The organism is Paractinoplanes brasiliensis (assembly GCF_004362215.1).
Taxonomy (GTDB): domain Bacteria; phylum Actinomycetota; class Actinomycetes; order Mycobacteriales; family Micromonosporaceae; genus Actinoplanes; species Actinoplanes brasiliensis.
Map to the genome: position 1 here is coordinate 1,148,517 of NZ_SNWR01000001.1, position 113,325 is coordinate 1,261,841.

Annotated in this window: 100 protein-coding genes, 11 tRNA genes and 2 pseudogenes (1 of these 113 cut by a window edge); 55 read left to right on the forward strand and 58 right to left on the reverse strand. The window is 71.7% G+C overall.

The window, feature by feature from the left end; genetic code table 11:
* Positions 1–416: 416 nt before the first annotated feature.
* The 3 genes from C8E87_RS04750 to C8E87_RS04760 form a co-directional block, all read right to left on the reverse strand.
* Positions 417–1,733 (reverse strand): dihydrolipoyl dehydrogenase family protein, encoded by a 1,317-nt coding sequence (locus C8E87_RS04750; RefSeq protein WP_133871949.1) that lies wholly within the window; start codon positions 1,731–1,733, stop codon positions 417–419.
* 66 nt (positions 1,734–1,799) lie between these two features.
* The gene (locus C8E87_RS04755; RefSeq protein ID WP_133871950.1) at positions 1,800–2,510 is read right to left on the reverse strand and encodes an SDR family oxidoreductase; all 711 of its coding nucleotides are present in this window, start codon (positions 2,508–2,510) and stop codon (positions 1,800–1,802) included.
* A gap of 9 nt (positions 2,511–2,519) precedes the next feature.
* A complete protein-coding gene (locus C8E87_RS04760) occupies positions 2,520–3,935 on the reverse strand; it encodes an MFS transporter (protein WP_166661082.1) in 1,416 nt (471 codons plus the stop codon).
* Positions 3,936–4,086: 151 nt separating this feature from the next.
* Here C8E87_RS04760 and C8E87_RS04765 point away from each other — a divergent pair, with 151 nt between their 5' ends.
* The 5 genes from C8E87_RS04765 to C8E87_RS45285 all read left to right on the forward strand — a co-directional run bounded on the left by C8E87_RS04765 (position 4,087) and on the right by C8E87_RS45285 (position 8,694).
* Positions 4,087–4,704, forward strand: a complete 618-nt coding sequence (locus C8E87_RS04765; RefSeq protein WP_133871952.1) for a VOC family protein — start codon at positions 4,087–4,089, stop codon at positions 4,702–4,704.
* A gap of 66 nt (positions 4,705–4,770) precedes the next feature.
* A complete protein-coding gene (locus C8E87_RS04770) occupies positions 4,771–5,712 on the forward strand; it encodes an ABC transporter substrate-binding protein (RefSeq protein ID WP_133871953.1) in 942 nt (313 codons plus the stop codon).
* Positions 5,709–6,476, forward strand: coding sequence for a class I SAM-dependent methyltransferase (locus C8E87_RS04775; protein ID WP_133871954.1), 768 nt, complete (start codon positions 5,709–5,711; stop codon positions 6,474–6,476). The genes C8E87_RS04770 and C8E87_RS04775 overlap by 4 nt, the downstream gene beginning before the upstream one ends.
* The gene (locus C8E87_RS04780) at positions 6,473–7,459 is read left to right on the forward strand and encodes a FecCD family ABC transporter permease (RefSeq protein ID WP_133871955.1); all 987 of its coding nucleotides are present in this window, start codon (positions 6,473–6,475) and stop codon (positions 7,457–7,459) included. Before C8E87_RS04775 ends, C8E87_RS04780 begins: the two co-directional genes overlap by 4 nt.
* Positions 7,456–8,694, forward strand: coding sequence for an ABC transporter ATP-binding protein (locus tag C8E87_RS45285; RefSeq protein ID WP_133871956.1), 1,239 nt, complete (start codon positions 7,456–7,458; stop codon positions 8,692–8,694). Before C8E87_RS04780 ends, C8E87_RS45285 begins: the two co-directional genes overlap by 4 nt.
* Positions 8,695–9,727: 1,033 nt before the next feature.
* On the opposite strand, the gene C8E87_RS04790 is transcribed toward C8E87_RS45285, so the two are convergent.
* Positions 9,728–10,048, reverse strand: coding sequence for a hypothetical protein (locus C8E87_RS04790; protein WP_133871957.1), 321 nt, complete (start codon positions 10,046–10,048; stop codon positions 9,728–9,730).
* Here C8E87_RS04790 and C8E87_RS04795 point away from each other — a divergent pair.
* The gene (locus tag C8E87_RS04795) at positions 10,023–12,341 is read left to right on the forward strand and encodes a transglycosylase domain-containing protein (RefSeq protein WP_166661083.1); all 2,319 of its coding nucleotides are present in this window, start codon (positions 10,023–10,025) and stop codon (positions 12,339–12,341) included. The two genes, C8E87_RS04790 and C8E87_RS04795, sit on opposite strands and share 26 nt — an antisense overlap.
* A 153-nt stretch (positions 12,342–12,494) precedes the next feature.
* On the opposite strand, the gene lexA is transcribed toward C8E87_RS04795, so the two are convergent.
* Complete coding sequence (gene lexA / locus C8E87_RS04800; protein WP_133876625.1) at positions 12,495–13,130, reverse strand: transcriptional repressor LexA; 636 nt, start codon at positions 13,128–13,130, stop codon at positions 12,495–12,497.
* A gap of 205 nt (positions 13,131–13,335) precedes the next feature.
* Positions 13,336–14,151: a SigB/SigF/SigG family RNA polymerase sigma factor gene (locus C8E87_RS04805; protein WP_133871959.1), complete on the reverse strand. Its 816-nt coding sequence runs from the start codon at positions 14,149–14,151 to the stop codon at positions 13,336–13,338.
* A gap of 347 nt (positions 14,152–14,498) precedes the next feature.
* Here C8E87_RS04805 and C8E87_RS04810 point away from each other — a divergent pair, with 347 nt between their 5' ends.
* Positions 14,499–15,854 (forward strand): DUF1996 domain-containing protein, encoded by a 1,356-nt coding sequence (locus tag C8E87_RS04810; protein ID WP_166661084.1) that lies wholly within the window; start codon positions 14,499–14,501, stop codon positions 15,852–15,854.
* Positions 15,855–16,057: 203 nt separating this feature from the next.
* Here C8E87_RS04810 and C8E87_RS04815 read toward each other — a convergent pair whose 3' ends face one another.
* From C8E87_RS04815 to C8E87_RS04825, 3 genes are all read right to left on the reverse strand, one after another.
* Complete coding sequence (locus C8E87_RS04815) at positions 16,058–17,341, reverse strand: cytochrome P450 (protein ID WP_133871960.1); 1,284 nt, start codon at positions 17,339–17,341, stop codon at positions 16,058–16,060.
* A gap of 72 nt (positions 17,342–17,413) precedes the next feature.
* Complete coding sequence (locus C8E87_RS04820; protein ID WP_133871961.1) at positions 17,414–18,124, reverse strand: CPBP family intramembrane glutamic endopeptidase; 711 nt, start codon at positions 18,122–18,124, stop codon at positions 17,414–17,416.
* A 30-nt stretch (positions 18,125–18,154) separates the two neighbouring features.
* Complete coding sequence (locus C8E87_RS04825; protein ID WP_133871962.1) at positions 18,155–18,997, reverse strand: helix-turn-helix transcriptional regulator; 843 nt, start codon at positions 18,995–18,997, stop codon at positions 18,155–18,157.
* A 102-nt stretch (positions 18,998–19,099) separates the two neighbouring features.
* Here C8E87_RS04825 and C8E87_RS04830 point away from each other — a divergent pair, with 102 nt between their 5' ends.
* Both C8E87_RS04830 and C8E87_RS04835 read left to right on the forward strand, forming a co-directional pair.
* Positions 19,100–20,098: an aldo/keto reductase gene (locus tag C8E87_RS04830; protein ID WP_133871963.1), complete on the forward strand. Its 999-nt coding sequence runs from the start codon at positions 19,100–19,102 to the stop codon at positions 20,096–20,098.
* A 116-nt stretch (positions 20,099–20,214) separates the two neighbouring features.
* A complete protein-coding gene (locus C8E87_RS04835) occupies positions 20,215–22,110 on the forward strand; it encodes a putative bifunctional diguanylate cyclase/phosphodiesterase (RefSeq protein ID WP_133871964.1) in 1,896 nt (631 codons plus the stop codon).
* A gap of 76 nt (positions 22,111–22,186) precedes the next feature.
* Here the strand turns inward: C8E87_RS04835 and C8E87_RS04840 are convergent, their stop codons facing one another.
* Both C8E87_RS04840 and C8E87_RS04845 read right to left on the reverse strand, forming a co-directional pair.
* Complete coding sequence (locus tag C8E87_RS04840; protein ID WP_133871965.1) at positions 22,187–23,419, reverse strand: glycoside hydrolase family 16 protein; 1,233 nt, start codon at positions 23,417–23,419, stop codon at positions 22,187–22,189.
* A gap of 164 nt (positions 23,420–23,583) precedes the next feature.
* A complete protein-coding gene (locus C8E87_RS04845; RefSeq protein WP_133871966.1) occupies positions 23,584–24,021 on the reverse strand; it encodes a hypothetical protein in 438 nt (145 codons plus the stop codon).
* A 100-nt stretch (positions 24,022–24,121) separates the two neighbouring features.
* Here C8E87_RS04845 and C8E87_RS04850 point away from each other — a divergent pair, with 100 nt between their 5' ends.
* Both C8E87_RS04850 and C8E87_RS04855 read left to right on the forward strand, forming a co-directional pair.
* The gene (locus tag C8E87_RS04850) at positions 24,122–24,901 is read left to right on the forward strand and encodes a DUF6928 family protein (protein ID WP_133871967.1); all 780 of its coding nucleotides are present in this window, start codon (positions 24,122–24,124) and stop codon (positions 24,899–24,901) included.
* Positions 24,902–24,990: 89 nt separating this feature from the next.
* Positions 24,991–27,966 (forward strand): MGH1-like glycoside hydrolase domain-containing protein, encoded by a 2,976-nt coding sequence (locus C8E87_RS04855; RefSeq protein WP_133871968.1) that lies wholly within the window; start codon positions 24,991–24,993, stop codon positions 27,964–27,966.
* On the opposite strand, the gene C8E87_RS04860 is transcribed toward C8E87_RS04855, so the two are convergent.
* Entirely contained in the window at positions 27,963–28,163 is a 201-nt protein-coding gene (locus C8E87_RS04860) for a hypothetical protein (protein WP_133871969.1), read from the reverse strand. The genes C8E87_RS04855 and C8E87_RS04860 overlap by 4 nt on opposite strands.
* A 95-nt stretch (positions 28,164–28,258) precedes the next feature.
* Between C8E87_RS04860 and C8E87_RS04865 the strand changes: the two genes are divergently transcribed.
* Together C8E87_RS04865 and C8E87_RS04870 are read left to right on the forward strand one after the other, a co-directional pair.
* Entirely contained in the window at positions 28,259–29,161 is a 903-nt protein-coding gene (locus C8E87_RS04865; RefSeq protein ID WP_166661085.1) for a M28 family metallopeptidase, read from the forward strand.
* 7 nt (positions 29,162–29,168) lie between these two features.
* Positions 29,169–29,750 (forward strand): hypothetical protein, encoded by a 582-nt coding sequence (locus C8E87_RS04870; protein ID WP_133871971.1) that lies wholly within the window; start codon positions 29,169–29,171, stop codon positions 29,748–29,750.
* Positions 29,751–29,866: 116 nt separating this feature from the next.
* Here C8E87_RS04870 and C8E87_RS04875 read toward each other — a convergent pair whose 3' ends face one another.
* Positions 29,867–30,649, reverse strand: coding sequence for a class I SAM-dependent methyltransferase (locus tag C8E87_RS04875; protein ID WP_166661086.1), 783 nt, complete (start codon positions 30,647–30,649; stop codon positions 29,867–29,869).
* Between the two features lie 94 nt (positions 30,650–30,743).
* Here C8E87_RS04875 and C8E87_RS46275 point away from each other — a divergent pair, with 94 nt between their 5' ends.
* Entirely contained in the window at positions 30,744–33,896 is a 3,153-nt protein-coding gene (locus C8E87_RS46275; RefSeq protein ID WP_166661087.1) for a helix-turn-helix transcriptional regulator, read from the forward strand.
* Between the two features lie 3 nt (positions 33,897–33,899).
* Here C8E87_RS46275 and C8E87_RS04885 read toward each other — a convergent pair whose 3' ends face one another.
* On the reverse strand, positions 33,900–34,331 hold the full coding sequence (locus C8E87_RS04885; RefSeq protein WP_133871974.1) for a DoxX family protein: 432 nt from the start codon (positions 34,329–34,331) through the stop codon (positions 33,900–33,902).
* A gap of 294 nt (positions 34,332–34,625) precedes the next feature.
* Here C8E87_RS04885 and C8E87_RS04890 point away from each other — a divergent pair, with 294 nt between their 5' ends.
* Entirely contained in the window at positions 34,626–36,452 is a 1,827-nt protein-coding gene (locus C8E87_RS04890) for a sensor domain-containing diguanylate cyclase (RefSeq protein WP_133871975.1), read from the forward strand.
* Positions 36,453–36,683: 231 nt separating this feature from the next.
* Positions 36,684–39,971, forward strand: coding sequence for an ATP-binding protein (locus C8E87_RS04895; protein ID WP_133871976.1), 3,288 nt, complete (start codon positions 36,684–36,686; stop codon positions 39,969–39,971).
* On the opposite strand, the gene C8E87_RS04900 is transcribed toward C8E87_RS04895, so the two are convergent.
* From C8E87_RS04900 to C8E87_RS04920, 5 genes and pseudogenes are all read right to left on the reverse strand, one after another.
* Positions 39,931–40,572 (reverse strand): hemerythrin domain-containing protein, encoded by a 642-nt coding sequence (locus C8E87_RS04900; RefSeq protein ID WP_133871977.1) that lies wholly within the window; start codon positions 40,570–40,572, stop codon positions 39,931–39,933. The two genes, C8E87_RS04895 and C8E87_RS04900, sit on opposite strands and share 41 nt — an antisense overlap.
* A 45-nt stretch (positions 40,573–40,617) precedes the next feature.
* A pseudogene (locus C8E87_RS04905) lies at positions 40,618–40,764 on the reverse strand (helix-turn-helix domain-containing protein); the annotation flags it as partial.
* A 150-nt stretch (positions 40,765–40,914) separates the two neighbouring features.
* Positions 40,915–41,232, reverse strand: coding sequence for an ArsR/SmtB family transcription factor (locus C8E87_RS04910; protein ID WP_133871979.1), 318 nt, complete (start codon positions 41,230–41,232; stop codon positions 40,915–40,917).
* Positions 41,225–41,656: an SRPBCC family protein gene (locus C8E87_RS04915; RefSeq protein WP_133871980.1), complete on the reverse strand. Its 432-nt coding sequence runs from the start codon at positions 41,654–41,656 to the stop codon at positions 41,225–41,227. The genes C8E87_RS04910 and C8E87_RS04915 overlap by 8 nt, the downstream gene beginning before the upstream one ends.
* A 130-nt stretch (positions 41,657–41,786) precedes the next feature.
* Positions 41,787–42,563, reverse strand: a complete 777-nt coding sequence (locus tag C8E87_RS04920; RefSeq protein ID WP_133871981.1) for a hypothetical protein — start codon at positions 42,561–42,563, stop codon at positions 41,787–41,789.
* 65 nt (positions 42,564–42,628) lie between these two features.
* Between C8E87_RS04920 and C8E87_RS04925 the strand changes: the two genes are divergently transcribed.
* The 5 genes from C8E87_RS04925 (at position 42,629) to C8E87_RS04945 (ending at position 45,845) form a co-directional block, all read left to right on the forward strand.
* Positions 42,629–43,069 carry a hypothetical protein gene (locus C8E87_RS04925; protein ID WP_133871982.1) on the forward strand — a complete coding sequence of 147 codons (441 nt, stop codon included), beginning with the start codon at positions 42,629–42,631 and terminating at the stop codon, positions 43,067–43,069.
* A gap of 58 nt (positions 43,070–43,127) precedes the next feature.
* Positions 43,128–43,616, forward strand: a complete 489-nt coding sequence (locus C8E87_RS04930; RefSeq protein WP_203720681.1) for a GNAT family N-acetyltransferase — start codon at positions 43,128–43,130, stop codon at positions 43,614–43,616.
* Positions 43,613–44,956 carry an FAD-binding oxidoreductase gene (locus tag C8E87_RS04935; protein ID WP_133871983.1) on the forward strand — a complete coding sequence of 448 codons (1,344 nt, stop codon included), beginning with the start codon at positions 43,613–43,615 and terminating at the stop codon, positions 44,954–44,956. Before C8E87_RS04930 ends, C8E87_RS04935 begins: the two co-directional genes overlap by 4 nt.
* Positions 44,957–45,031: 75 nt before the next feature.
* The gene (locus tag C8E87_RS04940) at positions 45,032–45,541 is read left to right on the forward strand and encodes a DUF4262 domain-containing protein (protein ID WP_133871984.1); all 510 of its coding nucleotides are present in this window, start codon (positions 45,032–45,034) and stop codon (positions 45,539–45,541) included.
* Complete coding sequence (locus C8E87_RS04945; protein WP_133871985.1) at positions 45,534–45,845, forward strand: hypothetical protein; 312 nt, start codon at positions 45,534–45,536, stop codon at positions 45,843–45,845. The genes C8E87_RS04940 and C8E87_RS04945 overlap by 8 nt, the downstream gene beginning before the upstream one ends.
* Here C8E87_RS04945 and C8E87_RS04950 read toward each other — a convergent pair.
* The 4 genes and pseudogenes from C8E87_RS04950 to C8E87_RS04965 form a co-directional block, all read right to left on the reverse strand.
* Positions 45,809–46,126, reverse strand: a complete 318-nt coding sequence (locus C8E87_RS04950) for a helix-turn-helix domain-containing protein (protein WP_133871986.1) — start codon at positions 46,124–46,126, stop codon at positions 45,809–45,811. The two genes, C8E87_RS04945 and C8E87_RS04950, sit on opposite strands and share 37 nt — an antisense overlap.
* A pseudogene (locus C8E87_RS04955) lies at positions 46,123–46,487 on the reverse strand (type II toxin-antitoxin system RelE/ParE family toxin). The gene C8E87_RS04950 and the pseudogene C8E87_RS04955 overlap by 4 nt, the downstream one beginning before the upstream one ends.
* A 153-nt stretch (positions 46,488–46,640) precedes the next feature.
* Complete coding sequence (locus C8E87_RS04960) at positions 46,641–48,608, reverse strand: right-handed parallel beta-helix repeat-containing protein (protein ID WP_133871987.1); 1,968 nt, start codon at positions 48,606–48,608, stop codon at positions 46,641–46,643.
* A 105-nt stretch (positions 48,609–48,713) separates the two neighbouring features.
* Positions 48,714–49,727, reverse strand: a complete 1,014-nt coding sequence (locus tag C8E87_RS04965) for a LacI family DNA-binding transcriptional regulator (protein ID WP_133871988.1) — start codon at positions 49,725–49,727, stop codon at positions 48,714–48,716.
* Positions 49,728–49,855: 128 nt separating this feature from the next.
* Between C8E87_RS04965 and C8E87_RS04970 the strand changes: the two genes are divergently transcribed.
* The 3 genes from C8E87_RS04970 (at position 49,856) to C8E87_RS04980 (ending at position 53,283) form a co-directional block, all read left to right on the forward strand.
* The gene (locus tag C8E87_RS04970; protein ID WP_239080260.1) at positions 49,856–51,460 is read left to right on the forward strand and encodes a methyl-accepting chemotaxis protein; all 1,605 of its coding nucleotides are present in this window, start codon (positions 49,856–49,858) and stop codon (positions 51,458–51,460) included.
* Between the two features lie 107 nt (positions 51,461–51,567).
* Positions 51,568–52,383, forward strand: a complete 816-nt coding sequence (locus tag C8E87_RS04975) for a PrsW family intramembrane metalloprotease (RefSeq protein WP_133871989.1) — start codon at positions 51,568–51,570, stop codon at positions 52,381–52,383.
* A 54-nt stretch (positions 52,384–52,437) separates the two neighbouring features.
* A complete protein-coding gene (locus C8E87_RS04980; RefSeq protein WP_203720680.1) occupies positions 52,438–53,283 on the forward strand; it encodes an SCO6745 family protein in 846 nt (281 codons plus the stop codon).
* On the opposite strand, the gene C8E87_RS46280 is transcribed toward C8E87_RS04980, so the two are convergent.
* Both C8E87_RS46280 and C8E87_RS04990 read right to left on the reverse strand, forming a co-directional pair.
* On the reverse strand, positions 53,273–55,357 hold the full coding sequence (locus C8E87_RS46280) for a substrate-binding and GGDEF domain-containing protein (RefSeq protein ID WP_133871990.1): 2,085 nt from the start codon (positions 55,355–55,357) through the stop codon (positions 53,273–53,275). The two genes, C8E87_RS04980 and C8E87_RS46280, sit on opposite strands and share 11 nt — an antisense overlap.
* 230 nt (positions 55,358–55,587) lie before the next feature.
* The gene (locus C8E87_RS04990; protein WP_133871991.1) at positions 55,588–57,066 is read right to left on the reverse strand and encodes an aldehyde dehydrogenase family protein; all 1,479 of its coding nucleotides are present in this window, start codon (positions 57,064–57,066) and stop codon (positions 55,588–55,590) included.
* Positions 57,067–57,256: 190 nt separating this feature from the next.
* Between C8E87_RS04990 and C8E87_RS04995 the strand changes: the two genes are divergently transcribed.
* On the forward strand, positions 57,257–58,063 hold the full coding sequence (locus C8E87_RS04995; protein ID WP_166661088.1) for an IclR family transcriptional regulator: 807 nt from the start codon (positions 57,257–57,259) through the stop codon (positions 58,061–58,063).
* Between the two features lie 3 nt (positions 58,064–58,066).
* Here C8E87_RS04995 and C8E87_RS05000 read toward each other — a convergent pair whose 3' ends face one another.
* From C8E87_RS05000 to C8E87_RS05035, 7 genes are all read right to left on the reverse strand, one after another.
* Complete coding sequence (locus C8E87_RS05000) at positions 58,067–60,271, reverse strand: N,N-dimethylformamidase beta subunit family domain-containing protein (RefSeq protein ID WP_133871993.1); 2,205 nt, start codon at positions 60,269–60,271, stop codon at positions 58,067–58,069.
* 252 nt (positions 60,272–60,523) lie between these two features.
* A complete protein-coding gene (locus tag C8E87_RS05010) occupies positions 60,524–61,894 on the reverse strand; it encodes an FAD-dependent oxidoreductase (protein ID WP_133871994.1) in 1,371 nt (456 codons plus the stop codon).
* Positions 61,895–62,060: 166 nt separating this feature from the next.
* Entirely contained in the window at positions 62,061–62,327 is a 267-nt protein-coding gene (locus C8E87_RS46780; RefSeq protein WP_133871995.1) for a type II toxin-antitoxin system Phd/YefM family antitoxin, read from the reverse strand.
* 63 nt (positions 62,328–62,390) lie between these two features.
* Positions 62,391–63,377, reverse strand: coding sequence for a sugar ABC transporter substrate-binding protein (locus C8E87_RS05020; protein WP_203720679.1), 987 nt, complete (start codon positions 63,375–63,377; stop codon positions 62,391–62,393).
* 80 nt (positions 63,378–63,457) lie between these two features.
* Positions 63,458–65,395, reverse strand: coding sequence for a GMC family oxidoreductase (locus C8E87_RS05025; RefSeq protein ID WP_133871997.1), 1,938 nt, complete (start codon positions 65,393–65,395; stop codon positions 63,458–63,460).
* A gap of 122 nt (positions 65,396–65,517) precedes the next feature.
* Complete coding sequence (locus tag C8E87_RS05030) at positions 65,518–66,576, reverse strand: ABC transporter permease (protein ID WP_133871998.1); 1,059 nt, start codon at positions 66,574–66,576, stop codon at positions 65,518–65,520.
* Complete coding sequence (locus tag C8E87_RS05035) at positions 66,573–68,087, reverse strand: sugar ABC transporter ATP-binding protein (RefSeq protein ID WP_203720678.1); 1,515 nt, start codon at positions 68,085–68,087, stop codon at positions 66,573–66,575. Before C8E87_RS05035 ends, C8E87_RS05030 begins: the two co-directional genes overlap by 4 nt.
* Before the next feature lie 301 nt (positions 68,088–68,388).
* Here C8E87_RS05035 and C8E87_RS05040 point away from each other — a divergent pair, with 301 nt between their 5' ends.
* Both C8E87_RS05040 and C8E87_RS05045 read left to right on the forward strand, forming a co-directional pair.
* Positions 68,389–69,198, forward strand: a complete 810-nt coding sequence (locus C8E87_RS05040) for an alpha/beta fold hydrolase (protein ID WP_133872000.1) — start codon at positions 68,389–68,391, stop codon at positions 69,196–69,198.
* A 29-nt stretch (positions 69,199–69,227) separates the two neighbouring features.
* Positions 69,228–71,126 carry a GMC family oxidoreductase N-terminal domain-containing protein gene (locus C8E87_RS05045; RefSeq protein ID WP_133872001.1) on the forward strand — a complete coding sequence of 633 codons (1,899 nt, stop codon included), beginning with the start codon at positions 69,228–69,230 and terminating at the stop codon, positions 71,124–71,126.
* On the opposite strand, the gene C8E87_RS05050 is transcribed toward C8E87_RS05045, so the two are convergent.
* From C8E87_RS05050 to C8E87_RS05080, 7 genes are all read right to left on the reverse strand, one after another.
* Positions 71,107–71,913, reverse strand: a complete 807-nt coding sequence (locus C8E87_RS05050; protein WP_133872002.1) for an IclR family transcriptional regulator — start codon at positions 71,911–71,913, stop codon at positions 71,107–71,109. The two genes, C8E87_RS05045 and C8E87_RS05050, sit on opposite strands and share 20 nt — an antisense overlap.
* Positions 71,914–71,997: 84 nt before the next feature.
* A complete protein-coding gene (locus C8E87_RS05055) occupies positions 71,998–72,921 on the reverse strand; it encodes a quinone oxidoreductase family protein (protein ID WP_133872003.1) in 924 nt (307 codons plus the stop codon).
* A complete protein-coding gene (locus C8E87_RS05060; RefSeq protein WP_133872004.1) occupies positions 72,921–73,769 on the reverse strand; it encodes an alpha/beta fold hydrolase in 849 nt (282 codons plus the stop codon). Before C8E87_RS05060 ends, C8E87_RS05055 begins: the two co-directional genes overlap by 1 nt.
* Positions 73,770–73,886: 117 nt before the next feature.
* Positions 73,887–74,741 carry an alpha/beta fold hydrolase gene (locus tag C8E87_RS05065; RefSeq protein WP_133872005.1) on the reverse strand — a complete coding sequence of 285 codons (855 nt, stop codon included), beginning with the start codon at positions 74,739–74,741 and terminating at the stop codon, positions 73,887–73,889.
* Complete coding sequence (locus tag C8E87_RS05070; protein ID WP_133872006.1) at positions 74,738–76,012, reverse strand: M20 family metallopeptidase; 1,275 nt, start codon at positions 76,010–76,012, stop codon at positions 74,738–74,740. Before C8E87_RS05070 ends, C8E87_RS05065 begins: the two co-directional genes overlap by 4 nt.
* A complete protein-coding gene (locus C8E87_RS05075) occupies positions 76,009–76,974 on the reverse strand; it encodes a DODA-type extradiol aromatic ring-opening family dioxygenase (RefSeq protein WP_203720677.1) in 966 nt (321 codons plus the stop codon). The genes C8E87_RS05070 and C8E87_RS05075 overlap by 4 nt, the downstream gene beginning before the upstream one ends.
* The gene (locus tag C8E87_RS05080) at positions 76,974–78,224 is read right to left on the reverse strand and encodes a Rieske 2Fe-2S domain-containing protein (protein WP_133872007.1); all 1,251 of its coding nucleotides are present in this window, start codon (positions 78,222–78,224) and stop codon (positions 76,974–76,976) included. The genes C8E87_RS05075 and C8E87_RS05080 overlap by 1 nt, the downstream gene beginning before the upstream one ends.
* 146 nt (positions 78,225–78,370) lie before the next feature.
* On the opposite strand from C8E87_RS05080, the gene C8E87_RS05085 reads away from it, so the two are divergent.
* The 3 genes from C8E87_RS05085 (at position 78,371) to C8E87_RS05095 (ending at position 82,450) form a co-directional block, all read left to right on the forward strand.
* Positions 78,371–79,396 carry an NAD(P)/FAD-dependent oxidoreductase gene (locus C8E87_RS05085; protein ID WP_133872008.1) on the forward strand — a complete coding sequence of 342 codons (1,026 nt, stop codon included), beginning with the start codon at positions 78,371–78,373 and terminating at the stop codon, positions 79,394–79,396.
* A gap of 1 nt (position 79,397) precedes the next feature.
* A complete protein-coding gene (fdxA, locus tag C8E87_RS05090; RefSeq protein ID WP_133872009.1) occupies positions 79,398–79,745 on the forward strand; it encodes a ferredoxin in 348 nt (115 codons plus the stop codon).
* A gap of 251 nt (positions 79,746–79,996) precedes the next feature.
* Positions 79,997–82,450 (forward strand): FG-GAP-like repeat-containing protein, encoded by a 2,454-nt coding sequence (locus tag C8E87_RS05095; protein WP_133872010.1) that lies wholly within the window; start codon positions 79,997–79,999, stop codon positions 82,448–82,450.
* A 437-nt stretch (positions 82,451–82,887) separates the two neighbouring features.
* On the opposite strand, the gene C8E87_RS05100 is transcribed toward C8E87_RS05095, so the two are convergent.
* On the reverse strand, positions 82,888–83,856 hold the full coding sequence (locus C8E87_RS05100; RefSeq protein ID WP_166661089.1) for an SDR family NAD(P)-dependent oxidoreductase: 969 nt from the start codon (positions 83,854–83,856) through the stop codon (positions 82,888–82,890).
* Between the two features lie 143 nt (positions 83,857–83,999).
* Between C8E87_RS05100 and C8E87_RS05105 the strand changes: the two genes are divergently transcribed.
* The 4 genes from C8E87_RS05105 to C8E87_RS05120 are packed head-to-tail and all read left to right on the forward strand — an operon-like array spanning position 84,000 to position 90,203.
* A complete protein-coding gene (locus C8E87_RS05105; RefSeq protein WP_133872012.1) occupies positions 84,000–85,448 on the forward strand; it encodes an aldehyde dehydrogenase family protein in 1,449 nt (482 codons plus the stop codon).
* On the forward strand, positions 85,445–87,253 hold the full coding sequence (locus C8E87_RS05110; protein ID WP_166661090.1) for a class I adenylate-forming enzyme family protein: 1,809 nt from the start codon (positions 85,445–85,447) through the stop codon (positions 87,251–87,253). The genes C8E87_RS05105 and C8E87_RS05110 overlap by 4 nt, the downstream gene beginning before the upstream one ends.
* A complete protein-coding gene (locus C8E87_RS05115; protein WP_133872014.1) occupies positions 87,250–89,430 on the forward strand; it encodes a CaiB/BaiF CoA-transferase family protein in 2,181 nt (726 codons plus the stop codon). Before C8E87_RS05110 ends, C8E87_RS05115 begins: the two co-directional genes overlap by 4 nt.
* A 5-nt stretch (positions 89,431–89,435) precedes the next feature.
* Entirely contained in the window at positions 89,436–90,203 is a 768-nt protein-coding gene (locus tag C8E87_RS05120; RefSeq protein ID WP_133876631.1) for an enoyl-CoA hydratase/isomerase family protein, read from the forward strand.
* Positions 90,204–90,460: 257 nt separating this feature from the next.
* On the opposite strand, the gene C8E87_RS05125 is transcribed toward C8E87_RS05120, so the two are convergent.
* Genes C8E87_RS05125 through C8E87_RS05140 form a run of 4 tightly spaced genes read right to left on the reverse strand, consistent with a single transcriptional unit; the run spans position 90,461 to position 92,552 of the window.
* Complete coding sequence (locus C8E87_RS05125) at positions 90,461–90,811, reverse strand: nuclear transport factor 2 family protein (protein ID WP_133872015.1); 351 nt, start codon at positions 90,809–90,811, stop codon at positions 90,461–90,463.
* Entirely contained in the window at positions 90,808–91,230 is a 423-nt protein-coding gene (locus C8E87_RS05130) for an SRPBCC family protein (protein ID WP_239080258.1), read from the reverse strand. Before C8E87_RS05130 ends, C8E87_RS05125 begins: the two co-directional genes overlap by 4 nt.
* Positions 91,227–91,535 (reverse strand): ArsR/SmtB family transcription factor, encoded by a 309-nt coding sequence (locus tag C8E87_RS05135; RefSeq protein WP_133872017.1) that lies wholly within the window; start codon positions 91,533–91,535, stop codon positions 91,227–91,229. The genes C8E87_RS05130 and C8E87_RS05135 overlap by 4 nt, the downstream gene beginning before the upstream one ends.
* A 9-nt stretch (positions 91,536–91,544) precedes the next feature.
* Positions 91,545–92,552 (reverse strand): glycoside hydrolase family 113 protein, encoded by a 1,008-nt coding sequence (locus C8E87_RS05140; protein WP_133872018.1) that lies wholly within the window; start codon positions 92,550–92,552, stop codon positions 91,545–91,547.
* 60 nt (positions 92,553–92,612) lie between these two features.
* On the opposite strand from C8E87_RS05140, the gene C8E87_RS05145 reads away from it, so the two are divergent.
* Positions 92,613–93,287, forward strand: a complete 675-nt coding sequence (locus C8E87_RS05145; protein WP_203720675.1) for a TetR/AcrR family transcriptional regulator — start codon at positions 92,613–92,615, stop codon at positions 93,285–93,287.
* Here the strand turns inward: C8E87_RS05145 and C8E87_RS05150 are convergent.
* On the reverse strand, positions 93,271–93,705 hold the full coding sequence (locus tag C8E87_RS05150; RefSeq protein WP_203720674.1) for a universal stress protein: 435 nt from the start codon (positions 93,703–93,705) through the stop codon (positions 93,271–93,273). The two genes, C8E87_RS05145 and C8E87_RS05150, sit on opposite strands and share 17 nt — an antisense overlap.
* Positions 93,706–93,796: 91 nt before the next feature.
* Here C8E87_RS05150 and C8E87_RS05155 point away from each other — a divergent pair, with 91 nt between their 5' ends.
* A complete protein-coding gene (locus tag C8E87_RS05155; protein WP_133872020.1) occupies positions 93,797–94,381 on the forward strand; it encodes a TetR/AcrR family transcriptional regulator in 585 nt (194 codons plus the stop codon).
* Here C8E87_RS05155 and C8E87_RS05160 read toward each other — a convergent pair.
* Positions 94,374–94,874, reverse strand: coding sequence for a putative immunity protein (locus tag C8E87_RS05160; RefSeq protein ID WP_133872021.1), 501 nt, complete (start codon positions 94,872–94,874; stop codon positions 94,374–94,376). The two genes, C8E87_RS05155 and C8E87_RS05160, sit on opposite strands and share 8 nt — an antisense overlap.
* A 59-nt stretch (positions 94,875–94,933) precedes the next feature.
* Between C8E87_RS05160 and C8E87_RS05165 the strand changes: the two genes are divergently transcribed.
* Positions 94,934–95,740: an SDR family NAD(P)-dependent oxidoreductase gene (locus C8E87_RS05165; RefSeq protein ID WP_133872022.1), complete on the forward strand. Its 807-nt coding sequence runs from the start codon at positions 94,934–94,936 to the stop codon at positions 95,738–95,740.
* A 51-nt stretch (positions 95,741–95,791) separates the two neighbouring features.
* Here the strand turns inward: C8E87_RS05165 and C8E87_RS05170 are convergent, their stop codons facing one another.
* Positions 95,792–96,976 carry a zinc-dependent alcohol dehydrogenase gene (locus tag C8E87_RS05170; protein WP_133872023.1) on the reverse strand — a complete coding sequence of 395 codons (1,185 nt, stop codon included), beginning with the start codon at positions 96,974–96,976 and terminating at the stop codon, positions 95,792–95,794.
* 44 nt (positions 96,977–97,020) lie between these two features.
* Between C8E87_RS05170 and C8E87_RS05175 the strand changes: the two genes are divergently transcribed.
* Both C8E87_RS05175 and C8E87_RS05180 read left to right on the forward strand, forming a co-directional pair.
* On the forward strand, positions 97,021–97,968 hold the full coding sequence (locus tag C8E87_RS05175; protein ID WP_166661091.1) for an SDR family NAD(P)-dependent oxidoreductase: 948 nt from the start codon (positions 97,021–97,023) through the stop codon (positions 97,966–97,968).
* 84 nt (positions 97,969–98,052) lie between these two features.
* Complete coding sequence (locus tag C8E87_RS05180) at positions 98,053–99,483, forward strand: aldehyde dehydrogenase family protein (RefSeq protein ID WP_133872024.1); 1,431 nt, start codon at positions 98,053–98,055, stop codon at positions 99,481–99,483.
* A gap of 153 nt (positions 99,484–99,636) precedes the next feature.
* On the opposite strand, the gene C8E87_RS05185 is transcribed toward C8E87_RS05180, so the two are convergent.
* A complete protein-coding gene (locus tag C8E87_RS05185) occupies positions 99,637–100,425 on the reverse strand; it encodes a maleylpyruvate isomerase family mycothiol-dependent enzyme (RefSeq protein WP_133872025.1) in 789 nt (262 codons plus the stop codon).
* A gap of 85 nt (positions 100,426–100,510) precedes the next feature.
* On the opposite strand from C8E87_RS05185, the gene C8E87_RS05190 reads away from it, so the two are divergent.
* Entirely contained in the window at positions 100,511–100,987 is a 477-nt protein-coding gene (locus tag C8E87_RS05190; protein ID WP_133872026.1) for a GNAT family N-acetyltransferase, read from the forward strand.
* Here the strand turns inward: C8E87_RS05190 and C8E87_RS05195 are convergent.
* Positions 100,982–101,497, reverse strand: coding sequence for a helix-turn-helix domain-containing protein (locus C8E87_RS05195; RefSeq protein ID WP_166661092.1), 516 nt, complete (start codon positions 101,495–101,497; stop codon positions 100,982–100,984). The genes C8E87_RS05190 and C8E87_RS05195 overlap by 6 nt on opposite strands.
* Before the next feature lie 420 nt (positions 101,498–101,917).
* On the opposite strand from C8E87_RS05195, the gene C8E87_RS05200 reads away from it, so the two are divergent.
* Positions 101,918–102,763: an alpha/beta hydrolase family protein gene (locus C8E87_RS05200; protein ID WP_133872028.1), complete on the forward strand. Its 846-nt coding sequence runs from the start codon at positions 101,918–101,920 to the stop codon at positions 102,761–102,763.
* Positions 102,764–102,847: 84 nt separating this feature from the next.
* Here C8E87_RS05200 and C8E87_RS05205 read toward each other — a convergent pair whose 3' ends face one another.
* From C8E87_RS05205 to C8E87_RS05215, 3 genes are read right to left on the reverse strand one after another with little or no spacing between them, the layout of a single operon-like run.
* A complete protein-coding gene (locus C8E87_RS05205) occupies positions 102,848–103,261 on the reverse strand; it encodes a VOC family protein (RefSeq protein ID WP_133872029.1) in 414 nt (137 codons plus the stop codon).
* A 35-nt stretch (positions 103,262–103,296) separates the two neighbouring features.
* Complete coding sequence (locus C8E87_RS05210; RefSeq protein WP_133872030.1) at positions 103,297–103,956, reverse strand: response regulator; 660 nt, start codon at positions 103,954–103,956, stop codon at positions 103,297–103,299.
* Entirely contained in the window at positions 103,953–105,044 is a 1,092-nt protein-coding gene (locus C8E87_RS05215; RefSeq protein ID WP_133872031.1) for a sensor histidine kinase, read from the reverse strand. The genes C8E87_RS05210 and C8E87_RS05215 overlap by 4 nt, the downstream gene beginning before the upstream one ends.
* Positions 105,045–105,191: 147 nt before the next feature.
* Here C8E87_RS05215 and C8E87_RS05220 point away from each other — a divergent pair, with 147 nt between their 5' ends.
* The gene (locus C8E87_RS05220; protein ID WP_133872032.1) at positions 105,192–105,485 is read left to right on the forward strand and encodes a DUF6223 family protein; all 294 of its coding nucleotides are present in this window, start codon (positions 105,192–105,194) and stop codon (positions 105,483–105,485) included.
* Here C8E87_RS05220 and C8E87_RS05225 read toward each other — a convergent pair.
* The 5 genes from C8E87_RS05225 to C8E87_RS46285 all read right to left on the reverse strand — a co-directional run bounded on the left by C8E87_RS05225 (position 105,482) and on the right by C8E87_RS46285 (position 109,427).
* A complete protein-coding gene (locus tag C8E87_RS05225; protein WP_133872033.1) occupies positions 105,482–105,790 on the reverse strand; it encodes a helix-turn-helix domain-containing protein in 309 nt (102 codons plus the stop codon). The genes C8E87_RS05220 and C8E87_RS05225 overlap by 4 nt on opposite strands.
* Positions 105,791–106,009: 219 nt before the next feature.
* Entirely contained in the window at positions 106,010–107,386 is a 1,377-nt protein-coding gene (locus C8E87_RS05230; RefSeq protein ID WP_133872034.1) for a glycosyl hydrolase family 18 protein, read from the reverse strand.
* 114 nt (positions 107,387–107,500) lie between these two features.
* The gene (locus tag C8E87_RS05235; RefSeq protein ID WP_133872035.1) at positions 107,501–108,274 is read right to left on the reverse strand and encodes an enoyl-CoA hydratase-related protein; all 774 of its coding nucleotides are present in this window, start codon (positions 108,272–108,274) and stop codon (positions 107,501–107,503) included.
* An 11-nt stretch (positions 108,275–108,285) separates the two neighbouring features.
* Positions 108,286–108,717, reverse strand: coding sequence for a hypothetical protein (locus C8E87_RS05240; RefSeq protein ID WP_133872036.1), 432 nt, complete (start codon positions 108,715–108,717; stop codon positions 108,286–108,288).
* Positions 108,714–109,427, reverse strand: a complete 714-nt coding sequence (locus C8E87_RS46285; protein ID WP_133872037.1) for an SDR family oxidoreductase — start codon at positions 109,425–109,427, stop codon at positions 108,714–108,716. Before C8E87_RS46285 ends, C8E87_RS05240 begins: the two co-directional genes overlap by 4 nt.
* 1,113 nt (positions 109,428–110,540) lie before the next feature.
* Between C8E87_RS46285 and C8E87_RS05250 the strand changes: the two genes are divergently transcribed.
* The 12 genes from C8E87_RS05250 (at position 110,541) to C8E87_RS05295 (ending at position 112,694) form a co-directional block, all read left to right on the forward strand.
* Positions 110,541–110,613, forward strand: a tRNA-Ala gene (locus C8E87_RS05250).
* 3 nt (positions 110,614–110,616) lie between these two features.
* Positions 110,617–110,691: transfer RNA gene (locus tag C8E87_RS05255), tRNA-Gly, on the forward strand.
* Between the two features lie 5 nt (positions 110,692–110,696).
* A tRNA-Leu gene (locus C8E87_RS43500) sits at positions 110,697–110,769 on the forward strand.
* Between the two features lie 137 nt (positions 110,770–110,906).
* Positions 110,907–110,979, forward strand: a tRNA-Thr gene (locus C8E87_RS05260).
* 3 nt (positions 110,980–110,982) lie between these two features.
* Positions 110,983–111,055, forward strand: a tRNA-Leu gene (locus C8E87_RS05265).
* Positions 111,056–111,068: 13 nt separating this feature from the next.
* Positions 111,069–111,141: transfer RNA gene (locus tag C8E87_RS05270), tRNA-Ala, on the forward strand.
* Positions 111,142–111,167: 26 nt separating this feature from the next.
* Positions 111,168–111,254: transfer RNA gene (locus tag C8E87_RS43505), tRNA-Ser, on the forward strand.
* Between the two features lie 24 nt (positions 111,255–111,278).
* Positions 111,279–111,354 (forward strand) — tRNA-Lys (locus C8E87_RS05275).
* Positions 111,355–111,359: 5 nt separating this feature from the next.
* Positions 111,360–111,431 (forward strand) — tRNA-Val (locus C8E87_RS05280).
* Between the two features lie 2 nt (positions 111,432–111,433).
* A tRNA-His gene (locus tag C8E87_RS05285) sits at positions 111,434–111,507 on the forward strand.
* A 154-nt stretch (positions 111,508–111,661) separates the two neighbouring features.
* A tRNA-Cys gene (locus tag C8E87_RS05290) sits at positions 111,662–111,732 on the forward strand.
* A gap of 47 nt (positions 111,733–111,779) precedes the next feature.
* Positions 111,780–112,694: an NAD(+)/NADH kinase gene (locus tag C8E87_RS05295; RefSeq protein WP_203720673.1), complete on the forward strand. Its 915-nt coding sequence runs from the start codon at positions 111,780–111,782 to the stop codon at positions 112,692–112,694.
* Here the strand turns inward: C8E87_RS05295 and C8E87_RS05300 are convergent.
* Positions 112,689–113,063, reverse strand: a complete 375-nt coding sequence (locus C8E87_RS05300; RefSeq protein WP_133872038.1) for a DUF6582 domain-containing protein — start codon at positions 113,061–113,063, stop codon at positions 112,689–112,691. The genes C8E87_RS05295 and C8E87_RS05300 overlap by 6 nt on opposite strands.
* Positions 113,064–113,271: 208 nt before the next feature.
* Between C8E87_RS05300 and C8E87_RS05305 the strand changes: the two genes are divergently transcribed.
* Positions 113,272–113,325, forward strand: the 5' end (the start) of a protein-coding gene (locus tag C8E87_RS05305; protein WP_133872039.1) for an ATP-binding cassette domain-containing protein. 2,298 nt of this gene lie beyond the right edge of the window; only the first 54 of its 2,352 coding nucleotides appear in the window; the start codon lies at positions 113,272–113,274; the stop codon falls past the right edge of the window.

Genomic DNA, 113,325 nt, shown 5'->3' on the forward strand with positions numbered 1-113,325 from the left:
CGCGGACGCAACGGGCACGGGGGCACGGGCACGGACGCAACGGGCACAGGGGCACGGGCACGGACGCAACGGGCACAGGGGCACGGGCACGGACGCAACAGGCACGGGCGCAACGGGCGCGGGCGCGGACGCAACGGGCACGGGGCACGGACACGGACGCAACAGGCAGGGGGGCACGGGCACGGGCGCAACGGGCACGGGCGCGGATGCAGCGGACGCGGACACAACGACCGCAACGGGCGCGGACGCAGATGCAGCGGACGCGGATACAACGGACGCGGACACAGCGGGCGCAACGGACGCGGACACAGCGGGCGCAACGGGCGCGGACGCAACGGACGAGGACGCAGCGGGCGCAGACGCAGCGGGCGAGGCGCCGGCCGGAAGAGCTCTTTCTCCCGGCCAGAACAGTGCGGTCAGGTCAAGCCCTTGAGGGCCGCCACGAAGATCTCCGAGAACGTCGGGAACGGCTGAATGGTGTCCCGCAGCACGGCGAGCGGAATGCGGGCGCGAATGGCCAGAGTGGCCTGTTGCAGCCATTCCCCGGCCTCCGGGCCCACCGCGTACGCCCCGGTCAGCACCACGCCGTCGCTGACCAGTGTCAAGAAGCCGGGCGATTGCGCGTACGCATGGGTGTAGGTCGCGGTCTTGGCCACCTCGGCAAGACCAACCGTCGAGGTCACCGGTCCTTCGATCGCGCCGGCCGCCGCCGCTTGCGGGTCGGTGAACACGACGCGGGGCACCGCCGAGTAGTCGGCTTCGCGAGGCTTCCCGAGGATGTTGTCGGCCACGACCTCGCCCTGATATTTGCCCACGTGCGTCAGCATCCACAGCCCGGTCACGTCGCCCACGGCCCACAACCGTTCGGCCACGCGCAGTTTTCCGTCGACCGGCACACCCCGCTGATCGGCCGCCACGCCCACCGTTTCCAGCCCCATTTCCCGTACGCGGGGAAGCCGCCCCGTGGCCACGAGAAGCTTGTCGCCACGCAGTTCCCGCCCGTCTGAGAGGACCAGCACGAAGTCCTCACCGTCCCGGCGGGCCGCGGCCACCTCGGCCCCGAGCACCAGTTCGACGCCGTCGCGCCGCAACGCCTCACCGAGCGCCTTGCCCAAACCCGGCGCCTCCTTGGGCAGCACCCGGTCGGCGCGCCCGACGAGCACCGCTTCGCCACCCAGCCGCCGTACGGCCTGGGCCATCTCCACCCCGACCGGCCCGGCGCCCAGCACCAGCAGGCGGCGGGGCACCGCCTTCATGCCGGTGACCTCCCGGTTGGTCCAGACCCCGTCGAGCTCACGCAAACCCGGAACCGGCGGGATGATCGGGTCGGCCCCGTTGGCCAGCACCACATGACCGGCCGTGTGGATCACCCCGTCGACGTCGACGCGCCCGGCGCCCGCCAGCCGGCCGCGCCCCCGCAGCAACGTGATCCCGCTGCTGTCCAGCCACCTCAGCGCCCCGGAGTCCGAGTAGTTCGACACCATGAAATCCCGCCAGGCCAGCGCGTCCTTGACGTCGACCTCCGCGGTGGCCCCCGCCTCGCGCGCCGCCTGCACCGCCTCCCCCGGCCGCAGCAGCGACTTCGACGGTATGCAGGCGTAATAGGAGCACTCCCCGCCGACGAGCTCCCGCTCGACCAGCCCGACCCGCAGCCCGCCCTCGGCGAGCGCCCCCGCACAGTGCTCCCCCGGCGACCCACCACCGATCACGATGACATCGAAGTCGTAACTCATGAGCAGCCTCCCCAACACTTGTCCCGACGTCTTCACTGAACACCTCGGACCGGCGGTCCGCGGTGTTCATCGAATCAGCTGCTGGCCGCCGTCCACGTCGTAGATCGCGCCCGTCACCGCGGTGTTCGTCATCAGGTGCAGGATTGTCGCGGCGACGTCGGCCGGGCCCACCACGCGGCGGATCGGCAACGTGTCGCGCAGCTGCGAGCGCCGGGCCTCCAGGTCGTCGCCGAGGATGCGGGCCGACAGCGGGGTGTCGACGAAGCCGGCGGCGACGGCGTTGACGCGTACGGGCGCGATCTCCACGGCCAGGTTGGTGGTGAGCGCCGTGATCGCGGCGGTGCCGATCGCGGCCACGCTGATGCCGACGGCGGGACGGCGGGCACCGGTGCCGCTGATGAACGTGAGGGAGCCGCCGGGGCGTACGAGGGAAGCGCACTCCCGGGCCAGCCGCAGCTTCCCCACGATGTGCTCGTCGAGGAACTGCCGCACCCGGTCGAGGTCCATTTCGGCCAGCGGGGCGTAGAACGGCCCGCCCCCGCTGAGCAGCACGTGGTCGACGGGCGCGGGCAGGCCGGCCAGGAACCGGGTGACCGCCGCGGTGTCGCCCAGGTCGAGCCGGGCCGTGGTGGCGCCCAGCTCGTCGCGGGCGGCGTCGAGGCGGCCCTGGTCGCGGCCGGTGACGATGACGTCGGCGGCGGACGCGCGGGCCAGCCTGGCGGTTTCCAGGCCGATTCCGGCGGTGCCGCCGAGGACGACGACGATGCTTCCCTTCACGGCGCTCTCCTAGGAGGTCGGTACGGCGCAGGCGTGCGTACGGGGGCTCGGGGGCGGATGGGCGACGGTGACCCGGCGGCTGGGCACGAACACGGCGGTCAGCACGGCGGCGGCCACGGTCACGCCGGCCAGCACGAGCATCGCGGGCTGGTAGCGGGCGGCCAGGGGGGCGGTGAAGTCCTCCGCCCCGCCCACGCCGAGCAGCAGCGGAACCAGCGCGATCAGCACGACCCCGCCGACCCGGGACGCCGCGTCGTTGATGGCCGACGCCTCCCCGAGGTCGCTGTCGCCGACCGCCGCGAGGACCCCGGCGGTCAGGGGCGCCACCGCCAGCCCGAGGCCGAGTCCCCACAGGAGCGCCCCGGGCAGGATCGCTTCCCCGTACGACTGCCCGGGACGCGCCGCCGAGAGCCAGGCGAACGCGAGAGCGACCAGCAGGATGCCGGCCGCCATGGGCCACCGCGTGCCGATCCGGGCGACCAGGGCGCCCGCGAGCGGCGACACGACGAGGAACACGACCGACTCCGGGATCAGCGCCGCCCCCGACCCGGCCGCGCCGTAGCCGAGCCGCAACTGGCAGAGCAGCACGACCAGGTACGAGGCGGCGGCGATGGCGCCGTAGAACAGCGCGGTGGCCGCGTTGATCGCGTCGAAGGGCCGCGACCGGAACAGCGACAGGCGCAGCATCGGCCGGCGGACCCGGCGTTCGATCACCACCAGCGCCACCAGCGCGGCGAGTCCGAGCAGCACGGGCAGCCACCGGCTCTCGGTCAAGCCGAAGATCACTCCGCTCAGGCCGACGACCGCCAGCAACGCCCCGGCCACGTCCACCGACAGCGGGCGGCTGCCGGGGGCCGACGGCAGCCGCCACAGCACCAGCAGGGCGAGCAGGATCAGCGGCACGTTCACCAGGAACATCCAGCGCCACGACGCGTGATCGACGAGCCAGCCACCCCCGTACGGGCCCAGGGTTGTGCCCAGAGTCGACAGGCCGGCCCACACACCGATGCCGCGGGCGCGGTCCTGCCGGCGCAGGGAACCGTTGAGCAGGGCCAGGCTGCTGGGCACGACCAGAGCACCGCCGGCGCCCTGCACGAGCCGCGCCGCGATCAGCACCCCGGGGTTCGGCGCGGCCGCGCACGCCACCGAGGCGACCAGCATCACCAGCAGCCCGGCGATCAGCACCCGCTTGAACCCGAAGTGGTCGGCCAGCGCCCCGGCCAGCAGCAACAGCGACGCCACGGTGATCAGATAGCCGGTCAGCACCCATTGCAGCTCGCTGACGCCCGCGCCGAGGCTCTCGCCGATCGCGGGCACCGCCACATTGATCATGTACGCGTCGACGAAGCCGACCATCGACGCGAGCACCGTGGCGGCGACCAGCGCCGCCCCGCCCCGCGACCGCAGCGCGACCTGAGCTGTCATGCCGACCAGCTTCGGCCCCGCTCGCGCCCGTTCGCACCAGTGGCACCCCCTGGCGCCGGGGGACCAGGGTGTCTGACTGGCGCGACCCGGGGGCGCCCGGCGCGAGTCTCGACGGGTCGGCATTTCCCGTACGAGCGCAGGAGTCGCTGTGATGGACATGAAGCTGGAAGTTGTGGTCGTCCCGGTCGCGGACGTCGATCGGGCCAAACAGTTCTACACGGGCCTGGGCTGGCGGCTGGACGCCGACTTCACCACGGACGAGGGTCTGCGCGTGGTGCAGGTGACCCCGCCCGGCTCCCCGGCCTCGGTCATCTTCGGCCGGTTGGTCACCGCCCAGGCCCCCGGCACCGCCCAGGGCCTGCACCTGGTCGTGTCCGACATCGAGGCCGCCCGCGACGAGCTCAAGCAGGCCGGGGCCGACCCGAGCGACGTGTTCCACGACGCGGGCGGGGTCTTCCACCACGGCGGCACCGACGGGCGGGTCCCGGGACCGGACCCGCGGCGGGCCAGCTACGGCTCGTTCCTGTCGTTCAGCGACCCGGACGGCAACGGCTGGATCCTGCAGGAGATCACCAACCGGCTGCCCGGCCGTGTCGACCCGTCGGTCACCACGTATTCCAGCGGCTCCGAACTGGCCGCGGCGCTGCGCCGGGCGGCCGCGGCCCACGGCGAGCACGAGGCCCGCACCGGGCAGGAGGATCCCGACTGGCCGGACTGGTACGCCGACTACATGGTCAAGGAGCAGTCCGGCGCGCAGCTGCCGCAGTAGTGCCATATGCGCAGGTGACGCTTTGACGCCGGCGCCGCTGCGGCCCTAAGGTCCGATCTTGTGAAAATGAGATTCGTTTCCATATTTGGCGTTCTGCTCCTGGCCGGCTGCTCAGCGCAGGCCGCCCCGGCCGCCGCGCCCGCAGCGGCCTCCGTCATCGGCAACTGCGGGCGGCAGCTGTCCGTCGCCGCGCCGCCGGCCCGGGCGGTCGCCATGGAGCAGAACGCCACCGAGATCCTGCTCAGCCTCGGGCTGGCCGACCGGATGGCCGGCACGAGTTACCAGACCGACCCCGTGCTGCCCGCCCTGGCCGCCGCCTATGCCCGCGTGCCGGTGCTGGCCAAGCTCTACCCGTCCCGGGAGAAGGTTCTCGAGACCCGGCCCGACTTCGTCTACTCCACCTTCACGTCGGCGTACGCCCCCGACGCCGCGGGCCCGCGCGCCGGCCTCGCCGAACTGGGCATCCCCGCGTACCTGTCCCGGTTCGCCTGCGAGTCGTCGCCGGAGACCTTCTCGTTCGACGGGCTCTTCCAGGAGATCCAGGAGGTGGCGTCGATCTTCGGCGCCGACAGCCGGGGCGCCTCGCTGGTCGCCGATCAGAAGGCGCGCCTCGCTGCCGCGACCTCCCGGGCGCACGACGCGGCGTCGGTCCTGTGGTACTACTCCGGCACCAGCACCCCGTACGTGGCCGGGCCGGGTGGCGTCCCCGCGGCGATCAGCGCGCAGCTCGGCCTGACCAACGTCTACGCCGACGCCGGTGAGACGTGGCCCGCGGGCAACTGGGAACAGATCGCCACCCGCAACCCGGCGTGGATCGTCGTGGCCGACCTGTCCCGCGGCGGCGACGGCGACAGCGCCCAGTCCAAGATCGGCTTCCTGCGGTCGAACCCCGTCACCGCCCACCTGGACGCCGTCAAGAACGGCCGGTTCGTCGTCGTGCCCGGCTCGTCGCTGGACCCGTCGGTGCGCAACGTCAGCGCCGTCGAGCTGGTGGGGGCCGCGCTGTGACCGCCCTGTCCGTGAGCTCGGCCCAGCAACTGCTCCGCCTGTGGGACGAGCAGCAGACCGCGTACGTGGCCCACCGCGAGAACCGTTTCCTCGTCATGCTCGACTTGCTGCGCCTGCACTTCGAGCGCGACGACCTCAGCGTGCTCGACCTGGGCTGCGGCCCCGGCGCGCTCTCCGCCCGGGTGCTGTCCGCGTTCCCGGCCGCGCGGGTCACGGCCGTCGACCACGACCCGATGCTGCTGCGCATCGCCGAGCGCGCCCTCACCCCGTACGGGGAACGCTTTCGAGTGGTCGACGCGGACCTGGCCTCGTCATGGTGGCCCGACGCGGTGGGCCCGGACCGGTTCGACGCCGTCGTCAGCTCGACCGCGCTGCACTGGCTCTCCCCGGCCGAACTGCTCGCCGTCATGCGCGACTCCGCCGGCCTGCTCGCGCCCGGTGGCCTGCTGCTGAACGCCGACCACCTGCGCTTCGACAGCCGCTCCCCGGCGCTGCTCGCCGTCTCGGAACGACACGACGCCCGCACCCAGGCCGAGGACTTCGCGGCCGGCGCCCTCGACTACGCCGCCTGGCACGAGCGGGCCGCCGAGGAGCCGGAGCTGGCCGCCCTGCGCCCGGAACGCCTCAAACGCTTCGCCGACCGCCCGCCGCAGCCCCTCGCCCCGCTCGAGTTCCACCTGGCTGCCCTGCGCGCGGCCGGCTTCACCGAGACCGGCACCGTCTGGCAGTACCTCGACGACTATGTCGTCCTCGGCCGCAAGTGAGGATCGTCCTGGCCGTGGCGGCGCTCGGGCTGAGCATCGCCACGGCCGTCACGATCGGCGTGGCCGACCTCTCGATCGGCGAGGTGCTGCGCTCGGTGGCGGCCAACTGCGGTTTCCCCGTACGCCCCCTGCCACCGCTGGCCGACAGCATCGTGTGGGACCTGCGCCTGCCGCGTGTGCTGCTGGCCGCCCTGGTCGGCGCAGGCCTGGCCGTGTGCGGCGCCGTCCTGCAGGCCCTGACCCGCAACCCGCTGGCCGACCCGTACCTGCTCGGCATCTCGGCCGGCGCCTCCACCGGGGCTGTCGCCGTGCTCGTGCTGGGCCTCGGCGCCGGGGCCGTGACGCTGTCGGCGGGGGCGTTCGCGGGCAGTGTGGCAGCCTTCGCCGTGGCCCTGCTGCTGGCCGGGCGCCGCTGGACCCAGCCCTCCCGCATCCTGCTCGCCGGGGTCGCCACCGCCCAGCTCTTCACCGCCGTCACCAGCCTTGTGATGATCTCGGCAGCGAGCCCCGACAGCACCCGCTCCACGCTGTTCTGGCTGCTCGGCTCGCTGACCGCCGCGTCGTGGCCGTCGGTTGCCGTCTGCGCGGCCCTGTGCGGCGGCGTGCTGCTCGCCTGCTGGACGTGCGCGCCCGCGCTGGACGCGTTCTCGTTCGGCGCCGACATCGCCCAGTCGCTCGGCTTCTCCCCCGCCCGGGTGCGCGCGCTGCTCTTCGCCCTGACCGCCCTGCTCGCCGCCGGCCTGGTCGCGGCGAGCGGCGCGATCGGCTTCGTCGGCCTCACCGTCCCCCATCTCGTACGCCGTCTGACCGGCTCACGGCACCGCCGGCTGCTGCCGATGAGCGCCCTCGCCGGGGCCATCCTGCTCGTGTGGGCCGACACCGCCGCCCGCACCGCCTTCGCCCCGCAGGAACTCCCCGTCGGCGTCGTCACTGCCCTGCTCGGCGTGCCCGTGTTCGCCCTGCTGTTCCGGAGAACCCGATGAAGCTCTCAGCCGTCAGCCTCACCCGCCGCCTCCCCCAGCCCCCTACCTCTCGACTCCTCCCCCTGTTCCTTGCCTCCCTGCGCCCGTTTCTTGCCTCCCGGCGCCTGCCTCTGTTCCCTGCATCTCGACGCCTGTCCCCGCTGGACGACTCCCACCGCCTCCCACCGCCGCACGACGCTCGGCACCTCCCCGGGCCGGACGGCCCCGAGCGGCTCCACCAGCCGGACTCCCAGCCCTCGCTGGACGACCCTGAGCGCCCGCCCCACACGCACGACTCCCAGCACCTGCCCCCGCCGGACGACCCCCGGCACCTCCCACCGCCGCACGACGCTCGGCACCTCCCCGGGCCGGACGGCCCCGAGCGGCTCCACCAGCCGGACTCCCAGCGCCTCCCCTCGCTGGACGACCCTGAGCGCCCGCCCCACACGCACGACTCTCAGCACCTGCCCCCGCCGGACGACCCCCGGCGCCTCCCACCGCCGCGCGACTCCCAGCGCGTCCCACCGCTGAACGGCTTCCGGCGCCTCGCGCTGCTTGACGAGGTCACGTTCGAAGTCGCCCCCGGCAGCATCGTCGGCCTGCTCGGGCCCAACGGCTCGGGCAAGTCGACCCTGCTGCGCACCCTGGCCGGGCTGGACCGCCCCGACCACGGCCACGTGCTGCTCGACGGCGCCACCCCGCCGCGGCGGGCCTTCGCCCGGCACGTGGCCGTGGTGCTGCAGCACACCCCCGCCGACGCCGACATGACCGTGGCCGACGTGGTGCTGCTGGGCCGCATCCCGCACCGCCCCCGCCTCGCGCCGGTCAGCGCCACCGACCTGGCCCTGGTCGCCGACGCGCTGACCCGGGTCGGCCTCACCGGCTGGCAGGACCGCACCTGGCCCTCCCTGTCGGGCGGCGAACGCCAGCGGGTCGCGATCGCCCGGGCGCTGGCCCAGCAGCCCGACGTGCTGCTGCTCGACGAACCCACCAACCACCTGGACATCCGGCACCGCTTCGCCCTGCTGGAAGAGCTCAAGCGCCTGCGGCTCACGGTGGTCGCCGCGCTGCACGACCTGGACCTGGCCGCGCAGTACTGCGACCAGCTGGTGCTCCTCGAAGCCGGCCGCGTGGCCGCTTACGGTCCACCGTCAACTGTCCTCACCCCGTCCCGGATCGCCTCGGTCTTCGGCGTGGCCGCCGAGCTGACCCATGATGCCGCGGGCCGCCTCCGCGTGCTGCTGGCTTGTGGATAACCCGGAACTGTGGACAACTCCGCCCCCACCCAGCACGCCGGCCTATGGTGATCCCGCCGCTGATCAAGGGTGGGGGTTACCCCCGGATAGGGGTGGGCCGTGCGTTTTTTGAGGTGTACAGCCGGCAGCGGGGCGGCATTCGTGGTGACGGCAGGGTGACGGCAGCTACGCCGGCGGCCCCTGGGTGGTGGGACCTGCGGCCCGCACCCGCTTGGACGCGGCCCCGGCGCAGAGTCCGGACGCTCGTGCTGGGCGGTCGAGAACCGGGTGGCGGGCACGTCGGCGAAGGTGAGCGGCGGCTCGGCTTCGCAGGCACGGACGCGGCGACGGCGGCGGGGACGGACGCGGCGGGGGCGGCGGGGAAGATCGTCGATGCTCTGGATCTGCTGGTCGTGCGCTGGGCGGCTTCGCGCAGCCCGCGTGGCCTGCAACTCCTTCGCCTGGCCCTGTTGCTTCGCCCGCGGCGGCTGGGCGGTGACGGGGCGTACGCACCTTTGCGGGGTTCTCGTCGGATAGTTCCTTATTCACAGGCCCACGGCGACGGCCCGTGATCGGCCGAGTACGAGAACGTATGGACGACGCGCCGAAGCTGAGGGGCGGGGATGATCCGATCCACGAACGGCTACTTGTGCGGTTTAGGGATGATTTATGGCCTTTTCAAGGCGAAAAAGTCGCACACCGACGTTGGTGTGGCGCTCACCACTCCCGATCTCCGTTGCGGATGCCGGGGGCGTGTTTTCGCAGTTCACAGGGTCTTCCAGTAGGGGCGCCGAAGGCGTTGACCAAGGTGGCCCGGCCAACCGGGTGATTCACCCCGGAAGCCGCGACGGCGCGAGGAACCCCAGTTGACCGGCCCGGGGACGGCCGGTTCGCGCAACCACGGGGATGAATCCGTTTCCCCGAACTGTCGGCCCGCACCCTTACCATGTCATCCCGAAGCTCGGCATCATCAAGCGCGCGACTTGTTGTCCGATCTTGACTAAGTCGTGTAGTAAAGAGATCCACTTCAGCGACGACGAGGACAGATGAACCCCTACGGCGATCCGCAGTCTGCGAGCGCCCGGGCCAGCGTGCCCGGTTCCGGCTCTGCCCCGGCACGGGGCAGCAGCAGCCCTGTTCCGGCAGGCGGCGCGTCCAGCGGCCGGGCGTCGGTGGGTTCGGCCTCGGTCGGTGGCCGGGCCTCCGTGGGGCCGGCGCCGGTGGGATCGGCCTCGGTCGGATCGGCCTCGGTCGGCGCCGCGCCGGTCGGTGGCCGGGCGTCGGTGGGGTCCGCCTCGGTCGGGGCGGCCGCGGTGGGTTCGGTGTCCCCGGCTCCCGCGAGCGGCGCCGTGGCCCGGGCGGCCGTGCGCCCCAAGCCGCCGGGTGAGCCCCCGCGCGCGTCCAAGGACACCAAGAAGGCGGCCAAGAAGCGCCGCCGCACCAACCTGCTCACCGTCGCCGCGGCCGTCCTGGTCATCGTGCTCGGCGCCGGCGTGGTGGGCGGGGCCTACTTCTTCGACGACGTGAAGTTCACCGAGCCCAAGGCTGAGGACCAGGTCACGCAGATCTTCGCGGCCGACAACAAGACGCAGATCGCGACCATCGGCAACTCGACCCGCCAGCAGGTGCCGTACGCGAGCATCAACCCCGTGATCGGCCAGGCGGTCATGGCGGCCGAGGACAAGAACTTCCTCGATCACAACGGCATCGACATGAAGGGCATCGCCCGCGCGGCCTGGAACAACTTCACCGGCGGCGACCAGCAGGGCGCGTCGACGATCACCCAGCAGTACGCGCGGCACGCCGCCGAGCTGAAGGAAATCAGCTACAACCGCAAGCTCCGCGAGGCCGTGATCGCCCGCAAGATGGAGGACCAGTACTCCAAGAGCGAGATCCTGGGCCGCTACCTCAACTCGGTGTACTTCGGCCGCGGGGCGTACGGCATCGAGGCCGCCGTGAAGGCGTACTTCGGCCAGAGCCGCTCGGTGCTGACCCCGCCGGGCGCGAAGGGCGCGATCACCGCCGCCGAGGCCGCCGTCATCGCCTCGGTCATCAAGCAGCCCGAGCCGTCCCCGACACACAAGGGCTACGACCCGCAGAACAACCCCACGGACGCCAAGATCCGCTGGCAGTACACGATCAACAACATGCTCGAGAAGGGCTGGATCAAGACCGCGCCGGCCGCGTACCCCAAGGTCGCCAAGTTCGACCCGGACGCGTGCCGCACGTCCTGCGGCACCAACAACCCCACCGGCAAGATCGTGAAGTACGTGAAGCAGGAACTGCGTGCCATGGGCATCAGCGACGAGAAGCAGAAGAGCGGCGGCCTGCGGATCACCACGACGATCAACCCGGGCGTGCAGAAGGCGGCCGAGACCGCCGCCATGCGCACCAGCGACAAATCGCCGTTGCGCAAGCTCGACGCGACCTACAAGACCGCGCTCGTCGCCGTGGACCCGGCCAACGGCCACGTCATGGCCTACTACGGCGGGCCGGACGGCGTGGGCTGGGACTACGCGGGCCCCAACTACAACGACAAGGGTGACTTCGTCGGGGGCGGACGCCCGCCGGGCTCGTCGTTCAAGGTCTACACGCTGCTGGCCGCGCTCAGCGACGGCTACGGCTTCGACACGACGTGGGACTCCGAGGCCAAGAAGGTCGGCGGCGACGCGATCAACAACTCGAGCCGCACGAACTTCACGTGTGACAAGCGGCGCTGCCCGCTCGACGAGGCGACCATCCAGTCGTACAACTTCCCCTTCTACCACCTGGCGGCGGCCCTCGGCCCCGACAAGGTGGCGGCGGCGGCGCACAAGGCCGGCGTCCAGTACATCTCCAGCCCGACCAAGATCGGTGCTCGGGTCGACCTCAACAAGACCAAGGGCGACGCGCTCAAGCAGTACGGCAACGAGATCGGGTACGGCCAGTACGCGATCACCGCGCTCGACCACGCGAACGGCATCGCCACGCTGGCCAACGAGGGCCGCTTCGTCAAGGCCCACTTCGTGAAGTCGGTGGCCCAGCGCGACGAGAAGACCGGCAAGTTCAAGACGATCCACACCGAGCGGGTCAAGTACACGCAGGTCTTCGACCCGGGCGTGGTCGCCGCGATCGACACCGTGCTGCAGAAGATCCCCGGCAAGAACGGGCAGAACCTGCGCAACGGCTACGACGCGATCGGCAAGTCCGGCACCTGGGAGTACAAGGACGGCAAGAGCGGCCAGAACGGCGACGCCTGGTGGGTCGGCGGCACCCCGCACCTGGCGGCCACGGTCTGGATCGGCCGCGAGAAGCAGGTCAAGGACCAGATGCAGCTCCTGCCGATCTACAAGCCGGGCACCAAGAAGGGCATGACGGGCGGTTCGACCCCGGGCGACACCTGGAAGGTCTTCATGGACCTGGCCAACAAGGCCCTGGACGCCGAGAAGACCTCGTTCCCGCCGGACGTGCGGGTGGGCGACCCGAACAAGAAGGGCAACGGGCTCGACCCGCTGCCCGAACAGCCGGACAACGGCTGCATCCTGGGCGGCACCGTCTGCCCGCCCGGCGTCGACCCGGCCAACCCGGGCGGCGGCGTGACCCCGCCGGTCAACGGACCGGGCAACCCCGGCAACGGGCCGGGCGGGGGAAACGGCGCGGGCAACGGCGGGGGTAACGGCGGCAGATAACGGCCCACGCACGCGAGAGCGGCCGCCTTCACCGGCGGCCGCCAACAACGGCGTGCGCAGGTAACGGCAGGCACCAACAAACCGCCGGCGCAGATGACAGCGGGCACCCGCAAATGGCCCGCGCAGATGACGTCCGGGACGGGTGGGGCCGCCTCAGGTGCGGCGCAGGACGGAGACGACCTTGCCCAGCACCACGGCCCGGTCGCCGTCGATGTTCTCGTACGCCGGGTTGCGGGCCTCCAGCACGACCTGCCCACCGCGGCGGCGATAGACCTTGACGGTCGCCTCGTCGTCGATCATGGCGGCCACGATGTCGCCGTTGAAGGCCTCGTGGCCCTGCTTGACCACGACGATGTCGCCGTCGCAGATCGCCGCGTCGATCATCGAGTCGCCGCGGACGCGCAGGGCGAACAGGGTGCCCCGCCCGACCAGGTCGCGGGGCAGCGGCAGCACCTCGTCGGCGTTCTGCTCGGCCAGAATCGGCGAGCCCGCCGCGATGTCGCCCAGCACGGGCACCCCGACCGTCGGCTCGGCGCGCTGCCGCGGCACCGGCTGCAGGAACATACGTACGTCGACGGGCCGGGTCGCCCGTCCCCGGCGCAGGAACCCGGCCTCCTCGAGCACGCGCAGGTGCCGCCCGACCGACGACGTCGAAGCTAGCCCGACCGTGTCGGCGATCTCGCGGGTGGACGGCGAGTAGCCGTACCGCTGCGCCCACTCCTGAATGACGGTGAGGATCTGCCGCTGCCGCTCACTGAGCGTCGACGTGTCGTAGTAGTCCTCATCCATCAGCACCCAATGATCTTGCCGCACCGAGGCCGCCCGAGCCCGCAGGCGCGCCGTCACCGGGAGCTACTCAAAGCACGCAGGCACGCCGCCAGCGGGAGCCGGCGAGCACAGGATCCTGCGGCCGCACCGGCGCGCCGCCACCAGGAAAATCAGCCAGGCACGCCGGCGCGCCGCCAAGGGGCCGGCAGGACGACCGGCGTACGCCTTACCCGTCCATGAGCTTGCGCAGCTTGCCCAGCGCCTGGGACAGCAGCCGCGACACGTGCATCTGGGAGATCCCGATCCGGTCGGCGATCGCGGACTGGGTGAGTTCGCCGTAGAACCGCAGCACCACGATGGTGCGTTCGCGTTCGGTGAGCATGGCCATCGCGGGCGGCAGCGCCACCCCGAACTCGGCCAACGCGAACCCGCGGTCGTGGCCGCCGAGCGTGTCGCCCAGTGTCAGATCTTCCCCGTTCCGTACGGGGGAACTGAGCGAGTCGGGGCGGTAGGCGTGCCCCGCCTCGAGCGCCTCCAGGATTTCTTCCTCGCCCACCCCCAGGTAGCCGGAGATGTCGGCCACCGTGGGCGCGCGGGTCAGCGTGTGCTCGAGGTCGGTGCGGGCGGCGCCGATGGCCATGCGCAGCTCCTGAAGCCGGCGCGGGATGCGCAGCGTCCACGAGCGGTCGCGGAAGTAGCGCTTGATCTCGCCGAGGACGGTCGGGATGGCGTACCCGGTGAAGTCGACCCCACGGGTGGCGTCGTAGCCGTCGATCGCCTTGATCAAACCGATCGTGGCCGTCTGCAGCAGGTCGTCGAAGGGCTCGCCCCGGTTGGCGTAGCGGCGGGTGAGGCGCTGGGCCATCGGCAGCCAGGCCTCGATGGCCTGCCGGCGTACGGCGGGGCGGTCGGGGTGGTCCTCCGGCAGGGCGGCCAGCGTTTCGATGAGCGCGGTGGCACGCCTGTCCTCGTCCGTGGGCTCGAACGAACGTCGGCCGGCCGGTCGGGTGGTTACGGTCACGGTGTCTCCTTGGCAGCGCATCGCATGGGTCTCGCGACGTGCGGCGGACACCGGTCAGGCGCGTCGAACCGCGACGGGGGAAACCCCCACGTCGAGAGTCGGCGCCTTCTTGACCGATAGCTGGACGCTACCCGAAAGGGCGGGTAGACGCCAACCGAAAGTACTAGTGGCGTTCCGTCGATCAGACGAACGGCGTCCGGCGTCGCGCACCAGCCGGCCGTCGATCGCCACGGCACGAGAGAGCGCTTCCCCGCAATCGACGCTTGTTTCCGCACATGGCGGTGATCAGCGAGCGGCGTTCTTGAGAGAGCGCTTCCCGACACCCGATACTCCGGGGCACCCCGATCCCCTCCCCCGAAGGGAGCGTCATGCATTCATCCCCACGAATCCGCGTCCTGCTGGCGGCCGTCCTCGCCGCGGCTGCGGCCGTTCTCGTCGCGCCGCCCGGCCCGGCCCGCGCGGCCACCGTGACGGTGCAGGCCGAGGCGTACGCGGCTCAGTCCGGCGCCCAGGTCGAGCCGACCGCCGACACCGGCGGCGGGCAGAACGTCGCCTACCTCGCCGAGGGCGACTGGCTGCGGTACGACGGCGTCGACCTCGGCCCGGCCGGCGCGCTCACCGTGTCGGCCCGGGTGGCGTCGGCCGTCGGCACCGGGCGCGTCGAGCTGCGCACCGGCTCGGTGACCGGCCCGCTGCTGACCCAGTTCGCGATCACCGCCACCGGTGGCTGGCAGGCCTGGACGACCCTGACCGCGACCGCCGCCACCCACCCCACCGGCGCCCAGACCGTGTTCGCGGTGCTGCGCAACAGCACCGGCGGCGACTTCGTCAACCTCAACTGGCTCTCGTTCGGCGCCGGCGGCCCGAGCGGCGACGGCTGGGTCCCGGTCGACGCCGCGGCCTGGAACGCGCAGCTGGCCGAGTTCCGGGCGCTGACGCCGCGACTCGTGCCGGCCGGCTCGGTGCGCGTGCCCGAGTTCAATGCGACCTGCGCCTACAGCCATGCGAAACCGGACGATCCGATCATCTTCCCGGGCCTGCCGGGCGCCTCGCACATGCACACGTTCCTCGGCAACACGAGCACCGACGCGTTCGCCACCACCCGCACCCTGCTCGCCAACGCGGGCACCACCTGCCGCCCGGCGCCCGACCTGTCCGCGTACTGGATCCCCACCCTGTACGAGAACGACCGCGCGATCGAGCCCAAGGACGTCGTCGTCTACTACGGCTCCCGCCTGACCGACCCGTCGGCGACGGTGCCCTTCCCCCAGGGCTTCCGCATGATCGCCGGCGACGCCCGCCTGCAGGCCCCCACCCCGGCGGGCTCGGTCAACGCGTTCTACTGCGCCGGGCCCGGCGGCGAGATCGGCCGCAGCGCCGACGGCAACTGGCCGGTCTGCGCGCCGACCGCGGTGCTGATGTTCCACCTGGTCTTCCAGGACTGCTGGGACGGGCGCAACCTGGACAGCCCCACCCACAAGGCCCACGTCGCCTACAGCTACGACGGCACCTGCCGCGGTGACCACCCGGTCGCCATCCCGAACCTGTCGTTCCTCATCGCCTACCCCACGAGCGGCGGCCCCGCCGGCTTCCGCCTGGCCTCCGGAATGGCGTCGTCGATGCACGGCGACGCGTTCCTGGCCTGGGACAACCGCGCCCAGAGCGAACGCGTCAAGAACTGCCTGACGCAGAAAGCCAAGTGCAACACCAACGGCGACTTCTGACCCACGCCGGGGCGGGCGGCTCTCAACAGGGGTCGCCGCCCGCCCCGGCGGGTTGTCGAATGCCGGACCACGACAAAACCACCGAGGCGGGTCATGGCGCCGGACCACCACAAACCACCGTTCAAGCCGGCCCATGACCTTGAATCGCGGCGGGTCGAGCGAACCGGGGCAGGGTGCGATTGTCCAAAGCCAGGGCGGGCGGGTTATCGGCGCCGGACCACCACACGGCCGCCGCGGGCCGGGGCGACGGCGATGCCACGGTTGTGGGAGCGTTCCGGGGCGGCGGTGGTCGGCTCGACGACGAAGTCGCGCAGGATCGTGCGCAGGACGACGCGCATCTCGAGCGAGGCGAACGCGGCGCCCAGGCAGCGCCGCACACCGCCGCCGAACGGGATCCACCCGTACATCTCGGCCCGGCCGTCGGTGAACCTGCCGGGGTCGAACCGGCCGGGCTCGGGGAACAGCGACGGGTCGTCGTGCAGCAGCGCGATGCACGCCGTGACCACAGTGCCCCGCGGCAGGGTCCAGCGGCCGATCCGCAGCGACTCCGCCCGCACCTGCCGCGACGTCATCTCGATGACCGGCCGCACCCGCTGCACCTCGGTGATCGTCGCGTCGAGCAACGCGTCGTCGCGTCCGTCGCCGAGCCTGTCGAGCACCCCGGGGTGGCGTCGCAGCCGTTCCACCGCCCAGGCCAGCGTGGTGGCGGTGGTCTCGTGCCCGGCGGCGAGCAGCGTGAGCAGCTGGTCGGCGATCTGGTCGCGGTCCATCGGCGACCCGTCGTCGTAGCGGGCCTGCACCAGCATGGCGAGCACGTCGTCGCGCTTGCCCGGCTCCGGATCGGCCCGCGCCCGCTCGATGAGCACGTCGACGATCTCGTCGTAGCGCTTGCGGTGCCGGTCGAACCGGGCGCCCGGTCCCTGCCCGCCGAGGTCACGCCGCAACACCGGCAGCACGGCCAGCACCGAGCCGAGCCGTACGGCCTTGGGCAGCAGCGCGCGCAGCTCGTCGAGCTCCTCCCCGTCGGCCCCGAAGACCGCCCGCAGGATGACGTTCAGCGTGATCCGCATCGTCGACGGCATCACCGGGAACTCCCGCCCCTGGGGCCACGACGCCGTCTCGCGTCTCGTCTCGGCCTCGATGATTTCCTCGTACGCCCGCAGCCGGCGCCCATGGAACGGGGGAGTGAGCAGCTTGCGCTGGCGGCGGTGCTCCTCACCGGAGATGGCGAAGAACGACCCTGGCCCCAGCACCGAGCCCAGGTTGGCATCGGGCGTGTCGGCCAGCTCGGGCGAGGTCTGGAACAGTTCCCGCACCTCGGCCGGGTCGGCCAGCATCACCATGCGCCCGAGGTTGAGCGATTCCACGCTGAACGCCGACCCGTACCGCCGCCGGAGCCGTTCCATGGTGCCCCGGCGCGACACCGCGAACTGCAGCGACTGTACGAGGCGGGAGGTGCCGGGCCCGGCAGGAAGCGCCACATCCATGCCCTTACCGTACGTTCATGCCCGTCGATCCGCCGCCCGCGAGAGGAGACGATCCCCGCCCCCAAGGCTGCGTCAGGCGAGGCGGGTGGTGGCCAGCCCGGCGGCGATCAGCAGGCCGAGGCCGTTGGTGGCCCAGTGCAGGGCGGCAGCTGCCAGCAGGCTTCCGCTGCGGCGGCGCAGCTCGCACAGCAGCAGGCCGGCCAGGGCGGTGAAGGCCACGGCGCCCAGAACGGCCAGGATGCGGCCGGGCGTGCCCGCTCCGACGGCGGCGCCGACGGCCTGGTTGGCCGAGTTGAGGCGCAGGGAGGGCAGGATGTGCCACAGGCCGAACAGCACCGACGAGGTGATGCTGGCCCAGACGGCGCCGCGGTGGCGGTTGACCAGGCCCATCAGGACGCCGCGGAAGGCGATCTCCTCGAGCAGCACGGTGCCCAGCGGCACGATGATGAACGCCGCCATCAGGGCCGCGCCGGGGTGCAGGTGGTAGCGGACGTCGTGGAACGCGGGCCGGGTCCACGGCAGGGCGACGCCGATGGCGTACACGACCGCCACGGCCAGGATCGCGCCGACCGCGTACTTCAGGCCGGGCACCAGCGTACGGCGGGAGAGTCCCAGGTCGTGCCACGTGAGGCCGGCCCGGCGGGCGAGCAGCAGCAGGATCACGGCGACGAGCGGGCCGGCCACCAGGCCGGTGTGGCGCGGGCCGAACTTGTCCGCCACGTTGACCGCGGCAAGGATCAGGACGACGGCGCCGAGCAGGAGAAAAAGGCGGCGTGGAGGCATGACGCGGGGAAGAGTACCCGGATGCGGCCGTCATACTCCGGCGGCGAACTCCTGCAGGCCCAGCACTCGCAACAGCTCGTAGCGCTCACGTGACGGCGCGTCTGCCGGGGTGAGCACGAGCAGAACCTGCCGTTGATCGGGGGTCATGAGCGTCTCGCAGTCCATGACCAGGGGACCGACCCGCGGATCGAGGAACGTCTTGCGGTCGGCGCGCCGCACCTCGACCTCGTGTTCGGCCCACCGGACGCGGAATTCGTCACTTTCCGCGGACAAGCGCTCGACCAGCCGTACGAGGGAAGGGTCGTCATGCCGGCGGCCGGCCACCGCCCGCAGGTCCGCCACCGTCGCGCGGGTCAGACGATCGTGTTCCTCGGCGGGGTGCACGGCACGCGTCGCCGGGTCGGTGAACCAGCGGTACACGTGGTAGCGCTGGTCACCGCTGTGCCGGGTCTGGTCGCCGGTCAGCAGCAGCGAACCCCGGTTCTGCGCGAGCGTCTCCCCCAGGTCGGACAGCACCAGCGCCGCGGTGTCGCCGAGCAGGTCCAGCATCCGTACGAGACCGGAGCGGGCCAGGCGGGCGGCGCCGTCGGGTGGCGGGGGCTGATGCCCGGCCAGGTGGAACAGGTGGTCGCGCTCGTCGTCGGTGAGCCGCAACGCGCGGGCCAGCGCCGCCAGGACCTGGGTCGACGGCCGGCTGCTGCGGCACTGCTCGAGGCGTACGACGTAATCGGACGACATGCCGGCCAGCATCGCGACCTCCTCGCGGCGCAACCCGGTCGTGCGCCGGCGCGGGCCGTCGGCCAGGCCCACCTCGGCCGGGCGGATCGCCTCGCGGCGGCGGCGCAGGAAGTCGGCCAGCTCGGCTCGTTGCATGCGACCATCCTCGCTCGCCGGGCCGGGGGGCATCCAGAGAGCGGCACTCCCCCGATAAGCGCTCCGCTGCACCCCCCGCCGAGGCCGGTGCAGGGTGGGCTCATGCAGACACGAAACCTGGGTAGTGACGGTCCCGCCGTCTCGGTGCTCGGCCTCGGCGCGATGGGCATGTCGGACGGCGTCTACGGCAATCCGGATCGCACGGAGAGCATCGCCACGGTGCAAGCGGCGCTGGACGCGGGCGTCACGCTGATCGACACCGGCGACTTCTACGGCATGGGCCACAACGAGATGCTGCTGGCCGAGGCGTTGCGCGGCCGGCCCCGCGACAGCTACCAGCTGAGCGTGAAGTTCGGGGCGCTGCGCGGCCCCGACCACTCGTGGGGAGGCAACGACGGGCGGCCCGCGGCCGTGAGGAACTACTTGGCGTACTCGCTCAACCGCCTCGGCACCGACCACATCGACATCTACCGTCCCGCCCGTCTCGACCCCACGGTCCCGATCGAGGACACGGTCGGCGCGATCAAGGAGATGATCGACGCCGGGTACGTCCGGCACGTCGGGCTCTCCGAGGTCAACGCGGAGACGATCCGCCGCGCCCACGCCGTGCACCCGATCGCCGACCTGCAGATCGAGTACTCGCTGATCTCGCGGGCCGTCGAGCGCGAGATCCTGCCCACGCTGCGGGAACTGGGCATCGGCCTGACCGCGTACGGGGTCCTCGGGCGGGGTTTGATCTCGGGGCACTGGAACGCCGCGCGCGGCGCCGATCCGGGCGACTTCCGCGCCATGACCCCGCGGTTCGCCGGCGACAACCTGAACCACAACCTGGCGCTGGTCGACGCCCTGCGCCGGGTGGCCGCGGCCAAGGGCAGCACGGTGGCCCAGCTGGTGATCGCATGGGTGGCGGCGCAGGGCGACGACATCGTCCCGCTGGCCGGGGCGCGCACCCGCGAGCGCCTGGCCGAGGCGTTGCCGGCCCTCGACCTGAAGCTGACCGCCGACGACCTGGCCGAGATCGAGAGGGCCGTGCCGGCCGGCGCCGCCCGGGGTAACCGCTACCCGACCGCGATGATGGGCCACCTGGGCGCGGGCAACTGACCGGGCGACCTGCACCCGTTTCGCACCCGGGACGGCCGTCAAGAGCGACCCGTCACGTCCGAAACTCGCAGTAGCGGGCCAGACCGGCCCGCGCGAGGACGGACGGAGGACAGCCGGTGCGGTTCCTGCGCGCGCCTCGCGTGATCCCGGCGGTGCTGGCTGTCCTGCTGGCCGGCCTGGCCGGTTACGCCGTACTGGCAAACTGGCAGCAGGCGCAGCGGGTGCGTGCCGTGGCCGCGGCCGGCAACGACACCCACGCCTACCACGCGGCCTCGTTCGCGCTGGCCTCCGAGATGGCGAAGCTGCAGGCCACGATGCTGGTGCGGGACGGCGAGGAGCGGTACGAGCTGCTCACGGCCCACGACCGTACGATCGCCGCCATGGCCCGGATGGCGGCGCTCGACTCCCCCCACACCAACAACGCCGACGCCGTGGCCGAGCAGCACCGCAACCTGCGCACGGTGCTGGCCGCGTTCCTGGCCCAGATCGACCGCGGCGACCGGGGCGCGGCCCAGGTGACCCTCGAGGAGGTGCTCGAACCCGAGTACATCTCGATGACGAACAGCCTGATCGACGAGCAGAACGAGCACCTCGCCGACTACGAGCGCAAACAGGCCGGTTCGCTCCGCGACTCGCGCAACTCGGTCGTCGTGGTCCTCGTGGTGTTCGTGTTCGGCCTGGTCGTGATGGCCGGCCTGGGCCTGTCCACCCGGGCCCTGCGCAGGCAGGTCGAGGCGATGGCCGCCACCGACCGGCTGACCGGGCTGCGCAACCGCACCGCCTTCACCAAACGGGCCGCGCAGGCCGTCGCGGACGGCCGGCCCACCGTGCTCGTCGTCAACGTGGACGGCTTCCGCGACGTCAACGAGCAGCTCGGGGACCGCATCGGCGACCTGCTGCTGGTCGAGGCGGGCCGCCGGCTGAGGTCGCTGGTGCGTTCCGGCGACGACGTGGTGGCCCGGCTCGGCGGCGACGAGTTCGCCGTCCTGCTGCACGACGAGGACCCGCAGATCGGCGAGACCATCGCGGGCCGGCTCACCGAGGCGTTCGACCGCTCGTTCGTGCTCGACGAGGTGACGGTCGACCTGGAGGTGAGCATCGGCGCCCACACGGCCGGCGAGGGTGAGGACGTGGCCGCCGTGCTGCGGCACGCCGACACCGCCATGCACGAGGCCAAGCAGCACCGCGCCGGGTTCCACCGCTACCGCGAGGAGCAGCGGCAGGACGTCGCGGCCCGCCTGTCGCTGCTGGGCGACCTGCGGCGGGCCCTGGACGACCCCGATCAGCTGACCCTCAACTACCAGCCCAAGGTGACCGTGGGCGGCGGCGAGCTGGTGGGCGTCGAGGCGCTGGCCCGCTGGAACCACCCGGAGCGCGGCCCGATCTCGCCGGACGAGTTCATCCCGGTCCTCGAGGTCACCAACCTCATGCACCGTTTCACCGAGCGCGTGCTGACGATCGCCCTGCGCCAGGCCCGCGCCTGGCTCGACGCCGGCCACCGGGTGCCGATCGCCGTCAACATCTCGGCCCGCAGCCTGCTCGACCCCGACTTCCCGGGGCGGGTGGCGGCGCTGCTCGCCGAGACCGGTGTGCCGGGCGGGCTGCTGTCGATCGAGGTTACCGAGTACGCCCTGATGAGCGACCCGGACACCGCGATCGAGGCGCTGGACCGGCTGCGCGCGGCCGGCGTCAAGGCATCGATCGACGACTACGGCACCGGCTACTCCTCGATGACGTACCTGAAGATCCTGCCGATCGCCGAACTGAAGATCGACCGCTCGTTCGTGCTGGACATCGCCGAGAACAACAGCAGCCGCGCCCTGGTCGCCTCGACGGTCGAGCTGGGCCACCGCCTCGGCCTGACCGTGGTGGCCGAGGGCGTCGAGGACGCGGCGGCGGTCGAGGCGCTGCGCGAGATCGGCTGCGACACGGCCCAGGGCTACCACTTCGCCAAGCCCATGACGGCGGGCGCGCTGACCGAGCAGCTGTCGCACACCCTGCAGACGGCCTGACCCCCCTGCACCGACGGCGGGCCGCTGGACGCCGGCCACCATCGGATGGTTGTCAGCGCCCAGCGGGCCGGTCAGGTCAGGCGCGGGTCCACTTCTGGTTGGGCTCGCCGCTGCAGTCCCACAGCTGCAACTGCGCGCCGTTGGCGGTGTTGCGGTCCTTCACGTCGACGCACTTGTTGGCCGACACGTTGACCAGGTCGCCGGCGCCCGACAGGGTGAACCGCTGCACCGGGTTGCCGTTGCACGTGACCAGCTGGATCGGGGTGCCGTTGGCGAGCGCGCCGCCGGCCGGGTCCATGCACTTGCCCATGGCGCGCATCGTGCCGTCGCCGTTGGCCGTCCACTGCTGGGCGGCGGTGCCGTTGCAGTCGTACGTCTGCAGGCGGGACCCGTCGGCCGGGTTGGCGCCCGGGATGTCGATGCAGCGGCCGCTCAGGCTGGACTTGAGCGCGTTGCCGCCACCGGTCGGCGGGGGCGTGGTGGTGGAGGTGCTGACGTGCACGTAGTCGATCAGCATCTTGCTCTCGGCGGGCAGGCCGGCCGGGTTGCCCTGCCCGAAGTTCCCGCCCACGGCCAGGTTGAGGATGATGAAGAAGCCGTGGTTGAAGACCCAGTTGACGTTGCCCTTGGCGGCGCGCAGCGAGTCGGGGGTGGCGCGGAAGAACTCCCGGCCGTCCACGGTCCACACGATCAGGTTGGGCGACCAGTCCACGGCGTACGTGTGGAAGGCCTGGTGCCACGGGGTCCCCGAGGTGATCAGCTGGCCGTACGCGTTGCCGCCGGAGTAGCCGGGGCCGTGCAGGGTGCCGAACAGCTGGTTGGGCTCGCGGCCGACGACCTCCATGATGTCGATCTCGCCGTCGGCAGGCCAGTTGCCGCCGCCGAGCATCCAGAACGCGGGCCACAGACCGGAGCCGTTGGGGACCTGGATGCGCGCCTCGATGTGCCCGTACTGCTGGGTGAACTTGCCCGAGGTCTGGATGCGGCCCGAGGTGAACTGGCAGGCGCCGTTCCAGCAGTTGTTGCCGCCGCTGCCCTTGCGGGCGGTGATGACGAGCTGGCCCTGCCCGTTCATGGCGACGTTGCTGGTGCCGTTGGTGTAGTACTGCAACTCCTCGTTGCCCCAGCCGTGGCCGCCGACGTCGAAGTTCCATTTCGACTGGTCGACACCGCTGCCCGCCGGGCCGTTGAAGTCTTCGTTCCAGACGACGGCCGCCTCGGCCGTGTCACTGCGGGAGCCGACCGCGAGGCCCGCTCCGAGGGCGACCACCAAGGCGGTCGCCGCGATGAAGAACCTGGACTTACGCATGGGGGAAATCCTCCGGGGAGAGGAGAGGGGATAATCTGTAACAGTCTTAATAGATAGATAGCCTCCGTCAAGCCGGACGTATCGGGCCGGCGGCAGCCCTGCCCTTTCAACCGCCGGCCGATTGCCCCCCGTACGCCGTCGCGCCGGGACAGCCGATCAGGTGATCATTGCGCCGGCGGCCGGTAGACGTCACACCGACGGCCACGCTCGGCCTGGGCGGTCGACCAGCCCGCGCACAGCCGTACGGGCGGCTTGACCCCGCGGAACAGGTAGGTCGCCTGCGCGTCGAAGCTGCGGCGGCCCGCCCCGCAGTGCTTGCCGACCGTGCGCCACTCGAGGCCGTCGGCGGGACCGCTGCGCCCGACCTGGATCACGGCGCAGCCGAACACGCTGCGCCCGGTCATCGTCCCGACGATGCGGAACGGCGGCACCGGCCTTTCCGGGATGCTCATCATGTGGCCGTACGAGCCATGAGCGACCACACTGCCGGCGCGAAGCCGGAACGTGTTGTCACCGGCGGCCGCGGCGGGTGTCACGGCAGCGCCGAGCACCGCTCCGACGGCAACAACCGCACCGAGCGTACGGGAGACAAGAGGGCGCACTGAAGCACTCCTTGATCAGAGGCGAACGGCGACCCGGACGAGCCACCACAACACCAACGCGTCAGCCGCCCGCAGGTCTCTGCCGGGTAGGGTGCCGATCATGGGCGCGAAGACCGCGATACTCGCTTTCACCGACGGCGACCTACGGCAGGTGCTGCCGGGCCCGGCCGCGCCCGATCCGGGCCCGGCCGAGGCCCTCCTCCACAAGATTTTTCCTGGGTACGCGGTGACGCCGGCCGGTGTGAGCACGCTCGACGTGACCTACCCGCCGGAGGACGTCGCCCACGTCGCGGTGCTGGCCGGGGCCGAGCTCGTGTGCGATCAGCGGCTGGTGCTCGACCGCCCGTCCGAGCTGCCCGAGCACCTGATCGAGGCCGGGGCCGGGCGGCGGATCGTCCTGCACGGCATGCACTCGGTGGTTGACTGGCTCGGCTTCGCGGTCTGGGAGGACGGCAAGCTGGTCCGCTCGCTGAGCCTGTCGCCCGACGGCGGCATCGAGGAGAACATCGGCGAGCCGTACGAGTTCGAGCGCCCGTACTGGGCGGGCGAGCACCCGGTCGAGCCGATGTTCCCGGACCAGGGTCCGTACCCGTTGCCGTTCCACCCGCTGGAGCTGGGCGAGGAGGCTCTGCGCGCCCTGTTCGGTTTTACGATCGAGGGCCGCCGCGAGCCCGCCGACATCGACCCCGACGACGTGCCCGTGCACGTCTTCCGGGTCACCGACCCGTCCGGCAAGGAACAGGAGACCCGCGAGGCCGCCGCCGAGCAGATCCGGAGCGGCCTGGGCCCATTGCGGATCTACCAACGAGGCCCGGACGGCGACCTGCGCGAGGTCAGCTGGAACGAGTTCGAGAGGCAGCACCCGCCGGACCAGTTCTGACCGGACTCCGTCCCGCCCGGCCTTGACGTCGATGGGTGCCGATGTTTGACTCTGAGCACTCTTGGTCGTTCGGCTCTGGGGAGCGTGCGATGGTGATTGGTCGGAAGCATCTCGGGGCCGTCGCAACGCTGAGCCTGATCGGAGGGCTGCTCGCTCCCGGCTCACCCGCGGAGGCGGCCGCTGCGGCGCCGCCGCTCTATCCGCCGGTGGGCGCGGCGACGCAATTCCTCGACCACCGCGCCCTGCTCGGCACCAACCCCGAACCGGACTGGTACGAGGCGAACATTCCCTTCGTCGACCTGCCCGACGCCGAGATCGAGAAGACGTACTACTACCGGTGGCGCACCTTCAAGGAGGCGCTCAAATACACCGGCCCCAAGGACGGCTGGATCGTCTCGGAATTCCTCGGGCCGGTCGGCTATTCGGCGCCGTTCGGCGGGATCAACGCGGCGGCCGGGCATCACCTCTACGAAGGCCGCTGGCTGCGGGACCGCCGTTATCTCGACGACTACCTCGACTACTGGCTCACCGGTTCGGGGTCCGAGGCCAAACCGGCCACCGAGGACCTGAACAAGAACACGACCGACTGGGCCCACCAGTATTCGTTCTGGGCCGTCGACGCCGCGGTGGCGCGGGCCGAGGTGACCGGGGACTGGAAGTTCCTCACCGACCGTATGGCCGCGCTGGAGAAGCAGTACGAGGGCTGGAAACGCACCAACTTCGACGCGGCGCGCGGCGTCTACTGGCAGACGCCGGTGTGGGACGCGATGGAGTTCACCGCCAGTTCCTACCAGAGCTCCGATCCCTATCACGGCGGCGACGGTTACCGGCCGACCCTCAATGCCTATCAGTACGGTGATGCGCGTGCCCTGGCCCTGTTGAAGCGCCGGACCGGCGACACCGCGGCCGCCCAGCGCTACGAGAACGAGGCCGCGGCGCTGAAGACCGCCACCGACCGGGTGATGTGGGACGGCTCGTTCTACAAGCACGTCATGAAGGGGCAGGACACCCGGCTCGCCGACCGGGAACAGATCGGCTTCATCCCGTGGTACTTCGGCATGCCATCGGCGGACAAATCGGTGGCGTGGGCGCAATTGACCGACCCGCAGGGTTTCGCCGCGCCGTTCGGGCCGACCACTACCGAGCGCCGCAGCCGCTGGTTCATGCACGAGGCGCTCAACGGCTGCTGCCGCTGGGACGGGCCGAGCTGGCCGTTCGCGACCAGCCAGACCCTGACCGCGCTGGCCAACCAGCTGCTCGACCATCCCGCCCAGCCCTATGTGAACAGGGACGACTACACGGCGATTCTGCGCGGCTACGCGCTGACCCAGCGCAAGAACGGCCAGCCGTACGTGGCCGAGGCGCACCACCCGGACGAGGACCGCTGGATCTACGACGGCGCCGGGCATTCCGAGGACTACAACCATTCGACGTTCACCGACCTGGTGCTGTCGGGGCTGCTCGGCATCCGGCCGCAGCCCGACAACACCGTACGGGTGGCGCCCCTGGTTCCGTCGTCCTGGAGCCATTTCGCGGTCGAGAACGTGCCGTATCACGGGCACAACCTGACGGTGCTGTGGGATCGCGACGGCAGCGCCTACGGCCGGGGCGCCGGAATGCGCGTCTACGTCGACGGTGTGCAGCGATTGGCGCGGGCCACGCTCGGCGATGTGCGGCTGAATGTCCCCGCGCCGCAGAACGCCACGGGTCAGCCGGAACTTGTCGACGATGCGGCGAACGTACGGGAAACCGGTTTTCCGATGGCCACGGCCTCGTACACCTGGCGGGGCGACAGCGCGGCCAACGCCATCGACGGCCAGAACTTCCACCTCGATGTGCCGACCACGCGCTGGACCACCTGGCAGTCGCCGAACGCGTCGGACTGGCTGGCCGTCGACTTCGGCGCCCCGGCCACCGTTTCCGACGTACGCATCGACTTCTACGACGACGGCGGCGGTGTTCGCACCCCGGACGCGTATGCGCTGCAGTACCAGAATTCCGCCGGCGCGTGGGTGGAGGTTCCCGGGCAGCAGCGTTCCCCCGCCACGCCGGTGGGCCGGGCCCTCAATCGCATTCTCGTGAACCCGCCGCTCACCACCGATCGCCTGCGAGTTATTCCCACACGAAACGACGGCGGGGCGGTCGGCATCACGGCCCTGCAGGTGTGGCGGGCGCCCGATTCCCGGCTGAGCGCGCGATTCACGAGCAATTCCCTGGCCGTCGACGCCGGAATCGCCACCACCGTGCAGACGCGCGTGACGGCGGCGAAGACCGTTCCCGGCGTACGGGTGTCTCTGGAACTGCCGCGAGGGTGGACGGCCCGCCCCCGTACGCCGGTGCAGTTCCCGGTTCTGAAAGCCGGCGCCACGGCGACGACGACGTGGGACGTGACGGTGCCGCCGGCCGCCGATCCCCTGGCCGGGCTGCCTCTGCGGGTGCTGGCCCGATCGGACGCCGGGACGAGCGGGTCGGTGCTGCCGACGTCGTACCAGTTCGACCCGGCCAACTATCCGGTGACGCTCTGGGACGACGACTTCTCGGCCGACCGCCTGGCGCAGTACCGGGTCGACCACCCCGCGGCCGAGCCGTCCCCAGCCCTGACCGTCGCCGGTGGCACGCTCACCGCTTCCGCGAGCTCCCGGTCGTTCGCCGTGCTGGCCGCGCCCGTGGCGGCGTCGGCGGGCGGCACAGCGGTGATCGTCGAGCCGTCCTCGTTCGCCGGCTCCTCCCCCGAGGACAGCCTGTTCCTGGGCCTCTCGTCGGGCGACCCCACCAACGCGCTGGCCTGGTACAACAACCACTTCGGCACGTCCGGCGCCGACATCCGGCTCAACGGCGCGGGCCAGCCCGACGGCGGCTGCTGCGCGGCCGTGAAGTGGCAGGCCGGGGACAGGTTCGCCGTGCTGGCCCGCTCGGGCACGCTGACCACATGGCACGAACGCAACGGCGCGTGGACTCTGATCCACACCGCGCCACTGGCCGCGGTCTCCGGCAACCCGGCGTTCGGCCTGCGCCTCGACGCGGGCAGGCTCACCCTCAACCGGGTGACGGTGCGCGGCCGCTAATCGCCGCCACCACCACCGCCGCCGCCGTCGCTCCAGTCGCCGCCGTCGTGGTAGTTGCCACGCGACCAGGTGAAATCTTCACCACCGTCGCCGCCGTCCCCATCGCCCCGGCGGCCGGGCCGGGAACGCCGGGAGACGCGGACGGCGACCACGAGGACAATGACGGCGAGAACAGCCGCCACGATGAGGATCTCCATGTCCGCAGTGTGCGGGACGGCCGCCACCCGAACCAGCCGGCCGGGCGCGGATGTCCGGGGCTGCCGCTGAGGGCGGGCCGGACCTAGACTGCGCTATGGACGCAGTCAGCCCCGCCGACGGCTGTCGCCGCCGGTCCACCGTACGGCCCCAGCCGGTGCTGCTCGCACGCCCGGCATCCGTTGCCCGCCGCAATGCCGGCCCGGCCGATGACATCTCGACGGAGAGCTACCGCGAAGTTCTCGAGGAGCTCACCGCCCACCCGACCCGGCACTCGTTCTCGCCGCACTACCTCGACGCCGCGCGGCAGGCCGGCGAGCGGCTGGCCGCCCTGGGCTACGCGACCCGCTCGGAAACGGTCGCTGTGGGCGGCCGGGAGACGGTGAACGTCGTCGCCGACCGCCCGGGCGACGGGGAGCGGCTGGTCTACGTCATGGCCCACCTCGACTCCGTCAACCAGACCGGCGTGATCGGGGCGCCGGCGCCGGGCGCTGACGACAACGCGTCCGGGGCGGCCGGGGCGCTCGAACTGGCCCGCGTGCTGGCCACCGCCGACGCCGCCCACGACCTGCGCATAGTCCTGTTCGGCGGCGAGGAGCAGGGGCTGCACGGCAGCCGCGTGCACGTGGCGGGGCTCGCCGGGGAGGAACGGTCGAGGATCACCCTGGCCCTCAACATGGACATGATCGGCCGCCGCAACACGGCCACCCCGTCGGTGCTGCTGGAGGGCGCGCCGGTGTCACAGTCCGCGATCGACGCGCTGGCGCGGGCCGCGCACGACGTCACCGACCTGGAAGTGTTCGTCTCGCTCGAGCCGTTCGCCTCCGACCACGTGCCCTTCATCGACGCCGGCCTCCCGGCGGTGCTGACCATCGAGGGGGAGGATCAGCTCAACACCGACGAGCACACGCCGCGGGACACGCTCGCCGGGCTGGACCTCGCCGTGGCCGTGGCCATCCTGCGGATGAACGCCGCCGTTGTCGCCGAGGCGCTGAACTGAGCGGGCCGTGACCATCGACCTGTCGGGGCCGCCGCCCTCCGGCCCGCCCGGCTTCTCGCGGCGGCATCTGCTGGTCTCGGCCGCGTGCGGGCTGGCCGGCGGGGTGGCCGGGACGTGGGCCGTCATCCGGTTCCGCGTCCCCGGTCCGCCGGACGTCGACGCCGCCACGGTCGCCGCCGTGGAGGCCGCCCGGGTCACCGAAAGGTTCGTCGACCTGCCGACGCCCGGCCCGTCCGCCACCGTGATCGTCGGCCGTTCCGGACGTTGCACCGTCACCGTGGGCGCCACGATCGTCTACGGCTCCTCGACCGACGACGTCCTCTCCCAGGGCGGCGCGGTCGCCTTCGAGCTGACCGGCGCCAACGCACGCCCACCCAGCCTGGCCGGCGCCGGCCGTTCCTTCCTGTCCGTGAGCGGCGTCGAGCATCCCTACACCGTGACCCAGAGCTTCACCGCCACCACGGTCATCGACGGCCTGCGTCCCGGCCGCACCACGTTCACCGCCAAGTACCGCGCCGACGGCAACGCCCCGGTCCCCGTCTTCTTCAGCCACCGCACCATCCACGTGTCGACCCTCGGCTCCCGATAGGGGATCAGCCGCTCAGGCCTCCGCAGGCTGTGGCTCGAAGAGTGTGGCGGTCCTCGGTCACGACGCGTCGAGGACGGGCGGTACGGGCGGCCCACCGGCTGATCCCGCGCAGAGCGCTATCGGCTTCTGACCGCCCCGATCAACAGCGGCCACACGGCCAGGTGGCCGGGGTGCGCGCGCATCGCGTCGTCCATGTCGGCCGGGAACCGGTCGCGCTGCTCCTCGGTGATCAGGCCGAGCCGCAGCGCCAGCGGGGCGATGCTGCGGTAGGTCGCGGAGAGCATGCCGGCCGAGTCCGCCATGGTGCCGAGCCGGCCGGCCACGTCGGTGAGGCCGGGCGCGCCGATCCCCGCCTCGGCGAACAGCGCGGGCAGCCGCAAGCCGATCCGGTGGTCGCGGCCGGCCCCGGCGAACGCGCCGAGGAAGACCCGCCGCCACTCGTCGACCACCGGCAACGGCGGGACCGACTCCACCGCGTCCATGTCGTAGTCCTGCACGACCAGCTTGCCGCCCGGCGCGACCCACCGCCACATCCGGCGGAGTGCGGCGACGGGGTCGTTGAGGTGCAGCAGGACCAGGCGGCCGTAGACGACGTCGAAGCTCTGCGGGGGCACGGCGTCGTCGTCGCTGTCCAGATCGGCCCGGACGAACGTCCCGCCGGCGCCGGCGGCGGCCTTCTCCCCCAGCTCGGTGTCGAGATCGATTCCGGTCACCCGGGCGCCGCGGGCGGCCATCAGCTCCATCACCGCGCCGGTGCCGCAGCCGGCGTCGAGACAACGGTCGCCCGGCGACAGCCCCACCTGATCGAGCAGGCGGGCGGTGGCGGGTTGCCAGACCGCGGCCTGCCGGCGCAGCCGTTCGTGCTCCTCGGGTGTGCGGCCCAGGACGTACGTGCTCATGCTCTTCCCCCTCGACTGTCGGGCATCGGCTTCAGGCTGGCCCGGACGGACGGGCGGGGGCATCGTGGAGGCTCTACGGAGATTTGGCGTACGCATGATCGGTTGTCAGCCCGAGGTGGCCGAGGCGCTGCAGGCGGCCGCGACGGGCTCGGGTCGGTTGCTGACCGTCCAGGGCGATGCCGGGACAGGCAAGAGCACCCTGGTGGCCGCGGCGGTGACGCACGCCCGCGAGCTGGGCCTGACCGTGCTGCGGGCGCGTGGGAACCCGCTCGACCGGGACTACCCGTTCGGGACTGCCCGGCAGGCGTTCGCCCTTCTGCGGGACACGCCCGACCTGGGTCCGAAGCCGGCCGCGCTGGTTCTCGACGGCGGGGAACCCCTGGACGGGCCCCACGCGGCCACGCATTGGCTGTTCTGCCTGACCGCGGCGGTGGCCGCCCGCAACCCCACTGTCCTGTTCGTGGACGACGCGCACTGGGCCGACATCGCGTCGCAGCACTGGCTGGCGGCGGTGGCCCGGCGGGTGGACGAGATGGCGCTGACGCTCGTGCTGGCCGTGGAGACGGGATCGTCCGTGCTCGGCGAACTGCTGGCGGGGACGGTGGTCACGGTGGGGCCGCTGGAAGCCGCGCGCTCGGCCGAGCTGGTGCGGGAGCGGTTCCCCGGGGCGTCGCCGTCGTTCGTGGACGCGTGCCATGTTGCCAGCGGAGGGAACCCGTACCTGCTGAAAGCCTTGCTGGCCCACTCGGACGGGCACTCGGCGCCGGCGGTGAGCCCCGCGGAGGTTGCCCGGTGGTTGTCGTTGCGGCTCGCGCGCCTGCCGGACGGGTGTGCGGAACTGGCGACCGGGGTGGCTGTGCTCGGCACCGGGGTGCGGCTCGCGGACGCGGCGGAACTCGCCGGGTTGACGCCGGAGCGGGCGGCGGCGTGTGCTGACACGCTGCGGGCAGCGGGGGTGCTGTCCCACGAGGACTGGTCACCGGCCAACCCGATGATCGCTTCGGCGCTCACCGGGCAGCTGGGGGCGGCGTCGCTGGGGCTGTGGCATGCGCGGGCGGCGTCGCTGCTGGCGTCGCGAGGAGCAGACCCCGAGCGTACGGCGGTGCACCTGCTGCGGGTCGAGCCGGCTGGGCGGGCCGAGGTGGTGGTCTGGTTGCGTTCGGCTGCGGCGCGGGCCGCCGGGCGTGGGGCGCCGGAGAGCGCGGCGGCCTATCTGCGGCGGGCCCTGCTGGAACCCGCTGTGGATCCGGCCTCTGACGCCGCTGTGCGGTTGGAGTTGGCACTGGTTCTGGCGGCCGTACGGCAGGAGGGGGCTCAGGCGCTGGCTCATGAGGCGGTGGCGCGGATCGCTGACCCGGCGGCTCGGGCCGAGGCGGCTCTGCGGTGCGGGCGGGCTCTGGCCATCGGCGGCCACGGGGCGGCGGCAATCGCGGTCTGCCGGCTGGGGCTGGACGGGGGCGCTGGGCGGGCGGTCTCGGCGGTGGGCGGCTCTTCCAGCGGCCCCACCGAGCCCGGCCTGGGTGTCTTCCCCAGCCACGCCGGGCCGCTCGATCGGGGCGCGGCCCCCAACCACCCCACCCCGCCCCGCCAGGGGGCGGGCCCAGAGTATTCGGTTGTCAAGGATCTTGGGCCGGGGCCTGTGGACAACCCCGGTTCGGACAAAGTGGGCACGGCGCCGGCTGTGGACAACTCGGGGCGCCGGGGTGACGAGGGCGTAACCTGGGCTCGCATTCCGGCGGACACGGTGGCTCGCCTCGACGCCGAGATCGCGGGGGCCGCCGGGATGGATGCGCGCAGCATGCCGCTCGCCCGGGCGTATGCGCGGCGGTGCCGGGTGCAGGAGCCGGTGCTGCCGTTGTGGCGGGTGGTCGCGGCGGTCGATGACACGTTCGCGGGGCGGGCGGCCGGGGACAACCTGGCTGTCCTGCGGCCGGTGATGGAAAGCGGGGTGCTGGACGGCGAGAAGGACTCGGTGCTGCCCACGGTGGCCGGGCTGACGCTGATCGCCAACGGGGATCTGGAGGCGGCTCGGCTGATGAGCGAACGGGTGGCGGCCGCGGCGGGCCCACGCGGGTGGCTCAGCACGGTGGCGCACGGGCGGTTCCTGCGGTCACTGGCGGTGCTGCCGGCGGGACTGGTCACCGAGGCGGTGCTGGACGCGCGGGCGGCGGTCGAGTTCAAGCTGAGCAGCAACACGCCGCCGGAGGGTTTGCTGTTCGCGTTGTGCCCGCTGGTGGATGCCCTGGTCGAGGCGGATCGGTGCGCCGAGGCCGAGGCGTTGATCGCTACCGCGTTCCCGGGGGAGCCACCGCCGTACGGGTTGAGCAGCCCGATGTTCCTGCAGAGCCGGGGGCGGTTGCGGTGGGCACAGGAACGGCCGGTCGAGGCGATCGCCGACCTGCGGGCGGCCGGGCGGATGTGGGAAGGGCTGGGGGTGCGGCATCCGGGGCTGGCCTCGTGGCGGGCCGACCTGGTCGCGCCGTTGCTGGCCATGGGCGGGGTCGCGGGCCGGGACGCCACGGGCACGGGCACGGGCCGAGACGCCGCGGGCACGGACACGGGCGCGGGCCGAGATCCCGCGGGCCGGGACGCTCCGGGCGAGGACGGGGGCCGAGACGGTCCGGGCCGGGATGTGAACGGCGGGGGGCGAGGCGCGGCGGGGAGACTGGCTGCGGAGCATCTGGAGCTGGCCGAGGCGGTGGGGGCGGCGGGGGCGCTCAGCCGGGCGTTGCAGGTTGCGGCGGCGACTGCGGGGCGGGAGGAGAGGCCGGCGCTGCTGGAGCGGGCGGTGGCGGTGTGTGAGGGGACGCCGGAACGGCTGGCTCGGGCGTACGCGATGGTCAGGCTCGGCAGTGCCCTGCGGCGGGCCGGGCGGCCGGACAGGGCGCGGGCCCCGTTGCGTACGGGGCTTGAGATCGCCGTGGAGGGAGGGGCGCATCGGCTGGCGGGGCGGGCGATGGCTGAGCTGCATGCGGCGGGCGCGCGGCCGCGGCGGGTTGCCACGAGCGGGCCGGCGGCGCTGACCGAGGCTGAGCAGCAGGTGGCGGGGATGGCCGCGGGCGGGCTGACCAACCGGGAGATCGCGGTGCGGCTGACGTTGAGCCGGCGAACGGTCGAGACGCATCTGGCCCACGCGTATCACAAGCTGGGCATCGCCTCGCGGCGCGATCTGACGGCGGCGCTGGGCCCGGCGGGGGTGGCGCGGCCGGCGGGTTCCTCCGCAGGAACCCGAGGACGGCGCTCGTGAGCGTTACCGGGGCGCTGCGGTCAGGGTTCGTTCGCCGTTGCGGCGTTTGAGCAGCGCGTCGACCGACCAGGGGCCGGCGCCGAGGACGGCGATGGCGAGGAACGCCCACGCGTACAGGGCCGGTGAGACGCCGCCGTTCTCGATGGGCAGCAGGCCCTGCGGCTGGTGCACGACGAAATACGCGTACGCCATGGAACCGGACGCCAGGACGGCCGCCGGCCTCGTGAGCACTCCGGCCATCACGAGGATGCCGCAGACGAGCTGGATGAGGCCTGCCCACCAGCCCGGCCAGGCGCCCATGGGGGCCGGGTCGCCGGAGCCTTCCACGCCGCCGAACAGGCCGAGGACCGTCCGGGCGCCGTGCAACGTGAAGAGCAGGCCGATGACGATGCGGAAAACCGACCAGAACGGGCCGGAGAACCGATGCGTGTCCATGCTTCCTCCTTCTCCTGGGGGACTAATACATCGACGTACGCTAATGAGTAACGCCTGCTCGGCCAAGCGTTTTCAACCCCTTCGACCCCCATGAGGCGGGATCGATCAGTTGTCCGGAAGTGTCGGCCACGCGACAGGCGCTGATCACGCGGTGTATCTCAAAGGGAACTCAGAGCCAGTGGTTTCGGTCACACCGCCTCGCCGACCGGCCATCACCGAAAGCAGTCGAGTGCTCACGTACCGGCAGCGGCTGCCGATGGTGAGGGACATGGACGGCCACCGAACGGAGCCTGCATGAGGGTCCTCGCGCGCAGGCCCGACCCCGCCATGGCCGGGCTCGCCGCGTTCAGCGTCGCGATCGTGTTGTGGTTCCTCGCCGGGCCGGGCGGCGCGACCACGTCCTGGGGCGTGCAGACGTGCCTCGACGTGCTCAACGTGGTGTTCGCGTGGCGCCTGACCCGGGCCGCGGCCGGCAACCGGCACGCGCTGCGCTTCTGGCGTGCGGTGACAATTGCCTGCACGGCCGGCGCCCTCGGCGACGGGTACCAGACCGTTCTCGCCGTGCTGGAGGGCGCCGACCACCGGCCCAGCCCGATCCAGACCGGGCTGGTCGTGGCGGGCATGGTCATCGTGGTCGTCGCGATGCTGCTCCACCCGCTGGGCGGGTCCGGGCGGCAACGGCTGCGGCTGTGGCTCGACGCCGCCACGGTGCTGACCGCGGTCATCGTCTTCCTCTGGTACTTCGTGCTGGCCCAGGTCGTGACCGAGGGCGACACCGCCGAGCTGGCCGGCGCGCTCGTCACCTCCGCGGTCATGGTGCTGATCGCCGTCGGGCTGCTCAAGCTGCTGCTCAGCGGCACCGCCCCGTTCGACCGCGGCCCCGGCTTCGTGGCCACCACCGGCGTCATCGGCACGGCCATCGCGGCCTCCACGGTGACGCTGCTGACCGGCACCGAGGACCCCGGCGTCATCTACGCCTCCCAGCTCGTGCCGTGCCTGTTGATGCCGGTCGGCATGCGTTACCAGGAGCTGCGGATGCGCCGTGGCGCCACGCGCAAGGGTCCCGCCGAGAAGCGGCGGTCAAGCCGTCTCCCGTACGTGGCGGTCGGCGCGGTGCAACTGCTGCTGATCGCGGCCCTGATCGGCCGCGGCGGTGACCTGCGCGTCTGGGGTGTCACGATCGGCGCCGTCGGCATCACCGCGCTGGTTCTGAGCCGGCAGGTCGCCGCGTTCACGGACACCGAGCGCCTCACCGAGGAGATCGACCGCAGCCGCGAATGGTTCCGGTCGCTGCTGCAGCACTCGTCGGACGTCACGTTCGTGGTCGGGTCCGACGGCTCGACGCGGTTCGCCACCCCGGCCGTGCGGAAGGTGCTGGGCATCGACGCCCAGGAGCTCGACGGCTCGGCGCTGGCCGACCGGATGCACCCCGAGGACATGCCGGTGCTGCGCGAGTTCATGCGGCGGCTCGCCGAGCAGCCGGGCGTCGAGGCCGAGGTGCAGGTGCGCCTGCGGCACAGCGACGGGTCGTACCGGTGGCTTCAGGTCGTCGGGGTGGACCTGACGCCGAATCCGAGCGTGAACGCGATCGTCTTCAACGCCCGCGACGTCACCGAGGCGAGGGCGCTGCACGACAAGCTGCGCCACCAGGCCACGCACGACCCGCTCACCGGCCTGGGCAACCGCAGCCTGCTCGAGCAGCGGCTCGCCGCCCGGCCGGACGGGCAGGTCAGCGTGCTGCTGATCGACCTCGACGGGTTCAAGCCGATCAACGACCGGCACGGGCACCACACCGGCGACCAGGTGCTGACCGTCGTCGCCGAGCGGCTGGCGGCCGGGACGTCCGGTTCCGGCCTGGCCGTGCGCCTCGGCGGGGACGAGTTCGCGGTGCTGCTGCCCGGCTTCGACGCCGACGCGGCGGCCGGCCGGGCCGAGCACATCGCGCTCGCCCTGGCCGAGCCGATCCGGCTGCCCGACGGGCCCGAGGTGGCTGTCGGCGCCAGCATCGGGGTGTCGACGGGCACCGCCGGGGAGGCCGGCCGGCTGCTCAGGGACGCCGACGCGGCGATGTACCGCAACAAGGCCCGGCGCAGAGGACCGGCCCTGACGCCGGTCCAGTAGGCGCGCAAGCCCCGCGCTTCGGTCAGGCTCGGCGCGCGGGTCAGGCTCGGCGCGCGGGGCCGGCTCGGCGCCCGGCGGGCGGTGGGGCGGCAGGCGGTGGGCGGCAGGCGGCAGGCGGCAGGCGGTGGATCGGACGGGTGCCGGGTCATCCGCCGTTCGGGGGGCCGCCCGGCGGCCGGATTGCCGGTAGCGTCTCCGGAGGCATGATCGCCGACCTGCGGAAAGAGCACCGTGCACATCTCCGTTCTTGGGCCGCTGAGGGCCACGGCGCAGGGTTCGGCGGCCGATCTCGGCGGGCCGCGGCAGCGGGCGGTGCTGGCCCGGCTGGTGGTCGCCGGTGGTGACGTCGTGTCGGCCGACCGGCTCGTCGCCGACCTCTGGGGTGACGCCGACGTGCCCGCCAAGGCCCTGGCCACCCTGCAGGTGCACATCTCGCACCTGCGCCGCGCGCTCGAACCGGGCCGGGCCCCCCGGACCCCCGCGTCGGTGCTGGTCAGCGCCCCTCCGGGTTACGCGCTGCGGCTGCCGGTGGAGGCGGTCGACGCCTGGCGCTTCGACGACCTCGTACGCCGTTCGGCCGCCGCCGGCCCGCAGGCGCGGGTGCGGATGCTGACCGAGGCCCTCGGCAGCTGGCAGGGCGAGGCGTACGCCGAGGTGGCGGCCGAGCCGTGGGCCGTGCCCGAGGCGGCCCGCCTGGCCGAGCTGCGGCTGCTGGCGGTCGAGTCGCTGGCCGAGGCGCAGCTGGAGCTGGGCCGGGCCGCCGCCGTGGTCGCCTCGCTGGAACGCCACCTGCACGACAACCCGGGCCGCGAGGGGGCGGTGCGCCTGCTCGGGCTGGCCCTCTATCGCAGCGGCCGGCAGGGCGACGCCTTGGCCCTGCTGCGCCGGACCCGCGACCATCTGGCCGACGAGCTCGGCGTCGACCCGGGCCCGGCGTTGCGGGCGCTGGAAACCGACATCCTGACCCAGTCCCCCACCCTGGACGCCCCCGCCGCCACCCCGTTCCCGGCCGGTGGAGAGGACAGCGACGCCGGACCGGCGCGCAGCGGCAGCTCTGCGAGGCCTGCTCTCGACCCTTCACTTGGCCGCCCGGCGTCCCGTACCCCTCCCTCGCCCAGCTCCCTGACTTCCGCGACCACGACCGCCCGATCCAGACAAGTACGTGATGTGGTGGCGTGGGGGCGGGAGACAGAACTCGCTGTCATCGCGCGGGCGGCGGAAGAGGTCGCTCGCGAGGGGGCCCGGGTCGTGCTGATAGGTGGTGAGGCCGGCGCGGGGAAGACGACCCTGGCCGAGGCCGCGCTGGCGCGACTGACCCACGACGGCTGGACAGCCCGCCGAGGCCGGTGCCCCGAAGTGGAGGGCGCCCCACCCGGCTGGGCATGGACGGAGACGCTGGGCTCCGGGGTGCTCGGCGGAGAACGGCCAAGCGCCCCCGGGCAGCGCCCGCCCTCGCCCAACCCGTTCGAGCTGGGCCTGAGTGTTGCGGCGGCGCTCGACACCGGCCGTACGGTGGTCCTGCTCGACGACGTGCACCGGGCCGACGACCTGACCCTGCAACTGCTGCGGCACGTCGTGGCCCAGCAGGCCGCCCGCCCGCTGCTCGTGGTCGTCACCTACCGCGCCGACGAGCGGCGGGACGAGCTCGAGGCCACGATCGGCGCGCTGCTCGGTTCGACGGCGGCTCACCTCACGCTGCGCGGGCTCGACCGGGACGCGGTGGCCGAGCTGGCACGGCGCCACGGGCTGGCCGAGGCGGGGCCCGACGTGCTGACGATGGTGGCCGAGAGAACCAACGGCAACCCCTTGTTCGTACGGGAATTGGCCCGTCTCATCGCCGCCGAGGGCTCGCACACGGCGGGTTCGGGGGTGCCGGTGGGCGTGCGGGAGGTTCTGCGCCGGCGGGTGGCGCGGCTGCCCGACACCGTGGCGACGACGTTGCGGCAGGTGGCGGTGCTGGGGCGGGAGGCCGACCTGGACGTGCTGGCCGAGGTGGCCGGGCGCGACCCCGACGACCTGGTCGACACGCTGGAGACGGCGGTGCTGGCCGGGCTGCTCGACGAGCCCGCGCCGGGGCAGGTGCGGTTCACGCACGCGCTGGTGCGGGACACGCTCTACGAGGACACGCCGTTGCTGCGCCGCGCCCGGCTGCACACGCGGGCGTTGCGGGTGCTCGACGGGCACGCGGACGCGGCGACCCTGGCCCGGCACGCGGCAGCAGCGGCCGGTCCGGCGACGGCTCAGGAGGCGATCCCGTACGCGGTGGCAGCGGCCCGGGCGGCCGAGCGCGCCGGGTCGTGGCGGGAGGCGGCGGCCGAATGGCGGCAGGCGTTACGGCTGCGGGAGCTGGCCGGCACGCGCGCGACCGGTCCGGCGTCCGAGCTGCTGGCCCCGGCGGTGACCGCGCACGCGCGAGCCGGTGACGTGATGCGCGCGCGCCGGATCTACGTGGACGCCGTCAGCGGCGAGGACCTGGCGGTGCTGACGGCCTGGGACGCCCCGCTGATCTGGACCACCCGGGACGGGCGGGAGCCGTCGGCCACGGCGGTCACGGCGATCCGGCGGCACCTGGCGGCCGGTCAGTCCGGCCCCACCCGCGTACGGCTGCTCCTCGCGCTCTTCCGGGAACTGGAAGGATTCGACGAGCCCGAGGCCCAACGGGTCAGCGCCGAGGCCCTTGCTCTTGCCCGTACGGCGGGTGACGCGCGCCTGCTGTGCGCGGCGCTCAACGTGCGCGCGTACGCGGCTCTCGGCCCCGACCTGCAGGGTGAGCGCCGGGCGGTGGCCGAGGAGTATCTGGCCCGCGCGACCGGCAGCGGCGAGATCGACCACGAGGCCGTCGCGCACTGGCTGCTGTTCCTGGAGTCGGCCGCCCGCACCGACCTGGACCGGGCGCGCGCCGAGATGCGACTGGCCGTCGCCCGATCGACCACCGGGCAGCTCAGCGGGTTGCTGGCGGTGGTCGGCATCTTCGAGGCGCTGCTGGAGCTGCTGGCCGGGCGGGTCGGGGCGGCCCTGGAGCGCTACGAGGCCGTGAGCCGGCGGCTGGCCGAGCACGGCGCGCTCAACGGCGCCGCCATGGCGACGGTCGGGCGGATCGGGGCGGCCATGGCCCTCGGCGAATGGGCGCCGCTGCGCGACGAGTTGCTCGCGGCGGACGCCGCGTATCCGGGGCGGGTGACCGACCCGCTGGTGCTGGCGCTGCTCGACGCGGGCGACGAGGACGGGGCCCGGCGGGTGTGGGCGGGCCGGATGCCGATCGACCGCAACTACTACTGGCTCGGGTTCACCGCCCTGCGCGGGCACGCGGCGGCCCGGCTGGGCGACGCGGAAACCGGCCGGGAAGTCCTCGCCGACCTGCTCCCGTTCTCCGGCCGGGTCGCCGGGCTCGACTCGGGCACGCTCTACGCCGGGCCGGTCGACGCGGCCCTGCACGCGTTGACGGGCGACGAGGCGTACGGGAAATCGGCCGCAGGCCTCATCGAGCGCCTCCGAAAACCAGGCTCTCCCGCCGCTTGAACGGCAACGGCAACAGTCTGATCATCAGTGCGACCGGGAAGCCGCCTTCCCGGCGGGTCTCGGCCAGCTCGGCCTCGGTGGCCACGGCCAGGATCCGCGGCACCTCGAAGGTCATTTTCGCGCCGCGCCGGCGGATCGCGGACTCGACCCGGTTCCACTCGTCGTCGCTGACGTACTGCTTGATCAGCGGGACGATCGTGCGTTCCTCGTCGGCGATGTGCTCGCGCAGCGTGTCCCGCAGGTCGGCCAGGTCGGCGGCGAGCTCGGCCGACACGATGTGCCCGGCCTTCAGCGCGGCCGCGCCGGAACGGATCCGGGCCAGCTTCGGGTCGAGGACGGCGTGGTCGTCGGTGAGCTCGGTCAGGTCGACGTGCGCGCCCGCCGCCCGTTCCAGCACCGGCCACAGGACGTCGTCCTCGGCGCTGTGATGGTGGTGGATGCTGTCGCAGAAGTCGCTCAGGTAGCCGGCGATCGCGGCGGCGCGCTTGCGGTCGAGGCGGGGGCTGTTGCGGGCCAGGTCCGCGGTCAGGGCGGCGCAGCGGTCGAGGTCGCGCAGCATGGCGCGGTGGGCGAGGAGCAGTCCGCTCGGTTCGTTGTTCATACCGGCACGGTGCCCGCAAGCGCCTGCGGCCGACCTAAAGCCGGCTTAAGAGGGGTTCCCGCGCAGCCGCCGCAGGGCCAGGGCGAGCTGAAGGCGCAGGCGGCCGTGCGGGTCGCGCACCTCCCAGCCGAGCACGGGCAGGGTGTGGGCCAGGCGGTCCTGCAGGGTGGAGTGGTGCACGCGCAGGGCGGTGGCGGTCTCGTTGGAGGCGGGCCGACGAGCCGGGTGCCGCGGGCTTCGAGCGTCACGGGAACCCCTTGCTACGGGAAGACTTCGGCTGTGCGACCCATCCTGTGGTCCTGGCCCGCGCCGGGCGGCGGAAACTCCCCGCCATCTGGCGGGTCAGCCGTCGGCCAGGCCGCGGAGCCGCGTGAGGGCGGCCGACCAGTACGCCTCGTACTTGGCCAGCCAGGGGGCGAGAACCCGCGACATCGCCTCGCCGTCCAGCGCGTACAACTGGTGGCGGCCCTGTTTGGTGGCCGACACCAGACCGGCGGCGCGCAGCCCCATCAGGTGTTTGGAGATGCCCGAGGCGACCAGGCCCGGGAAGTGGGCGGCCAGCTCGCTCACCGTCAGCGGCCCGCGCTCGGCCAGCAGGTCGAGGATGCGCCGCCGGGTGGGGTCGGCCAGGACCCGGAACAGGTCGTCCTCGTCAGACACCGGCGGCGGTGACCACGCCGGCCAGGCGCCGCAGCACCTGGTGCTTGTCGGCGCCCCGCTCGTACGCCTCCCGGGTCGCCTCCCAGCCCGGCTTGCCGATGCCGGCGAAGCCGTCGTGCACGAGGTGCACCAGGGTCCCCGCCGCCGTGGGCTCGAGGCTGATGACCAGGCGGCCGGGGTGAACCCAGCCCGACTCCTCCTCGAGCCACGAGAGCACAAGCCGGCCCTCGGGCACCATCTCGAGGACGACGCCGCTGACCCAGGTCTCGCCGTCGCCGCCGGGCATCCGGTAGGCGCCGCCGACCCGGGCGTCGATCACCAGGTCGGGCGACAGCCAGCGCCTCAGCCCGTCCTGCGTGGACAACCACGCCCAGACCGCACTGGGCGGCGCGGGAATCTCGATCGAGCGGGTAACCTCCGGCACCGTGACCTCCCCAACGTCTTACCAATCAGTAATGCTTTACCGTACGGTAAGGCGTCGTGCATGACAAGGCGGAGTGGGCCGCGCGGGTGTGGCGGCCGGTGACCCCCGGCACAGCGCGGGCTTGAGCCGCTCAGCTGCCTGATTCGTAGGTGAGGAATCGCAGGCCGCGTTTGAGGAACGTGCGCGGGTTGGTGTCGAGGTAGCGGGCCCAGTCCGGGTCGGGCTCGCCGCGCAGCCAGGCGTAACGGGCGAGCGCGTAGCCGAACATCGGTTCCGTGAGGTAACCGAGCCGGCTGGTCCGGGTGTACTGGTCGTCCCGCGAATAGTCGAACGAGGAGTTGGCGCTGAAGATGCCGAGACCGAAGAACACGGTCAGCAGGTCGGTCAGCGGCTCGTGGTCCTTCCGCTTGGCGGAGATCCGGCCCTCGGCCAGCAGCAGCACATGTCCCAGCTCGTGCGCGACCGTCGCCACCAGCCCCGCCGGCCGGGCCGCCTGATCGTCACGGATCCCGATCACCGACCGCCCGTCACGCATGCGGTGATGCCCGGCCGCGCCCGAGCCGGACCAGTGGATCGGCACGTGAGCGGACAGCTCCGGGTTGTCGTCGGCCTCGTCGTGCTCCAGCTCGACGCGCGCCGGATCGATACCCATGTGGGCGCAAAGCCTTTCCAGGACCACCCGTACGTCTTCACGGGTGCCCCGGTACTCGCCGGGGAAGTAGCCGTCGGTGGGCAGAACCACCTCGCCGCGCAGCCTTTCCAAGCCGAACTCGGCCACGAACCAGTCCATCGACCGGTCGATCCACTCCTGCTCGACCGGCCGTACGGGACAGGCCGCTCGCCGCCACCAGACCATGCCCGGATTGTGCGCCACCCCGTCCACCCCGATCCGAGTGAAACCCTCCATAGGAGAGCCCTGTGGCCGTGCCGTCCGCCGGCACGCAGCGGCGACAGCGCCATAGTGTGAGTGTCATGGCGGTGAACACGAGGCGCGCGGCCGCCACATCGCCGGCGGAGCTTGTCCGCGACGTGCGCCGGGTCGTCGGTGGACGGCCTCGAACCTCGGCCGACGTCCTGCGGAAGCTGGCGACCGACCGGGACAGAGCCAGGCACGCCATGGCCCGGCACGGCTGGGACATCCCGGAAGAGGACCTGCTCCGGCTCGCGAAGGACAGCTCGGCCAACGTCCGCTTCTGGCTGGCCAACGTGCCCGGCTCCACCCGCCCGGTCGTCCGGGTCCTCGCCGAGGACCCGGACGACCGGATCGCCGTCTCCGCCCGCCAGTGGCTGCGGAAGCCGCCCCGCCGCGGCGGTTTCCCCAACCCCGCCCAGCTCGGCCGGCCGATCGTCGAGGTCGAGCACCACATCTGGAACCAGTACATGAGCCGCGGCCAGGGCCAGCCGTACACGTAGGCTCGGCGGCGTGCTCGATGCGGGGATGGTTTCATCGGCCGGGGCGGGTGGGTGAAGGGTGTTGCTTCGCGGCGCGGAGCCGGCTGATCTGCCCGCCTTGCTCGACGTGCAGCAGGCGGGCGCCGTGAAAGGGCTGGCGAACATCTTCCGGCAGGACCTGTACCCCTTCCCACGTGCGGACGTGTACGCGCGCTGGGAGGCCGAGCTGGCCGACCCGGCGATCGACGCCTACGTCATCGAGGACGACGCGGGACGGATCGCCGGGTTCGCCGCGATCAAGGGTGACGAGCTTCTGCACTTCGGCACCGCGGTCGAGTCGTGGGGCCAGGGCCTCGCGAGCGCCGCCCACGACAAGCTTCTCGAACGTTTCACGGCGGCGGGCGTGACCCGAGCGCGCCTGCGGGTCTTCGAGGAGAATCATCGGGCGCGCCGTTTCTACGAGAAGCTGGGCTGGCGCCCGGCCGGACGACTCAGCCGCACCTCGTTCGCGCCGCACCCGGTCCTCGTGGAGTACGAGCTGGACCTGCCGAGCGAGAGGCACCCGTGAGAGACATCATCGACGACCCCGACGTTCTGGCGAGCCTCAGTCACGACGAGGCCGAATGGGCCCCGTACGGCAAGCCTCTGGGCGCCGTGCGGCCGCGCTCAACGGCCGAGGTGAGCGAGGTCGTGGCGTACTGCGCCGAGCGCCGGATCCCGATCGTGCCACGCGGCGCCGGCACGGGTCTCTCGGGCGGGGCCAACGCCGTCGACGGGGCGATGATCCTCGACCTGTCGAAGATGAACCGGATCGTCGGGATCGACGCCGCCAACATGACCGCGACCGTGCAGCCGGGGGTGGTCAACGACGACCTCAAGCGGGCCGTCGCCGGGCACGGGCTGTGGTATCCGCCCGACCCGGCCAGCTCGCCGTGGTCGACGATCGGCGGGAACGTGTCGACCAACGCGGGCGGGCTGTGCTGCCTCAAGTACGGCGTGACCCGCGACTACGTGCTCGGGTTGGAGGCGGTCGTCGGTGGCCCCGCCGGGGCGTACGGGACGGTTGTCAAACTCGGACGCCGGACCACGAAGGGGGTCAGCGGGTACGACCTGGCCGGGCTTTTCACCGGCTCGGAAGGCACGTTCGGGGTGCTGACCGAGATCACCGTACGGCTGAGACCCGCGCGCCGGGAAGCGCCGCGCACCGTGGTCGGCGCGTTCGCCGGTGTCGTCGCCGCGGGGGAAGCAGTCGCCGCGATCACCAGGGCCGGTCTGCTGCCCGCCGCGCTCGAGCTGCTCGACCGTACGTGTCTGAAGGCCGTCGAGGAATGGAAACACCTCGGTCTGGAAGCCGACGCCGCGGCCCTGCTGCTGGCCCAGCTCGACACCCCGGGCGACGACGAGGCCACCGCCGTCGCGAACGTCTTCCGGGAAGCGGGCGCGTTGTGGGCCGAGCAGTCGACCGACGAGGCCGAGGCCGAGGCGCTGTTCGCCGCGCGGCGGCTGGCCTACCCGGCCCTCGAAAGGCTCAGCCCGGTGCTCACCGAGGACATCTGCGTGCCCCGGTCGGAGGTGCCCCGGATGCTGGCGTCGATCGAGCGGATCGCGGCCCGGCACGGTTCCACGATCGCCACCATCGCGCACGCCGGCGACGGCAACCTGCACCCGATGATCCTGGCCGCGGCCGGTGACGAGCAGGCCAAACGGGCCGCGCAGGGAGCCTTCGAAGACATCCTCAGCGCCGCGATCGCGATGGGCGGCACGGTCACCGGCGAACACGGTGTGGGCCTGCTCAAACGGGCCGGGATGCGGCAGGAGCTGTCGCCAGCGGTGCTCGCCATGCAGGTCGCGGTGAAGCAGACGCTCGACCCGCTGGGCCTGTTCAACCCCGGGAAGGTTGTCGGCTGACCGGCCGGGACTTCGAGGAGGTCCGGATCCGCCACCACAGCCTCGGCGGCTGAGCGCTGCGGCTACCCTCTGCTGGTGTTCGAGAGCCACTGCGTCATCTGCCACGACTACGACGACCGGGACGACCACGACGACGTCGACCGGGGTGTGATTGCCAACGTCGAGAAGTTCGGGTGGAGCGTCACCGGCGTGCCGGCCGACTCGCAGGGCCCCGGCTGGGCGTACACGATCGGCCGCCTGCACAGCCGCGGCGAACCGGAACTGGCCATGTTCGGCCTGGGCCTGCCCGTCATGCAGTCCTGCCTGAACATCCTCGGCGAACGCGACACCCTCACCGACGGCCAGTCCTTGGACGATGTCATCAACGGCTACCCCGTACGCCTGAGGGCCGTCGAACCTTCGTGGTTCCGCGCCTTCTTCGGCCAGGCGATGTGGTTCTACCGCCGCCCACCCGTCCCGGTTCTGCAGGTGGTGTGGCCCGCGCGCGACGGCAGGTTCCCGTGGGACGACGGCAGCCTGGCCCAGCCGCACCTGTGGCTCCCACCGGCCGGCCACCCCCGGGGCGTCTGGACCCAGGATGTCTGACCTGGCCCTGGCCCGGCGGCGAGGACTGGCCGCCAATTCCGCCGTGCCCGGTGACCTGCTGCGGCGGCTCGTCACCGACTGTCCCGCCGAGGTGCTGCTGCCAATTAGTGCCGCTCACCACCAGTCGCGTCGGGTTCCGCAGCAGGACCCCACCGGCGTCGAAGCTGACCTCAACAACGCAGTGCAACCCTCCGACGAATCGAGGCCCACCGCCGACTCTCGTCAAGTAGTGCGTCTCCCACAGGACGGCCGCAACCGGTCGCTCGGTTATGCGATAGCGGCGATGTCGCCGTCGTCGAAGTAGATCGCCTGGTGCAGGCGACCGCCGAGGGCTGCGGCGTACCTCGCGATCACGTCCTGGCCGGAGGCCTTCCCCTGCTCGATCTGCGAGACGCGGCCCTTGGTAACGCCCATCCGGGTGGCAACCTGCTGTTGTGTCAGGCCACGGGCCTTGCGGATCTCCGCAAGCCGGTATCCGACCGTCGCAGCGAGCAGTTCCTGCTTGCCGGCCTCGACTGCCTCCTCGCCGCCGGCCCGCTCGATGTGTTCGGCACGGATGTCGCTCCACCGCGTGTAGCCGCTCATGGCGTGCCTCCCTCTTCCTCGCCGCGCTCTTTCAGGTACGCCTCGTAGCGTTGCTCAGCCAGGGGAATCGCCTCGGCATACCACTGATTCCATCGTCCGGCTTTGTCACCGGCGACCAGAAGAACGCTCGACCGCCAAGGGTCGAAGGCGAACAGGATGCGCACTGTGCCGGGGCGTAGTTCCTTGAGATTACTGAGCGAGGTGCCGTGAATCGTGTCAACCAGCGGTCGGCCCAGGCCGGGCCCCGTCTCGGCCAGAAGATCGAGCGCCTGCACGACACGGCATAGACACCCGGATCCAAGGTCGCGATCCAGTCGCGTACCTCGTCGACGAGGTAGATCTCCCACTCGCCGGTAGCCACGCCGCAAGTATAGCGAACGGTAAACCGCGCCCGAGGTTCTGACCCGTTCGGGAAACAAGGTCACCGACTGCCGAAAGGACTCACATGCGGACGTAGCTACACCCAGCCTGAGCGCGGCCGCCCCCGGATCAAGGACGGCCGCGGCGCGCACGCTTACCAGATCCGGGTGCGGGATTCCCCCGACGCCAGGCCCGCGAGCGGGCCCGCCGGGAAGCGGCTGTCCCCCGCCTTGCGAGTGCCGACCAGGTCGACGTCGAGGACGGCCGGGGTGCCGTCGCGCTCCTCGAACTCGGCGTCGGCGAAACGGACCCGGGGCAGGTCACGGCCCGTGACAGGGATCAGGCGGGTCTCGTCGAACGCCGCGGGCAACTCCGTCACCAGGTAGACAGCGCCGTCCTCCTCGACCACCGTGGCCGTGGCCGAGGGCGCGACCGCAGGGTTGGTCTCGCCGTCGAAGGGGCGGGCGCCGGCCGCGTAGACGTTGCTGTGGGCGTACACGGCCTGCACCACGTCGAGGTAGCGCTGGTGGTCGCCCGGCGGCTGGGACTGGATGCGCTCGATGTAGGCCTCGAACGAAGCCGGGTAGCCGTCGTAGGCCGACGTGCCGGAGAGCGCGGGGGCTTTGCCCTCGGCCCCGGGACCGTACGCGACGGCAGGGTCTCCCCCGACGAACAGGTTGCCGATCCAGCGGTCGTCGCCGGCGCGGATGTACGCGTAGCCGGCCACCTGGGTGCTGTGCGGGCGGTGGTACGGGGTGGCCCTGTCCATGACCGCCTCGACGCGCACCGTGCCGAGGATCAGGTTGCTGACGAACGCGCCGCCCTGGCTGAACAGCTCGATCGCGGCGGGCGAGGCGAAGACGTTGTGCTCGACCAGGTACGGGCCGTGGCTGACCTCGATGAAGATGTCGCGGCTGTTGTTGTACAGCACGTTGCGGCTGATCCGCGTGCCCTGGGTCTGCCAGTCGAGCCACACGCCGAGCGAGCAGTCGTGGATGCGGTTGTGCCGGATCTCGACGTCGATCGCGGCGTGCAGCTTGATGCCGCCGATCTCGTAGCCGTAGAACTCGCGCTTGAGGGCGATGTTGTAGATGTGGTTGTCCTCGATGGTCGAGAACACGCAGCCGAGGTGCCCGACGATGCCGTTCTGCCCGCAGTCGTAGATGGTGTTGCGGCGGATGACGTGGGAGCCGATGTGCTCTTTGTCCCACCCGATCTGCTGCGCCGAGAACACCGACTCGAGCTGGTACTGGTAGCCCGGCTTGTCGCCGCGCTCGGTGGCGTAGTTGTGGCCGGTCGAGGCCTCCTTGCCGATGCTGACGGCCGAGGTCTTCGCGTCGTGGATGACGTTGTCCTCGATGATCCAGCCCTTGGCCCAGTTGGGTCCGATCAGGCCGGGCTGGTCGGCGGTCGGCGGCGTCCACGGGGTGGCCGCCTGGGCCAGTTCGAAACCGCGCACGGTGATGTAGTCGAGGTGCGGCACGACGGGGTAGAAGACCGACCGCCGTACGTTGATCTCGACGAGTTCGGTGTTGGGGTCGGCGCCCTGGAAGTTGGCCCAGATCGTCGTCGACTCCTCGCCCGCCGAGGCGTGCCAGACGAGCTTGGTCTGCTCGACGTTGCGGACGCGGTCGGTGGTCCTGGTCCAGTTGTCGATGATCTCCGTACGGGCCTCGGGCGCGGCGACGGCCTCGGGCGAGCCGACCTCGTAGAAGCTCAGGCCGTTGAGGTAGACGTCGCCGAGGTGCTTGTGGGCGGCGCCCTCGGGATAGACGATCCAGTCGCCGGCGACCTCCTCGGCGTACGGGTTGAAGTCGCCGAAGAGGGTGTTGGGGACGGTCACCTTCCACACCGTGCCGCCGTCCGGCTCCCAGCCGGTGATCCGCTCCGAGCCCTTGATGACGACGTGCTCACCCTCGGCGGCCTGGTAGGTGATGCGGCGCGCGTCGCTGAGGCCGCCGCGGCGGGGCTTCACCCACTCGCGGTACTCCCCCGCGTGCACGATCACGGTGTCGCCCGGCCGGGCGAGGGCGGCGGCCCGATTGATCGTACGGAAGGGCTGGTCCTTGCTTCCGGGGTCGGCGTCCGAGCCGGTGGTCGCCACGTGGAACACGGAGGTCATCTGCGGATGCCTTTCGACGAGCGCGATAGCGGGCTGACCCTTCAACGTTAGATTGCGAAAACTTTATGTCAAGAGTTCGAAAACTTTCGGAAACCTGAGCCGGAATCAGGCGGGAGCGGCGGTCGACTTCCGGACGATCAGCTCGGTGGCCAGCTCGACGCGGGGCGAGGACAGCTCCTCCCCCGCGATCAGGCGCAGCAGCCGGCGCATGGCCGTGCGGCCCATCTCGGCGAACGGCTGCCGCACGGTGGTCAGCGGCGGCGCCGACCAGCGGGCCGCGCTGATGTCGTCGAAGCCGATGACGCTGACGTCCTCGGGAACCCGCAGGCCCAGCGTGCGGGCGGCCTCGATCGCGCCCAGCGCCTGCGAGTCGTTCGAGGCGAACAGCGCCGACGGCCGCGGGTCACGTCCGAGCAGCCCGAGCGCCGCCGAGAAGCCGGTCTCGAACGAGAACGGGCCGGCCGTCATCAGCTCGGGATCGCCGGCCAGGCCGCGCTGGGCCAGGGCGGCGTGATAGCCGTGCAGGCGGGCGATCGCCACCATCGCTCCGGGCGGGCCCTCGATGAAACCGATCCGGCGGTGGCCCAGCTCGAGCAGGTGGTTGGTGGCGGCCATCCCGCCGTTGAAGTTGGTGGCGCCGACACTGGGCACGTCGGGACCGGGCAGGTTGATCGGGTCGATCGTCACCACCGGGATGTGCTGCTCGGCGAAGTGCCGCCACTGCTGCGGGTTGATCTCGCTGGTCACCAGGATCAGGCCTTCGCGGTGGGCGGTCGCCATCCGCCGGGCCCAGGCCGCGCCGAGCGGGTCCTGCGGGACGGTGCCCACCACCACGTCGACCGACTCGGCGCCCGCCGCTTCCAGGGCGCCGTGCAGGATGTCGAGATTGTTGGGGCTGCGCATGGCGTCGAAGACCACCTCGACCGTACGGGTCACCGGCTGGGCGCCGCCCAGGCCGCGGGCCACGTAACCGTGCCGCACCAGCAGCGCCTCGATGCGCCGGCGGGTCTCGGAGGCCACGTCGGTGCGCCCGTTGACCACCTTGGAGACGGTCGGCACGGACACCCCGGCCTCCCGTGCGACGGCGGCCAGCGTCGCCCGCTGCGGCTCATGACTCACGGCGTCCCCTCTCGGACCGAAGCAATTCAGTATCGCAACCTTCCTGCTCCCAGCCGCTTCCTGCCATCCACCCGCCGGCCAGCCGATCCAGCAGCCGAAACCTCGCGACGAGCACCACGGAGAAGCCTGTGAGCCCCCGATTCAAGCGCCTGCTGACCGACCGGCGCGTCAGCACCAAGATCATGGCCGCGGTGGGCGTGGTGTCGCTCCTCGGGGTGGGCAACGGCCTGTACGCGCTGAGCAGCCTCGGCACGATCAACAAGGAGGTCGAGCACGGCGTCGAGAACAGCCAGGAGCTCGACACCCTCGGCAGCCTGCGGTCCGCGGTCAACCGGTCGTGGCTGGGGGTGAGCGACCACATGCTGGCCGGCACACCCGCCGAGCGGGCCGCCGCCACCAAGGCCATCACCGAGGCCGAGGCCGACGTCGTCAAGCTGTCCAAGGAGTTCCAGGCGCACGCTGTGAACTCCGACGCACTGGCCACGGCGAAGAGGTTCGACAAGAACTGGACCGAGTTCACCAGGCTGGTCAGCGACGAGATCCTGCCGCTGTCCGAGCGCAACGCGCAGGCCGAGCTCAACACGCTGCGCGACGGCGTGCTGGCCAGGGAGAAGGAGGACGTCCGGGCCATCCTGGCCTCGCTGTCCGAGACGACCGTCAAGGCGAGCGAGGAGCAGGCAGCCGCCGCCCAGGCGACCTACGAATCCACCCGTACGCTGGTCATCTCCTCGCTCGCCGCCAGCCTGCTGCTCGGCCTGGCCCTGGCCCTCGCCATCTCCCGCATGATCGTCAAGCCGCTGGCCCGCAACGTCGAGGCGCTCGAGCGCATCGCCCAGGGCGATCTCACCGCCCGCGTCGAGGTGGACAGCGCCGACGAGGTCGGGCAGATGTCCGAGACGCTGAACCGGACCGCCGTCGCCATGAGCGAGATGGTCGAGCGCATCCAGAACAGCTCGACGGTGCTGGCCTCGGCCTCCGAGGAGCTGTCGGCCGTGTCGTCGGAGCTGTCCGCGTCCGCCGAGGAGACGTCGGCCCAGGTGAACACCGTCTCGGAGTCGGCCGCGAGGGTCTCGACCAGCGTCACCACGGTGTCCGCGGGCGCCGAGGAGATGGGCGTGTCGATCCGGGAGATCTCCAACAACGCCAACGAGGCTGCCTCTGTCGCCGCCGATGCCGCCCGCGCCGCCGAGACCACCAACGCGAGCGTCGCCCGGCTCGTCACGGCGTCCGGTCAGATCGGCTCGGTCGTCGCGCTGATCACCTCGATCGCCGAGCAGACCAACCTGCTGGCCCTCAACGCCACCATCGAGGCCGCTCGCGCCGGCGAGGCGGGCAAGGGCTTCGCCGTGGTCGCCAGCGAGGTCAAGGACCTGGCCCAGGAGACCGCCCGGGCCACCCAGGAGATCACCAACCAGGTCGGCGCGATCCAGGCCGAGAGCAACGCCGCCGTCATCGCGATCCAGCAGATCGGCGAGGTCATCGAGACCATCAACGACTACACGACGACCATCGCGGCCGCCGTCGAGGAGCAGACCGCCACCACGGCCGAGATCTCGCGCAGCGTCCACGAGGCCGCCATGGGCTCGAGCAGCATCGCCGACACGATCGCCGGCGTCTCCGAGGCCGCCGCGCACGTCACCTCGGGCGCCTCCGACACGCAGCAGACCGCCACAAGCCTGGCCCGGACCGCGGCCGAGCTCCAGGCGACCGTCTCGGTCTACCGGCTGTCCTGACCCCGGCCTACCGGCTGCCCGCAAAAGTCGGCCGGCCGCGGTTGGGCAGCTCAGGGCCCGGTTACCTCAGCGTCCACAACCCAGCGGATGCAAGAGGTGAACCTGTCATGTGGCTCCTTGTCCTCGCGGTCGGCGCGGCGCTGTTCGAGATCGTCCGGCGCACACTCGTCGACACCCAGAACCCCAACCTCGTCCCGGCCCTGCTGCTGCTGGGCGCAACCATCGTCCCGGCCGCCTTCGTCACGTTCATCCGCGGCCGGCGGCTCAGCTTCTCGGTCGGCGGCGGGACGGTCGCGCTGATCGCGTTCGTCGGCGGTGTCGTCGGCATCACCGCCGCCGGCACCGGGGAGTTCGACGCCCTGCGCGATCTGGGCACCCTGCCGATGCTGGCGGTCGGCGGCATCGAGGAGAGCGCCAAGCTGATCGCCCCGCTGCTGGTGCTGCTGTTCCTGCGGCACCGCCGCCCGGCCGACGGCCTGCTGATCGGCGTGGCCAGCGGGGCCGGTTTCGCCGCCCTCGAGACGATGGGGTACGCGTTCGTCGCGCTGGTGCAGAGCCAGGGCGACCTGCACGCGGTGGACGGGCTGCTGCTGCTCCGCGGCCTGCTCAGCCCGGCGGCGCACATGGCCTGGACGGGTCTGACCGCGACGGCCCTGTGGGCGGCCGCGACCCAGCACTGGCGCCTGCGGGCCGTGGCCCGGTTCGTGCTGACCTTCGCGGTGGCGGTGGTTCTGCACGCCTCGTGGGACTCGTTCGCGTCCATCCCGGCGTACGTGGTCATCGGCCTGGTCAGCCTGGGTCTGCTCACCTTCGCCACGCACCGGCTGTCGGCGCGGGAGCGCGCGGCACTGGCCGGATCAGGTCGCCTGAGTGCCGGCACAACCACCTCACCTCGCCGTGACCTGCGCCCTTCCGCTTTCTGAAGACTTGTGATCTCGGACGTTGACCACAGTGGGCCCAGGGCCTGGGATGGGGACATGTCTGTCGCGCGCCGGATGTGGGCGCTTTTCGAGCCGTTGCACGCCGTGGCCTACTTCGCTCCGCAGAGCGCGGCGGCCTTCGAAGAGGTCGGGCTGACCGGGTTCTGGCGGCGCTACTTCGCCGGGCGGGCCGCGGCGCTCGGGCCGGTCGGTCCGGGACCGGTGACGGCGGCCTTCTTCGGGTTCGCGCCGGCCATGGTGTCGAAGGCCCTGCCCGGGGTGTGGTCACGGATCAGCCCGCCCGCGGCGGTCGCCGCCCGTACGGCGGGAGCCACCGCCGCCCTGACCGACCTGTTCACGGGTCTGCCGACCACGGCGGTCGAAGCGGCCGCCGACGTGCTGACCGAGGCCGCCCGCGCCGCCGACATGCCGGGCCGGGTGCTCGCCGCCGCCCACGCCGACCTGCCCTGGCCCGAGGACCCGGCCGGGCGGCTCTGGCACGCGGCCACCATCCTGCGCGAGCACCGCGGCGACGGGCACGTGGCGGCCCTGCTCACGGCCGGGATCGACGGCTGCGAGTCGCTGGCCTGGCGGGCGGCCCTCGACGGCGGCCGCCTGCGCGAGGTCACCCAGCCCGCCCGCGGCTGGACCGACGACGAATGGCGGGCCGCGACCGACCGGCTCGAGGAACGCGGCTGGGTCGCCGCCGACGGCGCCGCCACCGGCAAGGGCCGGGACGCGTACGACTGGGTCGAGCAACTGACCGATCAGCTGGCGGCGGGACCGTGGGACAAGCTCGGCGACGAGGCCGCCCGGCTGCTCGAACCCCTCGCCGACCGGGCCTGGCGGGTCGTGCCGGACGACAACCCGATTCCCCTGCGCCGGGAGAGGTTCAGCGGATAGGCAGGGGCCGGGCGCGGCGCCGGGCCGCCGCCTTCACCCGGTACATCGCGGTGTCGGCGTCGCGCAGCAACTGCTCGACGCCGGCGCCGGTGGCGCAGTCGGCCACCCCGATGCTGACGCCGACGCGGGCGGTCCGGCCGCCCAGCCGGTACGGCGCGCTGATCGCGGTCCTCAGCCGCTCGACGATCCGGTCCTGCTCGGGCCCGGGCACACTGTCGCTCAGCAGCACCACGAACTCGTCGCCGCCGAAGCGGGCAGCCAGGTCGCCCTCGCGCAGGCACTGCTTGATCCGGCCGGCCACCCGCACCAGCAGCTCGTCGCCGGCGTGGTGGCCCAGGGTGTCGTTGACGCGTTTGAAGCCGTCGAGGTCGAGGAAGAGAACGGCGCCGGGACGGCCGAGGACGGCGGGCAGCGCGGCGGTGAACGAGGAACGGTTGGGCAGTCCGGTGAGCCGGTCCGACTGGGCCGCCCACAGCAGCTTGGCCTCCTGTTCGCGCAGGTCGAGGGCGACGGTGAGCAGCGCGGCGCACTGGTTGACGAGCTCCCGGCCGTCGTCGACCCGGTTCTCGACCTCGTCGACCAGGGCCAGCCAGCCGCGGTCGCTGTCCTTGACCTTCGCCCGTACGACGAACACCGCCTCGCCCGGACGGGCCGCGCCGACCAGCTCGACCGGCGGGAAGGCCTCGACCGGGGTGGGGCCGGGCGGGATCGGCGGGCCGTCGTGGTGGCGCCGCCAGCCCGCCGTACGGATGAGCTCGCCGGCCCGGTCACGCAGCGCGATCGAGCCCGCGGTGGCCGGGGTCAGCGCCAGCCACGCCGGGTCGCGGGGGTCGGCGTCGCGGCGGTGCAGCAGCGCCATGCTCAGGTCGTAGTTCACGCTGATCAGCGAGCGCAGGTGCAGCTGGTCGCCGAGCTGCCGCCGGTTGTAGGAGCGTCCCAGGAACAGCACGATGTCCTGCACCCTGCGCGGGTCGGCCGACACGGCGGCCGCGTACTCCTGCACCGCCCGGCAGATCACCCGCAGGGTCTCCTGGGCCGGGCTGGTGGCGAGCAGGTCGTTCAGCGCCTCCGCCGCCGGCACGACGGACGACGCCTCGAACGCGCGGGCCACGATCGCGGCGGTCGCCTCCGGGTCCACGCCGGCGCCGAACACGACCACGCCGGCCAGCCGGTGGGCCAGACGGGCGAGCGGGTCGGCGATCGGCAGCTCCGGGAGCCGCTCGGCGAAGGCGGTGCAGCCGCACGAGGTCCGCGGCACGAACCGGGTCGGCAACCGGTGCTCGACCGGCGGCACCCGTTCCCCGTCCAGCTCGCGCACGAGCATGTCGACAGCGAGGCGGCTCATCGCGTCGAGCGGCTGGCCGGCGCTGGCCAGCTCGGGCCGGATGAACGCGGCCTCGTCGATGTTGTCGAACCCGGTCAGCAGGTAGTCGCCGGGGCAGGTCAGCCCGGCCGCGGCGAGCATCCGCTGCGCGCCGATGGCGTTGCGGTCGGTCGCGGCCACCAGGGCGTCGGGTTTGCCGTCACGCAGCAGGTCCTTCGCGGTCCAGGTGATGCCGCCCTCGATGTTGCTGGTGGCGGGCAGCAACGGCCCGGGGGTCAGGCCGTGCTCGCGCAGCACGCCGAGGTAGGCGTCGTACCGCTCGCGGATGTCGCTGGCCTCGAGGTAACCGGTGAACGCGAGCCGGGTACAGCCGTGCTCGCGGATCAGATGCGTCACGGCGGCCCGCATCCCGTTGCCGTTGTCGGGCAGCACAACCGGGCGCTGCAGCCCGGCGACGGTGTGCCCCACGAGCACCACGGGCTTGCCGGCCCCGGCCAGCCGGCGCAGGTAGGCGGGCTGCACGGCGTCGGCGAAGACGACGAACCCGCCGATGTGGTCCCAGGCCACCGGGGCCTCGAAGCTGGGGGTGCCGCCGTAGACGACCATGTCGGCCCCCGCGTCCAGCGTCTGCAGGGCGATCAGCCCCCGCCCGCGCGCGGCGGCGGCCGCAACCGTGCCGGCGACCAGACGGCCGTAATAGGTGCCCCCGACGAACGGCGCCAGCACCCCGACGCTGCCCTCGAAGCCCATACCGGTCCATCGGCCGTCACCGTGTGATCCTTAGGTTGCCCGCCGCCCGGAACGAGCAGCGCCGCCGGCCTCCCGCCCGCGCGGACAACGTCCTCAGCCGACGCCGCGGGCGCGGACGGCCGGCGCTGTCGGCCGCCACTTGGCCATGCTGCGCAACGCCGGGCTCGTCGAACGGGCCCGTTCGGGGCGGTCGGTGCTCCACCGCCGTACGGGATTGGGCGACGCCCTGGTCAGCCCCAGAGCGGGAACCGCGGGGCGCCGAGATCGATGTTGATCGTCTTGGGGGCGCTGTACTCCAGCATCGTCTCCCAGGACAGCTCGCGGCCGAAACCGCTGTCCTTGACCCCGCCCATGGGGGCGCCGGCGGGCAGGTCGAACCACTTGTTGACCCAGACGATGCCGGCGTCGAGCGCGCCCGCGATGGTGTGCGCGCGGGCCAGGTCCTTCGTCCACACGCCGGCGGCCAGGCCGTACCGGGTGCGGTTGGCCCGCTCGACCACCTCGTCGTGGTCGGTGAACGTCTCGGCCACGGTCACCGGGCCGAACACCTCGCTGGTGACGATGTCGGCTGTCCCGGTGGGGTCGTGCAGCACGGTCGGGCGTACGAAGAAACCGTTCCTGTTCTCGGGCGCGAGCGTCAGCTCCTCGTCGCCGGCCAGGACCCGTACGCCCTCGTCGCGGGCCTTCGCGAGGTGGCCGAGCACGCGGTCGAAGTGGGGGCGGGAGACGAGCGGGCCGACCTGCGTGTCCGGGTCGAGGGCGTCACCGACCTTGATCGAGGCGGCCAGCCGGGCGAACCGGTCGAGGAAGTCGTCGGCGATCGCGGCGTGCAGCAGCAGCCGGGACGAGGCTATGCAGGCCTCGCCGTTGGCCAGATAGATGCCCATCGCGGCGTCGGCGACGGCCCGGTCGAGGTCGGCGTCCTCGGCCACGATCATCGCGCTCTTGCCGCCCAGCTCCATGGTCGTCGGGGTCAGCACGTTCGCCGCGGTCGCCATCACCGCGCGGGCCGTGGGGCCGCCGCCGGTGAGCGTCACCTTGGCGACGTCGGGGTGCCCGGCCAGCGCGGCGCCGACAACCGGGCCGCCGGTCACGACGTTGAGCACCCCGGCGGGCAGCAGGCCGGCGATCAGCCGCACGAACTCGAGCACGCTCGCCGAGGCGAACTCGCTGGGCTTGAGGACAACGGTGTTGCCGGTGGCCAGCGCGGGCGCGAGCTTGTTGGCGGTGGTGATCAGCGGCGAGTTCCAGGGCAGGATCGCGGCGATCACACCGAGGGGCTCCCGCACGGTGTAGATCAGGCTGTGCGGGTCCTCGACGGGGATCTGGTCGCCGCGGTGCGAGCGGACCAGGCCGGCGAAGTAGCGGTAGACGGCCGCGCTGGCGGGCACGTCGGCGATGGCGACCTCGCGGACGGGACGCCCGTTCTCGGTCGGCAGCAGGCTGGCGAACATCTCCGCGTTGGCCTCGATCCGGTCGGCGATCGCGGTGAGGATGCCCTGCCGGGTGGCGGGGGTCGACCGGCGCCAGGCGGGCAGCGCCTTGCGGGCCGCCTCGACCGCGGCCTCGGCGTCGGCCGCCGTGCCGTTCGCGATCGCCGCCCACGGGCTGCCGAGGCTGGGGTCGACGGCCTCGAAGGAGTCCTTGGCGGCGATCCAGTCGCCGCCGACGAACATCCGGTAGTCCGCGCCGGGACGGAATCGCTGCATGACACTCCTCAAGGTCGGACGGCTCGGGTCCGAGCGTCGCCGGGCCGCGCAGCCGGCGGCAAGACGCGCGTTCCGGTCACCGGACCCGGTCCGAACGGACGGAAATTACTGTCTGCCCGGCAACGGCAACACTACGCAACGCGGGTCTAGGGTCGGCAAACAAGATCCACAGACGTGGAGGGAGTGTCCCGTGACCGACCTCGCTTTCCGCATCCCGCCCGGCGTCGAGCTCGACGACGAGACCGGCACCCCGAAATCCGTGCTGGGCAAGGCGCAGCTGCTGCTGGCCGCGTTCGGCGCCGGGGCCATCCAGCTGCGGCTGACCGAGCTGAGCCGCCGCTCCGGGGTGCCCAAGGCCTCGGCGTACCGGCTCGCGCAGGAACTGGTGCAGTGGGGGCTGCTGGACCGGGTCGGCAACAGCTACCAGCTCGGCATGCGGGTCTTCGAACTCGGGCAGCGGGTGCCCGTGGCCGCGATCCTGCGCCGGGTCTCGCGTCCCGCCCTGGTCGACCTGTACGCGGCCACCCGCGCGACGGTCCACCTGATCGTCCCCGACGGCACCCATGTGCTGTTCCTCGAAAAGATCGCGGGCGCGGCCAACGTGCTCACCCACTCCGAGGTCGGCGGGCGGCTGCCGGCCAGCTGCTCGGCCTCGGGCAAGCTGTTCCTGGCGCTGCGGCCCGACGGGCGGGCGGCCTTCGACGACCTGCACCGGCACGGGCTCATGCGGCCCACCACGCGCAGCGTCGCCACGTTCGAGGCCCTCGAGGGGCAGCTGGCCGAGGTGCGCAGGCGCGGGTACTCCGTCGAGCTGGAGGAGATGCTGGTCGGGCACAGTTCGCTGGCCGTGCCGGTCGGGGACGCGTACGGGGAGATCTATGCCGCCGTGTCGATCACCCTGCCCACCAGTCAGCTGGTCGTGCCCCGCCTGCTGCCGATCGTGCGGGCGACCGCGGGGCTGATCCACCGGGCGGTCGAGCAGCGCACAGCTCTGTGAGCGTCATATCAGGGACTCCTGGTCGAGGAACGCCCGCAGCACGTTGCCGGTGACGATCGAGACGTCGTTGCGGCGCTCGCCGGCCAGCAGCGAGCCGCACCACGCGATGCTGCCCGTCGAGAAGACCGCGCCGCCGTTGGGCTTCGGCACCAGCACCAGGTCGCAGCGCACCTTGTCGCTGGTCGTGCCGTCGTAATTGCCGTCGGGCAGCTGCACCTCCACGGGATCCAGCCCGTACGCCCGGGAGAAGCCGGTCGCCGTGGCCAGCACGATCGTGTCGTCGGGGGTGCCCAGCGCGCGGTCGGCGCGGTCGATCTCGACACCGGCCGCGCCGTGCCCGTTGACCAGCGACGGGAAGTCACCGATGGTCTTGGCGCCCTCGATCCCGGCGAAGACGAACGGCACCGGGGTGACCACCTCGTACGGCCGGTTCGTGTCGAAACCCTGCGAGGCCATGCCCACGCCGAGCATCTTCTGCGGCGCCTTGCCGCGCAGCCGCCACAGGCCGCCCAGCTCGCCGGTGGTCGCGTGATGCCACTCGCCGGGCTCCGGCTGCCAGGCACGGATGCCCGCCGTACGCCGGATCTCGATGGTGTGCTCGCGTTCCGGGTCGATCGAGGTGACCCAGTAGAAGCCGTTGCCGCCCAGGTACATGAGCCGGCCGCCCTGCTCCAGGTACGACTCGTACGCGGCCATCATCGCGGTCGTCGGATACTCGGGGTGACTGCCGGTCAGCACCACACGGTAGGGGGCCAGCGCGGCCAGACCCTCCCGGTGCACCTCCTCGTCGGTGATCACGTCGACGTCGAACCCCTCGGCGTCGAGCCAGGCGATCAGGTGCAGGTCGGCGCTGAACTGGTGCGCCGACGTCTCCCCGCCGGCGACGGCCGCCCAGCGGTGCTCCGGGCGCACGTTGGGCAGGGGTTTCCGCGTGCTCGTGAAACAGACCCCGGTGCCGTCGGTGTGCACGTCGTAGAGGCTGCGCAGCCCGTGCGCCAGCAGATAGGAGTCGTGCACGTTGCCACCGAACTCCGGCGGTTCCCCGACGCCGACGCCCTTGAGGTAGTCGCGAGCGCCCGGGTCGGCCATGACGTGCTCACAGCTGTACGCGAGGTAGCTGAACGTCGGTAACACGACGAGAGCGCGCTTGCGGGGGTTGTCACCCGGCGTGACCACGAAGGGGACCGTGTCCCGGGTGCCGTCGGTGGCCGTGACCAGGATGCCGTAGACGCCGCTGGGCAGGTCTTCCGGCAGCTCCAGCGTCAGGTCGTCCTCCCAGCCGGCGTCGTCGAGGTCGTCGTCGTGAAAGTGGATGGCCTGGTAGGCCCCGGGCGCGAGCCGCGGGTCGACATCCTCCGCGACGCCGTTGATGCCCAGGCACGCCCGCATCGGGAAGTTGACGGACTCGCCGTGGAAGCCGGGACCTTTCCGGTTCGCGATCTGCCGCAACGTCTCGCTCGGGCCGAAGTCCCAGTCCGCGACGATCGTGCCGCCGGCGCTCAGCGTGGGGTGATCGATACGACCGTTGAAGTGGTTCTGCCCGGCGTGGTCAGCCGCGAAGGTCACGCTTGTGCGCCGCCCTGCCGCACTGCTCACCGAACCGTCGGCGCCCGCTTCGGCGGCCGCACCCTCGTGTCCGCCGCCGTCAGTCCCAGCACCGCTACCCCAAAACCGACTTATGCTGATTTTTCTCTGGACGCTGACTTTATCGCCGTAAGAAGACGTCAGAACCAGCTCCGCGGTCGACCCGGCCAGGCTCAGCGCGAGGCCGTACCAGCGATTGCTCACCACCTCCCCCGCGGCGGCGACCCCTTCCCCCGTACGCAGAAAGGCCTGCCCCTCGTCGATCACCACCTCCGCCACCACAGAATCGCCGCTGGTCAACGCCACCACGGTCTGCGGATGCCCAGCCCCGCTGGCAAGCGTCGGCTTGATCGCCATAAGCAGCTCGGCGCCGTCCGGCCACATCCCTTCCTCCGTACGGACGTAGGAACCGGCCCGAATCGGCTGCACCCGCCCCGCGAACTCCCGCCCGTCCAGCACCGACGGCACGTCCCGGATGTCCACGCCGGGCCCGAGCGGATGCGCGTCCCCGTTGATCAGCCGCGCCAGCCCCGCGCCGAACCCGCTCGCCGGCGTGCTGAACTTCCCGTGCACCGTGGCCCCGGGCGCGTAACTGAGCCGGTCGAGATACCCGATGATGTTCATCCCCGAACCCTCCCAGCGCCCACCGCACGACGGCGCTTTCGGGTCCGGTCAACGGACCGTGCTCGGGAGGTTCGCCAGTCGAGGTGGTCGCCGGGAGCGGTCTGCAGCAGCCACGCCAGCGGCATCTTGGCGCGTTCGACGTAGGTGGCGCCGGACGACAGCTGATACAGCGTGACCGTCTGGGCATCGTCGCGGTCGACAACCCAGTAGCTTTTCTCCCCTTCACCTCGTTCAGAACCGGGACGAGGGTGTTCAGGCCGCGATCGCGGGCAGCAGCCGTTCCAGTCCGAGCCAGATGCGGGCCGAGTTGTGCGAGTGCCAGGCCGCGCCCGACCAGTATGTGCGGTTGCGGCCCTGCAGCGCGTTCAGGCGCCGGTAGAAGCCGCCGGCGATGTCGCGCGGGCCGACACGCAGCTCGAACGGGACGTGGCCGGCGTACGTGGCGAACCCTTCGAAGCGGACCGGGTACGTTCCCGCGGCGGCGACCCGCTCGATGCCGGCCCGGATCTCGCGGCGCACCACCGCGTCGGGCAGCGGCGACGGACTGCCGTACTTGACGTTGTAGAGCCCGGGCACGGCGCTCGGCGCGACCATGTAGAGGCCGGGCAGCGGCGGCAGATGGAAGGGCGTCTCGGCGGCCGCGTTGTCGAGGCCGACACCCGCGGGCAGGCCGGAGAGGCGTACGACACCGGTGTAGTAGCCGCCGGCGGTGAACGTGCCGAAGATCGAGCGCTCGGTGGCGTCCAGGTCGACGGCGGCGAGGTTGCGCACCAGCGGCGGGACGGTCACCAGCAGCTTGCCCGCCTCGATCAGCACCGGGCCGTCCGGGCTCGAACCCAGCACCCGTACGCCGGAACGGGTGCGTTCGACCCGTACGGCTCGGGTGTTCAGCAGCACGTCGTCACCCAGGTGCTCGGCGGCGCGCTCGTAGAGCAGGCTGTTGTCCCGCGCGGCCGAGGTGACGTAACCTCCGCCGAGCAGCTTGCCGACCACGCCCTGCCCGAACAGGTTGAGCGCGTACAGCGCGGGCAACCCGAGCAGATCACCGATCCCTTGCCCGTACGCGAAAGCCAGCGGGACGATCGAGCCGAGGTCACGCTCGGCCACGAACCGGGCGAACGGCGCCACCAGCTCCGCCGGCACCGGGTCGGGCAGGTCCACGACGGTGTCGATCGGCCCGTACGGAAGGATCTGCTGGTAATAGGAGGGCAGCGCGACCGGCGCCGGGGGCGTGTAATCGACGGGACGGCCGGTGCGGAAATCCACGTACGCCGTCGTGCCGCCCTCACCCCCGGCCAGCCGCACCAGGTCGACGCCGAACCGGCCGAAGTGGTCACGGACCACCGGCTCGTCCTCGAGAACGACAACACCGATGTCGATCGTGCCGCCGGTCGCCGGATCGTGGAAGGTCTCCGTGTGGCCGCCCAGCCGGTCGCGCGCCTCCACCACGACCACGCCGCGGCCCAGATCACCCAGGCGGACCGCGGCGTACGTCCCGGCGGAGCCACCGCCCAGAACGCAGACGTCCCGCCGGATCACTCGCGGCTTGCCCGCCCCGGCAGCCAGTGGGGCGGCGGCCGCGGCGCCCATCATCGTGAGAACTTGCTTCCTGGTCAGGCCCATGGAACCTGACAATATTCGATTTCATCGATCTATGGGGGGGCGCTTCCGTAGTGGGCCGCACAGGCCCGTACGAGGGCTGAGTCAAGACCGGGCCAGTGGCGTCACCGTCGCGCTGCCGAAGCGGCAGGGCACCGCGATGTTCGTGTCGATCAGGCCGCGTGTGGCGTCACCGGTCGCGGTCGAACGGGTCCTGCTCGGCGGCGGCGTCGAGGTCGGCACGCAACCGCTCGGGATCGACTGTCGGGGAGGCGGCAAAGGCGGCCATCACCTGTTCGCGGTGAACGTAGGTACGCCACCCGAGTGGGATGAGACAACCGATCGGTGTTCCGTTGCGCGTGATCGTGCAAGACTCGCCGCGCTCGACCGCGCGCAGGATGGCGCCGGCATCGTTTCGAAGCTCGCGTTGTGTGATCTCGGGTGACGGCTCCCTCACAAGCGCAGCCTAGACGGAAAAGCGGGCCCCGGTCGCCGTTGGCCGGGGCCAGCTGGTTCAGGGTCAGTTCGTGGTGACCGGGAGGGTGGACAGGGTGTAGCCGAGCTGGTCGGTGCTCTTGTAGTCGGCGATGTTGCTCTTGTCCCAGTACTTCGCGGTCACCACGTACCGCTTGCCGGTCGCGCCCTTCTTGGCGTCGTCCATGGCCTTCAGCACGGCCATGCCGGTGGCGTACGCGTCCGGGTCCCAGGTGCCGGTGATGCGGCCCTGCTTGATGGCCTCGATGGCGTCCGAGTCGCCGTTGGCGCCCTGGATGATGACGCCTTCGCTCTTGCCGTCGCTGATCTTCAGGCCGGCCTGGGTGGCCGAGGTGGAGGCGCCCAGCGCGGTCGAGTCGTTGTAGGCCCAGACGGCGTCGACGTCCTTGTGCTTGCTGAACAGGTCGGCCGTGAGCGTGGCGGCCGCGGCGGCCGTGTCCTTGGTGTTGTCGCTCTGGTTGATGACCTTGAGGCCGGCGGCGGTGGCGGCGTCGGCGAAGCACTTGACGTTCTGCTGGATCGACGGGACGGGTGGTCCGCCGAGGACGATCACGTTGCCGCCGGGGCGGGCCTCGGCGATCTGCTTGGCGGCCTGTTTGAACGGGGCCTCCTCGGTGTCGCAGAGGTTGAAGCCCCACCACACCGTCGAGGTGACGTTCTGGCCCTCGGAGTTGACGCCGATGACCGGGATGTTGGCGTTCTTGGCCTGGGCGTACGTGCCCTCCATGGCGCCCGAGTCGAGCGCCCACAGGCCGATCGCGGCGACGTTCTGCTGCACCATGGTCTGCACGTTGGAGACCTGCGCGTCGGCGGACAGGTTGGCGTCGACGACGTTGACCTCCCAGCCGAGCTCCTTGGCGCCGGCGTTGAGGCCGTCGGTCAGGAACTGCTGGCTCGGCTGCGACGCGACGGGGCTGGAGTAGGCGACCTTGAGGCCGCTCCCGCCGCCCGAGGCCGAGGCGTCGTCGCCCCCGCCGCATGCAGTGGCGCCGAGCAGGGCGGCAAGTCCCAAAAGCGAACAAGAGGTAAGTTTCCACCGGGAAATGGGCATGACGATTCCTCCGAGGGGGCGAAGCACAACAGAAGCGAGCGCTAGAGAGAGGTGACGAGGGCCGAGGCGGTCCGCTCGGCCAGCGCCATGACGGTGATCATGGGGTTGACGCCGGGCGCGGTCGGCAACGCGGACGCGTCCCCGATCCAGACGCCCGCGACGTCGTGAAGCTGTCCCCAGCCGTCGGCCACCGAGGTGGCCGGGTCGGCGCCGAGCCGGCAGGAGCCCATCTGGTGGGCCGAGAAAGCGGTGTGGTCGTTGATCGGGGAGCCGGCCAGCTGCGCGAGGTACGCGTCGAAGTCCTCGCCGCGCCGCCAGCGCTGGTCGCTCCAGTGGAAGGTGAAGATCTCGGTGGCGCCGGCCTCGCGGTGCATGCGGGCGAGTTCGGTGTGGGCCCGTACGGCGATCCGGTGGTCGACGTCGTCGTCGAGGTCCCAGTGCACGGCGGCCCGCCCGTCGGCGTCCAGGTGGACCTCGCCGCTGCCGTGGTCGTGCGACACGCCGTGCCAGGTGGCGAAGTAGGGCAGTTTGCGCAGCTGGTCGCGGGTGGTGCGGCCGTCGGTGAACGGGGACTGCCCGGCCCACGTGCCGGGGTTGAGCGCGAGGCTCTCGACCAGGAAGCCGCCGCCGTCGACGGCCCGGGTCAGGTCGAAGCTGACAGCCGACTGGATCTGGCCGTGCCACGCCTCGACCGGCTCCTCGTAGACGCCGGTGACGATCCAGGCCGGGTGCAGCGTGAGGTTCTTGCCGGCCGCGGGCCCGCCGATGCCGGAGCGCAGCAGGATCGCCGGGGATTCGATGCCGCCCGCCGCGACGACGACGTTGCGGGCGTTGACGGTGAGCGCGCAGGGGCCGTCAGGGGTGGTGACGGTGGCGAGCACACCCGAAGCCCGCCCGTCGGCGGTCATGACCCGGTCGACGTGCGCGCCGGCGACGATCCGCGCCCCGGCGTCGACGGCGTCCCGCAGGTACGTGTGCAGGGTGGAGCGCTTCTTGCCCTGCTGGCAGCCGGCGTTGCAGTAGCCGCACATCGTGGCGTCGTCGTCGAGCGCGGCGTTGCGGGGCAGCCGCTCGTGCCGGTACCCCAGCGACGCCAGCCCGGTGATCATGGCGCGGGTGTTGGCGTTGTACCGGGTGGCTTCGGTGTTGACCCCGATCCGGTCCCACACCAGGTCGGTGAACTTGTCGAAGTCCGGGCCGTCCAGGCCTTCCAGCCCGTACGAGGCCCACAGCTCGCGGATGTGCTGCGGGGTACGCAGGCAGACCATGGAGTTGATCACTGTGCCGCCGCCCAGGGTCGCGCCCGCGAGCACGCCCATCTGCCCCGACGACGACCACAGCGAGCCGCCGCGCAGGAACATCTGGGCCGCGCCGATCGAGTCGATCTGCCGGAAGTCGGCCTCGTTGCGGTACTGAGCGGCCTCCAGGACGAGCACCGACGCCCCCGCCTGGGCCGCGCGCGCCGCCACGATCGCACCGCCGGCGCCCGAGCCGATCACGACGACGTCGGCTTCCAGGGTGGCCTCACCCGCCGGGAGCGCCTCCAGCGGCAGGGTCTTGGGGGTCGCGGGCGGCTTGGAGGCAGGCCCTGGATAGCCCAGCGCGGGCCACGTCGGGTTGGTGCCCGTCTCGTCCACGGCCCCGACCAGCGTCGCGAGGGTCATGGCTTTGAGCTGCCGTACGCCGAGACGAAGGCGCATCGATTCGTCGGCCACCGCGAGCAGAGTCGCCGTACGGGTCTCCAGATCGCTCTCGGCGAAGGCGGGTCCCAGCCGGGTGACGAGGCCGGCGACAGCACCGCGGGTGAGGGCATCGAGCGATCCGACCGCGGCGGCCACGGCCACGTCGATGCCCCGGGCGACGGCGCCGTCACGGTAGAACGCGATGGTGGCGTCGTCCGCACCCGACGGGGCGTCCAGGGACGGTGCGAACGTGTCGCAGACCGCCTGAATGATCGCCTGGTCCTGTACTTGCGGCATGAAGTCCTCCGTCACGTCAGCCGGCAAGCGGTGAAGTTCCGCCGGCGGTGGGGCGATAGTGCGTATCGCACAAATCCGAAATGTGCGATTCAGGAAAGCGTAGGGAAGCAGGCGCCGGCGGGTTATGACGATGCAGGGGTTGTGGTGCGGTTGAAGCGCAGCCAGCCGCGGTCGCGGGCCACTCCGAGGGCGACAGCCACGATCAGCACCACGCCGTTGACCGTGCCACGCCAGAAGGTGGACACGTCGCTCAGGGTCAGGCCGTTCTGGATCACGCCCAGGAACAGGACGCCGAGGACCGTTCCGCCCACGCCGCCGTCGCCGCCCGTGTAGGCGGTGCCGCCGATCAGGACCGCGGCCACCACCGTGAGCAGCAGCGTCGAGTCGATGCCGGGACCGGCCCCGGTGAGCCGCCCGACCTGGATGAGGCTGGCCACCGCCGCGGCCAGGCCGGCGATCAGGAACACGCTGAGCGTCGTCCGGGCCACGTGGATGCCGTTGAGCCGGGCCGCCTCCCGGTTCGAGCCGAGCGCGTACACCCCGCGCCCGAACGTCGTGTACCGCAGCACCAGGGCCGCCGCCACGACGAGCAGCACGTCGAAGACCAGCAGGTACGGGATCCCGGCCGCCTTGCCGTTGACCAGGTTGTAGACCGGCTGGAACCCCTCGAGGGAGAACACGTTGATGGTTTTGCCCTGCGACATCACCAGCGCCGCGCTCTCGAAGATCGACAGCGTGCCGAGGGTGACGACCAGGAAAGAGATCTTCACGTACGAGATCAGGACGCCGTTGACGACGCCGAGCAGCAGACCGACGGCCAGGGCCCCGGCCACCGCGACCCACGCGCTCATCCCGTGCTGCAGCAACATGCCGTACGACATGCCCGTGACCGCCGCCGCCGAGGCGGTGGACAGGTCCAGGCCGCCCGAGATGATCACGAAGGTGGCGCCGACCGCGAGGACCAGCACGACGCTGTTGCCGGCCACGATGTTGGTGATGTTGCCCCAGGTCATGAAGATCGGCTGGGTGATCGACAAGTAGACGACCAGCAGCAGAAGGCCGGCCAGCACGCCCGTGCTCTTGCCGGACGCCCGCCACAGACCGGTCAGCACCCCGGCGCCGGCGCGGGCACGGCCGGCCTCGGGCGAAGCGGCGGGGCGGATCGACGTGTCCGTGCTCATGACGACTCCTCGTGGACGTGCCCGCTGACCGCGATCGCGTTCAGCACCTCTTCCCGCAGCTGCTCGCCGCTGACCTCGCCGCGCACCGCGCCCTGGAAACAGACCAGGACCCGGTCGGCCAGGCCGATCAGCTCGGGCAGCTCGGAACTGATGATCACGACGGCGGCGCCGCCCTCGGTCAGCTTCTGCAACAGGGCGTAGATCTGGCTCTTGGACCCGACGTCGACACCGCGGGTGGGCTCGCTGAGCACGTAGACCGGGCAGCCCAGCGCGAAGATGCGTCCGAGGATCGCCTTCTGCTGGTTGCCGCCGGACAGCTGCGTGATCAGCTTGGCCGGCGAGGACGTCCTCACCCCGTACTCGGCGATCGCCTCCCGCACCCGCCTCTTCTCCGTGCGGGTCGGCACGACACCCAGCTTCGACAGCTGCGGCAGCCAGGTCAGCGTCATGTTGTGCGCGACGCTGCGGGTGGGCAGCAGGGCCGCGCGTTTACGGTCGTCGGGCACCAGGCCGATGCCCGCGCCGAGCGCCTTGCGCGGGTCGCCCAGCGCGACGGGGGCGCCGTTGACCCGCACGTCGCCGGTGGCCGCGATGGCGCCGCCCAAAGCCATGCCGAGCTGGGCCTTGCCCGAGCCGACCAGCCCGGCGACGCCGACGATCTCGCCGCTGCGCACCTCGAACGAGGTGGGGGCGAGCGCGCCGTCGGCCGAGGCCAGGTCGCGCACCCGCAGCACGACGTCGCCGGGCACACAGTCGCGGGAGCCGTAGTAGTCGTTGAGCTCGCGGCCGACCATCATCCGCACGAGCTGGGACTCGGGGGTCGACGGCAGCGCGACCGTGCCGACCGTTCTGCCGTCGCGCAGCACCACGGCCCGGCCCGCGGTCGAGTACAGCTCGGGCATGCGGTGCGAGATCATCAGGACCGCGACGCCGCGCCTGGCCTGCTCGCGGACCAGCGCCAGCAGCCGTTCGGTGGCGTGTTCGGACAGCGAGCTGGTGGCCTCGTCGAGGATCAGCAGCCGGGCCTTCGACGACACCGCGCGGGCGATCTCGACCTCCTGCTGCAGCTCCACCGACAGGTCCCCGACCTGCGCGCCGACGTCGACGTGCACGTCCAGCGCGGCCAGTTCCTCGCGGGCCCGGCGCCGCACGGCCGCCCAGTCGACGACCCGGCCGCGGCGGGGCAGCCGGCCCATGAAGACGTTCTCGGCCACGGTCAGGTGCGGCGCCAGGGTGAGCTCCTGGCTGATCATCACGATGCCGAGCCTGAGCGCGACGGCCGGGTTGGCGATCACCGTCTCGACGCCGTCGACCAGCACGACCCCGCCGTCCGGCTGCTCGGCCCCGCCGATGATCTTCGACAGGGTCGACTTGCCGGAGCCGTTCTCGCCGGTCAGCGCCACGATCTCGCCCGCGCTGACGGCCAGCCCGGCGTTGTCGAGGGCGAGGACGCCCGGATACCTCTTCGAGACTCCGCGAACCTCGACCAGAGGCGCCGCTTGTGCAGTCACCGTCGGTTTCTCCCTTGCAGTGCGGCGTAGCCGTTTTCGCGGCTCTGCGTACCTCCCTGCGGGCGGGGGTGAGTTCACCTCCCGGCTACCGGATTGCGGCTCACCTTGGCACCGGTGTGTTACCTGCCTAAGCGAGGTGTTCCGCTGAACGGACTGTGGCCCGAACCACGGCCTGCCGAAGATCGGCCGGGGCGGAAAGAACACCCGCAGTCCGGTGAGCGGACCACCGGGCAGGCGCGTGTGCCGCGGGAGGCGTGTTGTGGAGACCCAAGACCCTTTTCCCGTACGGAGGGACCGCCTCATGAGCCCAGCGCCGATCCGCGGATACGCGGCCACGCCGCACGGCCGGATGCACTACGCCGAGCTGGGCGAGGGCCCGGCCGTGCTGCTGCTGCACCAGACGCCGCGCTCGTCCGACGAGTTCCGCGAGGTGCAGCCGCTGCTGGCCGAGGGCCGTCGGGTGATCGCCATGGACATGCGCGGGTTCGGGCTGAGCGCCCCGCTGCCCGCGCCGCAGACCATCGAGGCGATCGCGGAGGGCGCGTACGGGCTGCTCGACGCGCTCGGCGTGGAACGCGCAACCGTGCTCGGCCACCACACCGGCGGCGCGGTCGCCATCGAGATGGCAGCGGCCGCCCCGCAGCGGGTCGAGGCGCTGATCCTGTCGTCGGCGCCGTGGACCGACGCCGCGTACCGGGAAAGCCACGCGGGCGGGCCGGGCGTCGACGAGGCCGGCACCGCCGAGGACGGCAGCCACCTGACCAAGTTGTGGGCGCTGCGGCAGCCGTACTACCCGGCCGGGCGGCCCGACCTGCTCGACCGGTTCATCCGCGACGCGCTCGCCCCGGGTGTGGACCCGGCCGAGGGGCACCGGGCCTGCGCCCGTTACGTCATGGAGGACCGGATCGGCCTGGTCACCGCGCCGGTGCTGCTGATCGGCGCGTCGGAGGACCCGTTCGCGCTGCCCGACGTCGACCGCCTGCGCAAGAACCTGACCAACGCCGTACGGGTCAAGACCGCCGTCATCGAGGGCGGCACCATCCCGCTGATGGAACAGAAGGCGGACGAGGTGGCAGCCGCGACTTTGCAGTTCCTCGGAGACCTCGCGTGAAAGCGGCCGCCGGGCCGGAAGGAAACGCCATGACCTACGTTCTGAAAGCCGTCTGCGACACCCTGATCCCCCGCGTCCCGGCAACCGCCGGTGACAGCGCCGAGGCGGCCACCCTGCTGAGCCTGAGCGCCTCGGACAGCGGCATCGACACGATCGCGGCCGCCGTGATCCCGATGCTCGCGCCGCACGTGCAGGACAAGATCGCGACCACGCTCGGCGCGCTCGGCGACGACTTCGCCGGGGCCGCCGAGGACGAGCGCGTCCGACGCTGGCGGGACGCCCTCTCCGATCCCCGCACCTTCCCCGGGGCGATCATTCTGCAGAGCACCGTGCTCGCCATGTTCTACACCGGGCCGGACGAGGACGCGAAGAACCCGGCCTGGCCGGCCATCGGCTATCCGGGCCCGCTGCTGCCCACGCCGAGCGAGGCCGAGTTCCCCAAGACCCTGCGGACGATCACGGCCGGCGACGACCTGACCGCCGACGCGATCGTGGTCGGCTCGGGCGCCGGTGGCGGGGTCGCGGCGGCGCGCCTGGCCGAGGCGGGGCTGCGGGTCCTCGTACTGGAGAAGGGGTCTTACCGCAACGAGCCGGATCTGCCGCAACTTGAGGCGCTGTCGTTCCCCAACCTCTATCTCGGCGGCGGTTTCCTGTGGTCGGCCAGCGCGTCGGTCGGGCTGCTCGCCGGGTCGACCGTCGGCGGCGGCACCACCGTCAACTCGATGGCCTGCCTGCCCACACCGGACTACGTGGTCGAGGAGTGGCGGCAGCGCGGCATGCGCGGGCTGGACGACTTCGACGAGCACGTACGCGCGGTCATGGAACGGATCAACGCGAAACCGTCGAACACCGTGCACAACCACGTCAACCAGATCCTCATCCGCGGGTTCGAGGCGGCCGGGCTGGCCTGGGCCACACTCGCCCGCAACGCCCGGGACGACGAGTCGCGCTACTGCGGCGAATGCAACGCGGGCTGCCTGCGCGGATGCAAGCAGTCGACCATGAAGACGTTCCTGCAGGACGCCAGCGACGACGGCGCACGGCTGCTGCCCAACTGCGACGTGCGGGAGATCCTGCACGATCAAGGGCGGGCTTCCGGCGTACGGGCGAAGGTCGGTGACCGGGAAGTGGAGGTGCGCGCGCCGGTCGTCGTCGTGGCCGCGGGGGCCCTGGCCAGTCCGGCGCTGCTGCTCGCCTCGGGCATCGGCGGCCCCGAAGTCGGCAACAACCTGCACGTGCACCCGTCGTACTTCATGAGCGGGGTCTTCGACTCCGACGTGCGCGGCTGGGAGGGGCAGATCCTGACCAGCGTCAGCCACGACTACGAACACGTGGCCGGCGAGCACGGTTTCGTCGTGGAGGCGGCCCCGATGGGCCTGGGCTTCTGGACGGCGCTCACGCCCTGGCACGACGGCGAGTCGCACAAGCGCGAACAGCTGCGGCTGCGGCACGTGTCGGGGGTGTGGGGCTTCGCCCGCGACCACGGTTCCGGGCGCGTCGAACTCGGCCCCGACGGCATGCCGCTGATCCACTGGGACCTGGACGACGAGGTGGACCTGCAGGTCGTACGGCGGTGTCACGTCGAACTGGCGAAACTGCTGCGCGCGGCGGGCGCCCGCGAGATCTTCACGTTCCTGCCGGGTGACCCACGCTGGCGCGAGGGCGAGGATTTTGACGAGTTCGTCGCCGTGTTGTCGAAGCTGGAGGGACCCGACGTGCTGACGCTCTCGGCCCACCAGTCGGGCACCTGTGCCACCGGCACGGTGGTCGACGGCGAGGGGCAGCTGTTCGACGTCAAGGGCGTCTACGTGGCCGACGCCTCGGCGCTGCCCACCGCCCCCGGCGTCAACCCGATGGTCTCGATCGAGGCGTACGCCGCCAAGACCGCGGGGCACATCGTCGCGGCCCTCAGATCTCCTGGGCGCTGAGCAGCTTCGTCATCCGCCGGCCGACCAGGTTGAGCAGGCCGACGTACCGATCCACCTTGGCCCGCGTCGTCGGGGCGGTCACCGAGAGGGCCGCCACGACGGCGCCGGTCGCCCCGGTCAGCGGGATGGCCACGCTCATGTAGCCGATCCGGGTCTGCTCGTACTCGGCCACGAACCCCTGCTCACGAGCCTTCTGCAGCTCCTGCGCGAGCAGGCCCGGCGCCACCGTGGTCCGCGGCGTCACCCGGGTCAGCGGCGCTGTCATCACCTCGTCGAGCAGGTGCCGCGGGCCGAACGCCAGCAGCGCCTTGCCGGTGGCCGTGCAGTGCAGCGGCATCCGCCCGGCGACCCGCGACGGCCGGCTGATCTGCGCGTGCTCCCCCGACACCTTGTCCAGATAGAGCACCTCAAGCCCGTCCGCGACGGCCAGGTGCGCGGTCTCGTGGGTGGCCTGCACCAGGTCGATCATCAGCGGCCGGGCCAGGTCGCGCAGGATCCGCTGGCGGGGCACGCGCTGGCCGATCTCGAACAGCCGCATGCCGAGCCGGTACTCGCCGTTGCGGCGTTCCAGCAGGCCCCACTGCACCAGTTCCTGGCTGAGCCGGTGCACCGACGCCTTGGCCAGCCCGGTGCGGCGGGCCAGCTCGCTCAGGCTCAGCGTCTCGTCGTCGAGGCCGAACACCTCGAGGATGCGGCGAACCTTGCCCAGCACGCTGTTGCTGTCCGGGGCGGGGTGCGGCTCGCGGGGGTCGGGCTGGAACAGGCAGTTCGGTGCGGTGGCCTCCATCACCTCAATCTCGTCGCCCGCGCCGCGACCATCAACGAAACGGTCCGGCCAGCGGAACACGTCCCGCCGGCCGGACCAGGGGTTTCAGAACGACAGAACGGCACGACCCCGTACGTGCCCCGAGCGCATCCGCCGCAGCGCGTCGACGGCGTCGCCGAGGGACACGGACTCGACCGCCACGGACAGCTCGCCCGCCGCCAGCTTCCGGATGAGGGCGGGAGCCAGCTCGCGGGCCCGGCGCTCGTGCCGGATCATGTTGACCGGCAGCAGGGCCACGTCGTCGAGCAGCCAGTTCGGCAGGTCGATGGTGACCCGCGTGCCGGCCACGTAACCGACCACGACGGCCCGGCCGCCCTGGCGCACCCAGCGGCTGCGCCCGATCAGCCCCTCGCCGCCGAGCGTGTCCACCAGCAGGTCGGCCTTCTCGTCCGGCTCCTCCCCCAGGACGACGCCCGTGACGCCGCCGGGGACCAGGTCGAGCTGGTCGTCCCGGCCCACGTACCCGGTCACCTCGGCCCCGGCCAGCAGCGCCTGCTGGGCCACGCTCGCGCCCACGGCCCCGGCCGCGCCGACCACGGCGACCTTCTCGCCCGGCTGCAGCTTCGCCACGTCGTGCAGCACCACCGCGGCGGTCGTGGTGGGCACGAAGAACGTCGCCGCCACCTCGGGCGGCAGCCGCGGGTCGAGCACGGTCACCGCCTTGCGGGCCACGCTCACCCTTTCCTGCCAGGTGCCGCCGCGCAGCAGGCCGAGACCGCCGCCGCGCAGCATCACCTGCGTGCCGGGGGCAAGGTCGTCGGCCTCGATCACGACGCCGCTGCCCTCGACGCCGCCGGTGTAGGGCAGCCGCGGCTTGAGCGCGAAGTTCCCCGACGCCACGGTCAGGTCGAAGTGCGCGAGAGCGGCCGCCTCCACCCGCACGAGGACCTCGCCCTCACCCCGTACGGGCTCCTCGATCTCGTGCACGACCGGGTCCTTGCCCCAGTCGTGCACGCGCAGGGCCCGCATCAGGCGACCTTCGCGAGGAATTCGAGGCTGAGCGGGTTGTAGCGGGCGGCCTGCTCGTGCTGCGGCCAGTGCCCGGTGTCGTCGAACAGCTCCAGCCGCGAACCCGGGATCGCCTCGTGCATGGCCTGCGCCTCGGGCACGTCGCCGAACGGGTTCTTGCGGCCCCACACGATCAGCGTGGGCCGGCTGATCCGGGCCATCTGCTCGGTGGTCAGCAGATTGCGCCGGCGGATCTCCATCTTCTGCAGCGAGAGCAGGTTGTCGATGCCGGCCACGAAGCCGGGCTCGTGGTAGATCCGGTGCCGCACCTCGACCAGTTCCTCGGTGGCGTCGGCCGGGTCGGCCATCAGCAGCCGCAGCCGTTTGCGGGTCAGCTCGACGTCGTCGGTCGCCACGGCCTGCCGGGTGCTGGAGTCGATCCGCTGCATGACCTCGGGGTTGGCCACCGTGCCGCCCGCGCAGAGCAGTTGCAGGCTGGCGACCCGGTCGGGGAAGTCGGCGGCGGCGCGGGCGCCGACCCAGCCACCCAGCGACTCGCCGACGATGTGCGCCTTCTCGACCCCGACGGCGTCGAGATAGTCGAGCAGGTGCTTCACGTAGAGCGGGATCTCGTACGGGTGGCCGGGCTTGCCGGTGTAGCCGTGGCCGAGCATGTCGATGGCGTGGACGGCGTAGTGCTCGGCGTGCGCGGCGATGTTGCGGGTGAACGCCTCGAGGTGGCCGCTGGTGCCGTGCAGGAACACCACGGGGGCGCCGTCACCGGCTCGCAGGGTCCTCGTCCGCACGCCGCCGGCGTCGACGTACGAGAGCGAGAAGGGCACCGGGCTCAGGTCGGTCCAGATCGTCATGGCGGTGCTCCTACGGCTGGTTGATGCGGTGGACTTGGGTGTTGCTGCGCTTGGCCAGTTCGCGGCCGGCCACCACGAGCAGGGCTACGCCGATCAGCGTGAACAGGGTCTTCATGGTCAGTTGTCCTTGTCTCGGCGGGCGCAGTCGGCCAGGAAAGCGGCCACGATCGCGTGGTAGCGCTCGGGCTGTTCCTCCTGCAGGTGGTGCGACACGTGGTCCATCACGTGCAGGTTGCCGTTGGGCACCATGCGGGCCAGCATCATCGGGTAGTCAGGGGTGAGGAACGCGTCCTCGCGGCCCCACATGAACAGCGTCGGCGCCTGGATCCGCCCCAGCTCGGCGGTGAGGTCCTGCCAGTCGCCGCGGGGCGAGTCCGACATCGCCGCCAGCGCGCGTTCCCCCTCGTCGAGGCTCTGCTCGTAGCGCATGTCGAGCGTGGAATCGGGGAGCTTGCTGCCGTCGAACCATTCCAGACGGGTGATGAGCTGCCGCATCTTCTCGCGGGTCGGGCCCTCGCCGCCGTAGTAGACGTCCCGGGCCGTACGCCCGCGGTGGCCGTTCTCCGGCAGCGGCGCGAGCGGGCCGTAGAAGACCGGCATGCTGCCCGTGATCACCAGGGACCGTACGCGGCCGGGGTACTTGGCGGCCAGGTTGAGCGCGATCGTGCCGCCCCACGAGTTGCAGACGAAGTCGGCCCGCTCGATTCCCAGCGTGTCCAGCAGCTTGACCTGGCCGGCGGCGTGGAAGTCCCACATCGGGCCGGTGATGCGCACCTTGTCGGAGCGGCCGTACTGCAGGATGTCGGGGATCACGACCCGCCGGTCGGCCGCGAAGAGCTCCGCCACCGGGCCGAAGTCGCTCCACCCGGTGCACCCCGGGCCGCCGCCGTGCAGGAACACGGTGTCGAGGCCCGAACCCATGTCCAGGTAGTAGTAGCCGTCGGCGTACTTGCCGCCGGGCGCCTTGCTCATCGTTCCTCCTCGGAGTTCGCGACCGCGACGCGGGCCAGGATCTCGCTGAGCCGCAGCATCTCGGTCACCTGCACGGTGTTCATGCCGAGCGCGAAGTCGATGCCGGGCAGGGGCGCCTTCGGCATGCCGACCCGCGCGGTGGGGATGCCGCGGGCACGCAGGATGTTGGCGTCGGTGGCGCCGCTGTTGCCGGGGATCGGCGTGTGCGGCCGGCCCGACGCCGCCTCCCACGCGCGGATCGTCTCGGTGATCACCCACGCTCCGGGGTCGGTCGCCGAGGCGGGGATGTGGTTGACCAGCTCGCAGCCGATCTCGGCGCCGAGTTCCCCGGCCACTCCGCGCACGAATTCCGCGAGCTCACGGCGTACGGCCAAAGGCTCTTGACCTGGCGCGAGCCGGATGTCCAGCCGAATCCTGCACAGGGCCGGGGTCACGGCGAGCAGGCGTTCCCAACCGCCGGCGACCGAGCCGACGATGCCCTGGGGGGCCGCGGTGGCGGTGCGATGCCGGGCCGGGAAGTCCTCGAGCCAGCGTTCCAGGCGCGTGATCACCTCGGCGGCGGTGACGATCGGGTTGGAGTACGGGAGACGGTGGCGGCTTCCGGCGTACGTGTGAAGGCCTTTGACCGTCAGCTCGAACCAGCAGAGCCCGACCTCGTCGTGGGCCACGAAGTCGCCGGGTTTGGCGATGATCGCGTGGTCGGTGTACCAGCCGCGCTCGAGCAGGAACGACGCCCCGACGCCGTGGCCGGTGTTCTGCCGTCCCGTCGGGTCGATCGCGTCGGTGGGCATGCCGCCGGCGCCGAAGGCCAGCACCAGATCACCCTTGGGCTGCGCCATTGTCGCCTCAACCGCTTCCCCGTACGCCTGTCCGACCACCAAGACGCAGGCGGCGTGACCCTTGGGGTTGCCGGCCCCCAATCCCTGTACGAGGTCTCCGTTCGTTGTCGCCTCCGGACGCATGTCGGGGCGCAGCTCGCGGCCGATCCACGGGACGTCCTCTTCTTCCTCGCCCGTGGTCAGCGTGTCGATGGGGGCGTAGAGCATGAGGTCTCGGCCGGTTCGCCGGCTTCTCACGCGGCCCACGGCATTGGCTTGATCCTTGTCGATTCGCAGGACCTGTCCGTTTATTTCAGACATTTCCGCCGACAGCCACTCGGCCAGGGGGGCCTCTTTGCCGGTCGGGCTGGGGATGCTGGTGATCGCCTGCGCCGCCGCGCGCAGCCGCTCGGGGGTGATGCGGCGCAGCACCTCGGTGAGCAGCTCGCTCACCGGACACGCTCCGCGCCGAGCTCGCCGGCGGCCGCGCTGCCGGGACGGATCACCCCGACGCCCATCCCGGTCAGCCACTCCGGCATCGGGCTGTAGGCCAGGGTCTCCCCGGGCGCGAACCCGAGCGCCGCCGCCATGGTCAGCCAGGTGCGGATCTCCTGACCGCCGTTGCCGGCCTCCTCCCCGATCCGCGCGGTCGTCCAGTCGGCGTAGTGCCTCAGCTCGCCGCGGTCGAGCCGGCCCAGGAACGCCTCGTCGAACTCGGGGAACAGCGTGGGCCGCGCGCCGACGATGATCTCGCGGCGGCGCTTGTCGTACTTCTCCCATTCGCCGCGGCCGTTGCGCCACGCCTCGACCAGGAACTCCTCGTCGTCGCCGTCCGGGTCCTGCCAGCGGCTGGGCCAGGGCAACTGGTGGCTGAGCCCGCCCGAGGCGACGACCACGACCCGCCGGTCGCTGTTCTCGAGGGCGCGGGCGATGTTGCCGCCCAGCTCGACGCAGCGCTTGACGGTCGGCAGCGGGGTGGCGAACACGTTGACCACCAGCGGGGTGACCGGCACGTCGAGGTCGCGCAGCAGGTACTGCACGGCGTGGCTCTGCCCGTGGTCGATCGTCATCCGCGCGCTGATCGCGACCTCGGTGCCGCGCTCGACCAGCTGCTCCGCGAGCGCCTGCGCGAACGCCGGGTCCGGCTTCTGCGGGCCCTTGGGGGTGCCGCTCTCACCGGCGGCGATCACCTCGTCCACCCCGAGCGTGAACGACGGGATCAGGTCGAGCCAGAACCCGCGGAAATGGTTGGAGCCGATGATGACGACGTTGTCCGGCCGCGCCTCGGCGATCGCGTCGCGAGCGGCGCCGAGCGCGTCGCGGAACCGTTCGGCCCGGCCGACGCCGGCCACCCTGTCCCAGTGGGTGTTCATCAGCGTCGAGTGCGAGGCGCCGACGCCCAGGACGATCCCCATCAGCGGGTCACCTCCGGCTTGCCGTCCTCGGCGGTGATGCCCTGTTCCTTGAGCCGCCCGACCCGCTCCTCGGTGACGTCCTCGGCCAGTTTGCGCCACTGCAGCAGCGACTCGTCGGGGCGGTAGAGGCGCTCCGGCGGGGCGTCGGTGACCTCGACCATCCACTTGTCCTGGCCGGAGAACTGGCCGTGGAACAGCCACCGGATCGCGCCCAGGTACTTGGCGTAGAACGGCAGCGTGGCCACACCCCGGGCGAAGTTGACCATCACGCCGACGTACAGGTGGTTGTCCGCGTCCACCGGCACGTAGAACTCGTAGTGGATGAACCCCGGGTACGCGATGCGCAGCACACCCGGCATCGAGATCGACGCGAAGCCCGGGAAGTCCTGTGCGGCGATGACCTCGTTGACCTTGGCGGCGCCGCCGGTGTTCCCGATGTTGCGGTTGACCTTGTTCTTGTCGTGGCGAGTGGGGTCGACCTTGTACCAGGCCTTGCCGCTCCACCTGCCCAGGCCGGGGAAGTCGGCCTCCCAGTACTGGTTGTCCTGCACGCGGTAGATCCAGCGGCCGCGCTTGACGATGCGCGTGTCGTTGTGCACCGGCATCGCCTTGAAGAGCCGCCACAACGCCGTACGGTGCAGGTACTTCGCGTGTCCCTCGTCGTAGCCGTTCTCGGCCGCGAACCGCCAGTTGCCCTCGCGGGGCTGGATCCGGGCGCCGACGACAGCCGCGTTGCCGACCAGCTCCTCGGGCAGCTGCTCGTCGATCGGCGGGGCGTCCTCACCGTCGCCGACGAACAGCCACACCATGCCAAGGCGCTCGGCGGTCTCGAACGTGGGCTGGGTGACCTTGCCGCAGATCGGCGAGTTCGGCCCGTCCGTGATGGCAGCGGCCAGGTCGCCGGTCCTCAGGTCGAACGTCCAGCCGTGGTAGACGCAGCTCACCGTGCCCGGGAACTGCTGGTTGCCGTAGCTCAGCGGGACACCGCGGTGCGGGCAACGGTCCTTGAGGGCGTACACGGTCCCGCGGTCCCGCATCACCATGATCCGCTCACCGAGCAGCGTGACAGCGGTGGGCTTGTTCGTGATCCGCGACGAGAACGCCACCGGGTACCAGTAGCCGCGGAACCCGGCCGCCGCCTGCTGGTAGTGCGGCCAGCTCGACCAGTCCTGCCGCCCGGGCAGCCGGCCGCGCCGCGAGGGGCGCCGGGGGCGGTCGGCCCGCGGGGCCGGCGTGCTTTCTGCGACCATGGTCAGACTCCCATCGTGCTTGCGATGGGTGGAGCGAATCACCGTTCCGGCCCCGGCCCCAGCCCGGGAGTCCGCCCACCGGAACGCGTTCCGCTCACCGGTCCGCCCGGGTCGGCAGGCGGCCCGCGGGTTCCTACGTTCCTGGCATGACACCCACGACGATCCACACGGATCTGGTCATCGTCGGGGCCGGCCCGACCGGCCTCTACGGCGCGTTCTGCGCCGGCTTCCGCGGCCTGAGCACCGTCCTGGTCGACGCGCTGCCCCAGGCCGGCGGCCAGATCGCCGCGCTCTACCCGGAGAAGGTCGTGCGGGACGTGGCGGGCCTGCCCGCGGTCACCGGCCGTGAGCTGGTCGACGGGCTGGCCGCCCAGGCCGACGCCTTCGGCACCCGCTACCTGCTGGAACGGCAGGCGGTGGGGCTGGGCCGCGAGGCCGGCCGGCCGCAGCTGACGCTCTCCGACGGCACGATCGTCGACGCGGGCGCGGTGGTGCTGACCGCGGGCATCGGCACCTTCACCCCGCGGGCGCTGCCGGCCGGCGAGGAGTTCCTGGGCCGGGGCCTGTCGTACTTCGTGCCCGACCTGAGCGCCCACACCGGCCGCGACGTCGTGGTGGTCGGCGGCGGCGACAGCGCGATCGACTGGGCCAACGCGCTCGTCCCGCTGGCCCGCTCGGTCACCGTCGTGCACCGGCGGGCCCGGTTCCGCGCCCACGCCGCCTCCATCACCGAGGCCGAGCGGGCCGGGGTCGTGTTCCGCACCAACTGCGAGGTGACCGAGCTCATCGGCGACGGCCGGCTTTCCCACGTACGGGTCGGCGACTCCCTGCTGCGGGCCGACAGCGTCATCGCCGCGCTGGGTTTCATCTCGGACCTGGGCCCGCTGGCCGGCTGGGGACTGGAACTGTCCGGCCGCACCATCGTGGTCGACCAGCGCATGCGCACCAACGTCCCCGCCGTCTACGCCGCGGGCGACGTCACCGAATACCCCGGCAAGGTGCGGCTGATGTCCGTCGGTTTCGGCGAGGTCGCCACCGCGGTGAACAACGCCGCGGTCGAACTCGACCCCGAGGCCGCCCTTTTCCCCGGCCACTCCACCGAAGCCGCTCTTTCCCCCAGCCACTCCACCGAAGCCGCTCTTCCCCCCAGCCACTCCACCGAAGGGGCCTGACATGCCGTACGTGATCGGCCAGGACTGCGTCGACGTCAACGACCGCGCCTGCATGGACGTCTGCCCCGTCGACTGCATCTACGTCGGCGACCGCAAAAGCTACATCAACCCGGCCGAGTGCATCGACTGCGGCGCCTGCGAGGTCGAATGCCCGGTCGAGGCCATCTTCGTGGACCGCAAAGCCCGCGGCGACGCCGGCCGCACCCAGTTCGCTGAGGACCAGAAGACCTTCTTCACCGTCACCCTGCCCGGCCGTTCCGCTCCCCTCGGTTCCCCCGGAGGAGCCCGCAAGGTCGGCGAACTCGGCGTCGACACCCCCTTCATCACCGGCTACGACGCCCGGGCGTAACGCGGCCGGATGTCGCCGACGCGATCGTGACGGCCGGCCTGACTGTCTGACCCGGGCTCGCCTTCCCGGCGGACCGGGCGTCGGCACCCCGTTCGTCACCGGCCTCGACACGCGGAAAACCGGGTCCGGCGCGAGCGTTCGAAGCGGTGAGACACGGGCGATGCGCGCGGGGCATCCTCACGGCAGTCGATCCGTTACCCTCTCCCCCGAATCGATTTCGATCGAACTTCACACGGGGGAACACCGACTTCATGCTGCCCAAAAGACTTCTCGCCGCCGGGATCGTGGCGACCTTCCTGGTCGTTACGCCGGCCGTGGCGCAGGCCGCGCCCCGGCCCGTGACCGCGACGCAGGCCGCGAGCCAGGCCACGTACGAGCAGAAACTCGCCGTGGCGATCAAGTTCGGCCGGGGCGACGACTTCGCCCTGATCGAGAAGACCGACCGTGACTTCGTCATCGCGATCTGGAACCACGTCAAGACCGACAGCGACCACCTCGAAGTGCGTGCCGCCGCCGAGCTGGCCTTCTCGGAGGACGTGGAGAGCGCTGCCGCATACGACTTCATCGTCACCGGGGTGTTCGCCGCTTTCGACCGGGACGTCGCCCGCGAGCGGCAGGAGGCCGAGGCGAAGCGGCAGAGCGACCTGGCCCGCAGCGCGGCCGCGGCCGGCATCGACGTGGTCGCCGACGCCGCCCTGCTCAACGGGAGCGACGCGGACTTCGTACGGCTGATCTGGGAAAGGCTCGTCGACGACGCCAAGTGGCCCAAGGTCAAGGCGGCCGCCCGTGCCGCCCGTGACGGCAGCGACGAGGACCGCCGCGTCTTCATCGCGACCGGGATGGCCGACGCCGCCCGGCAGGACGTCGACGACCGGATCGCCGCGGACGACGCCAAGACCGAGGCCGAGAAAGCGGCGGAACGGGCCCGCGCGGCCAAGAAGCTGGCCGCCAACCGCATCGGCATGACGGTCACCGACCAGCTGCTCGGCCTGCCCGACCGCGACTTCGTCACCGAGGTGTGGAACTTCGCCGCCGACGGCACCGAGGTGCAGGCCGCAGCCGTCGCCGCCGCGCGCAGCCTCGACCCGGCCGTGTGGAAGGCGTTCATCGAGACCGGTGTCCACGCCGCCAAGGACCGTGACATCGCGATCGCGCTCGAGCGTGCCCACCAGGCCGACCGGGCCCTCGCCCTGCAGATCAAGGCGGCCGCCACCACCAACGGCGACAACAACCTGGCCTGGTGGGCGGCCAAGGCGCTGGCCGGCACACCGGCAGAGCTCAACGACTTCGTCCGGGCAGGGCAGTTCGACCTCGACCTGGCGACCGGGTTCGAGACGGCCGACGTGCAGCCGACCACCCCGGTCAGCGGCAGCATCGACGGCGTCACCACGCCCACGGTTGCGGTGGCGTCCGGGGCCGGTCACACGGGGACGTCGGCGCTCGTCTACTCCGGCGCCGACGTCAACACCCTCACCTCGTACGCGTATCTCAAGTCGATGACCGTGAGCCGGATCGCGGTCAAGCCGTCGACGACGCTGTCATACTGGATCCGGCCACAGAGCACGGCCACCCGTCCCGAGGTGAAGACCCGCAACAGCACCTGCGTCTCGATCGACCTGGTGTTCAGCGACGGCAGCACGCTGCGCGACTCGGGCCTGACCGACCAGCGCGGCACCCGCGTCCACCCCGCCCAGCAGTGCAGCAAGATCGTCGCGGACCGCTGGAACCAGGTGGTCGTGCCGCTCGGCAGCCTCCGCGACAGGCAGATCACCACGGTCGTCGTCGGCTACGACCAGCCGCGCAACGCGGGCGGATTCCGCGGCCTCATCGACGACCTGACCATCACCGACCAGCCGGTCGAGATCACCGACCCGGGTTTCGAGCCGGTCGACTACCCGCTCGACGCGTGGCGCAACGACTTCAACAGCGACGGCTGGGCCGACGTGATCGCCCGCAACCCGGCCGGCGAGCTCAAGTACTACCGGGGCAACGGCAAGGGCTCGTGGATCGACCCGTCGACCAACATCCAGATCGGCACCGGATTCCAGACCTACAACCACATCTTCCCGGTCGGCGACTTCACCGGCGACGGCGTTCTCGACGTGGCCGCCCGCAACGCCGCCGGCGAGCTGAAGCTGTACCGGGGCAACGGCAGGGGCGGCTGGTCCAACGGCGGCTCGCCCAACGCCATCGGCGTCGGCTGGAACAGCTTCACAGCGGTCTTCTCCCCGGGCGACTTCAACGGCGACGGCCACACCGACGTGATCACCCGGAACGCGGCCGGCGAACTGCTGCTCTACCGCGGCGACGGCAAGGGCGCCTGGATCGACGGCTCCACCAACATCAAGATCGGTTCGGGCTGGAACAGGTTCACCCTGATCTTCTCGCCCGGCGACTTCACCGGCGACGGCTTCACCGACGTCATCGGCCGCACCTCGGCGGGCGAACTGCACCTGTACCGCGGCAACGGCAAGGGCGGCTGGCTCAACGGCACCGACCCCGACGTCGTCGGCACCAGCTTCAACAGCTTCAACCAGATCTTCTCCCCCGGCGACTTCACCGGCGACGGCTTCACCGACGTCATCGGCCGCAACGCCGCCGGCGAGCTCAAGCTCTACCGAGGCAACGGCAAGGGCAGCTGGATCGACCCCTCCACCAACATCACCATCGGCACCGGCTGGAACCAGTTCAACCTGATCTTCTGATACCTCAGGTCGAAGGCCCCTTTTCCCGTACGCGGGGAAGGGGCCTCTGCCATGTGCCGGGTCTCGCGGTGTCCGGCTCAATGGCCGAGATCACGGCCCACTTTGCGCGGGCCTGTAAACAAAGCCCCGCTTCGCGCAGCGTCCAGGACCGAACCCGCCCCGGCTTCAAAAACCGTCCGCCGGCCCAAGCCGCCCCCTTTGCGCAGCGCCCGCATACCCGATTCGCTCGCTTGTGCAGCACTCGCGCTCGTTCGTGGGCCGACGCCGACGCACCAGCACAAGATCGGCCGCCGGTGCGCGTTTTCCACATTCGAGGGTTGTCCACCGGACGGCCCTCGAACATCCGCAAAGATCAGCCGCGCCCGATAAAATGGCTGAGGGCGGGGGTCCCCCGGTTGGGGCGGGCCCCTGGCTTCTGGGCGTGGGTTGCTCAACTGCTACTGAGCGGTGTAGCCGCCGTCCACATGCCATGTGCTGCCTGTGGTGAAGCTGCCGGCCGGGTCCAGCAGGCAGAGCACCGCGTGGGCTACCTCGTCCGGCGTGCCCCAGCGGGCGAGCGGCACCTTGGCGGTGAAAGCGGCCTGCGCGGCGGCGTCGGTGGCGGCATCGTTGGCGTTCATGGGGGTGCGGATCGGGCCGGGGGCGACGCAGTTGACCGTTATGCCGGTGCCGGCCAGTTCCAGGGCCAGGGAACGAGTCAGGGCGGCGACAGCGGCTTTGGTGGCGGCGTAGCCGGCGCGTTCGGGGGCGCCGGTGGAGCCGAGGACCGAGCCGATCGTGACGATGCGGCCGTGGCCGCGGGCGGTCATGCCGGGGGCGACGGCGCGGATGGCCTGCCAGGTGCCGAGCACGTTGGTTTCCCAGGCGGCTCGGAAGTCGGCGTCGGAGAGCGTCTCCAGACTGCCCCGGGCCAGTCGCCCGGCGGCGGTGACCAGGCCGTCGACCGCACCCCAGCGGCGTTCGGCCTCGCTGACCAGGGCGGACAGGGCTTCGGGGTCGGTCGTGTCGCCCGGAACGGCCAGTACGCTGCCGCCGGCCGTGTCGCCGCGAGCCGGGATCGTCCCCTTGGCCGCGTCGCCGCGGGTGGTGAGCACGCCGTCCGCCACGTCGCCGCGAGCCGGCAGCGCGCCGTTGATCACGTCGCCGCGAGCCGGCAGCACGCCGCTGATCACGTCGCCGCGAGCCGGCAGCACGCCGCTGATCACGTCGCCGTGAGCTGGGAGCACGCCGTGAGCTGGGAGCGCGCCGCTGCTGGGTAGCGCGCTGTAGGTCAGGGCCACCCGGGCGGCCTCGCAGCGGGCGGCGTCGCGGCCCAGGAGGGCAACTGGGCGGCCCCGGGCGATCAGGGCCGAAGCCACCGCCAAGCCGATGCCGCTCGTTCCACCGGTGATCACCACAGCTCCCATGCGGCCACCCTGCCCAACCCGCGCCGGGTGGGCCATCCGAGCGGTCCGGTGGGCGGTCCGATCGCGTTGACCCTGGTCGGGGGTCGTTCGATGCTCGGGGCCTCGGTGGCGCGGCGGGCGTGCCGCCGGTGAGGGAGGGCACCGTGGCGGAACAGCTGTTGATCGGCGGGGAGTGGGTTCCGGCGGCGTCGGGGCAGGTCAGTGAGACCTTCGACCCAGCCGGCGGGACGAAGCTGGCCGACTTCGCCGAGGCGGGCAGCGCCGACGTGGACGCCGCGGTGGGCGCGGCTCGGGCCGCGTTCGAGGATCCGGCCTGGCGTGATCTGAGCCCGGACGGGCGGGGGCGGCTGCTCTGGAAGGTGGCCGACCTGATCGAACGGGACGCCGCCGCGCTGGCCGAGCTGGAGACACGCGACCAGGGCATGCCGATCGCGCTGACCACGAACGTCAACGTGACGCTGGCGGCGCAGGTGTTCCGGTACTACGCGGGCTGGGCCACGAAGATCGAGGGCAAGCTGTCGTCGGTTTCGGTGCCGGACACGCTGCACTACACGCGGCGCGAGCCGCTCGGGGTGGTCGGGCTGATCACGCCGTGGAACTTCCCGTTCGCGATCGCCGCGTGGAAGCTGGCGCCGGCCCTGGCCACCGGCAACACCGTGGTGCTGAAGCCGGCCGAGCAGACCCCGCTGAGCACGCTCAAGCTGGGCGCCCTGTGCCTCGAGGCGGGCATCCCGGCCGGGGTCGTGAACGTGCTGACCGGCGGGCCCGAGGCCGGCAAGGCGCTGGTGGCGCACCGCGGCGTCAACAAGATCTCGTTCACCGGGTCGACCGAGGTGGGGCAGCAGATCGCCGGCGCGGCCGCGGCCGACCTGAAGCGGGTCAGCTTGGAGCTGGGCGGCAAGGCGCCGAGCATCATCACCCGGGGCGCCGACATCGACGCGGCCGTGGCCGGCAACCTGCAGGGGGCGCTGTTCAACACCGGGCAGGCGTGCGGCGCGTACACCCGGTTCTACGTCGACGCCGAGCGGGCCGACGAGTTCACCGAGAAGATCGCGGCCGCCGCGCAGACCCTCAAGATCGGGCCGGGGCTGGACTTCGACACGGTGCTGGGCCCGCTGGTCTCGCAGGAACACCTCGACCGGGTCACCGGCTACGTCGACGGCGGCGTCGAGCAGGGCGCCCAGCTGGTCACCGGCGGCAAGCGCGCCTCCGGGCCGGGCCTGGACGACGGCTACTTCTTCACCCCGACCGTCTTTTCCGGCGTACGGGACGACATGACCATCGCCCGTGAGGAGATCTTCGGCCCGGTGCTGTCGATCTTCAGCTACGAGGACGAGGACGAGGTCGTCGCGCGGGCCAACGACACCGACTACGGCCTGGCCGCGGTGCTGTGGACGCAGGACCTCACGTCGGCGCACCGGCTGGCCGCCCGCATCCACGCCGGCACCGTTTTCGTCAACCAGCTGCCGCTGATCGACCCGGGCGCGCCGTGGGGCGGGTTCGGCCTGTCCGGATGGGGCCGCGAGATGGGCACGTACGCGCTGGACGAGTTCACCGAGACCAAGGGCGTATGGGTCAACCTGGCCCGATGACCGGTGTGACCGGGCGGCCCGAGACGCTGGTCGACGTCCTGACCCGCCGTGCCGAGGACGACCCCGCCGCCGTGGTGGCGACGTTCCTGGGCGCGGGCAGCATCACGGCCGGTGAGCTGCTGGGCGGGGCGGAACGGATCGCCCGGCAGTTGTCCTCGCCCCGGCTCGGGCTCGGCCCGCAAGCACCGGTGCTCACCTGCCTGCGCCCCGGCGCCGCCCTCGCACAAGTCGTCGCGGGTGTGGCCCGGGCCGGGCGTGTCGAGGTCCCCGTCGCCCTCGACACGCCCGGAGGCAGGCCATTCGGCACGAACGCCCTGGTCACGAACACCCTCGTCACGTCCGAAGGCAGGCGGCAGCACGGAGGCGGGACACGCGACACGAACGTTTTCGACACGCCCGGAGGCGGGGCGCGGACCGGAGGCGAGCCGCGCGCTGCCATAGCGCTGCTCGGCACTGCCGCGCTGGCCGCCAACCCGTCCCTGGCCACCCTGGCCGAGGTCGTGTACACGGTGGACGACGGCGGCGGTCCGGGCACTCTCGACGACCTGCCCCAGGGTCCGCTCCCCCGTCTCCCGGAACCGGGCGATCCCGCGCTCGTGCTGAGCACGTCCGGCACCACCGGACGGCCCAAGGGTGTGCTGCTGCCGCATTTCGCCGGGGTGCGGCACGCACGGCGGGTCAGTGACTCGCTGCGATACGGCCCTGATGACGTTCTGTACAACGCCTTCCCATGGAACCACGTCAACATCCGGCACACCGGCCTGCTCGCCGCTCTGGTCAGCGGCGCACGGCTGCTGGCAGTGCCACGGTTCTCCGCGTCGGCCTTCTGGACCATCTGCCGGGACGAGGGAGTGACCGCGTTCAACTTCATGGGTGCGGTCGCGGCGATCCTCCTGCGTACGGCGAACGATGACGGTGGGCATCGGGTCACCCGGGCCTACGGTGGTCCGGCCCCGCGCCGGCTGGTGGAGCAGTTCCGGTCCCGCTTCGGCGTCCAGCTGATCGAGGCGTACGCGTGCACCGAGCTCGGCGACGTCACCTCCAACCGCATCGGGGACGTCACGCCGGGCACGGCCGGAAAACCGCTTCCCGAGTACGAGGTCACGCTGCGCGACGCCGACGGGAGGCCCGTGCCGCCGGGTGAGGTGGGTGGCATCACGGTCCGGCCCCGGCACCGGCACATCAGCACCCTGGGTTACGCCGGGGTGCCCGGCAAACCGCCGGAGTGGATCACGACCGGGGATCTGGGACGGTTCGACGAGGGCGGGCGGCTGGTCTTCTGCGGTCGGCACTCCGACGTTGTCCGGCGCCGCGGCGAGAACATCTCGGCGTGGGACGTGGAGTCGGCCGTTGCCGCCATGCCCGGCGTACGGGAAGCAGCCGCGGTAGGGGTCAGCTCCGAGTTCACGGAGGAGGACCTGCTCGTCGCGGTGGCCCCAGCAGCCGGAGCAACACCGGGACAGACACACGCAGCCGGCAGAACGCCGGACCAGACACACGCAGCCGGCGCCACACCGGAAGAGACACGCGCGGCCGGCGCGACGCCGGTCCGGACGCACCCGCCCGAAGCGGCGCCGGACCACACCCACGCCGCCGGGTTGACCCCCGAGCGGGTGCACGCGTGGTGCCGCGAAAACCTGCCCCGCCACGCCTGGCCCCGCTACATCACCGTCCTGGAGTCGTTGCCCCGCAACGGTTCCGGCAAAGTCAGCAAACCCGCCCTGCGCGACCCGGCCGTGGTGGCCGCGGCCGCTGACCTCGAGCACCTGAGGCGTACGGCGTCGACTGGAAAGGATCCGCAGTGAAAGTCCTGGACTTGACCGACGAGCTCGGCGCCGCAGCGATACGTGCCCTCATAGGACTGGGCGCCGACGTCGTACGGGTTCCCGGCAGTGGCCCGGCCGACCGAGCCGCCGCCCTGCACTGGTACGCGGGCACGAAAACGGCGGCAACCGGCGACCTCGACGCGCTGGCCGCCGAAGCCGACGTGATCGTGGAGAGCGGCCCGGTCGCCAAGCTGCGCGGCCTCACCAAGGACGGCGAGTCCCGCTGGCCCGGCCTCGTCCACGTCGTGGTGACCTCGTTCGGCCTGACCGGCCCGCGCCGCGACTGGCTGGCCGACGACCTGATCGCGGCGTCCGCGGGTGGCATGACCTGGCTCGGCGGCCGCCCCGACGGGCCGCCCAAACCGCCGCCGCGCGAGTCGGCGCTGCAGGTCGCGGGCGCGCACGCGGCGATCGGCGCCTGCCTGGGCCTGATCGCGAGGGACCGGGACGGCGCCGGCCAGCTGATCGACGTGTCCGCGCAGGAAGCGGTGGCGGCCACGCTCGAGACCGGCGCGATCGCCTGGATCCACGGGGGCGCGTTCCCCCGGCGTACGGGCGGAATCTACGGCCATGTCGCGCACCGCGTGTTCCGGGCCGCCGACGGGCACGCCGCCGGTGGCTACTCGGGCAGCAACCGCATGTGGACCGATCTGCTGGCGTGGATGGCCGAGGCGGGTGAGGCGGAGGACCTGACCGACGAGAAGTACGCCGACGCCGTGTACCGCTGGAACTCCCGCCCCCACGTGGACGAGGTCGTGGCCCGGTTCGCGTCCCGGCGTACGGCGAGAACGCTCGGTGAGCAGGGACGGCGGCGCGCCTTGCCGTGGGCCGAGGTGAGCCGGGCCGACCAGCTCGCCGAGAACCCGCAGCTGCGGTCGCGTGACTTCTTCATCGACGTGGACGGGTTCACCGACGTCGGTTACGCCGTCAAGCTGCCCGCCTCCGAGCCGGGTTCGAAGACGTGGCGGACCGGTCGTACGGGTGAGCCGGCGCTGACCGGGTTGCGGGTGCTCGACCTGACGTGGGTGCTTGCCGGCCCGTACGCGACCCGTCAGCTCGCCGACCACGGCGCCGACGTCATCAAGGTGGAGTCGGCACACCGGCAGGACCCGACCCGGTTCGCGCCCTCGATGCGGCTGCGGCCCGGCGCCTCACACGACGACGGCGGCTACTTCCTCAACTTCAACCGGGGCAAACGCTCGATCGCCGTGAACATGCGCACCCCCGAGGGCCAGGACGTCGTCCGCCGGCTCGCCGCGCGGTGCGATGTCGTCATCGACAACTACAGCCCCGGCACGACGGCCAGGTGGGGCCTCGACCACGAGTCACTGAGCAAGGTGAACCCTGGCGTCATCACGGTGTCGATGTCCGGGGTCGGGCAGGACGGGCCGTGGCGCAACGCGGTCACGTTCGCCGACACCCTGGCTGCGATGTCCGGGCTCACACACGAGACGGCCGACCCGGGCGGCGACCCGCAGGGGCTCACGTTCGGGCTGGGCGACATGGTGGCCGCCAACGCCGCCGTGCTGGCGATCGTGGCGCTGCTGCGGGAAAGGCGCGGCGGTTTCGTCGACCTGTCGCAGCTCGAGGCGATGGCCGCGTCGATGGGGCCGGCCGTGCTGGAGCAGCAGCTGGGCACGGTTCCGGCCGGGGCCACGCCGGCCTGGCCGCACCGGCTGGCCCACCGCTGCCCGCACGGCGTCTACCCGGCGCTGGGCGAGGACCGGTGGGTCGCCGTCGCGGTGCTCGACGACGAGCAGTGGCGGACTCTCGCGCGGCTCACCGGCGTCCGGGAAACCGGTTTTGACCTGGCCGAACGCAAGGCCGACGAGGATCGCATCGACGCCGAGCTGGCCGCCTGGACCCGCACGCGGGGCGCCGCGGAGACGGCGGAGCTGCTGCAGTCGCACGGCATCCCGGCCGCGGTGGTGAGCAACGGCGAGGACCTGACCGATCTCGATCCCCAGCTGGCCGCGCGCGGTTTCTATCCGGTGCTGCGGCACCCGCTCGCCGGCGAGGTCAAGCACGAGGGCAGCGTCCTCAGGCTTTCCCGTACGCCGGCACGGGTCGACCGTCCGGCGCCGCTGCTGGGCGAGCACACCCACGCCGTCCTGACCGAGTTCGGCATCACCGCCGACCCGACCGTCCTGGAGTGACACCGATGACCTTCCTCAACGTCGACGTGGCGGCCGGGGTCGCCACCGTGGTGATCGACCGCCCGCCCGCCAACGCCGTCAACCCCGCTCTCATCGAGGAATTCCTGACCGTCGTCCCCGCCCTGGCCGACGACCCCTCCGTACGCGTCATCGTGCTCACCGGCGTCGGCCGCTTCTTCATCGCCGGCGCCGACATCGCGGTGATGCGGGACCTGTCGCTCGCCAACCACGTGCGCATGCGCCGTTGGATCGAGGTGCAGCGCCTGCTCGAACTCGCCCCCAAACCGGTGATCGCCGCCCTCAACGGCCACACCCTGGGCGGCGGCGCCGAACTGTCCCTCGCCTGCGACCTGCGCCTGGCCGCCGAGTCGGCCACGGTCGGCTTCCCCGAGATGCAACTGGGCCTGTTCCCCGGCGCGGGCGGCAGTCAGCGATTGCCCCGCCTGCTCGGCCTGCACCGCGCCAGACTGCTGATGATCGAGGGCCGCCGCCTGTCCGCCGCCGAGGCCCTGTCGCTCGGTCTCATCGACGAGGTCCTGCCCGACGCGGGTTTCGCCGAGGCGGTCGCCGCACGTGCCGCCGCTTGGGCCGCCAAGCCCACAGCCACGATCGGCCTGCTCAAAACCTCGATGCTGAAGGGCGCGCCGCTGGACATGGAGGGCGCGATGGCTGTCGAGTGGGAGGCCGTCCAGCAGGTCCTCGCCGGCGAGGACGCGGCCGAGGGGCTGCAGTCGTTCCTGGACAAACGCAAACCGGTCTTCCGCGGCAAGTAACAGGTCAAGATCAAGAACCGGATGTCGTAGCGGGGTGGTGGGTTCGGACCGTCGCTCACGCCGAGGGCCCGGGCGGGTTTCGCAGGCCGCCGGCGCGTCCAGAACGCGAAACCCACCCGGGCGGCCTGAGTGAGTGGTCGCGCCCGAAAACCCGGTGCAGCCGCACGCTCACGGAGCACGTCCGGACCGCTGGAACCCGCCCGGGCCGGCCGCGCAGGTGGATGCGCCCGGCAGAAGGGCACCAGGCAGGGTCGGAGTCAAGGCAGCGGAACGACGTAGGAGTCGACGCGGGCGATCCGGCCGTCGCGGAAGGTGAAGACGTCGTTGAAGGCGAACCGGAACGGGCCGTGGCCGACGCTGACTCCGCGGCCCTCGCCGGTGGTGACGACGACCGCGCCGTCCTCGTAGACGCGCTGCACGTCGAGCGCCGGGCTGCCCTCGAAGGCCGGGTTCTCGATCTCGCTGTCGAACTCGGCCTTGCCGTGGGTGGTGCGGTGGCCGTGGATGACCCATTCGACGTCGTCGGTCAGGGTGGCGAGGATGCGCGGGTGGTCGCTCGACCGGAACCCTTCGAAGTAGTCGGCGACCAGGTTCTGCTGGGGTGTCATGGCTTCTCCAAGTGGGTGGCGAGGGCTTCGAGGATCGACGCGAGCCCGGCGTCCGCCTGGGCGGTGCGCAGCGAGGGCGGGAGGCCCCGCTGATGAACGGTGAGGTCGGTGCCGTCGCCGTCGGGGCGCAGGGTGACGGTGGTGCGCAGGCCGGTGAGCGGCTCGTCGAACACCAGCTCGCAGGGCTCGGTGACGCTGACATACACGAAACGCAGGCGGCGGCGTGCGGAAGGGCCGACGGTGTCGAGGGCGAACTCGCCGCCGGCGCGCAGGTCCACAGTCACCGATTCCGGGGGCACGGTGGCGTGCGAGCCACCCCAGAACGCGGCGATGCCGTCCGGCGTGGTGAAGGCCGCCCACACGCGCGACGGCGGAGCGGCCAGGCGGCGTACGGCAATGAGCTCGTCACCCCGGATCACGGCGCGAGGTGTTTCTCGAGGGTGTCGAGCCGGTCGTTCCAGGTGTGCCGTTGCTCGTCGATCCATGAGCCGAGCCGGGCCAGCTGCTCGGCCCGCAACCGGCACGGCCGCCGGGTGCCCTCGCGCCGCTGCTCGACCAGCCCGCACCGCCGCAGCACGCCGACGTGGTGCGAGATCGCCTGCTGGGTCAGTTCGAACGGCTCGGCCAGCTCGGTCACGGTGGCCTCCCCGTGGGCGAGCCGGCTCACCAGGGCCCGCCGCACCGGGTCGCCGAGCGCGGCGAACGCCGCATCCAGATCCGACATGCCGACACGCTAACACAAACGACTGTTTGTGGAAGGCTCGTATGCGGCGGCAACGGCGGCGAAGGCGGCCTTGGGCTCCCAGTGGCCGTCGTCGAAGACCTTGACGACGCCGAGGCTTGCCAGGTCCAGATCGTCGCGGGGGTCGCCGCCGGGGCGGTGCGGAAAGTTGTGCAGCGCGAACAGGTGGACGAACGTACTGTCGGCGCCGGCGTGATCGAAGATGCCGAGCATCTCGGTCAGGTATCGCGCCTGGCCGGGCTCGTCCCGCTCGTACGCGCCGTCGAGCCGCGCCGGGAGGCCGTCGTCGTACTCGACGATCTCCATGCTGCGCTGGGCCACGTCACCCGCCCCGCGCCACGTCGCGCACCCGAAACCGGTGACGGCGAGCGGCTTCGGCTGGGCGGCCAGATCCCGTACGGCGTCAGGGAACTGCTCGGCCACCTCGGCCGAGCGGATGAGCTCCAGCGTCACGAAGTCGAAGAGCTCCCAGTCGACGGCCTCGAACGGGATCGCGGCGTAGGTCACCTTGCCGCGGAAACGCTCGCGGACCTGCGGCACGGCGGCGCGCAGGAAACGGTCGAGCCGGTCGCGGGCCTCGGGCATGCGCCGCCGCGGGTCGGCGAACAAGTTCCCGACGCGGTCGCCGATGCCGTCGCCGTCGACGAGGCCGCGGATCATCAGGGTCAGCTCGACACCGGCCACGAACACGACCTCGGCCCCCGCGGCACGGATCCGTTCGGCCTGCTCGGCGCAGTCGCGGAACAGCGCCAGGGTCTCGTCGGTGGTCAGGTCCAGCGGGTACGGCGAGAACCAGATCTCCAGTCCCAGGGCGGCCGCGATGCCGGCGGCGAGCTCCAGCCGGGCCGGGTCGCCGCCGACCAGGTGCACGGCGGTGCAGTGCAGCTCGTCACGGATGACGCGCAGGTCACGCCGTACGGAGTCGGGGTCGAGGTGGTCGATGGAGGCGCGCCCGTTCTGGACGAACCCGGTGTCGTAGGCGATGCCCTTGGCTCTCATGCCTCCGGGAGGCTAGGCAAAATTTTGCGTGCACGCAAGTTTCGTGCGAGGCTGGGTCCCGTGAGCCTCCGTGAACGAAAGAAGCAGGCGACCCGGGCGGCGTTGAGCGCGGCGGCCCTGCGGCTCGCGCTGGAGCACGGCCCCGAGCACGTACGGGTGGACGACATCGCCGAGGCCGCCGGCGTCTCCCCGCGCACCTACAACAACTACTTCTCGAGCCGCGAACAGGCGATCGTGGCCGCCGTCACCGCTGACCGGACCGCCCGGCTCGTGACCGCGGTGACGTCGCGGCCACCCACCGTGGGCCTGGGTGACGCCGTCGTCGAGGCGGTGGCCGGCTCCTGCGCCGAGGAGGGCGGCCCGTCACCCCAGGCCCTCGCCATGATCACGGCGAGCCCGGCGCTGCGGGAGCACTACGCCGGCGCGCTCACGGCGGTGGAGGGGCCGGTCGAGGAGGCCATCCGTGAGCGGCGCCCGGGGGTCGATCCGCTGACCGCCCAGGTGCTCGCGGCCGCCGTGAGCGCTGCCGCCCGGGTCGCGCTGCAGCAGTGGCTGCGGTCAGTGAGCGTGCCGGCGGCGCTGCCGGGCTTCGTCGTCCCCTCCGGGTCGTTGCCCGATCTGGTGCGCGCGGCCCTGCTCCCCTTGCGCCCGGCCCTCGACGCCGCCGGCGGCCGTACGGGATCTGGCCCTTGCCCTGATGGGGTGGGCGGCGCTGCGGTCAGGGCACCACGGTGACCGGCCAGCGGCCGCAGCGCACCAGCTTCGAGCCCAGGGAGCCGGTGATGCGGTGCAGCGCCTGGACCGAGCGGCCCACGATGACGGCGTCGGCGCGCAGCTCGTGGGCGGTGTCGAGGATTTCGGCGTACGGCTCGCCGGTGCGCACGACCAGGTGGGCGTCGAGGTCGAGGTCGGCCAGGCGTTCGGCGAACATGGCGCGCAGCTCCTGCTCGACCGCGTCCTGCGTGTCGATCACCGTGGCAACGGCGCCGCCGGTGTCGGCCAGGGGCAGCAGGGCCGAGGGATGCGTACGCACGTAGAGCGCCACCAGTTTGCTGCCCTGGCGCCGGGCGAGGCCCGCGGCGTAGGCGGCCGCGCGCAGCGAGGACGTCGAACCGTCGATGCCCACCAGGATCGTTCCCGGCCCGTCCTTCATGGCCACACCTTTACTGAACGCTTGGTGTTCACTTAACCGCAGTGTATCGTGACGGTAACCGTTCAGCAATGCGCGATCAGGGGGCCCGCAGATGGTGAGCAGCGGGCGTCCCCGCGACCCCGAGGTCGACCGTCGCATCGCCCGCGCCGCGCTCGACCTGTTCGGCGACGCGGGGTGGGCCGGCTTCGCGATGGAGACGGTGGCCCGCCGGGCCGGGGTCGGCAAGGCGTCGCTCTATCTGCGCTGGAACAGCAAGGAAGCGCTGCTCACCGACGCCCTGACGGCGAGCCTGCCGCACGTCAGCGACGTCGACACCGGCACCCTGCACGGCGACCTGGTCGAGCTGGCCACCCAGGTCCTCGAGGTGTACGCGGGCCCGGCCGGCCGCGCCGCGCTGCGCCTGATGCTCGAGGCCGCCACCATTCCCGGCATCGCCGAGCACTACGGGGCCACCCGCAAGGCTCAGATCGAGGCCGCCCGCGGCATCGTGCGGCGTGGCATCGCCCGGGGTGAGCTGCCCGCCGCCACCTCGGTGACGCTGCTGCTCAACACGGTGATCGGCGGCGCCATGATGCACGCGCTGACCACCCAGGCCGACGGGGGCGCGGCGCCGGCCACCGACCCGGCCGTGCAGGCCCGCCGGCTGGTCGGCTTCCTGCTGACCACGGTCAGGTGAACACCGACCAGCAGATGTCGTTGCGCAGCCGCTGATCGTCGAGCACCAGCTCACGGATCGGCTCGGGCAGCCGTTCGCGCTGCCAGGCGCACTCCTGCCGACCGGCGTCCTCGCCCGCGTCGGCCTGAACCGCTTTGATCGCGTACGCGGCGGCGCCGAGCTCATGCGCGGCAACATGCGCCACGACGGCGGCCTGACCGGCGGCGTACGCGGCGTGCCGGGCCGCCCCGCGCAGGTCACGGGCCGCGCCCATGGCGTGGCCACCCCTCGCCCGGGTCTCCATCATCTTGAGCTCGCCGCGCACCCACGCCCGCGCGGCCTCGATCGCCTCGCGGGGCCGCGGATCGTCCGGCCGCGCCGCCTCGAACAGGCCGAGCACGTGCTCGGCACAGCCGGCGGCCCACAGCGCGAGCAGGTGATGACGTTCGTCGGTCAGGGTCCCGCCCCGGCGGATCGTGATGAACCGGGGGTCGCGGACCTTCGGCAGGATCACCGCTGCATCGTAGCCGCGGGCCCTCGGTTGAAACCGTCCCGAGCGGGCATGCGAAACCCATGACAACGTCGACGAATGCATTCGCGGTGGTGACCGGCGCTTCCAGCGGGATCGGGTTCGAGCTGGCCAAGCAGTTCGCCGAGCACGGCTACGACCTGATCATCTGCGCCGAGGACGAGGGCATCGAGCAGGCCGCGGCGAGTCTGCGCCGCGACGGGCAGAACCAGGTGACAGCCGTACGGGCTGACCTCGCGCACTACGAGGGCGTCGAGCACCTGTACGCGGCGATCGCGTCGACGGGCCGGCCCGTCGACGCGATCGCCCTCAACGCGGGGCGGGGCATCGGCGGCGACTTCGTGACGCAGACCGACCTGCGCGAGGAGCTCAATGTCATCGACGTCAACGTGACCTCGACGGTGCACCTGGCCAAGCGCGTGCTGCCCGGCATGGTGGCCCGCGACGCCGGTCAGGTGCTGTTCACGTCGTCGATCGCCTCGATGATGCCGGGCACCTACCAGGCCGTCTACAACGCGTCCAAGTCGTTCGTGCAGTCGTTCGCCGAGGCGCTGCGGGCAGAACTGAAGGACACCGGCGTCACCGTCACCTCGCTGATGCCCGGCCCGACCGACACCAACTTCTTCCACCGCGCCCAGATGGACGACACCAGGGTCGGCACGAGCGAGAAGGACGACCCGGCTGTGGTGGCCAAGCAGGGCTTCGAGGCCATGCTGAAGGACAAGGAAAAGGTCGTCGCGGGCTCGGTCAAGACCAAGGTGCAGGGTGCGGCGTCCAAGGTGATGCCGGACAAGCTCAAGGGCGAGATGCACCGCCGGATGGCCGAACCGGGCTCGGGCAGCGACCAGTAACAACAAACGACATCGGGCCCCCGCCGCGGCGGGGGCCCGATCCTTCGTTCGTCAGGGCTTCAGGACGACCTTGATGCAGCCGTCCTCCTTCCTCTTGAACATCTCGTACGCCTGCGGGGCCTCGTCGAGCGGGAGGCGGTGCGTGACCAGGTCGTCCACGCCCAGCGGGTCGGTGTCGCCGGTGAGCAGCGGCAGGATGTCGTCGACCCACTGCTTCACGTGGGCCTGGCCCATCCGCATCGTGACGCCCTTGTCGAACAGGTCCATCATCGGGAACGGGTCGGCCTCGCCCCCGTAAACACCGATGATCGAGATGGTGCCGGCCCGCCGTACGGAATCAAACGCCGTGCGCAGCGCGCCCATCCGGTCCACGCCGAACGTCTCCGTGGCCTTGCGGGCCAGCGGGTCGGGCAGCAGGCCGGCCGCCTTCATCGCGGCCGACTGGAACGGGGTGCCGTGCGCCTCCATGCCGACGGCCTCGATCACCGAGTCGGCGCCGCGGCCGCTGGTGGCGTCCCGTACGGCCGCGCCGATGTCGTCGATCTTGTCGAAGTCCAGCACCTCGATGCCGTGCCGCTCGGCCATGGCCAGCCGCTCGGGCACGTTGTCGACCGCCAGCACCCGGCCCGCGCCCAGGTGGCGGGCGATCCGGGCGGACATCTGACCGATCGGGCCGAGGCCGGTGACCAGCACGGTGCCGCCGGGCTCGATGTCGGCCCACTGGGCCGCCTGCCACGAGGTGGTCAGCACGTCGGACAGGAACAGGTAACGCTCGTCGGGGTGGCCGTCCGGCACCTTGATCGGCCCGAACTGGGCCTGCGGCACGCGCAGGTACTCGGCCTGGCCGCCGGGCACCTGCCCGTACAGCCTGGTGTAGCCGAACAGCGAGGCGCCCTTGCCCTGCTCCTTGACCTGGGTGGTCTCGCACTGCGCGAAGAAGCCCTTACGGCAGAACCAGCAGTGGCCGCACGAGATGTTGAACGGGATCACCACCCGGTCGCCGGGCTTGATGTGGGTGACCCCGGCGCCCACCTCCTCGACGATGCCCATCGGCTCGTGCCCGAGGATGTCCCCCGAGTCCAGGTACATGCCGAGCACGTCGTACAGGTGCAGGTCGGAACCGCAGATCGCGGTGGACGTGATCCGGATGATCGCGTCGGTCGGTTCCTGGATGACGGGGTCGGGAACGTTCTCCACGGCGACTTTGCCGGTGCCTTGCCAGGTGAGTGCTCGCATGCCGACCCGGATACCCGGGCCGCGGACGGGTATGCAGAGCGACCATGAGTTCACGGGTGGTGGTGGTGACCGGCGCGTCCAGCGGCATCGGGCGGGCGGCGGCGGTGGCGTTCGCCCGGCGCGGGGACCGGGTCGTGCTGGCGGCGCGCGGGCGGGAGGACCTGGAGGCGGTCGCCGCGGAATGCGGGAACGGGGCCATGGTCGTCCCGGCCGACGTGACGCACCGCGACGAGCTGTCGGCGCTGGCGCGGGCAGCGGTGGAGCGCCACGGACGCATCGACGTCTGGGTCGACACCGCGGCCGTCATGGCGTACGGGAAATTCGAGGATCTGCCTCCCGAGGTGTTCGACCGTGTGATCGCCACCGACCTGCTCGGCCCCGCGAACGTCGCCCGCACCGCGCTGCGGCAGTTCCGCGCCCAGGGCCACGGCACGCTGATCCTGGCCGGCTCGGTGCTGGCCCACGTCGCCGTGCCGTACGTGGGGGCCTATGTGACCGCGAAGTGGGGCGCTCGCGGGCTGGCCCGGATCCTGCGGCAGGAGACCCGCGACGCCAAGGACATCCACGTGTGCGCGGTGGCGCCGGGCAGCGTCGACACCCCGATCTACACCGGCGCGGCCAACTACGCCGGGTTCGTGGGCCGTCCGCCGCCGCCGGTGGACTCCGCCGCCCGGGTCGGCGCGCGCATCGCGAAACTGGCCGGCAAGCCCCGTGCGGAGGCCTCCGTGGGCGCCACCAACCGGCTCATCCAGTTCGGCTTCACCGCCATGCCCCCGCTGTACGACGCGCTGGCCGGGCCGCTGATGCGCTGGGGCGGCCTGAGCCGTCAGACGATCGAGCCGCACGACGGCAACGTGTACGTCTCGCGGCCACGCACCGAAGGCGGACCGGGACGATGGGGGCGGGTTGCTGTGGGTGCGGCGGTTCTGGTTCCTGTGGCGACGGCAGGGTTCGCCGCGCAACTGATCAGGCGCGGCACGTACCGGAAATGATCCCGTCCGGCCGTTTCGCCCGGCCGCGGTCTGGGAGACGATGGTGGCCGCACACCGACCGGCTCCGCTTCGTGAGGAACAGTGATGAGTGCACTTGACGCTGCGGCCGCGGCCGCCCCCGTACTGGCCCAGATGCCCCCGTGGGAGCGCGCGCAGTTCCTGGTGGCGGCGGCCGACGCGCTGCTCGCCGCCGCCGACGAACTGGTCCCGCTCGCCGCCGAGGAGACCGGCCTGACCGAGCCCCGCCTGCGCGGCGAGATCAAACGGACAGCGGTGCAGCTCAAGCTTTTCGCCGAGGTCGCGGCCGCCGGCGACTACATGGCCGTACGCCTCGACGCCGCCGACCCGGACTTCGTCCTCGGCCCCCGGCCCGACCTGCGGCGCTACCTGGTGCCGCTGGGCCCCGTGCTCAACTTCGCGGCCAGCAACTTCCCGTTCGCGTTCTCCGTCGCGGGCGGCGACACCGCGTCCGCCCTGGCCGCCGGTTGCCCCGTGGTCGTCAAGGCGCACCCAGGACACCCCCGCCTGTCCGACCGTACGGCCCAGGTCCTGAACACCGTCCTGCCCGCCGGCGCCCTCGGCGTGATCCACGGCCAGGACGAAGGCGTCGCGGCGCTCAAGGACGAACGGATCACCGCGGCAGCCTTCACCGGCTCGCTCACCGCCGGCCGGGCCCTGGCTGCGATCGCCGCCGCCCGGCCCCGGCCCATCCCGTTCTACGGCGAACTGGGCAGCCTCAACCCGGTCGTCGTGACCCCCGGCGCGCTGGCCGAACGGTCCGCCGAGATCGTCAAAGGCTTCGCCGCCAGCGTCTCCGGTTCGGCCGGCCAACTGTGCACCAAACCCGGCCTGCTGTTCGTGCCGGGCGAGTTCGACGCCGCGGCCGCGTTCGACGGCGTCACCCCGCACCGGCTGCTGCACCCCGGCATCGCCGACGGCTACACCCACCGCCGCGACGAGGTGCTCGGCACCCCCGGCGTGACCGTGACGGTCGAAGGCTCGGTGACCGCCGGCGGCGTGACCCCCACCCTGGTCGAAACCGACCTGGCCACCCTCGTCAAGCACCGCGACACGCTGCTGCAGGAAGCGTTCGGGCCACTGTCGGTGGTGGTTCGCTACACCCCCGGCGAGCCGCTCGGCGCGGCCCTGACGGAGCTGGTCGAAGGCTCGCTGACGGCCGGCGTCCACGTGGCCGCGGGCGAGGACAGCCACTGGCTGCGCGAGCTGGTGACCGCCCTGCAGGCGCTGGCCGGCCGCGTGCTGTTCAACGGCTGGCCCACCGGTGTGGCGGTCACCCCGGCCATGCAGCACGGCGGCCCGTTCCCGGCCACCACCAACCCGACCACCACCTCGGTCGGCACCGCCTCGATCGAACGTTTCCTGCGCCCGGTCGTCTACCAGGACGCGCCGCCGTCCCTGCTGCCCGAGCCGCTGCGCGACGACAACCCGTGGAACGTGCCGCAGCTGCGCTCCCCCGCCGGCCAGTCCCCCACCTGGGGTTCCCTGGCCGGCTGACACCCCCGAGTTATCCACAATCCAGGGTTGTCCACAGGCCCCCCACCAAGATCGCTCCCCGCCTCTACACTGGCGAGGGCGGGGGTTCCCCCGGTGGGGCGGGCCCCTGTGGAGATCTACTCAGCTCGTTGATCTTGTGTGGGTCATCATCCCTCAGAAGCCGGGGAAGACGGTCCGCAGCTCGTCGAGCGTGACGTTGCCGGTGACCTGCACGGCGTCCGCGGTGTAGCGCGGGCCGAGCCGCCCGGTGAGCAGCCGCAGCGCCGCCTCGAGCGGGCCCGTGAAGGTCGCGGTCGCGTCGAGCGCCTCGGTGGTGAACTGGGCCTTGTCGCCGACCACGATGCGGTACGGGGTTCCGGCGACCTCGACGACGACAGGCTCGGTGAGCGCGTCCGCCTTTGCGATCCAGCCCAGCATGAAGCCCAGCTCGCCGCCGAGGTGCTCGGCGACGACGCCGGTCGAGACGTCGAGCAGACCGGCCGCCGGGTCCACGGCGACGCGGACGTCCCAGGTGTGGTTGGCCACCTCGTTGAGCCGCAGCCCGGCGAACCCGGCCACCGACACCGGCTCGGGCAGGAAGCCGGGGTTGAGGCGCTCGTTGTCGTGCTGCTCGGGCGTCAAGGACTCCAGAGCGCTCACGTACGCCTCGTCGGACCCGCGCCAGTCCGACACCTGCTCCTGCGGGCTGAGCGCGTTCCACCGGTCCCAGACGCTCTGGTTGAAGTCGGGGCCGGGCTTCTCGGCCTGACCGAGCTCGGCCTTGAGGTTGGCCAGGCCGATCTCGGCGCCGCTGCCCAGGTGGGAGAAGACCTGCGCGACGGTCCACTCCGAGGCGCCGGACGGCCCCTCGATCTGCTCAGGCGTCAGGGAATCGGCCAGCGAGGCGAGGGCGTCGTGCTCGGCGCGCAGGGCCTCGATCGTACGGGCAGCAAGGGTTGTCATGCCTGAAAGCCTAGATCTGCCGGGTCGCGGGGCAACGTGATCTTCCCGGCAACGGCAGAATCGGCGGGACGACGGGGAGGCTGGTATGGCTGAGGTGGCGCTGCGGCCGATCGAGGACTCGGACCTCGACGCGCTGTTCGAACACATGCGGGATCCGGAAGCACGGCGGATGGCTGCGTTCGTACGCGAGGACCCTGACGACCGAGCGGTGTTCGACGCGCACATGGCCCGGATCAGGAGCCGTCCCGACGTGACGAACCGCGCCGTCACCCTCGACGGACGTCTGGTCGGGAGCATCGCCGCGTTCGTCATCGAGGGCGACACCGAGGTCACGTACTGGATCGACCGCGCTTTCTGGGGTCAGGGCATCGCCGGGCGGGCGCTCGCGCTCCTCTTGCAAGAGGTTCCCGTACGCCCGTTGCATGCGCGCGCCGCCAGCGACAACCTCGGCTCGCTCAGGGTTCTGCGGCGGGCCGGCTTCGTCGACGTGGGCACCGACGTGGGGTTCGCGGCCGGCCGTGGCGCCGAGATCGAGGAGACGATCCTGCGCCTCGATTCATGACGGGTGCACCACCATGGCAAAGGTGCTCCGGCGGCGCTTTCCTTTCCCTGTACGCAGGGGCTGCAGCAACTCGGTGACGGCGGCGGACAGTTCGCGCGCCTCGGCCGGCGTGGCCCAGATCGGGACCTGCTGGTAGGCCACACCGTCCCGGACGGGCGCGGCCCCGTCACGGAGATACTTGTCGAACCCGGCAACCAGCGCCCCGGCGAACGCGGCGAAGTAGCGCTGGTGGTCGTCGGGTGAGGCGCCGCCGAAGTCGTCCGGGCCGAGCGTGACCGCCGACTCGACCACTGTGTACGTCCGCTGGGTGCCGCCGCGAACCGGTTCCTCGCGGGTCACCCGCAGCACCCCGGCCTCGGCCAGGCGCCCGACGTGCCGATAGAGCGACGCCTGCGGAACGTCGTCGAGCTCTGCGGCGAGCTGCCGCGAGGTCATCTCCCGATCGAGCAGGGCGTGCACGATCCGCAGCCGGACGGGGTGAAGCACGGTCTCCAACGCATTGATTCCCACGATCGAGAATGTTAGCGTCACCAGTATTGGTTCTCAGAAGTGAGAATAAAATTGCTTATCTCGTACGCGGGGATCCGGCTCGCCGGCACACTCACATTGCCCGCAGACGCCTCACCCTCACCCGCAAGTGACCTACACCCGCCCGGGGACGACTTGCGCCCGCCGACCGCGGATGACTCACTCCCGCCCCGCCGACCGAACGCGGACGCCCCACTCCTCCCACCCACGGGCAACTCACTCCCGCCCCGCCGACCGAACGCGGACGCCCCACTCCTCCCACCCACGGGCAACTCACTCCCGCCCCGCCGACCGAACGCGGACGCCCCACTCCCCTCGCTGACGGGCGACTCACACCCGCCCCGCCGACCCAACGCAGACGCCCCACTCCCCCCACCCACGGGCAACTCGCGCCCGTGCGGCTTGCCGGCGGCGGGTGACGGACGCTGCCCGGCCGCACTGCTGATCAACGGCTCGGGGCCGCTCGACCGTGACTCCGCCATGCCCGGCATCGCCCTCGGCCTGGGTCCCGCGCTGGCGGAAGCGTTGCAGGCCAACGGCATCGCCGTGCTGCGCTACGACAAGCGGGGCGTCGGTGAATCCGACGGCGACTACCTGCGCACCGGCTTCCACGACGAGCGCCGCGACGCCCAGGCCGCCCTGGACGCGCTCAAAGCCCATCCCGCGATCGACCCGGAACGCGTCGTCGTCGTAGGCCACTCGACCGGCGCGGTAGTCGCGGCCACCCTGACCGGAGCGGCGGGATACGTGCTGCTCGCGGGGTCCGCGCAGCCCGGTGAGCAGGTGATGGCCTGGCAGAGCACCCGGATCGCCGCCACCTTGCCCCGGCTACTCGGCGCGCTGCTGATTCGTCGTCAGGCCCGCGAGCGGGAACGGGTGCGCCGGTCGACCCTCGACCCGCCTCCGCGGGTGCCGCGCTCGCGTCTCACCGATCGCTGGCTGCGGGAGTACATGGCGTACGACCCCGCCCCCGCCCTGGCCGCGATCGACCGCCCCGTGCTGGCCATCACCGGCGGCAAGGACATCCAGGTCGACCCGGCCGACGTGGCGCGCATCGGAACGCTGGTGAACGGCCCGTTCACCGGCGAGGTGCCGTCCGACCTGACCCACCTGTTGCGCACCGACCCCGGCAGGCCCGGGTTGGGCCGTTATCGCGCGCAGCTCGCGCGCCCCGTCGACGCCGGCCTGCTCGACCGCGTCAGCACCTGGATCGCGGACGTTCCGGGAGGTCGCCCCGCAGCAGCGTGAGAACCCGTCATACCCGACTCTGAACGCCGACGCGCCGATGCGGCCAGTCGTCGCGGGGCTCAGGCGGCCGGCACAACCGGCGGGTCACCTGCCGGCGGGTCGAGTGCCAGCGGGTCGAGCGCCGGCGGGCTGGAACAGCTCGACGGGGTTGCCCGACGGGTCGTCCAGGACGATCTGGCGGCCGCCCGGACCGGTGATGACGTCGCTGCGGAAGACGACCCCCGCCGAGCGCAAGCGGCTCACCTCGGTGTCTATGTCGTCGACCAGCAGGTGCAGACGGTTCCAGCCGCCGGGGCTCGGACGCCGGCCGTCGGGCATCGCCCGTCCGGCAGAACTCGCCGGGCCGGACAGCAGCAACCTCAGATTCCCCCGTGTCACGTCGGCGAAGGCCGGCAGGAACGTGTTGTTCGGCTTGAACCCCAGATGCGTGGTGTAGAAGTCGATCGAGCTCTGAACGTCGTCCACCAGATAGCGGACGCTTACGACGCTGTCGCTCATGGCCCCTCCTTCCGCTTCCCGCACATTACATCAAATCAGTTTGATGGAGTAGGTTTCACCAGGCCGGATTCGTAAGCGATCACCACCAACTGCGCACGGTCGCGGGCTCGCAGCTTGGTCATCGCCCGGTTGATGTGGGTCTTGGCGGTGATCGTCGTGATGGCCATGCGAGCGGCCACCTCGTCGTTGGCCAGCCCGTGCGCGACCAGCGCCACGGCTTCCCGCTCGCGATTGGTCAGTTCGTTCAGGTTCGCCTCGGGGCGGGGCGGCCGCGTGACGTACCGATCGATCAACTTCCGTGTGATCGCCGGCGCCAGCAACGCCTCCCCGCGAGCGGCAACCCGCACAGCATGAACGAAATCCTCCGGGCGGATGTCCTTGACCAGGAACCCGGCCGCCCCGGCCCGAAGCGCATGAAAGACGTACTCGTCCAGCCCGTAGTTGGTCAGGATCACGACGTGTACCCCGGCCAGCGCCGGATCCGAGGCGATGAGCCCGGTGGCCTCGATCCCGTCGGCGCCGGGCATCCGCACGTCGACCAGCGCGACATCGGGCACGTGCTGCCGGGCCAGAGCCAGCGCCTCGTTCCCGTCGCTGCCCTCGGCAACCACCTCGATGTCGTCCTCGAGATCGAGCAGCGCCCGGAAACCGCTCCGGATCAGCGGCTGGTCGTCGACAAGCAGAACCCTGATCATCCCGTACGGTCCCAGGGCAGCTCGGCGTCGACGGTGAAGCCCCCGCCCGTACGTGGCTCGGCCCGCAGGTCGCCCCCGAGAGCGGCGACCCGTTCCCGCATCCCGACCAGGCCGATACCCGGTTCCGAAACGGTTTCCGGTGTGGCCCTGCCGTCGTCGACCACCCGGATCGTCACCGCCCCGGGCCGGAAGCCGAGGTGGACCACGACGCTGTCGGCCGACGCATGCCGGGCAACGTTCGTCAGGGACTCCTGCACGATCCGATACGCCGTCCGGTCGACCGCGAACGGCACCTCCTCCGGCTCGCCCTCGATGGTCAGGGTGGTCGCGATTCCGGCGCCCTGTGCCCGCCTGACGAGCTCCGCTATCTGGTCGATCCCGTGCGGTGGCGCGTGGGCCTCGTCGCGCAGGGCTTCGAGAGTCGCCCTCAGATCACGTGAGGCGGCTCGCCCAGCGTCGCGTATCGCCAGCAGCGCGTCGGGCACCGGCTCCCCCCGCCGCTCGGCCACGTGCACAGCCGCCTCGGACTGCACCTTGATCACCGAGATCTGGTGGGTCAGAGAGTCGTGCAGCTCGCGCGCGATGTGCAACCTTTCCTCGTCGGCCCGTCGGCGCGCGATCGCCTCGCGGGTCCGTACGGCTTCATCGGCCCGATCCTCGGCTTGCCGCAGCGCCTCCCCCGCAGCGCCGGCCGCGATCAGCCAGGCCAGCTCGAGCACGGAGCGCGACCGCCCGAACGCCTCGCCCAGGTCCTGCGCTCCGGTTGCCATGGCCGCGGCGGGCAGCGACAACAACACGACCGCGCTCGTCACCACCGTGGCGACCCGATGCCCGGCCCGCATCGCCGAATACACAGCGATCAGATAGGCCACGGCGAACGCGTTGTACCCGGCCGCCTGATAGCCCACCGCACAAGCTCCGGTGACGATCAAGACGACGACGGGCGCTCGCTGCCGCTCGCCCAGGGCGAGGCCGCCGACGATCAGAAGCGGATAGCCGACCAGCTCCAGCCCGGTGGTGAACAGCCCAGTGATCAGCATGATCGCGGCGACTCCCACCGCGACCACCCAATCCCACGCCCTGTCCATGCGGGCACATTAACCGGCGGGTCCCCGGAGCGCGTCGTACGGACGCAGGCGTCGACGACTACTGCGAACGCAGTAGTCAAATGTCCGCGTCGGCACGATGCCCGATCGAGCCCACCCGGCCACGATGCAGGGGCGAAAGGAGGCCCCATGTTCACCATGGATCGACTGATAGCGACGGTGGCCGCCCTGCTGGCGCTGGCCGGCGTCATCACCGCGTTGTGGGCCCTGGCCCGCGCCCGCAGAGCCGGTTCCGTCCGGGCCGTGATCGCGGGCGCGATCGGAACCGCGACGGGCGTCCTGGTCGTGGCCACGGCCGACGGCGGCCCCGGCACCGGAAACGGCGTGGTCGGCGGCTGGGCGGCCCTCGTCCTCGGCCCGACGGCAATAGTGCTCGGCGCAGTGGCGCTCGCGCGGGTCCGGGCTCGGGCGAGGCCGGATTAACAGGCGAAGACGACCAGCTGGGCGCGGTTCCGGACGCCCGGCTGGTCGTCGATCGGCTGGGCGCGGCTCCGGGCGCCCGGCTGGTCGTCGATCGGCTGGGCACGGCTGCGGGCGCCAGGCTGGTCGTCGATCGGCTCACGTGCGTGCGTGCGGGCCGTGGCCGGGCCGACGACGAGGTGCTCGGCGATCTCGTGGTTGCTCGGGCCCCGCGCGACCACGGGCGAAGTGGGCTGCGCCTGCCCGTCATCTCGCTCGGTTTGTTCCGGCCGGCCGGTGGTGGCGACGATCTGACGCTCACGGTCCATCAGCCGGTCGAGCCCGGGCGCGGACTCGCATCCGTCCGGCGCGGAGGGCGGCGCGAGCGGCGGTGATGGAGACAGCGCAGCGGCGGTGATAGCCGCGGCGCGAGCGGCGGTGATAGGGGCGGCGCGACCGGCGGTGAGGGAGACAGCGCAGCGGCGGTGAGGGAGACAGCGCGGCCCGCCTCGTGAGGCGGGCCGCGCTGCTGGAGGGAGGACGGTCGGTCAGGGGAGGGTCCAGCGCTGGTTCACCGTGGCGGCGCAGTCCCAGATCTGCAGGCGGGTGCCGTTGGCCGAGCTGTTGTCGGACGCGTCGAGGCAGCGGCCGCTGGCCGGGTTGCGCAAGGTGCCGTTCGACTGGGCTTGCCACTGCTGGGCGCCGGTCCCGTTGCAGTCGTAGATCTGCACCAGGGTTCCGTTGGCGGTTCCGGCCGCCGTGATGTCCAGGCATTTGCCCAGGCCGCGGATGGTGCCGTCGGTGGCGACCGTCCAGTTCTGGGCGTTGGTGCCGTTGCAGTCGTACAGCTGCACCGCCGTGCCGTTGGCGCTGCTGGCGGCGGCGATGTCGACGCACTTGCCGGCGATGCCGGTGATGCGGCCGGTGCGGCCCGAGGGCGGCGGGGTCGTGGGGCCCCCGCCGCCGTTCATGACGGTTTCGTAGATGGCGCTGACCAGCGAGTTGGCGCCGGTCGCGTCCTGCGAGAGCTCCCAGTTCATGATGCCGCCCGCGTTGGCCATGGCCCACTGGGTCTTGCGCCGGATCGTGGGCAGGCCGTTGTAACACTCGCCGGACGGGGTGCAGTCACGGTTCGCGTTGGCGGGGTCCTGGGCGACCAGCTGCGCGTACGTCAGATAGCCCGGCCGGCTGTAGAAGGGCACCCCGAGCACGGTCTTGGCCTTGGGCAGCCCCCGGTTCTTCCAGAAGTTGGCCGAGGCGACGGCCCAGTCGTAGTTGGCGTGGGGCGACCCACCGTCGTACGCCATGATGTTGAGCCAGTCGACGTAGCCGAACACCGCCGGTTGCACACCGTTGGCGGTGCCGCCCTCGCTGACGACCGCGGCCGTGAGCAGTTTGCCCTCGTTGTGCAGGGCGGTGCTGAGCTGCTGCATGAGCGCCGTGTAGTTGTTGCCGGAGGTGCCCGGGTCGGGGTACTCCCAGTCGATGTCGACGCCGTCGAGCCCGTACTGGCGGACCGTGCTCATGACGCTGTTGACGAACGTCGTACGGGTTCCCGCGTTGCCGGCCAGGGACTCGAAGTCGCTGTCGTTGCCGTCGTTCCAGCCGCCGATGGCCAGTGAGACCTTGACGTTGTTCTGGTGTCCGAGGCTGACGAGCTGCTGCAGCTTCGAGGTGTTCTCGATCGGCCGGAGGGTGCCGTTGGCGTTGGGCAACGCGAACGAGTAGTTGATGTGGGTGAGTTTCGAGTACTGGATGCTGGTGACGCTGCCGGCCCACGACGGCATGTAGCCGACGCTCTTGAACCCGTTGGGCAGGACGGCGGCCTGCGACGGGCCTTGCACGGCGAGGGCGGTGATCGTGCCGACGGCGGCGACCGCGCATGCCGCGGCGGCCGCTGACCAGCGGCTTCTTCTGATGGCCATGGGGATGGTGACCCTTCGTGTCCGGCGCGGGGGTCGCGCCGTGGGGATGACTTCGGGCCACCAAAGATTAGGAAGATTTACTAACAGTCGTCAATATAGACCGTGAAATAAGTGTCACCGACCCTCGAACGCCGGTGGACGCCGCTCCATGAACGCGCGTTGTCCCTCGAACTCGTCGTACGACCCCGTCGTCTCGGCGATCAACTGCTGAGCACGGGCCGCCAGAGCGGGGTGGGCGGCCGCCTTGATCGAGGCCTTGGCCGCCCGTACGGCGAGGGGCGCGTTGGCGGCGATGGCCGAGGCCGTACGCAGCACGTCGTCCTCAAGTTCCGCCGCCGGCGCCAGCCTCGTGATCAGTCCCGCGTTCAGCGCCTCCGAGTCCGTGTAGGCGCGGGCGGTGAACAGCATCTCGCTCGCGTTGGCGGGACCGACCGCGTGCACGAGCGTCTGCGTCAGCGCGTACGGGTAACCGATGCCGAGCCGGGCCGCCGGGATCGCAAAACGGCTGCCCTCGGCGGCGATCCGGATGTCGGCGCTCAGGGCCAGGGCCATCCCGGCGCCGAAACAGTGCCCCTGGATCATGGCGATCAGTGGGGTGGTGAGCCCGCTCAGCGTCTCGAACAGGCCGGTCAGCGTCCGCTCCCACGTCTCGCGGGCGCCGGTGGCGTCGTGGTGCGCGGCGAACTCGGAGATGTCGGCCCCCGCGGTGAAGGTCTCGCCGGCGCCGCGCAGCACTATCGTGCGTACGGCGCCGGTCTCGTCGAACTCACGGACCACCGCCGCCAGCGAGCCGAGCATCGCGGTGGACAGCGCGTTGCGGCGGGCCGGGTTGCTCATCGTGACCCAGCCGACCCCGTCCCGTACCTCGTTGACGATCTCCGCACCCACGGAAGGTGACCCTACTCCGGCGTGATCACACCGCCGCCGGCGTACGTGTCCCGGGCGGCCCGTTCCGGCAGCAGCAGCACGATCGACAGGGCGAGCACGCCGCCCAGGGCCACGGCGTTCCCGACCCGGTCGACTGCCGGGAACATCTCCAGGTGCAGCATGTGCCACAGGAAGTGGATCGAGTTGAAGACCAGCCACGCGCCGCCGGTGACGCGCATGGCCTCGGGGGTCGGGCGCCGCCACGCCCACACGCTCAGCACCAGCAGGGCCAGGTACAGGGCGCCGACATCGCGTACGAGATGCTCGTTGTACGGGCCGAGCGTCGACACCCAATGGCGGCCCGGCGCGGGGAAATCGGTGTGGAACGACAGCGGGAAAGCGGCCGCCCACACGCCGACCACAGCGGCCGAAACGGCCAGGATCAGCACCGCCCAGCGTTTCACCGGCCGGCCACCCACTCGTCGAACGTGACCTCGCCACGGCGGAAGTCGCCGGCCGGGAGCAGCCCGCCACCCGACATCGCGCGCCCGGCCGGCACCGTCAGCACCAGCTTGCCCCGGGCCACGCGGCGCACCATCGCCGGCATCTTCAGCACCTCGGGGCCGGCCAGGTCGGTCGCCAGGCCCTGGGCGGGACCTTCGGCCAGCAGTACGAGTTCCGCTGCCACGTCGGCGGCGGCGACCGGCCGGGTCAGCATCGACGGCACCACCTTCACCGGGCCGGGGACCCGCGCGATCAGCTGGGCGGCGAACTCGTGGAACTGGGTCGCCCGCAGCACCGTGGCCGGGATCGGGCCGGCCAACGCGAGCTCCTCCTGGCGGCGTTTGCCCGCGTAGTAGCCCGAGTCGACCCGGTCGACGCCGACGATCGACAGCACCACGTGGTGGCGTACGTGGGAACGCTCTTCCGCCGCCAGCAGGTGACGTGTGGTCGTCTCGAAGAAGTCGATCGCCTTTTTGCGGCTCAGGGTTTCGACGTTGGCCACGTCGATCACGGCGTCGACACCCTGCAGCGCCTCGTCGAGTCCCGCGCCGGTGGTCAGGTCGACGCCGTGCGACCGGGAGATCACCACGACCTCGTGACCGGCCGCCCGCGCCCGCTCGACCACCAGTTCGCCAACCATGCCGGTGCCGCCGGCCACTGCGATCCTCATCGCGTCCGTCCTTCCCTCGACTGTCCGTGTTCATGACGGGGACGAGGCGGCGAAAGCGAACGTGACAGGGTGTGGCGCGGGCCATAGGCACGTCAGGCGCGGGCGCCGATCGCCATCGCCCGTAGCAGGAATCGGGGCCGGGCCAGCGCGCTCGGGTGTTCCAGCATCGTGGTGACCCGGCCGAGCCGCCGGGCTGACCGAGTGGTCGCGCATCGACGCCTTGAAGATCAGGCCGGTCACCCACTGGATGGACTTGCAGCCCTGGGGATAAGGCCCGTCGACCCTCGGGCTGGCGATCGAGATGCAGGTCCACACCTTAGCGTCCTAGATAACCCAGCCATCGAAACGCATCGTTACCGCAGGTGGGGACGCGCCGCCGCGATCGAGACACTGGAGCAGGGGCCGACCCGAACCGGGTCAACGATCGGGGGCAGCCGAGTCGGGCCCGGGCCGGCCCGAGCAGTTCCTGCACGGCGCCGGGAGCTTCGCCTTGATCACCTCGCACCCCCTGTGCAGCCACCGCCTCCCCCGCCCACCACCGGGTAAAAGGAAGAACGCGCCCGAACCTACACTCCGCCGACCGCCTCGATTGAGTTGTCCACAATGCCGAGTTGTCCACAGGGCCGCTTGACAACCGACAATTTTCACCTCGCTCATAAATTCGTTGCGATCACGGCGCCGAGGCTCTAGTTTGGTTATCACCACCGGGACACCAGGAGAGAGGAGAGTCCGATGTCGCAGCATGTCACGAGCGCAGTCCATCAGCCGGCCCTGTGCGGCTCGGGCGTCGCCCTGCCCTGTCCAGACGTCGCTCTGAACTGCTCGTATGCACTGCTTGGCAAGCCCTACGGGGGCCCGGTGGCATAGCTGGCGCAAGCCGGTCCGACGCCGCCGAACCCCGCGAGGGACGGCGGCTTTTCTGTTTTCCAACGACATTCTTCGACCGGCGCCGAGAGTCAATTCAGGCTGCCGTTTCTTTGACAATTCCACAGCGGATGGCACATTCGATCCGGAGCGAGGGAGACGGCAACCCGCGCACCTTGGGAGTGTGAGAAACCCCGTTCGACTCGGGGGCTCCGGACTGTTTCGCCCGCACATTCATCGCGGGCTGATGGGCTTGTGGCGCAGTCGGTAGCGCACCGGTTCGGCAGACCGGGGGTCGGCGGTTCGAATCCGCCCAGGTCCACCTGCGGTTGTAGCTCAGCCAGGCCAGAGCGCCACCCCGCCACGGTGGAGGCCGCCGGTTCGAATCCGGCCTGCCGCTTCCCCGCCCTCGTAGCCCAAAGGCAGAGGCACGACGTTGAGGACGTCGCCAGTGCGCGTTCGACTCGCGCCGAGGGCACGCACCACAAAGCACCCAGCACCCAGCACCCAGCACCCAGCACCAGAGCACCAGAGCACCAGAGCACCAGAGCACCAGAGCACCAGAGCACCAGCAGCTTCAGAGCACCAGCAACTTCAGAGCACCAGCAGCACCGGGCCGGTGCAGCACGACAGGTCGTGCAGCCGTTTCGTAATCGGCAGGTAGCGGGTTCGAGTCCCGCCGCCGGCTCACACTCGGGTAGCCCAACGGCAGAGGCACGCCGCTCAGAACGGCGCCAGTGCGCGTTCGAATCGCGCCCCGAGTACGCAAGGCATCACGGGCTCGTAGCTCATCAGGTAGAGCGCCGCTCTCGCACAGCGGAGGTGGCCGGTTCGACCCCGGCCGGGTCCACGCACCAAAACTCACGCACCAAACCAGGAGACGCCAGCCGATGGGCGCCGGCCGCCGCCTCGAAAGCGGTTGGGGGATGAAACCCCGTGGGCGTTCGACTCGCCCCGTCTCCGCGACAGCGCAACCAGCAAGGACAAGCGCCGCTAGCTCAACAGGTGGAGCAACGGACTCTTGATCCGTGGGTTCGGGGTTCGATTCCCCGGCGGCGCACCAACCCCGTCCGTATGGCTCAGCGGGAGAGCGTCCCCTTCACACGGGGAAGGTCCCAGGTTCGAATCCTGGTACGGGCACTGTGGCTGTAGCTCAGCTGGTGAGAGCGCCGGGTCGTGGCCCCGGAGGTCGCCGGTTCGATTCCGGTCAGTCACCTGCGCGCGTCGTGGACGGCGGCACGTCCAGCGGTCCGTAAAACCGTCGCCTTTCGGCAGACCTGGGTCGGCACCAGGGACGCGCACCAAAGCACAAGAAGCGCAGGAAGCGCAGGAAGCGCAAAAAGCGCAGAAGCGCAGAAGCGCAAGATCACGGTCGCATGCCCGAGTGGTCAGGGGCCCGCCTGCAAAGCGGTGTACGCCGGTTCGAATCCGGCTGCGGCTTCGACGTGCCGTCCGCACCGGAGTGCCGGCCCGTGGCATGGTCGACTCATGGGTATGAGGAACAACGTGCTCGGGCTGGTCGTGCATCCGCGCAACGACGTCAGCGAATCGGTGGGGACGCTGGTCGAGCTGGCCCGCGACCACGGCGTCCGGGTCGTGGCAAAACCTTCCGACGCCGTACGCCTCGAGGGCGTCGAGCCGATGGACGAGGCGGAGATGGCCGAGCGGGCCGACGTCGTGTTCAGCCTCGGCGGCGACGGCACCATGCTGGGCGCGATGCGGCTGGTCGCGGGCCGCCCCACGCCGGTGCTGGGGGTCAACCACGGCAACATCGGCTTCCTGATCGAGGTCTCCCCCGAAGGCCTGCCCGCGGCGCTGGACCGTCTGATGGCCGACGACTTCTGTCTCGAGCCGCACAGCTGCCTCGAGCTGACCGGCCACGACTCGCCGGCGCGGGCCTTCAACGACGTGGTTCTGACGGCGAGCCGCCCGTGGACCGCCGTCTCGCTCGACCTGGAGATCAACGGTGTACGGCACGGCTACTTCCGCAGCGACGCGGTGGTCGTGTGCACGCCGACCGGCTCGACCGCCTACAACTACGCGGCCGGTGGCCCGATCATCTCGCCGTCGGCCCCGCTGATCGGCCTCACCCCGGTCGCGCCGATGTCCGGCATCACCCGCCCGATCGTGCTGGGCGGCGAGGAGACGATCCTGCTGCGCGCCCCCGAGTACGAGACCCGCCTGTCGCTGGACGGCGCCGAGACGTTCACGGTTCCCGCGGGCGCCGACATGGTGCTGCGCATGCGCCCCCACGCCGTCAACGTGGTCCGTTTCGACAAGGACATCCACGGCACCCGTTCGCGGGTCAAGCTCAGCCTGCTCGACCTGCCCCTGCGCCCCGACCAGCTCGTCGAACTGGTGCCCGAGCACCTCAGGGACAGGGCCCGTTTGCCCCGGCTATGACCGGAGCGCCTCGATCAGCTGGTCCTTGGTCATGGTGGAGCGGCCCTTGATGTTGCGCTTCTGCGCCTCGGCGTACAGCTCCTTCTTGGCGGCCTGCGGGCGGGGCTCGTCCGACGAGCGGCGGGCGGTGCCGGGTTTGCCCAGGTCACGCCAGCTCCTCTCGGTGACCTCGACACCGTGCTTGCGGGCGGCCTTCTTGATCCGGCGGAACGCCTCGTCGCGTTCGTCGTCGCTGACGTCGCGTACCTGATCGAACCGGGCGATGGCGTTGCGCACGTGCTTGGCGTCGTTCAGCGGCTCCTTGCGGACGCGGGGGAACGCGAACGTGCTGTCGGCCATCGCGTTGCGAGTTTCGCTCTTGATAACCATGTCTACGCCGTACCCCCAAGACCGCGCCGGTACGCCTCGACACGCAGTCGAAGAGCAGCCCATCCCGCCGAGCGATCCAGGGCTGGACGCCCCCACCGGCCCCCGGCGACCTGGCAGACTTACTCCCTCCTCGATCAGGAATCGAGAAGCACGGGGCCGGTCGTCCGGCTTAGGGTTCCGGGGAAGCCGACGAACGAGGGAGCCGGGAATGCACGACGCCGACAGCCACGACATGATCCGCGTGACCGGCGCACGCGTGAAC

Bases quoted from the DNA above. Each gene is read 5' to 3' on its own strand.
- C8E87_RS04770 (WP_133871953.1), top strand. From the start codon at position 4,771: ATGAGATTCGTTTCCATATTTGGCGTTCTGCTCCTGGCCGGCTGCTCA.
- C8E87_RS04865 (WP_166661085.1), top strand. From the start codon at position 28,259: ATGGACGCAGTCAGCCCCGCCGACGGCTGTCGCCGCCGGTCCACCGTA.
- C8E87_RS04960 (WP_133871987.1), bottom strand. From the start codon at position 48,608: ATGACCTCCGTGTTCCACGTGGCGACCACCGGCTCGGACGCCGACCCC.
- C8E87_RS04840 (WP_133871965.1), bottom strand. From the start codon at position 23,419: ATGCGTAAGTCCAGGTTCTTCATCGCGGCGACCGCCTTGGTGGTCGCC.
- lexA (WP_133876625.1), bottom strand. From the start codon at position 13,130: ATGGATGAGGACTACTACGACACGTCGACGCTCAGTGAGCGGCAGCGG.
- C8E87_RS45285 (WP_133871956.1), top strand. From the start codon at position 7,456: ATGAAGCTCTCAGCCGTCAGCCTCACCCGCCGCCTCCCCCAGCCCCCT.
- C8E87_RS04825 (WP_133871962.1), bottom strand. From the start codon at position 18,997: ATGCAACGAGCCGAGCTGGCCGACTTCCTGCGCCGCCGCCGCGAGGCG.
- C8E87_RS04860 (WP_133871969.1), bottom strand. From the start codon at position 28,163: ATGGAGATCCTCATCGTGGCGGCTGTTCTCGCCGTCATTGTCCTCGTG.
- C8E87_RS04885 (WP_133871974.1), bottom strand. From the start codon at position 34,331: ATGGACACGCATCGGTTCTCCGGCCCGTTCTGGTCGGTTTTCCGCATC.
- C8E87_RS05055 (WP_133872003.1), bottom strand. From the start codon at position 72,921: ATGCGGGCCCTGCGCGTGCACGACTGGGGCAAGGACCCGGTCGTGCAC.
- C8E87_RS05205 (WP_133872029.1), bottom strand. From the start codon at position 103,261: ATGAGCGACAGCGTCGTAAGCGTCCGCTATCTGGTGGACGACGTTCAG.
- C8E87_RS04890 (WP_133871975.1), top strand. From the start codon at position 34,626: ATGAGGGTCCTCGCGCGCAGGCCCGACCCCGCCATGGCCGGGCTCGCC.
- C8E87_RS04950 (WP_133871986.1), bottom strand. From the start codon at position 46,126: ATGAGCGGCTACACGCGGTGGAGCGACATCCGTGCCGAACACATCGAG.
- C8E87_RS05230 (WP_133872034.1), bottom strand. From the start codon at position 107,386: ATGGCCATCAGAAGAAGCCGCTGGTCAGCGGCCGCCGCGGCATGCGCG.
- C8E87_RS05040 (WP_133872000.1), top strand. From the start codon at position 68,389: ATGAGCCCAGCGCCGATCCGCGGATACGCGGCCACGCCGCACGGCCGG.
- C8E87_RS04750 (WP_133871949.1), bottom strand. From the start codon at position 1,733: ATGAGTTACGACTTCGATGTCATCGTGATCGGTGGTGGGTCGCCGGGG.
- C8E87_RS04920 (WP_133871981.1), bottom strand. From the start codon at position 42,563: ATGGAGGGTTTCACTCGGATCGGGGTGGACGGGGTGGCGCACAATCCG.
- C8E87_RS04805 (WP_133871959.1), bottom strand. From the start codon at position 14,151: ATGCGCTGCCAAGGAGACACCGTGACCGTAACCACCCGACCGGCCGGC.
- C8E87_RS05030 (WP_133871998.1), bottom strand. From the start codon at position 66,576: ATGAGCACGGACACGTCGATCCGCCCCGCCGCTTCGCCCGAGGCCGGC.
- C8E87_RS04760 (WP_166661082.1), bottom strand. From the start codon at position 3,935: ATGACAGCTCAGGTCGCGCTGCGGTCGCGGGGCGGGGCGGCGCTGGTC.
- C8E87_RS05185 (WP_133872025.1), bottom strand. From the start codon at position 100,425: ATGACAACCCTTGCTGCCCGTACGATCGAGGCCCTGCGCGCCGAGCAC.
- C8E87_RS05175 (WP_166661091.1), top strand. From the start codon at position 97,021: ATGAGTTCACGGGTGGTGGTGGTGACCGGCGCGTCCAGCGGCATCGGG.
- C8E87_RS05100 (WP_166661089.1), bottom strand. From the start codon at position 83,856: ATGGGAGCTGTGGTGATCACCGGTGGAACGAGCGGCATCGGCTTGGCG.
- C8E87_RS05180 (WP_133872024.1), top strand. From the start codon at position 98,053: ATGAGTGCACTTGACGCTGCGGCCGCGGCCGCCCCCGTACTGGCCCAG.
- C8E87_RS05150 (WP_203720674.1), bottom strand. From the start codon at position 93,705: ATGAAGGACGGGCCGGGAACGATCCTGGTGGGCATCGACGGTTCGACG.
- C8E87_RS46280 (WP_133871990.1), bottom strand. From the start codon at position 55,357: ATGGGCTTCGAGGGCAGCGTCGGGGTGCTGGCGCCGTTCGTCGGGGGC.
- C8E87_RS04765 (WP_133871952.1), top strand. From the start codon at position 4,087: ATGGACATGAAGCTGGAAGTTGTGGTCGTCCCGGTCGCGGACGTCGAT.
- C8E87_RS05135 (WP_133872017.1), bottom strand. From the start codon at position 91,535: ATGTCGGATCTGGATGCGGCGTTCGCCGCGCTCGGCGACCCGGTGCGG.
- C8E87_RS05220 (WP_133872032.1), top strand. From the start codon at position 105,192: ATGTTCACCATGGATCGACTGATAGCGACGGTGGCCGCCCTGCTGGCG.
- C8E87_RS05065 (WP_133872005.1), bottom strand. From the start codon at position 74,741: ATGAGCAAGGCGCCCGGCGGCAAGTACGCCGACGGCTACTACTACCTG.
- C8E87_RS05060 (WP_133872004.1), bottom strand. From the start codon at position 73,769: ATGACGATCTGGACCGACCTGAGCCCGGTGCCCTTCTCGCTCTCGTAC.
- fdxA (WP_133872009.1), top strand. From the start codon at position 79,398: ATGCCGTACGTGATCGGCCAGGACTGCGTCGACGTCAACGACCGCGCC.
- C8E87_RS04975 (WP_133871989.1), top strand. From the start codon at position 51,568: ATGTGGCTCCTTGTCCTCGCGGTCGGCGCGGCGCTGTTCGAGATCGTC.
- C8E87_RS04875 (WP_166661086.1), bottom strand. From the start codon at position 30,649: ATGAGCACGTACGTCCTGGGCCGCACACCCGAGGAGCACGAACGGCTG.
- C8E87_RS05025 (WP_133871997.1), bottom strand. From the start codon at position 65,395: ATGCCGCAAGTACAGGACCAGGCGATCATTCAGGCGGTCTGCGACACG.
- C8E87_RS04820 (WP_133871961.1), bottom strand. From the start codon at position 18,124: ATGCCTCCACGCCGCCTTTTTCTCCTGCTCGGCGCCGTCGTCCTGATC.
- C8E87_RS05010 (WP_133871994.1), bottom strand. From the start codon at position 61,894: ATGGGCCTGACCAGGAAGCAAGTTCTCACGATGATGGGCGCCGCGGCC.
- C8E87_RS04990 (WP_133871991.1), bottom strand. From the start codon at position 57,066: ATGCAGCGATTCCGTCCCGGCGCGGACTACCGGATGTTCGTCGGCGGC.
- C8E87_RS05210 (WP_133872030.1), bottom strand. From the start codon at position 103,956: ATGATCAGGGTTCTGCTTGTCGACGACCAGCCGCTGATCCGGAGCGGT.
- C8E87_RS05155 (WP_133872020.1), top strand. From the start codon at position 93,797: ATGGTGAGCAGCGGGCGTCCCCGCGACCCCGAGGTCGACCGTCGCATC.
- C8E87_RS04810 (WP_166661084.1), top strand. From the start codon at position 14,499: ATGCATTCATCCCCACGAATCCGCGTCCTGCTGGCGGCCGTCCTCGCC.
- C8E87_RS05085 (WP_133872008.1), top strand. From the start codon at position 78,371: ATGACACCCACGACGATCCACACGGATCTGGTCATCGTCGGGGCCGGC.
- C8E87_RS04925 (WP_133871982.1), top strand. From the start codon at position 42,629: ATGGCGGTGAACACGAGGCGCGCGGCCGCCACATCGCCGGCGGAGCTT.
- C8E87_RS04980 (WP_203720680.1), top strand. From the start codon at position 52,438: ATGTCTGTCGCGCGCCGGATGTGGGCGCTTTTCGAGCCGTTGCACGCC.
- C8E87_RS04855 (WP_133871968.1), top strand. From the start codon at position 24,991: ATGGTGATTGGTCGGAAGCATCTCGGGGCCGTCGCAACGCTGAGCCTG.
- C8E87_RS04850 (WP_133871967.1), top strand. From the start codon at position 24,122: ATGGGCGCGAAGACCGCGATACTCGCTTTCACCGACGGCGACCTACGG.
- C8E87_RS05215 (WP_133872031.1), bottom strand. From the start codon at position 105,044: ATGGACAGGGCGTGGGATTGGGTGGTCGCGGTGGGAGTCGCCGCGATC.
- C8E87_RS05095 (WP_133872010.1), top strand. From the start codon at position 79,997: ATGCTGCCCAAAAGACTTCTCGCCGCCGGGATCGTGGCGACCTTCCTG.
- C8E87_RS05050 (WP_133872002.1), bottom strand. From the start codon at position 71,913: ATGGAGGCCACCGCACCGAACTGCCTGTTCCAGCCCGACCCCCGCGAG.
- C8E87_RS05190 (WP_133872026.1), top strand. From the start codon at position 100,511: ATGGCTGAGGTGGCGCTGCGGCCGATCGAGGACTCGGACCTCGACGCG.
- C8E87_RS04815 (WP_133871960.1), bottom strand. From the start codon at position 17,341: ATGGATGTGGCGCTTCCTGCCGGGCCCGGCACCTCCCGCCTCGTACAG.
- C8E87_RS05075 (WP_203720677.1), bottom strand. From the start codon at position 76,974: ATGGGGATCGTCCTGGGCGTCGGCGCCTCGCACTCGACGCTGATGAAC.
- C8E87_RS05140 (WP_133872018.1), bottom strand. From the start codon at position 92,552: ATGAGAGCCAAGGGCATCGCCTACGACACCGGGTTCGTCCAGAACGGG.
- C8E87_RS05165 (WP_133872022.1), top strand. From the start codon at position 94,934: ATGACAACGTCGACGAATGCATTCGCGGTGGTGACCGGCGCTTCCAGC.
- C8E87_RS05045 (WP_133872001.1), top strand. From the start codon at position 69,228: ATGACCTACGTTCTGAAAGCCGTCTGCGACACCCTGATCCCCCGCGTC.
- C8E87_RS46275 (WP_166661087.1), top strand. From the start codon at position 30,744: ATGATCGGTTGTCAGCCCGAGGTGGCCGAGGCGCTGCAGGCGGCCGCG.
- C8E87_RS05295 (WP_203720673.1), top strand. From the start codon at position 111,780: ATGGGTATGAGGAACAACGTGCTCGGGCTGGTCGTGCATCCGCGCAAC.
- C8E87_RS04900 (WP_133871977.1), bottom strand. From the start codon at position 40,572: ATGAACAACGAACCGAGCGGACTGCTCCTCGCCCACCGCGCCATGCTG.
- C8E87_RS05225 (WP_133872033.1), bottom strand. From the start codon at position 105,790: ATGGACCGTGAGCGTCAGATCGTCGCCACCACCGGCCGGCCGGAACAA.
- C8E87_RS05080 (WP_133872007.1), bottom strand. From the start codon at position 78,224: ATGGTCGCAGAAAGCACGCCGGCCCCGCGGGCCGACCGCCCCCGGCGC.
- C8E87_RS05125 (WP_133872015.1), bottom strand. From the start codon at position 90,811: ATGACACCCCAGCAGAACCTGGTCGCCGACTACTTCGAAGGGTTCCGG.
- C8E87_RS05300 (WP_133872038.1), bottom strand. From the start codon at position 113,063: ATGGTTATCAAGAGCGAAACTCGCAACGCGATGGCCGACAGCACGTTC.
- C8E87_RS04945 (WP_133871985.1), top strand. From the start codon at position 45,534: ATGTCTGACCTGGCCCTGGCCCGGCGGCGAGGACTGGCCGCCAATTCC.
- C8E87_RS04830 (WP_133871963.1), top strand. From the start codon at position 19,100: ATGCAGACACGAAACCTGGGTAGTGACGGTCCCGCCGTCTCGGTGCTC.
- C8E87_RS05000 (WP_133871993.1), bottom strand. From the start codon at position 60,271: ATGAACATCATCGGGTATCTCGACCGGCTCAGTTACGCGCCCGGGGCC.
- C8E87_RS05120 (WP_133876631.1), top strand. From the start codon at position 89,436: ATGACCTTCCTCAACGTCGACGTGGCGGCCGGGGTCGCCACCGTGGTG.
- C8E87_RS05110 (WP_166661090.1), top strand. From the start codon at position 85,445: ATGACCGGTGTGACCGGGCGGCCCGAGACGCTGGTCGACGTCCTGACC.
- C8E87_RS46285 (WP_133872037.1), bottom strand. From the start codon at position 109,427: ATGAGGATCGCAGTGGCCGGCGGCACCGGCATGGTTGGCGAACTGGTG.
- C8E87_RS05170 (WP_133872023.1), bottom strand. From the start codon at position 96,976: ATGCGAGCACTCACCTGGCAAGGCACCGGCAAAGTCGCCGTGGAGAAC.